Source organism: Aureimonas sp. Leaf324, from assembly GCF_001423245.1.
Classification (GTDB): domain Bacteria; phylum Pseudomonadota; class Alphaproteobacteria; order Rhizobiales; family Rhizobiaceae; genus Aureimonas.
Map to the genome: position 1 here is coordinate 504,009 of NZ_LMOH01000001.1, position 114,417 is coordinate 618,425.

The 114,417-nt window shown below is 66.1% G+C and carries 102 protein-coding genes and 6 tRNA genes (2 of these 108 running past the window's edge); 60 read left to right on the plus strand and 48 right to left on the minus strand.

The features are described from left to right. Positions 1-538, minus strand: partial view of a P1 family peptidase gene (locus ASF65_RS02420; protein ID WP_055884550.1) — the 5' portion only. Its footprint begins 476 nt before the window's first position; 538 of the gene's 1,014 nt are visible here — the first part of the coding sequence; the start codon lies at positions 536-538; the stop codon falls past the left edge of the window. A 4-nt stretch (positions 539-542) separates the two neighbouring features. After that, the gene (locus ASF65_RS02425; protein WP_162239441.1) at positions 543-1,544 is read right to left on the minus strand and encodes an ABC transporter substrate-binding protein; all 1,002 of its coding nucleotides are present in this window, start codon (positions 1,542-1,544) and stop codon (positions 543-545) included. Between the two features lie 227 nt (positions 1,545-1,771). On the opposite strand from ASF65_RS02425, the gene ASF65_RS02430 reads away from it, so the two are divergent. Further along, positions 1,772-2,983, plus strand: coding sequence for an ABC transporter substrate-binding protein (locus tag ASF65_RS02430; protein WP_055884556.1), 1,212 nt, complete (start codon positions 1,772-1,774; stop codon positions 2,981-2,983). Positions 2,984-3,051: 68 nt separating this feature from the next. Here the strand turns inward: ASF65_RS02430 and ASF65_RS02435 are convergent, their stop codons facing one another. From ASF65_RS02435 to ASF65_RS02455, 5 genes are all read right to left on the minus strand, one after another. Next, positions 3,052-3,393, minus strand: coding sequence for a DUF3140 domain-containing protein (locus tag ASF65_RS02435; protein ID WP_055884557.1), 342 nt, complete (start codon positions 3,391-3,393; stop codon positions 3,052-3,054). A gap of 67 nt (positions 3,394-3,460) precedes the next feature. Then, a complete protein-coding gene (locus tag ASF65_RS02440; protein ID WP_055884560.1) occupies positions 3,461-4,741 on the minus strand; it encodes a branched-chain amino acid ABC transporter permease in 1,281 nt (426 codons plus the stop codon). Further along, the gene (locus ASF65_RS02445) at positions 4,741-5,733 is read right to left on the minus strand and encodes a branched-chain amino acid ABC transporter permease (RefSeq protein ID WP_055884564.1); all 993 of its coding nucleotides are present in this window, start codon (positions 5,731-5,733) and stop codon (positions 4,741-4,743) included. Before ASF65_RS02445 ends, ASF65_RS02440 begins: the two co-directional genes overlap by 1 nt. 42 nt (positions 5,734-5,775) lie before the next feature. Continuing rightward, positions 5,776-6,480 (minus strand): ABC transporter ATP-binding protein, encoded by a 705-nt coding sequence (locus ASF65_RS02450; RefSeq protein WP_055884566.1) that lies wholly within the window; start codon positions 6,478-6,480, stop codon positions 5,776-5,778. Further along, positions 6,477-7,280 (minus strand): ABC transporter ATP-binding protein, encoded by an 804-nt coding sequence (locus ASF65_RS02455; protein ID WP_055884568.1) that lies wholly within the window; start codon positions 7,278-7,280, stop codon positions 6,477-6,479. The genes ASF65_RS02450 and ASF65_RS02455 overlap by 4 nt, the downstream gene beginning before the upstream one ends. A 222-nt stretch (positions 7,281-7,502) precedes the next feature. On the opposite strand from ASF65_RS02455, the gene ASF65_RS02460 reads away from it, so the two are divergent. The 7 genes from ASF65_RS02460 (at position 7,503) to ASF65_RS02490 (ending at position 13,279) form a co-directional block, all read left to right on the plus strand. After that, entirely contained in the window at positions 7,503-8,018 is a 516-nt protein-coding gene (locus ASF65_RS02460) for a flavin reductase (RefSeq protein WP_244486530.1), read from the plus strand. A 43-nt stretch (positions 8,019-8,061) separates the two neighbouring features. Beyond that, the gene (locus tag ASF65_RS02465; RefSeq protein ID WP_055884571.1) at positions 8,062-8,994 is read left to right on the plus strand and encodes a MoxR family ATPase; all 933 of its coding nucleotides are present in this window, start codon (positions 8,062-8,064) and stop codon (positions 8,992-8,994) included. Beyond that, positions 8,991-10,202 (plus strand): VWA domain-containing protein, encoded by a 1,212-nt coding sequence (locus ASF65_RS02470; RefSeq protein WP_055884574.1) that lies wholly within the window; start codon positions 8,991-8,993, stop codon positions 10,200-10,202. The genes ASF65_RS02465 and ASF65_RS02470 overlap by 4 nt, the downstream gene beginning before the upstream one ends. Before the next feature lie 10 nt (positions 10,203-10,212). Then, complete coding sequence (locus ASF65_RS02475; RefSeq protein WP_055884578.1) at positions 10,213-10,533, plus strand: XdhC family protein; 321 nt, start codon at positions 10,213-10,215, stop codon at positions 10,531-10,533. Then, a complete protein-coding gene (locus tag ASF65_RS02480; RefSeq protein ID WP_055884581.1) occupies positions 10,533-11,237 on the plus strand; it encodes an XdhC family protein in 705 nt (234 codons plus the stop codon). The genes ASF65_RS02475 and ASF65_RS02480 overlap by 1 nt, the downstream gene beginning before the upstream one ends. Continuing rightward, positions 11,234-12,853, plus strand: a complete 1,620-nt coding sequence (locus tag ASF65_RS02485) for a molybdopterin-binding/glycosyltransferase family 2 protein (protein ID WP_055884583.1) — start codon at positions 11,234-11,236, stop codon at positions 12,851-12,853. The genes ASF65_RS02480 and ASF65_RS02485 overlap by 4 nt, the downstream gene beginning before the upstream one ends. Positions 12,854-12,994: 141 nt before the next feature. Continuing rightward, the gene (locus ASF65_RS02490; RefSeq protein ID WP_055884586.1) at positions 12,995-13,279 is read left to right on the plus strand and encodes a hypothetical protein; all 285 of its coding nucleotides are present in this window, start codon (positions 12,995-12,997) and stop codon (positions 13,277-13,279) included. A gap of 4 nt (positions 13,280-13,283) precedes the next feature. Here ASF65_RS02490 and radC read toward each other — a convergent pair whose 3' ends face one another. The 3 genes from radC to phaC all read right to left on the minus strand — a co-directional run bounded on the left by radC (position 13,284) and on the right by phaC (position 16,814). Beyond that, complete coding sequence (gene radC / locus ASF65_RS02495; RefSeq protein WP_082505120.1) at positions 13,284-14,045, minus strand: DNA repair protein RadC; 762 nt, start codon at positions 14,043-14,045, stop codon at positions 13,284-13,286. 7 nt (positions 14,046-14,052) lie between these two features. Continuing rightward, positions 14,053-14,904 carry a type I methionyl aminopeptidase gene (gene map, locus ASF65_RS02500; RefSeq protein WP_055884588.1) on the minus strand — a complete coding sequence of 284 codons (852 nt, stop codon included), beginning with the start codon at positions 14,902-14,904 and terminating at the stop codon, positions 14,053-14,055. An 86-nt stretch (positions 14,905-14,990) separates the two neighbouring features. Then, complete coding sequence (phaC, locus tag ASF65_RS02505; protein ID WP_055884590.1) at positions 14,991-16,814, minus strand: class I poly(R)-hydroxyalkanoic acid synthase; 1,824 nt, start codon at positions 16,812-16,814, stop codon at positions 14,991-14,993. Between the two features lie 173 nt (positions 16,815-16,987). Between phaC and ASF65_RS02510 the strand changes: the two genes are divergently transcribed. From ASF65_RS02510 to recJ, 5 genes are all read left to right on the plus strand, one after another. Next, a complete protein-coding gene (locus ASF65_RS02510; protein WP_156369125.1) occupies positions 16,988-17,401 on the plus strand; it encodes a hypothetical protein in 414 nt (137 codons plus the stop codon). A gap of 125 nt (positions 17,402-17,526) precedes the next feature. After that, the gene (locus tag ASF65_RS02515) at positions 17,527-18,741 is read left to right on the plus strand and encodes an LL-diaminopimelate aminotransferase (RefSeq protein ID WP_055884596.1); all 1,215 of its coding nucleotides are present in this window, start codon (positions 17,527-17,529) and stop codon (positions 18,739-18,741) included. Positions 18,742-18,791: 50 nt separating this feature from the next. Continuing rightward, positions 18,792-20,096: a homoserine dehydrogenase gene (locus ASF65_RS02520; protein ID WP_055884600.1), complete on the plus strand. Its 1,305-nt coding sequence runs from the start codon at positions 18,792-18,794 to the stop codon at positions 20,094-20,096. A 70-nt stretch (positions 20,097-20,166) separates the two neighbouring features. Beyond that, entirely contained in the window at positions 20,167-21,156 is a 990-nt protein-coding gene (gene glpX, locus ASF65_RS02525) for a class II fructose-bisphosphatase (protein WP_055884603.1), read from the plus strand. 19 nt (positions 21,157-21,175) lie between these two features. Continuing rightward, on the plus strand, positions 21,176-22,972 hold the full coding sequence (recJ, locus tag ASF65_RS02530) for a single-stranded-DNA-specific exonuclease RecJ (protein ID WP_055884605.1): 1,797 nt from the start codon (positions 21,176-21,178) through the stop codon (positions 22,970-22,972). Positions 22,973-23,032: 60 nt separating this feature from the next. On the opposite strand, the gene ASF65_RS02535 is transcribed toward recJ, so the two are convergent. From ASF65_RS02535 to ASF65_RS02545, 3 genes are all read right to left on the minus strand, one after another. Next, positions 23,033-23,107 (minus strand) — tRNA-Glu (locus ASF65_RS02535). Positions 23,108-23,235: 128 nt separating this feature from the next. Then, entirely contained in the window at positions 23,236-24,333 is a 1,098-nt protein-coding gene (locus ASF65_RS02540) for a D-Ala-D-Ala carboxypeptidase family metallohydrolase (protein ID WP_055884609.1), read from the minus strand. Between the two features lie 200 nt (positions 24,334-24,533). After that, on the minus strand, positions 24,534-24,974 hold the full coding sequence (locus tag ASF65_RS02545; RefSeq protein ID WP_055884612.1) for a VOC family protein: 441 nt from the start codon (positions 24,972-24,974) through the stop codon (positions 24,534-24,536). Between the two features lie 326 nt (positions 24,975-25,300). Here ASF65_RS02545 and ASF65_RS02550 point away from each other — a divergent pair, with 326 nt between their 5' ends. From ASF65_RS02550 to ASF65_RS02575, 6 genes are all read left to right on the plus strand, one after another. Continuing rightward, positions 25,301-25,876, plus strand: coding sequence for a cold-shock protein (locus ASF65_RS02550; RefSeq protein ID WP_055884615.1), 576 nt, complete (start codon positions 25,301-25,303; stop codon positions 25,874-25,876). Further along, the gene (locus ASF65_RS02555; protein WP_244486531.1) at positions 25,876-26,325 is read left to right on the plus strand and encodes a DUF192 domain-containing protein; all 450 of its coding nucleotides are present in this window, start codon (positions 25,876-25,878) and stop codon (positions 26,323-26,325) included. Before ASF65_RS02550 ends, ASF65_RS02555 begins: the two co-directional genes overlap by 1 nt. 86 nt (positions 26,326-26,411) lie before the next feature. Then, positions 26,412-26,488: transfer RNA gene (locus tag ASF65_RS02560), tRNA-Pro, on the plus strand. 44 nt (positions 26,489-26,532) lie between these two features. After that, complete coding sequence (locus ASF65_RS02565; protein WP_055884617.1) at positions 26,533-26,838, plus strand: ETC complex I subunit; 306 nt, start codon at positions 26,533-26,535, stop codon at positions 26,836-26,838. Between the two features lie 16 nt (positions 26,839-26,854). Then, positions 26,855-26,930 (plus strand) — tRNA-Arg (locus ASF65_RS02570). A 313-nt stretch (positions 26,931-27,243) separates the two neighbouring features. Beyond that, the gene (locus ASF65_RS02575; RefSeq protein ID WP_055884620.1) at positions 27,244-28,302 is read left to right on the plus strand and encodes an ROK family protein; all 1,059 of its coding nucleotides are present in this window, start codon (positions 27,244-27,246) and stop codon (positions 28,300-28,302) included. A gap of 34 nt (positions 28,303-28,336) precedes the next feature. Here ASF65_RS02575 and ASF65_RS02580 read toward each other — a convergent pair whose 3' ends face one another. Beyond that, on the minus strand, positions 28,337-29,470 hold the full coding sequence (locus tag ASF65_RS02580; RefSeq protein WP_055884623.1) for a hybrid-cluster NAD(P)-dependent oxidoreductase: 1,134 nt from the start codon (positions 29,468-29,470) through the stop codon (positions 28,337-28,339). 2 nt (positions 29,471-29,472) lie between these two features. After that, complete coding sequence (locus tag ASF65_RS02585) at positions 29,473-30,729, minus strand: aromatic ring-hydroxylating dioxygenase subunit alpha (RefSeq protein ID WP_055884625.1); 1,257 nt, start codon at positions 30,727-30,729, stop codon at positions 29,473-29,475. Positions 30,730-30,895: 166 nt separating this feature from the next. Here ASF65_RS02585 and ASF65_RS02590 point away from each other — a divergent pair, with 166 nt between their 5' ends. After that, a complete protein-coding gene (locus ASF65_RS02590; protein WP_055885050.1) occupies positions 30,896-31,822 on the plus strand; it encodes a GlxA family transcriptional regulator in 927 nt (308 codons plus the stop codon). Here the strand turns inward: ASF65_RS02590 and ASF65_RS02595 are convergent. The 11 genes from ASF65_RS02595 to ASF65_RS02645 form a co-directional block, all read right to left on the minus strand. After that, entirely contained in the window at positions 31,819-32,331 is a 513-nt protein-coding gene (locus tag ASF65_RS02595; protein ID WP_055884628.1) for a prolyl-tRNA synthetase associated domain-containing protein, read from the minus strand. The genes ASF65_RS02590 and ASF65_RS02595 overlap by 4 nt on opposite strands. Positions 32,332-32,422: 91 nt before the next feature. Further along, complete coding sequence (locus ASF65_RS02600; protein ID WP_082505122.1) at positions 32,423-33,502, minus strand: glycine betaine/L-proline ABC transporter ATP-binding protein; 1,080 nt, start codon at positions 33,500-33,502, stop codon at positions 32,423-32,425. Further along, a complete protein-coding gene (locus tag ASF65_RS02605; RefSeq protein WP_055884630.1) occupies positions 33,495-34,382 on the minus strand; it encodes a proline/glycine betaine ABC transporter permease in 888 nt (295 codons plus the stop codon). Before ASF65_RS02605 ends, ASF65_RS02600 begins: the two co-directional genes overlap by 8 nt. A 110-nt stretch (positions 34,383-34,492) precedes the next feature. Next, entirely contained in the window at positions 34,493-35,500 is a 1,008-nt protein-coding gene (locus tag ASF65_RS02610) for an ABC transporter substrate-binding protein (protein WP_055884633.1), read from the minus strand. Between the two features lie 482 nt (positions 35,501-35,982). Then, positions 35,983-37,167, minus strand: a complete 1,185-nt coding sequence (gene fdhA / locus ASF65_RS02615; RefSeq protein WP_055884636.1) for a formaldehyde dehydrogenase, glutathione-independent — start codon at positions 37,165-37,167, stop codon at positions 35,983-35,985. 34 nt (positions 37,168-37,201) lie between these two features. Beyond that, entirely contained in the window at positions 37,202-38,587 is a 1,386-nt protein-coding gene (locus tag ASF65_RS02620; RefSeq protein ID WP_055884639.1) for an L-serine ammonia-lyase, read from the minus strand. 113 nt (positions 38,588-38,700) lie between these two features. Then, on the minus strand, positions 38,701-39,264 hold the full coding sequence (locus tag ASF65_RS02625; protein ID WP_055884642.1) for a sarcosine oxidase subunit gamma family protein: 564 nt from the start codon (positions 39,262-39,264) through the stop codon (positions 38,701-38,703). Between the two features lie 13 nt (positions 39,265-39,277). Continuing rightward, positions 39,278-42,271, minus strand: a complete 2,994-nt coding sequence (locus ASF65_RS02630; RefSeq protein WP_055884645.1) for a sarcosine oxidase subunit alpha — start codon at positions 42,269-42,271, stop codon at positions 39,278-39,280. Beyond that, positions 42,268-42,570 carry a sarcosine oxidase subunit delta gene (locus tag ASF65_RS02635; RefSeq protein ID WP_055884648.1) on the minus strand — a complete coding sequence of 101 codons (303 nt, stop codon included), beginning with the start codon at positions 42,568-42,570 and terminating at the stop codon, positions 42,268-42,270. Before ASF65_RS02635 ends, ASF65_RS02630 begins: the two co-directional genes overlap by 4 nt. Before the next feature lie 15 nt (positions 42,571-42,585). After that, complete coding sequence (locus ASF65_RS02640; protein WP_055884651.1) at positions 42,586-43,839, minus strand: sarcosine oxidase subunit beta family protein; 1,254 nt, start codon at positions 43,837-43,839, stop codon at positions 42,586-42,588. 170 nt (positions 43,840-44,009) lie between these two features. Beyond that, the gene (locus tag ASF65_RS02645; protein WP_055884653.1) at positions 44,010-45,071 is read right to left on the minus strand and encodes a GlxA family transcriptional regulator; all 1,062 of its coding nucleotides are present in this window, start codon (positions 45,069-45,071) and stop codon (positions 44,010-44,012) included. 200 nt (positions 45,072-45,271) lie between these two features. On the opposite strand from ASF65_RS02645, the gene purU reads away from it, so the two are divergent. Beyond that, complete coding sequence (gene purU / locus ASF65_RS02650) at positions 45,272-46,129, plus strand: formyltetrahydrofolate deformylase (RefSeq protein WP_055884656.1); 858 nt, start codon at positions 45,272-45,274, stop codon at positions 46,127-46,129. A gap of 63 nt (positions 46,130-46,192) precedes the next feature. Continuing rightward, the gene (locus ASF65_RS02655) at positions 46,193-48,754 is read left to right on the plus strand and encodes an FAD-dependent oxidoreductase (protein ID WP_055884659.1); all 2,562 of its coding nucleotides are present in this window, start codon (positions 46,193-46,195) and stop codon (positions 48,752-48,754) included. A gap of 144 nt (positions 48,755-48,898) precedes the next feature. Here ASF65_RS02655 and ASF65_RS02660 read toward each other — a convergent pair. After that, positions 48,899-48,974, minus strand: a tRNA-Val gene (locus ASF65_RS02660). A gap of 279 nt (positions 48,975-49,253) precedes the next feature. Between ASF65_RS02660 and ASF65_RS02665 the strand changes: the two genes are divergently transcribed. The 23 genes from ASF65_RS02665 to dnaE all read left to right on the plus strand — a co-directional run bounded on the left by ASF65_RS02665 (position 49,254) and on the right by dnaE (position 76,490). Then, positions 49,254-49,330 (plus strand) — tRNA-Asp (locus tag ASF65_RS02665). 48 nt (positions 49,331-49,378) lie between these two features. Continuing rightward, positions 49,379-49,455 (plus strand) — tRNA-Asp (locus tag ASF65_RS02670). A gap of 297 nt (positions 49,456-49,752) precedes the next feature. After that, positions 49,753-50,118, plus strand: a complete 366-nt coding sequence (locus ASF65_RS02675) for an NADH-quinone oxidoreductase subunit A (RefSeq protein ID WP_055884662.1) — start codon at positions 49,753-49,755, stop codon at positions 50,116-50,118. Beyond that, positions 50,088-50,666 (plus strand): NADH-quinone oxidoreductase subunit B, encoded by a 579-nt coding sequence (locus ASF65_RS02680; protein WP_156369126.1) that lies wholly within the window; start codon positions 50,088-50,090, stop codon positions 50,664-50,666. Before ASF65_RS02675 ends, ASF65_RS02680 begins: the two co-directional genes overlap by 31 nt. Before the next feature lie 7 nt (positions 50,667-50,673). Then, positions 50,674-51,267 (plus strand): NADH-quinone oxidoreductase subunit C, encoded by a 594-nt coding sequence (locus tag ASF65_RS02685; protein WP_055884668.1) that lies wholly within the window; start codon positions 50,674-50,676, stop codon positions 51,265-51,267. Positions 51,268-51,444: 177 nt separating this feature from the next. Next, positions 51,445-52,635: an NADH-quinone oxidoreductase subunit D gene (locus ASF65_RS02690; RefSeq protein ID WP_055884670.1), complete on the plus strand. Its 1,191-nt coding sequence runs from the start codon at positions 51,445-51,447 to the stop codon at positions 52,633-52,635. Between the two features lie 166 nt (positions 52,636-52,801). Next, on the plus strand, positions 52,802-53,992 hold the full coding sequence (gene nuoE / locus ASF65_RS20680) for an NADH-quinone oxidoreductase subunit NuoE (RefSeq protein WP_082505123.1): 1,191 nt from the start codon (positions 52,802-52,804) through the stop codon (positions 53,990-53,992). A gap of 14 nt (positions 53,993-54,006) precedes the next feature. After that, complete coding sequence (nuoF, locus tag ASF65_RS02700) at positions 54,007-55,314, plus strand: NADH-quinone oxidoreductase subunit NuoF (protein ID WP_055884673.1); 1,308 nt, start codon at positions 54,007-54,009, stop codon at positions 55,312-55,314. A gap of 196 nt (positions 55,315-55,510) precedes the next feature. Further along, complete coding sequence (gene nuoG / locus ASF65_RS02710) at positions 55,511-57,586, plus strand: NADH-quinone oxidoreductase subunit NuoG (RefSeq protein ID WP_055884679.1); 2,076 nt, start codon at positions 55,511-55,513, stop codon at positions 57,584-57,586. Positions 57,587-57,601: 15 nt separating this feature from the next. Continuing rightward, complete coding sequence (gene nuoH, locus ASF65_RS02715; protein ID WP_055884682.1) at positions 57,602-58,690, plus strand: NADH-quinone oxidoreductase subunit NuoH; 1,089 nt, start codon at positions 57,602-57,604, stop codon at positions 58,688-58,690. Positions 58,691-58,760: 70 nt separating this feature from the next. Then, complete coding sequence (nuoI, locus tag ASF65_RS02720; RefSeq protein ID WP_055884686.1) at positions 58,761-59,252, plus strand: NADH-quinone oxidoreductase subunit NuoI; 492 nt, start codon at positions 58,761-58,763, stop codon at positions 59,250-59,252. Positions 59,253-59,366: 114 nt separating this feature from the next. After that, positions 59,367-59,984, plus strand: a complete 618-nt coding sequence (locus ASF65_RS02725) for an NADH-quinone oxidoreductase subunit J (protein ID WP_055884689.1) — start codon at positions 59,367-59,369, stop codon at positions 59,982-59,984. 22 nt (positions 59,985-60,006) lie between these two features. Beyond that, a complete protein-coding gene (gene nuoK, locus ASF65_RS02730) occupies positions 60,007-60,315 on the plus strand; it encodes an NADH-quinone oxidoreductase subunit NuoK (RefSeq protein WP_055884692.1) in 309 nt (102 codons plus the stop codon). A gap of 10 nt (positions 60,316-60,325) precedes the next feature. After that, complete coding sequence (gene nuoL, locus ASF65_RS02735) at positions 60,326-62,305, plus strand: NADH-quinone oxidoreductase subunit L (RefSeq protein ID WP_055884695.1); 1,980 nt, start codon at positions 60,326-60,328, stop codon at positions 62,303-62,305. Continuing rightward, positions 62,305-63,816, plus strand: a complete 1,512-nt coding sequence (locus ASF65_RS02740; protein WP_055884698.1) for an NADH-quinone oxidoreductase subunit M — start codon at positions 62,305-62,307, stop codon at positions 63,814-63,816. Before nuoL ends, ASF65_RS02740 begins: the two co-directional genes overlap by 1 nt. Positions 63,817-63,837: 21 nt before the next feature. Continuing rightward, complete coding sequence (gene nuoN / locus ASF65_RS02745; protein WP_055884700.1) at positions 63,838-65,283, plus strand: NADH-quinone oxidoreductase subunit NuoN; 1,446 nt, start codon at positions 63,838-63,840, stop codon at positions 65,281-65,283. Positions 65,284-65,290: 7 nt separating this feature from the next. Then, complete coding sequence (locus tag ASF65_RS02750) at positions 65,291-66,061, plus strand: biotin--[acetyl-CoA-carboxylase] ligase (RefSeq protein ID WP_055884703.1); 771 nt, start codon at positions 65,291-65,293, stop codon at positions 66,059-66,061. Between the two features lie 62 nt (positions 66,062-66,123). After that, positions 66,124-67,818 (plus strand): ribonuclease J, encoded by a 1,695-nt coding sequence (locus tag ASF65_RS02755; protein WP_055884705.1) that lies wholly within the window; start codon positions 66,124-66,126, stop codon positions 67,816-67,818. Positions 67,819-67,911: 93 nt separating this feature from the next. Continuing rightward, on the plus strand, positions 67,912-68,178 hold the full coding sequence (locus tag ASF65_RS02760) for a DUF1467 family protein (protein ID WP_055884708.1): 267 nt from the start codon (positions 67,912-67,914) through the stop codon (positions 68,176-68,178). A gap of 399 nt (positions 68,179-68,577) precedes the next feature. Continuing rightward, positions 68,578-69,900: a proline--tRNA ligase gene (proS, locus tag ASF65_RS02765; protein ID WP_055884711.1), complete on the plus strand. Its 1,323-nt coding sequence runs from the start codon at positions 68,578-68,580 to the stop codon at positions 69,898-69,900. A gap of 80 nt (positions 69,901-69,980) precedes the next feature. Then, the gene (locus ASF65_RS02770; RefSeq protein WP_156369140.1) at positions 69,981-71,213 is read left to right on the plus strand and encodes a lipoprotein-releasing ABC transporter permease subunit; all 1,233 of its coding nucleotides are present in this window, start codon (positions 69,981-69,983) and stop codon (positions 71,211-71,213) included. Next, positions 71,210-71,902, plus strand: coding sequence for an ABC transporter ATP-binding protein (locus ASF65_RS02775; protein ID WP_055884714.1), 693 nt, complete (start codon positions 71,210-71,212; stop codon positions 71,900-71,902). The genes ASF65_RS02770 and ASF65_RS02775 overlap by 4 nt, the downstream gene beginning before the upstream one ends. Positions 71,903-72,890: 988 nt before the next feature. After that, positions 72,891-76,490 (plus strand): DNA polymerase III subunit alpha, encoded by a 3,600-nt coding sequence (gene dnaE, locus ASF65_RS02780; protein WP_082505125.1) that lies wholly within the window; start codon positions 72,891-72,893, stop codon positions 76,488-76,490. Between the two features lie 8 nt (positions 76,491-76,498). On the opposite strand, the gene ASF65_RS02785 is transcribed toward dnaE, so the two are convergent. Further along, positions 76,499-77,158 carry a hypothetical protein gene (locus tag ASF65_RS02785; protein ID WP_055884717.1) on the minus strand — a complete coding sequence of 220 codons (660 nt, stop codon included), beginning with the start codon at positions 77,156-77,158 and terminating at the stop codon, positions 76,499-76,501. Beyond that, positions 77,155-77,442, minus strand: coding sequence for a DUF3572 domain-containing protein (locus tag ASF65_RS02790; RefSeq protein WP_055884720.1), 288 nt, complete (start codon positions 77,440-77,442; stop codon positions 77,155-77,157). The genes ASF65_RS02785 and ASF65_RS02790 overlap by 4 nt, the downstream gene beginning before the upstream one ends. Positions 77,443-77,581: 139 nt before the next feature. Here ASF65_RS02790 and ASF65_RS02795 point away from each other — a divergent pair, with 139 nt between their 5' ends. Further along, a complete protein-coding gene (locus tag ASF65_RS02795; RefSeq protein WP_055885062.1) occupies positions 77,582-77,953 on the plus strand; it encodes a response regulator in 372 nt (123 codons plus the stop codon). 388 nt (positions 77,954-78,341) lie between these two features. Here ASF65_RS02795 and rpmG read toward each other — a convergent pair whose 3' ends face one another. The 10 genes from rpmG to ASF65_RS02845 form a co-directional block, all read right to left on the minus strand. Next, positions 78,342-78,509: a 50S ribosomal protein L33 gene (gene rpmG / locus ASF65_RS02800; RefSeq protein WP_055884722.1), complete on the minus strand. Its 168-nt coding sequence runs from the start codon at positions 78,507-78,509 to the stop codon at positions 78,342-78,344. A 192-nt stretch (positions 78,510-78,701) separates the two neighbouring features. Continuing rightward, positions 78,702-79,889, minus strand: a complete 1,188-nt coding sequence (locus ASF65_RS02805) for an MFS transporter (protein ID WP_055884725.1) — start codon at positions 79,887-79,889, stop codon at positions 78,702-78,704. After that, positions 79,886-80,584: a hypothetical protein gene (locus tag ASF65_RS02810; RefSeq protein WP_055884728.1), complete on the minus strand. Its 699-nt coding sequence runs from the start codon at positions 80,582-80,584 to the stop codon at positions 79,886-79,888. Before ASF65_RS02810 ends, ASF65_RS02805 begins: the two co-directional genes overlap by 4 nt. Then, the gene (locus ASF65_RS02815; protein WP_055884731.1) at positions 80,581-80,991 is read right to left on the minus strand and encodes a DUF983 domain-containing protein; all 411 of its coding nucleotides are present in this window, start codon (positions 80,989-80,991) and stop codon (positions 80,581-80,583) included. The genes ASF65_RS02810 and ASF65_RS02815 overlap by 4 nt, the downstream gene beginning before the upstream one ends. Beyond that, positions 80,988-83,261, minus strand: a complete 2,274-nt coding sequence (rnr, locus tag ASF65_RS02820; protein ID WP_055884733.1) for a ribonuclease R — start codon at positions 83,259-83,261, stop codon at positions 80,988-80,990. The genes ASF65_RS02815 and rnr overlap by 4 nt, the downstream gene beginning before the upstream one ends. A gap of 5 nt (positions 83,262-83,266) precedes the next feature. After that, entirely contained in the window at positions 83,267-85,990 is a 2,724-nt protein-coding gene (gene topA, locus ASF65_RS02825; RefSeq protein WP_055884736.1) for a type I DNA topoisomerase, read from the minus strand. Between the two features lie 124 nt (positions 85,991-86,114). Beyond that, entirely contained in the window at positions 86,115-87,248 is a 1,134-nt protein-coding gene (dprA, locus tag ASF65_RS02830; protein WP_055884739.1) for a DNA-processing protein DprA, read from the minus strand. Then, entirely contained in the window at positions 87,245-87,853 is a 609-nt protein-coding gene (gene plsY, locus ASF65_RS02835; protein ID WP_156369127.1) for a glycerol-3-phosphate 1-O-acyltransferase PlsY, read from the minus strand. The genes dprA and plsY overlap by 4 nt, the downstream gene beginning before the upstream one ends. 4 nt (positions 87,854-87,857) lie before the next feature. After that, the gene (locus ASF65_RS02840) at positions 87,858-89,177 is read right to left on the minus strand and encodes a dihydroorotase (RefSeq protein ID WP_244486532.1); all 1,320 of its coding nucleotides are present in this window, start codon (positions 89,175-89,177) and stop codon (positions 87,858-87,860) included. Continuing rightward, positions 89,174-90,127: an aspartate carbamoyltransferase catalytic subunit gene (locus ASF65_RS02845; RefSeq protein WP_055884744.1), complete on the minus strand. Its 954-nt coding sequence runs from the start codon at positions 90,125-90,127 to the stop codon at positions 89,174-89,176. The genes ASF65_RS02840 and ASF65_RS02845 overlap by 4 nt, the downstream gene beginning before the upstream one ends. Before the next feature lie 160 nt (positions 90,128-90,287). On the opposite strand from ASF65_RS02845, the gene ASF65_RS02850 reads away from it, so the two are divergent. Both ASF65_RS02850 and ASF65_RS02855 read left to right on the plus strand, forming a co-directional pair. Further along, entirely contained in the window at positions 90,288-90,800 is a 513-nt protein-coding gene (locus ASF65_RS02850; protein ID WP_055884748.1) for a hypothetical protein, read from the plus strand. Then, positions 90,800-91,120, plus strand: a complete 321-nt coding sequence (locus tag ASF65_RS02855; protein WP_055884751.1) for a DUF6105 family protein — start codon at positions 90,800-90,802, stop codon at positions 91,118-91,120. Before ASF65_RS02850 ends, ASF65_RS02855 begins: the two co-directional genes overlap by 1 nt. Here the strand turns inward: ASF65_RS02855 and ruvX are convergent. Next, entirely contained in the window at positions 91,069-91,551 is a 483-nt protein-coding gene (gene ruvX / locus ASF65_RS02860) for a Holliday junction resolvase RuvX (RefSeq protein ID WP_055884756.1), read from the minus strand. The two genes, ASF65_RS02855 and ruvX, sit on opposite strands and share 52 nt — an antisense overlap. 68 nt (positions 91,552-91,619) lie before the next feature. Here ruvX and ASF65_RS02865 point away from each other — a divergent pair, with 68 nt between their 5' ends. From ASF65_RS02865 to ASF65_RS02900, 8 genes are all read left to right on the plus strand, one after another. After that, the gene (locus ASF65_RS02865; RefSeq protein WP_055884758.1) at positions 91,620-92,321 is read left to right on the plus strand and encodes a metal-dependent hydrolase; all 702 of its coding nucleotides are present in this window, start codon (positions 91,620-91,622) and stop codon (positions 92,319-92,321) included. Between the two features lie 86 nt (positions 92,322-92,407). Continuing rightward, the gene (gatC, locus tag ASF65_RS02870) at positions 92,408-92,695 is read left to right on the plus strand and encodes an Asp-tRNA(Asn)/Glu-tRNA(Gln) amidotransferase subunit GatC (protein WP_055885067.1); all 288 of its coding nucleotides are present in this window, start codon (positions 92,408-92,410) and stop codon (positions 92,693-92,695) included. Beyond that, on the plus strand, positions 92,692-93,219 hold the full coding sequence (locus ASF65_RS02875; RefSeq protein WP_055884760.1) for a GNAT family N-acetyltransferase: 528 nt from the start codon (positions 92,692-92,694) through the stop codon (positions 93,217-93,219). The genes gatC and ASF65_RS02875 overlap by 4 nt, the downstream gene beginning before the upstream one ends. Next, positions 93,216-94,697: an Asp-tRNA(Asn)/Glu-tRNA(Gln) amidotransferase subunit GatA gene (gene gatA, locus ASF65_RS02880; RefSeq protein ID WP_055884763.1), complete on the plus strand. Its 1,482-nt coding sequence runs from the start codon at positions 93,216-93,218 to the stop codon at positions 94,695-94,697. The genes ASF65_RS02875 and gatA overlap by 4 nt, the downstream gene beginning before the upstream one ends. Before the next feature lie 81 nt (positions 94,698-94,778). Then, positions 94,779-96,278, plus strand: coding sequence for an Asp-tRNA(Asn)/Glu-tRNA(Gln) amidotransferase subunit GatB (gene gatB / locus ASF65_RS02885; protein ID WP_055884765.1), 1,500 nt, complete (start codon positions 94,779-94,781; stop codon positions 96,276-96,278). Beyond that, on the plus strand, positions 96,275-96,778 hold the full coding sequence (locus ASF65_RS02890) for a GNAT family N-acetyltransferase (protein ID WP_055884769.1): 504 nt from the start codon (positions 96,275-96,277) through the stop codon (positions 96,776-96,778). The genes gatB and ASF65_RS02890 overlap by 4 nt, the downstream gene beginning before the upstream one ends. 55 nt (positions 96,779-96,833) lie before the next feature. Beyond that, the gene (locus ASF65_RS02895) at positions 96,834-97,214 is read left to right on the plus strand and encodes an NADH:ubiquinone oxidoreductase subunit NDUFA12 (protein WP_055884771.1); all 381 of its coding nucleotides are present in this window, start codon (positions 96,834-96,836) and stop codon (positions 97,212-97,214) included. Between the two features lie 17 nt (positions 97,215-97,231). Further along, complete coding sequence (locus tag ASF65_RS02900; protein ID WP_055884774.1) at positions 97,232-97,639, plus strand: DUF2155 domain-containing protein; 408 nt, start codon at positions 97,232-97,234, stop codon at positions 97,637-97,639. On the opposite strand, the gene aat is transcribed toward ASF65_RS02900, so the two are convergent. From aat to ASF65_RS02925, 5 genes are all read right to left on the minus strand, one after another. Next, the gene (aat, locus tag ASF65_RS02905) at positions 97,582-98,253 is read right to left on the minus strand and encodes a leucyl/phenylalanyl-tRNA--protein transferase (RefSeq protein WP_055884777.1); all 672 of its coding nucleotides are present in this window, start codon (positions 98,251-98,253) and stop codon (positions 97,582-97,584) included. The genes ASF65_RS02900 and aat overlap by 58 nt on opposite strands. Positions 98,254-98,260: 7 nt before the next feature. Continuing rightward, positions 98,261-99,613: an acetyl-CoA carboxylase biotin carboxylase subunit gene (gene accC, locus ASF65_RS02910; RefSeq protein WP_055884780.1), complete on the minus strand. Its 1,353-nt coding sequence runs from the start codon at positions 99,611-99,613 to the stop codon at positions 98,261-98,263. A gap of 51 nt (positions 99,614-99,664) precedes the next feature. Further along, complete coding sequence (gene accB / locus ASF65_RS02915; RefSeq protein ID WP_055885071.1) at positions 99,665-100,150, minus strand: acetyl-CoA carboxylase biotin carboxyl carrier protein; 486 nt, start codon at positions 100,148-100,150, stop codon at positions 99,665-99,667. Between the two features lie 232 nt (positions 100,151-100,382). Then, positions 100,383-101,180: a DsbA family protein gene (locus ASF65_RS02920; protein ID WP_055884783.1), complete on the minus strand. Its 798-nt coding sequence runs from the start codon at positions 101,178-101,180 to the stop codon at positions 100,383-100,385. Then, positions 101,177-102,547 (minus strand): M48 family metalloprotease, encoded by a 1,371-nt coding sequence (locus tag ASF65_RS02925; protein ID WP_244486533.1) that lies wholly within the window; start codon positions 102,545-102,547, stop codon positions 101,177-101,179. The genes ASF65_RS02920 and ASF65_RS02925 overlap by 4 nt, the downstream gene beginning before the upstream one ends. Positions 102,548-102,664: 117 nt before the next feature. Here ASF65_RS02925 and ASF65_RS02930 point away from each other — a divergent pair, with 117 nt between their 5' ends. After that, positions 102,665-103,840: an aminotransferase class I/II-fold pyridoxal phosphate-dependent enzyme gene (locus ASF65_RS02930; protein ID WP_055884789.1), complete on the plus strand. Its 1,176-nt coding sequence runs from the start codon at positions 102,665-102,667 to the stop codon at positions 103,838-103,840. Positions 103,841-103,883: 43 nt separating this feature from the next. Here the strand turns inward: ASF65_RS02930 and ASF65_RS02935 are convergent, their stop codons facing one another. Further along, a complete protein-coding gene (locus ASF65_RS02935; RefSeq protein ID WP_055884792.1) occupies positions 103,884-106,649 on the minus strand; it encodes a ribonuclease E/G in 2,766 nt (921 codons plus the stop codon). A 550-nt stretch (positions 106,650-107,199) separates the two neighbouring features. On the opposite strand from ASF65_RS02935, the gene ASF65_RS02940 reads away from it, so the two are divergent. From ASF65_RS02940 to prfB, 3 genes are all read left to right on the plus strand, one after another. Next, positions 107,200-108,372, plus strand: coding sequence for an N-acetylmuramoyl-L-alanine amidase (locus tag ASF65_RS02940; protein WP_055884795.1), 1,173 nt, complete (start codon positions 107,200-107,202; stop codon positions 108,370-108,372). A 186-nt stretch (positions 108,373-108,558) separates the two neighbouring features. After that, complete coding sequence (locus ASF65_RS02945; RefSeq protein ID WP_055884798.1) at positions 108,559-110,994, plus strand: penicillin-binding protein 1A; 2,436 nt, start codon at positions 108,559-108,561, stop codon at positions 110,992-110,994. A gap of 136 nt (positions 110,995-111,130) precedes the next feature. After that, positions 111,131-112,259, plus strand: a protein-coding gene (prfB, locus tag ASF65_RS02950) for a peptide chain release factor 2 (protein WP_156369128.1) whose coding sequence is annotated in 2 segments (ribosomal slippage) — positions 111,131-111,199 and positions 111,201-112,259 — 1,128 coding nt in all. Because the reading frame shifts where the segments join, the coding sequence is not laid out codon by codon here. A gap of 54 nt (positions 112,260-112,313) precedes the next feature. On the opposite strand, the gene ASF65_RS02955 is transcribed toward prfB, so the two are convergent. Together ASF65_RS02955 and ASF65_RS02960 are read right to left on the minus strand one after the other, a co-directional pair. Next, positions 112,314-113,480 (minus strand): M23 family metallopeptidase, encoded by a 1,167-nt coding sequence (locus ASF65_RS02955; RefSeq protein WP_162239442.1) that lies wholly within the window; start codon positions 113,478-113,480, stop codon positions 112,314-112,316. A 127-nt stretch (positions 113,481-113,607) separates the two neighbouring features. Beyond that, positions 113,608-114,417 carry the 3' portion of a ferritin-like domain-containing protein gene (locus ASF65_RS02960; RefSeq protein WP_055884807.1) on the minus strand. Its footprint extends 12 nt past the window's final position, so 810 of the gene's 822 nt are visible here — the last part of the coding sequence; the start codon falls outside the window, past its right edge; it ends in the stop codon at positions 113,608-113,610.

Here is a 114,417-nt window from a genome sequence, read left to right on the forward strand (position 1 = left end):
CGGTTGCGCCCGACGAAAGGACGAACGAGGCGGATCCAAGGCCGCCCTTGGTGACAGCGGTCGTCGCGCCGGCTCCCGCGCCCGCGCTCCCCAACTCGAACGTCGCGCTGGCCTCTGTCGCCGCCCGGAACCCGAGCTCGCGATAGGGCGAATGCAGCCCCCAGTCCTTGTCGCCGCCGTTGGCCAGATCGAACAGGATGGCGGCCGGCACGATCGGGACGCGGTGCCCCGCGGCTTCGAACCCGCGGCCGATGGAGCGGAGATAGGCCTGGACGCCGGACGCCGCATCCAGCCCGAAGGCCGACCCGCCCGACAGGACCAGCGCGTCGACGCCGGGAACGAGCTTGTCGGGCGAGAGGAGATCGGTCTCCCGCGTGCCCGGCGCACCGCCGAGGATTTCGACGGCCGCAACGCAGGGCGCATCGAAGAGGACGGCGGTGCTGCCGCTTTTCAGCCGATCGTCGTGCGCATTGCCGACGCGCACGCCGCCGACATCCGTCAGCAGATTGCGGGGGCCCGTTCGCCAATAGGACGGCAAGGCCTCAGCCCTCAGCTTCCGGGACGAAGCGTCGGCCGTCCCAGCGATACGCTCGGAACGGCGTGACCTCGGCCGAGCCATCCCCTTCGAAGCGCACGAGGCCGGTCGAGGTGACGAAGGTTTCGCCGTTCAAGAGATCAACGATGCTTCGGTTTTCCGACCGCGCCCGAGCCGCCGCCTGAAGGGCGATCTCGGCGCCGGCACGGGTGATCCGAGCGTAGCCCTCGTCCTCCGGTGGGGTCTCCGAGGGCGTCCAGTCCACGTCGAGACCACTAACGATGACCGTGACGCCCGCAGGCAGCGCGACGGCTCCCTCGGAGTCGATCAGAGATTCGCCGCCGGCCGCCTCGAGCGTCAGCCCGATCTCCGCGGCGTCCCGCAGGATCACGGCCGTGTCGCTGCGCGCACCGAGGAACAGGACCCTCGTCACGCCGCTCTGCTGCAGCCGCCGGGCAAGCGGGAACTGCTTCTCCTCCGCCGGCCGATAGGTGTCCGTGAGGGCAGCCCGCAGGCCGTTGGCTTCGAGTGCCAGCCGCACCTTGTCGGCAAGGTCTCGCGACTGGGGTGAGCCGTCCTCGACGATCCCGAAGGCTGCATCCGACCAGCGATCTCGAACGAAACCGGCGAGCGCCTTTGCCTCGGCATCGGCCGCCGGTGCGAGCCGCCAGATCAAGGCTCCGTCCTTCTCGCGCTGGCGCTGGATACGCGCCGCGCGCACGCCGGTGTCGAGTACGGGGATCGAGGCGGCGGTGAGCTTCGGCAGCGCGGCCTCCAGCGCCACCGTACAGAGGAACCCGACCGCCGCCGAAACGCGGGCGGCGATCAGCGCGTCGGCCGCCTCGCGGCCGCCATCCGCCGTGCACCCGGTATCGACCGGCATGACGCTCGCCCCGCCGTCCGCGGCGGCCCGTTCCGCGCCCGCGACCATCTGCTGTCCGAGGATGGCGCTCGGGCCGCTGAGCGGCGCGGCGACGCCAATCACGATGGCGTCAGTCGTCTGCGCCAAGACAGGCGCCGTCGCCAGCATCGCAAGAGAAAGCGTCAGGGGAAGGGGCGATACGCGCAGGGACATGGCTCGTTCTAGCGCCTTCGAGACCGGGTTGCGAGGTGGCTTCGCTTGACCCTTCGCACGAGCGCCGCTTAAGTCGCCGCGGGCCGCGACAACCGGCGCGCGCGGGAGAACGGACCCGACCTTCAGGCTCGCGGTCCTCAACGTTTTTTGGGAGTTCAAGCATGATCGGCGGACGCAAAGCCATTCTGGGCCTGACGGCTTCTCTTCTCGCGCTCGGCGTTTCCGCCGCGTCGGCGCAGGATGCCGCGATCAAGGTCGGCCTCATCGGAGGCATCACCGGCCCCATCGAGAGCCTGATGCCGCCTATCGCCAACGCGGCCAAGCTCGCGGTGGCGCAGGTCAACGAGGCCGGCGGCATCGGCAAGAACGGTGCGAAGGTCGAAATGGTGATCGGCGACGACGGCTGCGTCGACGCGGCGCGGGCGTCGGATGCCGCCGACCGTCAGGTCAACTCGGAGAAGGTCGCCGGCATCGTCGGCGCGATGTGCTCCGGCGCCACGATCGCCGCGGCGAATTCCGCCGCCATTCCGGGCGGCGTCGTGATGGTCTCGCCGGCTTCGACCTCGCCGGCCGTGACCGACCTCAATGACAACGACCTCGTGTTCCGTACCGCGCCGTCCGACGCCTATCAGGGTGAGGTGCTGGCGCGCGTCGTGAAGAAGAACGGCATCGACAACGTCGCCGTGACCTACGTGAACAACGACTACGGCACCGGCTTCGCGCAGGCCTTCCAGAAGGCGTTCGAGGCGAATGGCGGCAAGGTGACGGTCTCGCAGGCGCACGAGGACGGCAAGGCCGACTACCGCGCCGAGATCGGTTCGCTCGCTTCGTCCGGCGCCGACGCGCTGGTGGTGCTCGCCTATGTCGACGGCTCGGGTGGTCGCATCGTCTCGCAGGCCCGCGAAACCGGCGACTTCTCGACCTTCATCGGCGGCGACGGCATGGTCGGTGGCAACCTGACCAACGTGACTGGCGGCGACGAGAAGCTGATCCTGACGCGTCCGGGCGGCACGGCCGCGCTCGGTGCCGAACAGTTCGCGACCGCCGCCAAGGCCGCCAACATCGACCCGGCCGCCACCTACACCTCGACCTCCTACGACGCGTCATTCGCGCTTCTCCTGGCGCTCGAGAAGACCGGCGGTTCGCGCGAGGGTCTCAGCAAGGCTCTCCGCGAGGTCGCTTCCGCGCCGGGCGAGGTAATCCTGCCGGGCGAGTGGGCGAAGGCGAAGCAGCTGATCGAGGCGGGTACCGACATCAACTACGAAGGCGCTTCCGGCGCGCTCGAGTTCGACCCCAAGGGCGACGTGCCGGGCTCCTATGACGAGGTGACGGTCAAGGACGGCAAGATCGTGGTCGTCGACCCCGCCATGTAAGGTCCGCGCCCAGAACGCAGATATGCGAAGGCCCCGGAGCTTCGGTTCCGGGGCCTTTTCTGTTCGAGTCAGTGCGTCTTCATGGGGTCGTGGCCCCAGTTCATCAGCGAATAGCGCCAGGGCGTGTCCTTGATCTCGCCCTTCGGCTTCTGCTTCATATGGCGCTTGATGTAGCCCACCACCTTCTGCATGTGCTCGTACTCGGCGTCGGTGAGATCGGACTTCTCCATGCCTTTGATCTCGATGATCTCGCGGCCCGACTTGTGGCCGACCGACTCGCCCTTGCCGCCGGACTTCGCGCCCACCTCCTTGGATTCGTCGGTGCCGAGCCACGTCTCGATCTGCTTCGGCGTCATGTTCACGAGGTCCTTGAACTCGGCATAGACCTCGGCCCGCTTGTCGTCGTTCATGCGTGCGCTCCCGCTGTGGTTGCGGGCCCAACGACTTCTCTCTGTGGACGGTTCCTGCAAAAACCGTTCAGCTCGTGCGGCGTCGCTCCGGCAGGACGCCGTGGGGCGCGAAGCGCAGGACCAGCGTGATGGTGAGGCCGATCACAAAGACCCGCATCTGCAGCGCGCGGGAATCGAGGTCCGGCGGGGCGACCCAGCCGAACAGGCTCTGCCCCCAGTCGCGCGCCAGCGAGAACACGGTGAGCGCCGCCGGCTCCGACATGGTCCACACGATATAGACGAAAACCGCGCCGAAGATCGCACCCCGATTGTTGCCCGCGCCGCCGAGGATCACCATCACCCAGATCAGGAAGGTGTGGTTGAGGTCGACGAAGCCCGAAGGGTCGAAGATCGACGTGAAGTGGACGAGGATCGCGCCGCCGAGCCCCATCAGCATGGCGCCGAGCACGAAGATTTCCAGCCGCCGGCCGTCGACGTTCTTGCCCATCGAAGCCGCCGCCGCCTCGTTGTCGCGGATGGCGCGCATCATGCGGCCCCAAGGGGCGCGATAAGCCCGCTCCATCAGAAGGTAGACGAGGAGCAGGATGACGGCGGTGACCGCGAGATAGAGGCTCCGGCCCCAGAGGAAGCCGACCTCGGCAGGAGTAGGCACCGGCCAGGGTAGAGGCGAGACCGTCAGCGTGCCGCGCGTAAGCCAGTCGGCGTTGCGCAGAAACGTCTTGATGATCTGAGCGATGCCGAGCGTCGCGATGGCGAGATAGTCGGCGCGAAGACCGAGACAGATCTTGCCGATCACGAAGGCGATGGCGCCGGCGACGACACCGGCCGCCAGCCAGCCGACGCCGACCGGCAGGCCGAAGCCGCCGATGAAACCGGCCTCGGCCTCGATCGCGGTCGTCGCCGGATCGAACTTCGCTGTCACCAGCATGAAGGCGACGGCGCTGGCGATCACGGTCAGCGCGGTGACGAGCCCTTGCGGCAAACCGAGGCGACGGGCCTGCGCGATCAGCCCGACGACGACGACCGACCCGACGAGCCAAAGCAGCGCCTCGCCCAGCATCGGCGCCCCGCTCGAGGCCCAGAAGGCTTCGTTGACCGGGAAGGTCATCAGCACCGAGGCGAACGCGCCGGCCACGATGAAGCCCATGATGCCGACGTTGAAGAGACCGGCATAACCCCATTGAATGTTCAGGCCGATCGCGATGATCGCGTAGGCGGCGGCCTCGACCAGCATGCGCGTGGCGTAGGCCGAGCCCTGGAGCCAGAAGATCGCGGCGACGAGCCCCGCGAGAGCCAGGATCAGGGCGAGTTCGCGGGTGCGGTTCGAGGGGGCGGTCTTGGCGCGCATCAGAACACCCGGCCCTTGAAGATGCCCGTCGGCCGGTAGATCAGCACGACGATGAGGATGAAGAACGGCACCACCAGGCGGTATTCCGTCGGCACGAAGGCGAGATTGGCGGGGATCTCGACGCCGGCCGGAAGCAGTCCCTGGAAGGGGCGCAGCAGCACCGACAGGTTGAAGACCGAGAGCGTTTCGGCAAAGCCGATGAGGTATCCGCCGGCGATCGCGCCGTAGGGCTGCCCGATGCCGCCGACGATCGTCGCCGCGAAGATCGGCAGCAGGATGTTGTAGGCGAGGTCGGGCTTCAGCTGCACGTCCATGGCCAGCATCGTGCCGGCGATCGCCGCGAGCGAGCCGCCGATAACCCAGGTCGCCTTGACCACCGTGTCGAGCGGGATGCCGGTGACGCGGGCAAGGTCCGGGTTGTCCGAGACCGCTCGCATCGCCTTGCCGAGGCGCGAGCGCGTCAGGAACAGGTGCAGCGCCACCACCGACACGACGGTCAGGATGATCAGCGCCAGCTGCGGCTCGGTGATGACGATCGGACGGCCGCCGGTCGGGATGCGGAAGATCTGCTTCGGGGCCTCGAGGAACATGTCGCGCGAGCCTGTGCCCGCGAAGAGGCGGATGAGGCCCTGGAGCATCAGCGTCACGCCGATGGAGGCCATGACCATCACGACGGGACGCGCGCCACGGTCGCGAAGCGGCTTGTAGAAGGCCTTGTCGAGCCCGATCGCAAAGACCGAGGTGAGCAACATGACCACCGGCAGGAGCGCCAGTGCCAGCGGGATCGGCAGCGAGATGCCGGACGCAGCACACAGGCTTGCCAGCACGAAAGCGAAGAACGCGGCCGCCGTCATCATGTCGCCATGCGCGAAATGAGCAAAGCGCAGGATGCCGAAGATCAGCGTCACGCCGACGGCGCCGAGCGCGTAGATCGAGCCGATGATGAGCCCGCCCATGACGCCGCGATTGATGAAGAAGACTAGCTCGTCCAAGGGTTTGTCTCGAAGGGTTCGATCAGGAGGCGAGGGGGCGTCTCAGCCGCCCAGGAAGGATTTGGCCACGTCGGGGTCGGCGAGGAGCGCCGCGCCCGTGTCGGTGAAGCGGTTTCGTCCGCCGGCCAGCACGAAGCCCTTGTGGGAGATGCCGAGCGCCTGTTTGGCGTTCTGCTCGACCATGGCGACCGTGACGCCGGACGCGTTGACGGCGAGGATCCGGTCGAAGATCTCGCTCATGTAGCGGGGCGAAAGGCCGGCCGTCGGCTCGTCGAGGAGGATCAGCTTCGGGTCGATCATCAGGGCGCGGCCGACCGCGACCATCTGGCGCTGACCGCCCGACAGCTCGCCCGCCGGCTGCCGGCGCTTGTCCTTGAGCGGCGGGAAGATGTCGTAGACACGATCCAGAAGGCCCGACACGTCGTCGCGCCGGACGTAGGCACCCATTTCGAGGTTCTCGTGGACGCTCAGCGTCTTGAAAACGTTGTGCTCCTGCGGAACGAACGCCATGCGCAGCGCGCTCAAGCTGTCGGTCGTACGGTTGGTGATGTCCTGTCCGTCGAACGTCACCCGGCCCGACGACACGCGCAGCAGCCCGAAGATCGCCTTCAGCGTCGTCGACTTGCCGGCCCCGTTCGGCCCGACGATCACGCCAATCTCGCCAGCTTCGAGCGACAGGTTGACCCCGTTGAGGATCATCGCCTCGCCGTATCCGGCGACGACGTTCTCGACCTTGAGAAGGCTCATGCCCCAACTCCCGCATTGGTCGTCGCATGGCCGGTGGGCGAGCCGCCGAAATAGGCCTCGACGACCGCCTCGTCGGCCTGGATCTCCGCCAGCGTCCCCGTGCGCATGACTTCGCCGGCCGCCATGACGATTACCGGGTCGCAGAGGCGGCCGATGAGGTCCATGTCGTGCTCGATGACGAAGAAAGTGTAGCCGCGCTCGGCGTTCAGCCGCTCGATGTTGGCCGCGATGTCGTTGAGGAGCGTCCGGTTCACGCCGGCTGCGATTTCGTCGAGAAGCACGATCTTGGCATCGACCATCATGGTGCGGCCAAGCTCGACGAGCTTCTTCTGACCACCTGACAGGTTGCCGGCGAGTTCATGCGCGACGTGCCCGATCTTCAGGAAGTCGATCACGTCCTCGGCCCGATCGCGAACCCGGGCCTCGAACTCCCGCACCTTCCGGCCGCGAAACCAGGCCTCCACGAGGTTCTCGCCCGGCTGCCCGCCCGGCACCATCATCAGGTTCTCGATCACGCTGAGATGCGAGAACTCGTGCGCGATCTGGAAGGTGCGCAGGAGGCCGCGATTGAAGAGCTGGTGCGGCCTCAGACCCTGGATTTCCCGGCCCTCGAACAGAATCTGGCCGGAGGTCGGCGCCAGATTTCCGGCCACCATATTGAAAAGGGTCGATTTCCCCGCGCCGTTCGGACCGATCAGCCCGGTGATGCCCCCCTGTTCCACCGTCAAGGAGCAGCGATGGACCGCGGTGAAGCCGCCGAACCGGCGCGTTACGTCCCTGACCTCGAGGATCGGCGCCATCTCGGCTTCCTATCGCATTGAAACGGTTCCCGAAGCGGCGCGTCGAAGCCATGTCGGGAGAGCGGGCACGTCCTGAAGCCTTGCGGCGGCGATGTCAAACGCGTTGACGCTCGCGTCGCTCACGAACTCGAAAACTTTGGCGGCCTATGGTGCGCCTGCCCGGGTCGCGCCCCATGTTGAGGGGGCGTCCCGCAAACGACGTGTCAGCCCGAAGGACGGACCTTGCTTCTGACCCACGCCGAAATCGACCGAGCGGCCTTCCGCGAGGCCATGAGCCATTTCGCCGCCGCGGTGAGCCTGGTGACCACGGACGGCCCCGCAGGACGGCGCGGCGTGACCGTGACCTCCGTCTGTTCCGTCTCCGACGACCCGGCGACGCTGCTCGTCTGCCTCAATCGGACGAGCGCGGCGAACGCGCGCTTCGCCGAAAACGGCGTCTTCGCGGTGAACGTCCTGGCCGATCGCAGCGAACCCGTGGCGCGCGCCTTCGCCGGCGAGGGAAAACTCGACCTCGACCAGCGGTTCGCATCCGGTCGCTGGACCACGCTCGAAACCGGCGCCCCGATCCTGGAGGACTCGATCGTCTCGTTCGATTGCCGGATCCTCGAAAGCCGGACCGTCGCGACGCATCAGGTGACGATCGGGCAGGTCGTCGGCCTCTCCGTACCCCGCGCCGGCCATAGCCTCCTCTACCGGGCGCGGCGCTATCATGCGCTGCAGCACCTCGAACCCGAATGAAGCGGTTGTGAGCCCGCACGCATGGTCTATCTTCACGAAGACCATGCAAGCGGACACCCACGCGTTGACCCAGATTCCCGGCAGCATCAACGACACGCAGGCGCTTCTGTCCGATGGCGGCTATGTCGCCGATCGCTCGCTGGCGACAGTCCTGTTTCTGGCGCTGCGAATGCGACGGCCGATCTTTCTCGAGGGCGAGGCGGGCGTCGGGAAGACGGAGATCGCCAAGGTGCTGGCGGAGCGTCTGGATCGGCCGCTGATCCGGCTCCAGTGCTACGAGGGGCTGGACGTCTCGACCGCGCTCTACGAGTGGAACCACGCGGCGCAGATGATCGAGATCCGTCTGCGCGAAGCGAGCGGCGACACGGAGCGCAACGCGATGCGCTCGGACATCTTCTCGGAGCGGTTCCTGATCCGCCGTCCGGTTCTGCAGGCTTTGGAGGGCGCGCCTGGCCGCGCGCCCGTGCTGCTCATCGACGAGCTCGACCGAGCCGACGAAGCGTTCGAGGCATTCCTCCTGGAGGTCCTGTCGGACTTTCAGGTCACGATTCCCGAACTCGGCACGATCCGCGCGACCGAGGTCCCGATCGTGATCGTCACGACCAACCGGACACGTGAGATCCATGACGCCCTCAAGCGTCGCTGCCTCTACCATTGGCTCGACTACCCCGATGCCGCCCGCGAACTGGAGATCGTGCGCCGCAAGGTGCCGACCGCGCCGGCCGACCTCAGCGCCGAACTGGTCGCCTTCGTCCAGCGGCTTCGCGGAGAGGACCTCTTCAAGGCGCCCGGCGTCGCCGAGACTCTGGACTGGGCGACCGCGCTGACAGAACTCGACGCCGTGGCCCTCGATCCGGAACTCGTCACCGACACGCTCGGGGTTCTTCTGAAGTATCAGGACGACATCGCCCGGATCGGCCGAGGCGAGGCGGACGAGTTGCTGCGTTCAATCCGCCGGGAGCATGCCCTCGCATGATCGCCGGCGGGAAACTCGCCGACAACATCGCCCATTTCGCGCGGGCGCTTCGACGCGCCGGCCTGCGGGTCGGGCCGGCCGATACGCTGACTGCGATCGAGGCGATCCGCGCGGGCGGCATCGGCTCGCGAGACGACTTCTACTGGACCCTGCACTCGGTCTTCGTCGTTCGGCGGGAGGACACCGCAGTCTTCGACGAGGCATTCCGACTGTTCTGGCGCTCGCGGCAACTGGTCGAACGGATGCTGGCGATGTTCTCGGCCAAGACCCCGGCCAAGACGGAGCCGCCAGCGCCGAAGGCCGGCGCGCGGCGCGTATCCGACGCGCTGAACGCGGCCGGGCGTTCCGGCCGGGTGGACGAGCGCCCGACGCTCGACGTCGACGCCCGGCTGACGGTGTCCGCGGACGAAGTGTTCCGCGCCAAGGACTTCGCCCAGATGAGTGCGGCGGAACTGGCCCAAGCCCGCACCGCCATCAGGCGCATGGTCTCGCCCGACGATCGCGTGGCGTCGCGGCGGTATCGCGCATCGAACCACGGTCGGCGCTTCGACGCGCGGCGCACGCTTCGCACATCGGTCCGCTCCGGCGGCGACTTGATCCTCCCGCAGTTCCAGGACGTGCGTGCCGTTCTGCCCCCCTTGGTGGTGATCGCCGACATTTCCGGCTCGATGAGCCAGTACAGTCGGGTGATGCTGCACTTCATGCACGCCATGTCGGCGAAGCGACGTGTGCGGGCGTTTCTGTTCGGGACGCGACTGACGCCGGTCACCCGCCAGATCGCGCAGAAGGACCCGGACGAGGCGGTCGACGCCTGCAGCCGCCTCGTGCAGGACTGGTCGGGGGGCACACGCATCGGCGCGGCGCTGGGAGACTTCAACCGGCACTGGTCGCGGCGGGTTCTGTCGGGCGGCGCGGTCGTGCTTCTGGTGACCGATGGACTGGAGCGGGACGACATGGATCGGCTCGGCCGCGAGGCCGACCGGTTGCACCGTTCCTGTCGCCGCTTGATCTGGCTCAATCCGCTTCTACGATTCGATGGATTCTCTGCGAAGGCGCGGGGCGTGCGCGCCCTGCTGCCGCATGTCGACGAGTTTCGATCGGCTCACTCGCTCGATTCACTGGCCGACCTCTGCGCCGCGTTGTCGCGCGAGCAAGCGGGGCGAGAAACCGAGCCGCGCACGTGGCTGAAGGCAGGCGAGGCTGCATGAGGACGCGACGATGAACGATGCGACGGACATTCTCGGCACCGCCGAACGTTGGATGGCCGAAGGACGACGGCTGGCGCTCGCCACGGTCATCGAGACGTGGGGCTCCGCCCCGCGGCCTGTCGGAAGCCATCTCGTGATCGACGATGCGGGCGGGTTCGAGGGCTCCGTATCCGGCGGCTGCGTGGAAGGCGCCGTAATCGCCGAGGCGCTGGACGCGATCTCAACCGGCGAGCCCAAGATGCTGGAGTTCGGTGTGGCCGACGAGACGGCATGGCAGGTCGGCCTCTCCTGCGGAGGGCGAATCCGCGTGTTCGTCGAGCGTTTGGGCTGATGCGGGGCGAACTTCTCCTTGCCCTCAATGCCGAACGCGCTGCCCGCCGCGGCTGTCTCGTTCTCACCGAACTCAGCACCGGGGCACAAAGGCTGGTGCGCGAGACCGAGGCGGAAGCCGAGGGTGAGGTCGTGGTCCGGGCTCTGCGCGCCGGGCGGTCGGGGCTGATCGAGGGGACGCAGACCTTCCTCAACGTCTATCTGCCGCCGCCCCGGATCGTCGTCATCGGCGCGGTTCACATCAGCCAGGCCCTGGCCCCGATGGCGGCCCTTGCCGGCTTCGATATCGCCATCATCGATCCGCGCACTGCTTTCGCGACAGCCGAACGATTTCCCGATGTCGCCTTGAAGGCCGAATGGCCGGAGGACGCCCTGAAACAAGCGCCGCTCGACGCCTACACGGCGCTGGTCGCGGTGACGCACGACCCGAAGATCGACGACCACCCGCTGATCGAAGCGCTTCGGGTCGGCTGCTTCTATGTCGGCGCCCTGGGGAGCCGGAAGACCCAAGCGCGGCGGGTGGAGCGGCTCCTCGCTGCCGGCGTACCGCAGCACCGTGTCGACCGGATCGAGGCGCCGATCGGCGTCGATATCGGCGCCTCGACGCCGGCCGAGATCGCGGTGGCGATCCTCGCATCCGTGATCGCCGCGTTCCGTGGACGCAAGATGCACGCGGAGCGGCGGGGCGAGGCGGCAAGCGCATGAAATTCGGCCCCGTGCCGACGGCGGACGCCGAAGGCGCCATGCTCGCCCATGCCCTGACGGTCGGGCCGCGACGGTTTTCGAAAGGCCATCGGCTCACCGAAAGCGACGTGCGGGCGCTTCTGCAGGCCGGTCTTGCCGAGGTCATCGTCGCGAGATTGTCGCCGGGCGATGTGACGGAGAATGACGCGGCGGAGCGGATCGCGCGCGCACTCGCCTCGAACGGCATCGCCGTGGCGCCGCCGGGGACGGGGCGCGCCAACCTTCATGCAGAGGCGCCCGGCCTCTTCCTGCCGGATCGATCGCTGATCGGTGCCGTCAATCGCATCCATCCCGGCATCACCCTGGCGACCCTCGCCGAGTTCGCGCCGGTCGAAGTGCATCGCATGGTCGCGACGGTCAAGATCATTCCGCTGGCCCTGCCGGGCGAGGCGGTGGATGAGGCCGAGCGTGTCCTGGCCGGCGGAGCGGCGCTGCGTCTGGCGCCCTACCGCGGGCGCGGCGTCGGGCTGATCCAGACCGAGCTTGCGACCCTCAAGCCCGCGACCCTCGACAAGACGCGTCGCGTTTTCGAAGGACGCCTGGCGTCATCCGGCTCGACGCTCCTGCGCGACGCGCGATCTCCGCACGAGGAGCGCGCCCTGTCCGAGCGTCTGCTGGAAGCAGGGCCGGACGAGGAGATGACGATCGTCTTCGGCGCATCCGCCGTGATCGACGAGGCGGACGTGGTCCCGTCCGCTATCCGGCGTGCGGGCGGCGAGGTCATGCATCTCGGAATGCCGGTTGATCCCGGCAATCTTCTGCTGCTCGGGAGGATCGGCTCCCGCACCGTTCTCGGAGCGCCCGGCTGTGCGCGCAGCCCGGTCGAGAACGGTTTCGACTGGATTCTCAATCGCCTGATGGCAGATCTTGAGATCAGGCGCGAAGACATCGTCGGGCTCGGTGTCGGAGGTTTGCTGATGGAAATCGTGACACGTCCGCAGATGCGCGAGGACGTCGTTCCGGCCGGAACGGCCAGACCTCGCATCCATGCCCTGGTTCTGGCGGCCGGGCGATCCAGCCGCATGGGCGGCCCGAACAAGCTGCTCGCGCGCTTCGACGGCGTTCCGCTCGTTCGGCGGACCGTGGAGATCGCGCGGGCGAGCCGCGCGTCCGGCGTCACGGTGGTGACGGGCCACATGGCCGAGGAGATCGCAGCGGCGTTGGACGGGACCGGCGCCCGGTTGCTCGACAATCCCGACTACGCCGACGGCCTCTCGACGTCCTTGAAACGGGGCTTCGCTGCCGCGATGGCGGATGCCGACGGCGTCCTCGTGCTCCTCGCCGACCAGCCGCTTCTGACGAGCGGTGACCTCGATCGGATGATCGACGCCTTCCAGCCCGCCGGGGTCGGATCGATCGTGCTGGCGACCGACGACGGCCGCCGAGCCAACCCGGTCATCCTGTCGAGCGCGTTCGCGGCGGCGATTGCCACGATCGAGGGGGACGTCGGCGCCCGGGCGATCGTACAGTCGAGCACCGGGCTGGTACGGGAGGTCGAGATCGGCCGAGCGGCGTCGCTCGACGTGGACACGCCGGATCTCATGCGCGAAGCGGGTGGCGTCTGGGACGAGCGGTAGGGCTGCCTGCAAATGTCGCGCTGCGCTGCGGTGACGATTTTCGCGCCAACCGGGACGAAGCGTTTAAGGGTTCGTTAATCATGAGGGCGCAGCCTCGGTGCCGAGGGCCGCTTCCTCGGCCCTGATGCAGAAGGAGCCGACATGCCTGCCGCACGTACGCCCGATCCGCAGTTCCTGAAGATGCTCTCCGGCTACGGCCTGACATTCGCGGAAATCCTCTACCGCATGCCGGATCACCCGGCCTTTCTTCAGACCTTCTCCTGGCAGTTCGACGACATCGCGCCGGAGTATCCACGCCTCCGACGCTTCCTCGCGCATTGGGAGCAGGACGTGGAAGCGACGATCCATTCGGTCCGCGTCATGCACCAGGGACTCATCCAGCCGCGCGAGATCAAGCTCGTGCGCGAGGTCGGCTACCTCAACTGACGCGTCAGATCAGGCTTTCGGCACGGAAGCTGAAATGGCCGTTGCGGCCGATGATGACGTGGTCGTGGATCTTGATGCCGAGCGCTTCGGCGACGTCGACGAGCGTCTTCGTCATGTCGATATCGGCGCGCGACGGACTGGGGTCGCCCGACGGGTGGTTGTGGACGAGCACCAGCGCGCTCGCCGACAGAGCGAGGGCGCGGCCCATCACCTCGCGCGGATAGACCGGCGTGTGGTTGACCGTGCCGACCTGCTGCACCTCGTCGGCGATGAGGGCGTTCTTGCGATCGAGGAACAGAATGCGGAACTGTTCGCGCGTCTCGTGCGCCATGACGGCGTGGCAGTAGTCGAGGACCGCCGACCATGACGACAGCATCTCGCGCCCGCGGATCGAGGCGCGGAACGCCCTTTGATTCACGGCGGTCACGATCCGGAGGTCGAGCGCGGTGGCGGCTCCGATGCCGTCGATCTCCGCCAGAAGCTCGGCCGGCGCATTCAAGACGTCGGAGAGCGTTCCGAAACGCTTCAGGAGCGCCTTCGCGATCGGCTTTGTGTCGCGGCGGGGGATGAAGCGGAAGAGCAGGAGTTCGAGGAGCTCGTAGTCGGCCAGCGCGTCGGGCCCGGCCGACGTGAAGCGCTCTCGCAGTCGATCGCGATGTCCGTCGTGATCCTTTGGAGCGGCGCGCGGCTTCGGGAGCGACACTTCGATCGCGCCGCCCCAGTCGGGCTGCGGCGCTTCCTTCAGGCCGTCGTCCCCCTCCGCCATGATCCGTTCAGGCCTGCGCTTCGGCCCAGGCCGAAGCGGGGAAGCCCGGCATGTCGTGCCCGTTGAGAGACCGCGTGAAGACCTCACAGCCGGTTTCGGTCACGCCCACGGTGTGCTCGTACTGCGCCGAAAGCGAGCGGTCGCGCGTGACGGCGGTCCAGCCGTCGGCCAGCACCTTCACGTGCGGGCGCCCGAGATTGATCATCGGCTCGATGGTGAAGATCATGCCGGGGCGCATCTCGACGCCTTCGCCGCGACGTCCATAGTGCAAGATATTCGGCGCGTCGTGGAACAGGCGGCCGATCCCATGGCCGCAGAAGTCCCGCACCACCGAACAACGCTCACCCTCGGCATAGGCCTGGATCGCGGCTCCGATGTCGCCGACGTGGTTGCCGGGCTTCACCGCCTCGATCCCGATCAGGAGCGAGCGATAGGTGATCTCGCACAGCCGCTCGGCCGCCCGCTTGATCTGGCCGACCGGGTACATTCGCGAGGTGTCGCCGTAGTAGCCGTCGAGGATCAGCGTCACGTCGATGTTGACGATATCGCCCTCGCGCAGCGGCTTGTCGTTGGGAATGCCGTGGCAGACGACGTGGTTGATCGAGGTGCAGACGTTCTTGGTGTAGCCGCGATAGTTGAGCTGCGCCGGCAGCGCGCCGTGGTCGCGGGTGAACTCGGACACGAACTGGTCGATCTCGTTGGTCGTGATGCCCGGCTTCACGATCTCGGCCAACTGGTCCAGCACCGTCGCCGAGAGCCGGCTGACGCGGCGCATGCCCTCGAAGGCCTCCGCGTCGTAGAGCCGGATCGAGCCGGTGTTGCGGAGGGGGTTGGCTTCGGCTTCGAGGTAGACTGTCATGATTGCAGCGATGCGTGCCCGCGACGGGAGAGAAAGAGCTTGTGCGTGATGTCGCACCGATGGCGCAGCGCTTCAAGCCCGGCCGGTCATTGGCGGACGTATCGGCCCGGCGCGTCCTCGATCACCGGCAAGCCGTTGGCGCCGGGTTGGCGGGCCGGCACCCGCTCGCTCGATTGCGCCTCGAGCCATGCCTGCCAGTGTGGCCACCAGGAACCCTTCGTCTCGCGCGCCTGACCCCACCATTCGTCGAACGACAGATCGCGCGATGGCGAGGGCCCAACCCAGAACTGGTACTTGTTCTTGGCGGGCGGATTGACCACACCCGCAATGTGACCCGAGCCGGACACGACATAGGTGACGGGCGCGCCGAGCGCCTGGCTGCCCTCATAGACGCTGAGGGCCGGGGCGATGTGGTCTTCCTTGGTGGCGAGATTGTAGACGGGCAGGGTGATGGTCGACAGGTCGAGGGTCACGCCGCCGATCTCCATCATGCCGCGCGACAGCCGGTTCTCAAGATAGCAGTTGCGCAGGTAGAAAAGGTGGTTCGCCTTCGCCATCCGCGTGGCGTCGGCGTTCCAGAACAGGAGGTCGAAGGGCAGGGGTTCCTTGCCCTTCAGGTAGTTGTTGACGAAGTACGGCCAGATCAGATCGCCGGACCGGAGGAGGTTGAAGGCCGTCGCCATCTGCGAGCCGTCGAGATAGCCCTTCTCCATCGTGCGTTCGATCTCGGCGAGCTGGCCTTCGTCGACGAAGACCTTCAGATCGCCAGAGTGCTTGAAGTCGATCTGGGTCGTCAGGAACGTGACCGAGGCGATCCGGTCGTCGCCGCGAGCCTTTAGATAGGGAAGCGAGGCGGCGAGCAGCGTCCCGCCGACGCAGTAGCCCACCATGTTGACGTCGCGCTCGCCGGTCGCCTGCTCCACCGTGTCGAGCCCGAAGGCGATGCCTACGTCGATGTAGTCCTTCCAGCTCCGGTCGGCGTGGGCTTCCGTCGGGTTCACCCAGGAGATGACGAAGACCGTGTGCCCCTGCGCGACCATCCAGCGGATGAAGGACTTCTCCGGGTTGAGATCGAGGATGTAGAACCGGTTGATCCAGGGCGGCGAGATCAGGATCGGGCGCTGGAACACGGTGTCCGTCTGCGGCGCGTATTGCAGGATCTGGCAGACCTCGTTCTCGGCGACGACCTTGCCCGGTGTCATCGCGAGGTTCTCGCCGACCGCGAACCTGGTCGGATCGGACTGGCGCAATTTCAGCTGACCGTTGCCCTTCATCATGTCCTCGGCGAACATGCGCATTCCGCGGACGAGGTTTTCGCCGTTCTGCTCGACCGTTTCGCGGTAAAGTTCCGGGTTCGTCAGGACGAAGTTGGAGGGCGAAATCGCGTTGGCGATCTGCTTGACGTAGAACGCGGCCTTCTGGCGCGTATGCGGATCGAGACCGTCCGACCGCTCGACCAGCATGTTCGCCCAGTCCGAGGTGATGACGTAGGCTTCCTTCAGGAAGCTGAAGAAAAGGTTGCGGCTCCAGTCCTCGTGCGTGAAGCGCTTGTCCGGCCGACCGGCCGGCGCTTCAGCGGGTGGCGCGCCCGAGGCCTTGCGGATCGATTCCGCCCACAGGCCCATGAAGCGCATCATCAGAGTGCTCTGCGCCTCCAGCGAGCGCGCAGGGTCGGTGAGCCAGTACTCGCCCACGCGCGAGAGGGTCGCGACCATGTCGGAATAGCTGAGCGGGCCGTCCTTGATCTCTCCGCGCTCGCGCGGCTCGACCCAGGCGGATGCGGCCTTGCCGACCTGCTCCAGCATCCGCGCCATGTTGCGCGCGAAGGCTTCGGGATCCCGCACCGCATAGTCGGAGAAGGAGGGCATCTCCCCGGCGGGGGTGTCGGTCGTGGATGTCGATTCCGCCATGGCCGGTCCTCGTTGCTGATCCCTTAGAGCATTATGTCGGCGCCACGACAGCGGCGTGAAGCATCTTGCGCCGGACTTTCGTCGCCGCGCCGCAACATCGGGATGCGCCGCAACGCGCCATTCCCAAGCCGAAATCCTTCGGTTAAGAAGGTCGCGTTCGGGGGAAGGCCTTCATGATCTTGGGTATGCGAGCGGTGCGATCGACGGTGACGAGCCTCGTGCTCGTGCTGAGCCTGTCCGCCTGCCAGTCCTTTCTTCCGCGCGACGAGACCCCGGTGACCCTGCCGCCGCTCGCCGCAGCCCCCGGCGTGTCGTCGTCCGGCCAGAAGCTGGACGAGAACGGCTATCCGATCATCGGCCGCATGCCGCGCGCGGCAAAGCCGCAGGCGACGGACGAGGCCGTGCAGCAGACCGAGCGGCGCTACGCCAACGCGGGCGCGCGGGCGCCGGGCAATCCCGAGGCCTCCTACCGCCGCGACGTGTCGGAACTCGAAGCGATCGCCGCCAGCCAACGGGCGGAAGCGGACAGGGTGCTGGCGACGAGCGCGGCGCCGGCGGACGCGGCAGCCAGCAGCCGGGCGCAGTAGAGCGCCGCCGACCGCGAGACGCGGTCGATGCGCCCGGCACCAGCGGACGCTCAGCGAATGAGCCCGTTCGGCTGCCGGTTCTTGCCGCCAGCCCATTTCATGCGTCCAGCCGAAGGCCCGCATCCATGAGCGAAGAATATCACAAGATCCGCCGCTTGCCCCCCTACGTCTTCGAGGAGGTCAACAAGAAGAAGGCGGCCGCGCGCGCCCGCGGCGTCGACATCATCGACCTCGGCATGGGCAATCCCGACCTGCCGACGCCGAAGTTCGTGGTCGACAAACTGTGCGAGGCGATTCGCGACCCGCGTACGCACCGCTATTCCGCTTCGAAGGGCATCGCAGGGCTGCGCCGCGCTCAGGCCGCCTATTACGAGCGGCGCTTCGGGGTGAAGCTGAACCCGGACACCCAGGTCGTCGCGACGCTGGGGTCCAAGGAAGGCTTCGCCAACATGGCCCAGGCGATCACGGCGCCGGGCGATGTCGTGCTGTGCCCGAACCCGACCTATCCGATCCACGCCTTCGGCTTCCTGATGACGGGCGGCACGATCCGCTCGATCCCGGCCAAGCCCGACGAGGACTTCCTGCGGGCGATCGATCGCGCCGTGCGCCACTCGATCCCCAAGCCCATCGCGATCATCCTCAACTACCCGTCGAACCCGACGGCCTACGAGGCGGATCTCGACTTCTACGCCGAGGTCGTGAAGTTCGCGAAGGAGAACGAGATCGTCATCCTGTCCGATCTCGCCTACTCGGAAATCTTCTTTGACGGTGCGCCGCCGCCCTCCGTGCTGCAGGTTCCGGGCGCGATGGACGTGACGGTCGAGTTCACCTCGATGTCGAAGACATTCTCCATGCCGGGATGGCGGGTCGGCTTCGCGGTCGGCAACGAGCGGCTGATTTCGGCTCTGGCGCGCGTGAAGTCCTATCTCGACTACGGCGCCTTCACGCCGATTCAGGTTGCGGCGACCGCGGCGCTCAACGCGGGCGACGCCGCGATCGAGGAGGTGCGCTCCGTCTATCGCCACCGCCGCGACGTGCTGGTCGAATCGTTCGGGCGCGCGCACTTCGAGGTGCCGCCGCCGTCCTCGACCATGTTCGCCTGGGCGCCGATCCCGGAGCGCTTCCGCACCATGGGCTCGCTCGAGTTCTCGAAGCTCTTGATCGAGAAGGCCGATGTCGCAGTCGCGCCGGGCATCGGCTTCGGCGAGTATGGGGACGACTACGTGCGCATCGCTCTCGTCGAGAACGAGCATCGCATCCGCCAGGCGGCGCGCAACATTCGCCGCTTCCTTGCGTCGGGCAACGATCCCGTTCAAAAGGCGGCATCTGCGGACGCTTGAGGCCGACCGGCCCGGCGTCCCATTCCGACGATCAAGGTTCAAGGACAGCCATGGATAGCCCGCTGCGGATCGGCTTGGCCGGATTGGGAACGGTGGGCGCGTCGCTCGCCCGCCTTCTGTCGACCCGGGCGCAGACCTATGCGCTGCGGGCCGGGCGGCCCATCGAGATCGTTGCCGTCTCGGCCCGCGATCACTCGCGCGATCGCGGTGTCGACCTCTCCACCATGGCCTGGTTCGGCGATCCGGTGGACCTCGCCTCGAAGGCCGAGATCGATCTCTTCGTCGAACTCGTCGGCGGATCGGAAGGGGCGGCGCTCGCCAGCGTCAAGGCCGCGCTGAACCGGGGCATCCCGGTCGTCACGGCCAACAAGGCGCTGCTTGCGCACCACGGCGTGGAGCTCGCCAAGCTCGCCCAGAAGAAGGGCGCCACGATCTTCTTCGAGGCGGCGGCGGCCGGCGGCATCCCGATCATCAAGACGATGCGCGAGGCGCTGCGCGGCAACGCCGTCCACCGCGTCTACGGCATCCTCAACGGCACCTGCAACTACATGCTGACGCGCATGGAGAAGGAGGGGATCGCCTTCGGCGACTGCCTCGCCGACGCGCAGCGGCTCGGATATGCGGAAGCCGACCCCACCTTCGACATCGGCGGCTTCGATGCCGCGCACAAGCTCGCGCTCCTGACCTCGCTGGCCTTCGGTTGCGAGATCGATCTCGACTCGATCTTCATTGAGGGCATCTCCTCGGTGACGAACGCCGACATCGAGGCTGCGGCCGAGCTCGGCTACCGCATCAAGCTCCTCGCGGTGGCGCAGCGGACCGACAGCGGCATCGAGCAGCGCGTCCATCCGACGATGATCCCGGCGCATTCGGCGCTGGCGCAGGTCGACGGCGTGACCAATGCGGTGGCGGTCGATACCGACCTCCTCGGCTCGATCCTGCTGGTCGGACCCGGCGCCGGCGGCAACGCGACCGCCTCTGCCGTCCTGTCCGACGTCCTCGACATGGCGCAGGGCGTCCGCATGCCGACCTTCGCGGTCGATGCCAAGCAGCTTGCCCCCTACAAGCGGGCGCGCATGCGCGCCCACGAGGGCGGCTATTACATCCGCCTCAGCGTGGCGGACCGCGTCGGCGCCTTTGCCTCGATCGCGCGGCGTATGGCCGAAAACGACATTTCGCTGGAGTCGATCGTGCAGCGCAAGCGGGACGGGCAGGACGCGAGCGATACCGCGCCCGTCATCCTGATCACGCACGAGACCACCGAGGCGGCTGTCAAAAAGGCGCTGGACGCCGTCTCTAAGGACGGCCACCTCAAGGAAGCGCCTCGCATGATCCGGATCGAGGCGCTGGACTGAACGCAAGAGCGAGGACGGCAGCCGCCCGTGCGACGCCTGTCGCCCGGCGGCCAGGGATGGCGATACCACGATGGACAGCGACGTTTCCAAGGGTTCCGATCCGCTCGACCGGGTTCTGTCTGTCGAGATCGCCCGCGTCACGGAGCGAGCAGCCGTCGCTGCCGCGATGCTCCGCGGACGGGGCGACGAGCGGGCGGCCGATCAGGCGGCCGTCGACGCGATGCGGACCGAACTGCAGGCGATGGCCATCGACGGAACCGTGGTGGTCGGCGAGGGCGAGCGCGACGACGCGCCGATGCTCTTCGTCGGCGAGCGGCTGGGGCAGGGCGGCCCTGCGGTCGATCTCGCGCTCGATCCGCTCGAGGGCACGACGATCTGCGCCAAGAGCCTTCCCAACGCATTGACCGTGATCGCGATCGCGGCGCGGGGCTCGCTGCTGGTGGTGCCGGACGTCTACATGGAAAAGATCGCGATCGGTCCAGGGTATGCCGAGGGGGTCGTGGGGCTCGACCGGACACCCCGCGACAACATCGAGGCTCTGGCCCGCGCGAAGGGCGTGCCGGTCGATCACATCACGGCTTGCATCCTCGACCGTCCCCGCCACGCCAAGCTCATCGAGGACATTCGCGCCACCGGCGCGGCCATCCGCCTGATCGGCGACGGGGACGTTGCCGGCGTGATCCACACGACGGACCCGGATAGCACCGGGATCGATATCTACATGGGGATCGGCGGCGCGCCGGAGGGTGTGCTCGCGGCGGCGGCGATCCGCTGCACCGGCGGCCAGATCCAGGGCCGGCTCCAGCTGAACACGGGCGAGAAGCGTAACCGCGCCGAGAAGCTTGGCCTTACCGACCCGGAGCGTATCTATCGTCTGTCGGACATGGTGCGCGGCGAGGTGATCTTCGCCGCGTCCGGTGTCACCGACGGCAATCTTCTCGACGGCGTTCGGTTCTATGCCAGCCGGACCGTGACCCATTCGCTGGTGATGGATTCGCGCAACGGCACGATCCGCGACATGCGCACGCGCCATCTCGCTCCGGCCAACGCCGGCAGCTGACGCATTCCCGATCGTCCGGATGCCTGATTTGAAGCGGACCTTTCTCGGCGTCGAGCGCTCGGTCGGCGGCCGGCGTTGGATCCACGCGCTCGACCCGCGTGCCGAAGCGGCCTCGGCGCGAATGGCGCAGCTTTCCGGCATGCCCGATCTCGTGGCCCGCGTTCTGGCCGCACGCGGCGTCGCGCCGGAAGCAGCAGCGGACTTCCTCCTTCCCACGATCCGCGACCTGATGCCGGACCCGTCCTCGCTGACCGCAATGGACGCGGCTGCCGCGCGTATTGCGGATGCCGTCGAGCGGCGCGAGAGGGTGGCCGTGTTCGGCGACTATGACGTCGATGGCGCAGCGTCGGCGGCTCTCGTCCACCGCTACTTCGCGCATTTCGATCTGCGCTGCGACATTCGGATCCCCGACCGCATCACCGAGGGCTACGGCCCGAACGCTCGGGCCCTCGCCGACCTATCGGATGCCGGGGCCACGCTGATCGTCACGGTCGACTGCGGCTCGACCAGCCTCGAAGCGCTGGCCGCCAGCGCCGCACGCGGCATTGACGTCGTGGTCCTCGATCACCATCAGGTTGGCACCGAGCTTCCGCCTGCCGTCGCCATCGTCAATCCGAACCGGCAGGACGATCTCTCGGGACAAGGGCACCTCTGCGCCGCCGGCGTCGTCTTCCTGACGCTCGTCGCCGTCTCGCGCGAGCTTCGCCGTCGCGGACGCCCGGCCTCCGATCTGCCGGATCTCCTCGGCGACCTCGATCTCGTCGCTCTCGCGACCGTTTGCGACGTCGTGCCGCTCGTCGGCTTCAACCGCGCGCTCGTGGTTCGGGGACTGGATGTCCTGCGGGCGCGCCGCAATCCGGGCCTCAGGGCATTGGCGGAGGTCGCCAGGCTTCAGGGGCCGGTGGAGGCGTTCCACCTCGGCTTCCTCCTCGGACCGCGCATCAACGCCGGCGGACGGATCGGCGACGCGGCACTGGGAAGCCGCCTCCTGACGCTGCGAAGCGAGGGGGAGGCCCGCGACATCGCGGGCGAACTCGAGCTCCTCAACGCCGAACGACAGGCGATGGAGCGCGAAATGCTTGCCGAGGCCGAGCAGGAGATCCACGCCGAGAACGGCACCGGAGAAGGCCCTCCGATCCTCGTGGTCGGCCGAACGACCTGGCATCCCGGTATCGTCGGCCTGATCGCGGCCCGCCTGAAGGAGCGGTTCGGACGACCGGCCTTTGCGATCTCGTTCGATGCTGGCGGGCGCGGAACCGGCTCGGGCCGCTCGATCGCCGGCTTCGACATCGGGCGCTTCGTGCGCGAGGCCGTCGCCGAGGGCATCCTCGTCAAGGGCGGCGGGCATGCCATGGCGGCTGGTCTGACGATCGACCGATCCAGGCTCGCCGATTTCCGCCTGCGAGCGGAAACGATGGCCGGCTCGACGATCGACGCTCTGCGCGCGGAAGACACGCTAGCCATCGACGGCGCGCTCGGGGCCCGTGGCCTGACGCTGGAGATGGTCCGCACGATCGAAAAGGCCGGTCCGTTCGGCTCGGGGCATCCCGCGCCGATCCTCGCCATGCCGCGCCATCGTCTCGTGTCGTCGGGCACGGTAGGAACAGGCGGTCACATTCGGGCCACGCTGCGCGGGGCCGACGGGGCGACGGCTTCGGCGATCGCGTTTCGGGCTGCCGGAACGCCGCTCGGCGACGCTCTGCTCGGCCGGCGGGGCGAGGACGTCCATCTGGCGGGGAACGTCTCGATTGACCGCTATCAGGGCAGCGAGAAAGTCACCTTCCGCATCGCGGATCTGGCGATCCCGACGATCTGAACAAGGCCTCGTCGATCCGAACAGGAACGCGGCCAGAGACAGATTGTATCGAAAGGGGAGTGGTACGCCCGAGGGGAATCGAACCCCTCTCTCCACCGTGAAAGGGTGGCGTCCTAACCGATAGACGACGGGCGCGGACGAGTGGGTCTATACGGCGAGTCGCTTTGGCGTGCAACCCGAAATCGGTCTTCGCAGAGGCTTTTGGGGATGTCCGGCACTAGGCTTTGGAAGGGCCTTCGCCGAACGTCTCAGCCGAGATTATGTCAGGTCGACTGACGACGCCGGCACGGCCAGTTCCAGTCGCGCATCTTGCCGACGTCGATGTGGATGGCCGCGGTGTGGCAGTAGGTGCCGACGCCGCCGCGGCCGGGCAGGGCCCGCACGAACTGGGCAACGTCCTGTCCGTTGACGCCCGGCACGTGCAGATCGGCTGCCTTGCACGCCATGTGCATGGATGCCTTCGCACCGTTGACCCGGCGATTGTGCTGCGGCGAACGGAAGCCGGAGGTGATGACGACCTTCTGCTTGAATCGTCGCTCGATCTGGCCGATCAGCGACATCAGGTTCGATTCGAAGCAGTTGGTGACAATGTCTTCGCGTTGAATCAGAAGCCCGCTCGGCGCAAGACGGGCGATGCCCGACAGTGAGGCGAGCTGGTAGCTGCTGCCGATGTCGTCCATGAGCTCGGAATCGACCGAAGCACGCTGGCCGATCTCGAAGAGCGATTTCGGATCGACGCCGGGCAGGGCGTTGGCGCCGATATCGGTCTCGGCATCGTTGCGCTGATGAACGACGACGCGGCCGGATTTGCCGGCCTCGGCGTTTCGCAGGGGCACTTTCGCCTGCGACTGGTTATAGAGGGATGCATAGAGCGACCGATCGGCCTCGGCCGCCTTCTTCGGTTCGGCGAAGGCTGCGATCGCAGGGCCTGTGGTGCGCGTCAGGAGGCGCCCGGGCTTGATCCCGCCGTCTGCCTCCTCGCCGGCGGCCATGGACGCGGTCTGCGTCGCAGCCGTTTCGGACGATTCTCCCTCGGCCACGCGTGCCGCCAGCGCGGGGTTGAGAGCCGGCGCCGATTTCGCCTCGGCTTTTGCGGTAACGCTCTCCGGCTTGGCGGCCGCGACAGCGACCTCACCGCCTTCGGCAACGCCGGGCTCTGCGGCCTTCGCATCCAGCGCGATGGCATCCTCGACGGATTTCGGCTCTGGCGCCTGCGCAAAACCGAAGGCGCTGCTCTCGTCCACGGCCGATACGCAACCGCTCAGGAGCGGCGACAGCGACAGCACAGTTGCGGCGAAGAACGCCTTGCGCGACGAACCGCCGCGTGCGGAGAAAAATCGTTCGGTCAACCGGTCGTCCACCCTCTCGGCGGTGGCTTGTAAAACCCCCCGCCCAAGCCATGACCGAAGCCCGGATTCGGGTCTTCGGAAGACTGCCGCCTCGCTCGCGTTCGCTTCCCCAAAGCGCAGACCCCGAACCCGGGACCCGACCGCGTAAAGTGACTATTTCGTTAGCACTGTGTCGTTTCCGAGGCTAGTGCCGCCGCATTTTACGATGAACGTTACCAGGTTCCGGTATTCGGCATGCTCGACCATGGTTCGGCGGCCGGCTTTGCGTCGCCGCGCTGGAGGAGCTCGAACGAGATGTTGTCCGGCGATTTCACGAAAGCCATTCGGCCGTCGCGCGGGGGACGGTTGATGGTGATGCCCTGATCCATCAACCGCTGGCAGGTCTCGTAGATGTCGTCCACTTCGTAGGCGAGGTGGCCGAAGTTGCGCCCGCTGCCGTACTCCTCGGGATCCCAGTTGTAGGTGAGTTCCAGCAACGGCGCAGCGTGGGCGCGGCCGGCGTCCACGTCGTCGCGGGCGGCGAGGAAGATCAGGGTGAAGCGGCCGGCTTGGCTCTCGCTCCGGCGGACCTCCACCATGCCCATCTTGTTGCAGTAGAAATCGAGGGAAGCGTCGAGGTCGGCGATGCGGACCATCGTATGGAGATATCGCATGGGATCCTGCTGAGAACGTCGTTCCGTTGCGATTTAGAGGCGCGAGGCGATCCGCCAATGTGCGGCCATGGGAACTCGCTTTAGCCCCGCGACTTTTTCCGAAGCTTGCGATGAGTTCGGAACGCGATGTTTTTTGCGGGGAACGGAGAAAACCGGAGCTCCGAGGATTCCCAAACTCACCATTCAAACTATTCTGAAACCTCAGGTGATCGTTTGACGAATGCTGCGGGATCGCGAATGCTGACGTGTCCTGCAAAAATTCTGGAACGGTCGGCGCCAGGCCGTTCGCGCGGCGGGCGAGAGCGGCGGACGAGGCGGAACGTTCGATGACAGTGCGTGCACCCAGCGTGATGGACCTCGAAGCCGACGGTGCAGCGCGGCCGCTCGATCTTGAGACCATCACCGGCAAGATCAAATGGTTCGACGTCGCCAAAGGGTTTGGCTTCGTGGTTCCCGACGGCGGCGGGGACGACGTCCTCCTCCACGTCACCTGCCTGCGCCGCGACGGCTTCTCCACGGCGCTCGAGGGCGCGACCGTCGTCTGCGAAGTGCAGCGCGGGGAACGGGGTCTCCAGGCGTTTCGCGTCCTGAGCATGGACGCGTCTACTGCCGTCGCACCGGCGCAGTCGGCAGCGGCCCGGACCCACGTTCAGGTCGTGCCCACCAGCGATCTCGAACGTGCCACGGTGAAGTGGTTCAACCGCAGCAAGGGCTATGGCTTCATCTCGCGCGGCGAGGAGACGGAGGACATCTTCGTTCACATGGAGACGCTGAGGCGATACGGCATGGCGGAACTGCGGCCGGGCCAGGAAGTGCTGGTCCGCTACGGCAACGGGGACAAAGGCTTGATGGCCGCGGAAATCCATCCCCTGACCGGGCCCGTTCGGCCGGGAGCGCACTGATGACGGCCATGACGATGAAGGCTTGCGCAGTCGGTCTCGCGACGGCGCTCTTGACCGCAACCGCGGCTTTTGCGGACACGGCGACGCTCAGGACGTCTTCCGGGTCACATGCCATTGAGGTCGAGGTCGCGGACACGCCGCAGGCGCGCGAGATCGGGCTGATGAATCGGGAAAGTCTCGCGGAAGACACAGGGATGCTGTTCGACTTCCGGGAGGATCGCCCGGTCAGCATGTGGATGAAGAACACACTGATTCCCTTGGACATGCTCTTCATCAACAAGACAGGGACGGTCGTGCGGATCGCGCGCAACGCGAAGCCGCACTCGCTGGAAACCATTCCGTCGGGGAAGCCGGTTCGATACGTATTGGAGATCAACGGCGGAGCGGCCGCGACCTATGGCGCCAAGACCGGCGACAAGCTCGAGCATCCGCTGATCGGACGACGTTAGGAAGTTCCGACGATGCCGCATCAGCCGCATTGCGTGGCCGCCGGCCTTCGTCTAGAAGCCCTGTGTTTCGGATTGTTCCGGATCGTCGGAGCGTAGCGCAGTCTGGTAGCGCATCTGGTTTGGGACCAGAGGGTCGCAGGTTCGAATCCTGCCGCTCCGACCATATCTTGAACACCGCAGGACAACGAATTCGGAGACGGCGCGAACATGGTGGCTCGCATCTATCGTCCGGCCCGCACGGCCATGCAGTCGGGCAAGGGAAGAACCCGCGAATGGCTCTTCCTATACGAGCCCGAGGACCCGAAGACGGTCGAGCCGCTGATGGGCTACACCTCGTCGCGCGACATGCGCTCGCAGGTGCGGCTGTCGTTCGAGACCAAGGAACTCGCGATCGAGTACGCCGAGCGCAACGGCATTCCGTACCGGGTCGAGGAACAGCACATCGCCGGACGACCGAAGGTGTCCTATTCCGACAACTTCCGCTACGACCGCGCACAGCCCTGGACGCACTGACCGCCGGATCGCGCACGGCCCCGTAGCTCAGAGGATAGAGCACCGGCCTTCTAAGCCGATGGTCGCAGGTTCGAATCCTGCCGGGGTCGCCAATTTCATCGCTCGATCCGCTCGGCGAAAGGCGTTGGGCAACGCGAGCGTTGCCAGCGAGGCGGGTTGTTCGCTTCTTAAATGCCGGCCGAGGCCGGCGGCGCGCCATCGGCAAGCGTGCTTCTGATTTCCCAACCCAATCGTGGGTCTGAGCCGATCGTCCCGATGCGCTGCATCTCGCGTCGGGCGGACACGCGCTCCGGGCGTCCGTGTCGCCTCTGCATCGACCTCTCGACCTTCGCTCTCGGAAAGTTTTTGGAACTGGTCTCCTCCGCCGGGTTTAGGCCTGCGATGCAAGGCGGTGGAGCGGAGCGAATGGACGCGATCTCGGACAGTCGGACGGTGCGCCACGGGGACAGGCGGTTGCCGCTGGTCGATCTGAGAGGCTACAGCCTCCCGCTGCAGGCCGGCGACGCATTTCTCGGCGATCTCGCCAGCGGATCGCGCTTCCGCGAAGTGCTGCGCAACGAGCGTCACAGGGTCAAGTGTTCCGGGGCTCCGCCCTTCGGGCAGGACCGGACCCACGAGATCGATGGCGACGAACTGGATGCCGCCCTCCTGGAACAAGCCACGACGCCCGAAGGCCGGGTGATCGATCAGGCGATCCAGACCTTCTCCCGGCACCTCGCCGATGTGCTGCGCCGGTTTCTCGCCACGGCGGAATGGAAAGGGACGGAGCGCATCGTCTGCGGGGGCGGGCTGATGGAGGGCCGGGTGGGTGCCGAGATCGTCGACAGGACGGGGCGGCTCCTGCGCGACATCGGCGAGAGCGCCGAACTCACCCGCCTGCACCATGCACCGGACGAAGCGGGCATGATCGGCTGGGCCTATGCCGATGGTTCGGGCTTGCTGGGGCGTGCGGATGGTTTCGTCGCCGTCGATATCGGAGGGACCAATGTCCGTTGGGCCACGGTCAAGCGCAACGGCCCGCTCGTCTCCGGTCGCGAGCCCGAGGTGGTGCACCACGACAAATGGAGCCATGCCGAAGAGAATGCGGATCGGGCTGGATTGCTGGATCGCATCGCGGTCGGCATCGTGGAAATGATTCGGCACGCCGAGCGCGACGCCTTTGAGCTGTCACCGATGATCGGCATCTCGTGTCCCGGCGTGATGCGCCCGGACGGTCGATTCTCCGATGGCTGCCAGAACCTGCCTGGCGAATGGTGCGACGGGAGCTTCTCGTTGCCCGACGAGATCGGGCATCGCCTGCGCGAAAGGGGCATCCCGGACCGTGTCGTGGCACTCCACAACGACGCGGTGATCCAGGCCCTAAGCGAAACGCCGTGGATGCAGGACGTCGAGCGCTGGGCCGCCGTGACGATGGGCACCGGGCTTGGCAATTGCAGCTTCGAGAACCGCAGGCGTCAGACCTAGCGAAAAAATCGCCGACCCGCAGGGCATGCGACGGTCAGCGTTCGATGACCAGATCGCTCGTCGGCTTCGAACAGCAGAGCAGAACCATTCCGGCATCGATCTCGCGCTGCCGGATGCCGCCCTGATGGGTCATTTCGACACTGCCCGACACCTTCTTCGACTTGCACGTTCCGCACATGCCCTTCGAGCAGGATGAGGGCAGGCGCATGCCGGCCCGCTTCGCGGCTTCGAGGACGGTCATCGTTTCCGGGACCTCGACGGTTCGGCGCGTCTTCGTGAACTCCACCGTGTAGGTCTTCACCGCCAGAGACGCCTCGGCGTCGAGCTGCGTTTCCGCTTCGGCCGCGTCCGCCCGCTCGCTCGCCGTCAAAGTCTCGAAATTGAAGCTTTCGTCGTGATAGCGCGCCATGTCGAAGCCGGCCTCGGCCAGCATCGACCTGACGGCCGCCATGTAGGGGGCCGGACCGCAAACGAAGACCTCCCGTTCGCGGAAGTCGGGCGCCACGACCTCGAGGAGGCTGCGGGTCAGGAAGCCGCGCAGGCCGCTTGATGGCGAGAGCGGCGACACGGACTGGACGATCGGCACGAAGCGGAAGCCCTCGTCCACCCGCGCCATCGTCTCCAGCTCTTCGCGGAAGATGATGTCGGCCGGCGAGCGGGCGTTGTGGATGAAGACGACATCCTCGCTGCGCCCGAGGTCGTGGAACGTGCGCGCCATCGACATCAGCGGCGTGATGCCGCTGCCGCCGGAGAGGAAGAGATAGCGCCCTGCGGGATGCTCGGCGCAGGAAAAGTCGCCCATCGGGCCGACCGCGCGAAGGCTCATGCCCGGCTTGAACGTATCGTGCAGCCAGTTCGAAACCGGACCGCCCGGCACCCGCTTGACGGTCAGGCTCAGTCGGTCCGGGCGGGTCGGCGCGGACGAGATCGTGTAGCAGCGATAGAGGGTCTCGCCGCCGATCTCGAACGCATAGGTCATGAACTGACCCGGCTTGAAGCGGAAGCGACCGGGAGCGGCGGGCCTCAGGACGAAGGTCCTGACGTCGTGCGTTTCCTGCCGGACCGCTTCGCAGACCAACGTATCGTCAGCTTCGCTGTCCCAGACGTTATCTGCGAGATCGATGGCGGGAGAGCTCGAACCGGCGGTGACGTTGCCCAGATCGGTCATGCTCATTTGGCGATGTAGTCGGTCATACGGGCGATGTACCAGCGGATGAACTTCTCGACGAGCATTTCGGTGTTGGGCGAGTAGGGGCCGGGCTCGTAGGCGGGGCTGAGCGCACCCTGCTGGCACATTTCGACGAGGCTCGCATCCTGCGCATTGGTGGCCGTCCAGACCTCGATCAACCGGTCGATCTCGTAGTCCACGCCCTCGACGGCATCCTTGTTGACGAGCCACTTCGTGCGGACGAGCGTGCGCCCCTCGTCGAGCGGCAGGACCGAGAAGGTAACGATGTGATCGCCGAGGAAGTGGTGCCAGGAATTGGGCTGCGTCCAGAACGACAGGCCCCCGAGCTTCGCCGTGCTGAAGCGGCCGAGCGGAACGCGGCAGGCGGCCCGCGTGTCCATCGTGTGGCTCTCGCCGTCGCCGTCGAGCGGCAGCCGTTCCGTGCGGAAGCCGCTGACGCGCGTGTCGAGTTCCTCGATCTCGCGCGAGGGCAGGCCCATCTTCTCCCACTCGTCGTGGCTGGTGGTGCGCAGCGCGTCATAGCGCTGGGCGTTCTCCAGATCGATCGGGTCCATTTCCTCTGGCGAGAAGCCGAAGCCGTAGGCGAAGAGCGGAACGGTCAGTTCCGGGTGGTTCGCCTCGCAGTGGTAGCACTCGCGGTTGTTCTCGAGCGTGAGCTTCCAGTTGCCCATCTCGATCAGGTCGCTTTGATAAGCGATCTTCGTGCCGCGCACGTTGTGGGGCGCGATGTAGGGCGCCATGCGGGCGGCCAGTTGGTCGAAGTCCTCCGGCGGCTCGTCGGCGAGGCAGACGAAGAGGAGGCCCTCGAGCGAACGTAGGTTGACGGGCTTGAGGCCCTTGCAGGATGGATCGAAGTCCGACCCCATGTGCGGCGCGTGAACGAGATGGCCGTCGAGGCCATAGGTCCAGGAATGATAGCGGCAGACGAGATTGCCGACCGTCGTCTTCTCCTCGTCGACGAGGCGCGCGCCGCGATGGCGGCAGACGTTGAAGAAGGCGCGGACCTCGTTGTCGTCGTCGCGCACGATCAGGATCGATGCCTTGCCGATCTCGACGGTCGCCACGTCCCCCGGCTCGGGCACGTCCGGCTCGACGCCGACATAGATCCAGTGGCGATAGAAGATCGCCTCCATGTCCGCCGCGAAGACCTCAGGCGAGGTGTAGAAGGGCGCGTCGAGGCTGTGCCCGGGGCGGCGCCCGAGGACCAGAGACTCCAGCGTATCCAGCTTGTTCAGCATGACGACCGCAACTCCCGGCAGCAAGGCATGGGGCCTTGGAAGCTGGAAGCATTCTCGCTTTCGAAGCGGCTGTCTTGAAGCTTCGCGACGCCTTGTTTAGATTTTCCGACATCGCGTTTCGGAGTGTGATGTGGCGGCCCGGACGGACTTTCAGCACGTCGGATTCATGCTGACCGAGCGCTTTTCCATGATCGCCTTCACGGCGGCGCTCGAACCTCTGCGGCTCGCCAACCGCGCGGCCGATCGCGCCCTCTACGAGTGGAGGCTCCATTCGCGCGACGGGCTCTCCGCCGAAGCATCGAACGGTGTCCGGGTGGGAGTGGACGCTTCGTTTCGCGAGGCCAAGAGGCTCGATGCCGTCGTCGCGTGCGCGGGTGTCGACGTTCAGGCGGACGACCATCACGAGTTGATCTCGACGCTCCGCCGGCTGGTCAAATCCGGCGCCACGGCCGGGGCGGTCTGCACGGGCGCGTATGTCCTGGCCAAGGCGAGGCTGCTGGACGGCTATCGCTGCACGATTCACTGGGAGAACCGGGCAGGTCTTCGGGCCGATTTTCCGGACCTCGATGTCGGGGACGACCTCTTCGAGATCGATCGGGACCGCTTCACCTGTGCCGGCGGCGTCGCGGCCGCCGACATGATGCTGTCGCTGATCCGGCGGGACCACGGAGACGCGTTGGCGCGGGCGGTCGCCGATCAGCTGATCCATCAACGCATCCGCAATGCCGACGAGCCGCAACGGCCCGATCTCGGCCAGAAAGCGGGCGTCGCCCACCCCAAGGTGCAGCGCGTGCTGGAACTGATGGGTGCGTCGATCGACCGTCCGGCCGGTATCGACGAGCTCGCCCGCAGCGTCGCGCTATCGCCCCGGCAGCTGGAGCGGCTGTTTATCGAACACATGGCGGTCTCGCCGACGCGGCACTACGCGACCATTCGACTGGAGCACGCGCGTCAGCTGCTGCAACAGACGCGGATGAGCATACTCGACGTGGCGATCGCCAGCGGCTTCAACTCCGCGTCCTATTTTTCGCAGAGCTATCTCGACCGCTTCGGCCACAGCCCGAGGGCCGAGCGCAGGACGACGGCCCCTTAAGCTCCGGCGCTCGAGAGAGTGTCGAAATCGACGATCTTCGGCGTGTGGCCCGTGGCCTCGACCACGCGCAGGAGCTCTTCGCTGGTCAAGGACAAGGTCGCCGTGTTCACCAGAGGGTGGACGGTGATACGCGGCTCGTCGAGCATGTCGCTCGCCAGAACCAGCTGCACCGCGCCGGCTTTGTCGTTCACAAGGGCCAGCGGGCTCACGGAGCCTTGGACGACGTTCAGCGCGTCCAGCAAGGTCTCGGCGCTCGCGAACGAAAACTTCTTCGCCCCGACATGCGCGGCAAGCACCTTCAGGTCGAGGCGCCGATCGGTCGGGACGCAGACCAGCCACAAGCCGCCCTTCGCTCCCTTCAAAAGAAGGTTCTTCGTGTGCACGCCTTCGAGCGTGGTCCAGAAGGGCAGGGCCTCCTCGACAGTATGGACCGGCGGATGCTCGATCGCGATCGGCTGGATGCCAAGGCGAGTGAAAATCGCATCGAGTTCGGATCGCGCGTCGGCCATGGGCACCATTCGTCGTGAGAAGAAGTCCCGGGCGGCGCTCGGCCGACCGGGATATGGCAAGATGCAGATCGTCCTCGCCGTCGCCGTGATATCAGGGGCCGACCATCGCCGACACCACCTTCGGCAGGGTCAGGCTTCCCAGCACCTCGCCGTGAGGGTTCCGCACCACGATCATCGGCTTGCCCGAGGCGAGAAGCGCCGACACCGCCGTCTCCAGAAGCGTGCTGCACGGAAGTTCGATGCTTTCCACGCCGGCCGGGACGGGCTGCCCGTCCACCACCGCGGCCAACTGGACCACTTTCCCGCGGTTCACGTGGCGAACGAACTCCATGATGTAGTCGTCGGCCGGCGAGAGGACGATCTCCTGGCCCGTGCCCTGCTGCACCACCTCGCCGTCGCGCAGGATCGCGATCCGGTCACCCAGCCGCAGCGCCTCGTCGAGGTCGTGGGTAATGAAGACGACCGTCTTGCGAATTTCCTTCTGGAGACCGAGGAGGATCGACTGCATGTCGACCCGGATGAGGGGATCGAGCGCCGAGAACGCCTCGTCCATCAGGAGGATCGGCGCGTCGTTGACGAGCGCGCGCGCGAGGCCGACCCGCTGCTGCATGCCGCCGGACAACTGGTGCGGATAGTGGTTCTCAAACCCCGACAGCCCGACTCGGCTCAGCCAGTGCATCGCGGCCTCCACCTGGCGCGCGCGGGGCACGCCCTGGAGCTGCAGGCCGTAGACGGCGTTGTCGAGCACGGTGCGATGAGGCAAGAGGCCGAACTGCTGGAACACCATCGCCGTCTTGTGACGCCGGAACTCACGCAGTTCCTTCGGCGTCATCTTGCAGACGTCGACGCCGGCGACCAGCACCTCTCCGACACTGGGGTCGATCAGGCGGTTGATGTGCCGGATGAGCGTCGACTTGCCGGACCCCGAGAGACCCATGATGACCTGTATCGCGCCGGCCGGCATCGAGATGTTGATGTCGTTCAGACCGAGGACGTGCTGGTGCACCTCCATGATCTCCTGTTTCGTCACTCCCTGTTTCAGGAGCGGGACGATCTTTTCGGGAGTCTTGCCGAACACCTTCGACAAACCGCGGATCTCGATCGCGTAATCCTTCGTCGTCTCCTGCCGGCCAGGAGCCGCGCGCTGAACCGGCGTTGCGGTATCAAGCATGCCCGTGCTCCTTGTGGCGCTGCAGGCGCTGGCCGAACGCCTGGCTGATGCGATCGAAGATGATCGCGATCCCGACGATCGCCAGACCGTTGAAGATGCCCATCGTGAAATACTGGTTGTTGATCGCGCGCAAGACCGGTTGGCCGAGGCCCTGGACGCCGATCATCGAGGCGATGACGACCATGGCGAGCGCCATCATGATGGTCTGGTTGATGCCGGTCATGATGGTCGGCATGGCCAGCGGCAGCTGGACGTTGACGAGCTTCTGCCAGGACGAGGAACCGAAGGCGTCCGACGCTTCCAGAACCTCCTTGTTGACGAGGCGGATGCCGAGGTCGGTGAGCCGGATGATCGGCGGGATCGCGTAGATCACGACCGCGATCAGCCCCGGCACGCGGCCGATGCCCATGAGCATGACGACGGGGATGAGGTAGACGAAGCTCGGCAACGTCTGCATCACATCCAAAATCGGGCTGATGACGCCGCGGACCCGACCCGACCGCGCCATGGCGATGCCGACGGGAATGCCGACGACGAGCGAGATCAGGGTGCAGACGATGATCATCGAGATCGTCCGCATCGTGTCTTCCCACATGTCGAAATAGCCGATCAGGAGAAGCGTCAGCACGGAGCCGATCACGATCGGCCAGCGACGGCTCGCGGCCCAGGCGAGGGCGGCGACGGCCAGGATGATGATCGGCCACGGCGTGGCGAGCATCACCCATTCCATCCAGACCAGAAGTATACGCAGCGGCTCAAAGAGGGCCTGGATCGGATCGCCCCAGGCCCGTGTGAAGCTGCGAAAGTTGTCGTCGATGGTCGAGCGAAGCATCCGCAGATGGTTGTCGTCCATGTGGGGAAAGGTCCACAACCAGTCCATCGCTCAGCTCCCGGTCCGTGCTTCGTTTCGGCTTCCCGTTGCTCTCGCGCTCCTCCGCCCGTCGACACGTGCGGAGCTGCGCGAGAGCGCTGGAACGGTTCAGCGAGAGGTCAGAGCGCCGCCTCGATCTTGGATGCGGCTTCCGGCGTGACCCACTTCGTCCAGACGTCTTTCTTGGTCTCGAGGAAGTGCTTGGCGCCGTCGTCGCCGTTGGCCTGGTTGTCGGTCATCCAGGCGAGCAGTTCGTTGACCGTGGCGTTGGTCCAGGACCGCTTGCCGAGATAGGTCATCACCGGCTCGCCCGCGCGTTCGGCGAACTTCGTGGTCACCACCGTATCGACGTTATCGGCCACCCACTCGTTGAGCTTGGGATCCGGGCATTCCGCGTTGGAGTTGCAGCGCTTCCACTCCGCCGCGTCGTGCGGCGCGTCGAAGCCGAGGCGGACCATCGGGTAGCGGCCGAGGATAGCCGTCGGAGCCCAGTAGTAACCGAGCCAGCCCTGCTTGTTCTCGTTGGCGCGCGCGATCGAGCCGTCGAGGCCCGCCGACGAGCCGGTGTCGACGAGCGTGAAGCCCTTGTTCGCCGCGTCGTAGGCCTTGAAGAACTGCGCGGTCACCACGGTTCCGCCCCAGCCCTGCGGACCGTTGAAGACGGCGCCCTTGCTCTTGTCTTCCGGGTTCGGGAACAGTTCGGGATGCTTGAGGGCGTCGCCGATGGTCTTGATGTCGGGATGAGCGTCGGCCACGTATTTCGGGATGAACCAACCTTGCTGCGCGCCGTCGGACAGCGCATGGCCGGTGGCCACGAGCTTCTTCTCGCTGAGGCCGCGGTTGATCACCTCGGGCACCAGATCGACCCATCCTTCCGGCGCGATGTCCGGCTGACCGCGCTCCGCCATCGAGGTGAGGGTCGGAACCGTGTCGCCGGAGATCACCGACACCTCGCAGCCGTAGCCCTTCTCCAGAATGAACTTGTCGAGGCTGGCGAGCACTTCGGCGCTCTGCCAGTTCATCGCCGCCACGGTGACCTCGCTGCAGTCTCCCGCGGCGTGAGCGGCGAGGGTACCCACCGAACTGAACGCCAGCGCAAGGACGGTCGATGCCAAGAGGTGCTTCATCAGTCGATACTCCTGCGGCGCGGGGACGGGGCCTACCCGGCGGCGCCATAGGCCGGGATACGCCTGAGTTCTGATCAAATCGCGGTTCGGGCTCGAGCCCGCGACGTGTGGAGACGGATACGGTGCCTTACCCGGACCCGCCTCGGTGTTCGGTGCGACGTCGGCGCCGGCCTCTCGTGGCGACGATCGCTTCACGCCTGAGACTATCGGGGCATCAACCAACCCATAGGACCAATGCGACACTCGGATAGATTCATTGCGACGATCTGAGCAGAGGCGCGGCGTTGCTCCGGTTTGGCTATTTTGTAATCAGGCACGCGACAGTCCCTCAGTTCCCGGATGAGGGAAAGAGTTCATCATTATCGGAGCAGGCCAGACGCAGGCCGCCGGATCATTTCGTGTGCGGCAGCGTGACGCAAGTGGCTCGAAGGGACAAGGCGGGTCGAAGCGGCGCCGAGCCGTCCGTCCCGCGAAATCCCGTTTCAGGCGGCCAGTTCGCCGTGCGGATCGAGGACGAACTTCACGGCAGCGCCCTGATCGAACGTCTCGTAGCCTTCGGCGGCATCGTCGAGCGGAATGATCTTCGCGTTCACGATGTCGGCGATGGGCAGGCGGTCATGGAGGATCGCCTGCATCAGCTGCCGATTGTACTTCAACACCGGGGTCTGGCCGGTGTGGAACGACTGCGCCTTCGCCCAGCCAAGGCCGAAGCGGAGCGACAGGCTGCCCTGCTTGGCCGCGCTGTCGACCGCGCCGGGGTCTTCCGTGACGTAGAGACCCGGAATGCCGATCGAGCCGGCGGCGCGGGTGATCTCCATCATCTGGTTGAGAACGATCGCCGGCTGCTCGCCGCCGGAATGCCCGCGGGCCTCGAAGCCGACCGCATCGATCGCGCTGTCGACCTCGCTCGTGCCGACGACCTCCGCGACCATCTCGCCCAGCCTGTCGTGCTTCGAGAGATCGATCGGCTCGAAGCCCATCCTGGCGGCGTGGGCGAGCCGATCCTTGTTGAAATCGCCGATCATCACGACGGCCGCGCCGAGAATGCGGGCCGAAGCCGCGGCCGCGAGACCGACGGGCCCGGCGCCCGCGACATAGACGGTCGATCCGACGCCGACGCCCGCCTTGACCGCGCCGTGAAAGCCCGTCGGCAGAATATCGGACAGCATGGTGAGGTCGCGGATCTTCGACATGGCCCGGCCGCGATCCGGAAACTTCAGGAGGTTGAAGTCGGCATAGGGAACCGTGACGTAACGCGCCTGGCCGCCGATCCAGCCGCCCATATCCACATAGCCGTAGGCGCCGCCGGCCCGCGAAGGGTTGACCGTCAGGCAGACGCCCGTGTCCTGCGACTTGCAGCAGCGGCACCGTCCGCATGCGACGTTGAACGGCACGGAGACGATGTCGCCGATCTCGAGCATCTCGACGTCGATGCCCTTCTCGATCACCTCGCCGGTGATCTCGTGGCCGAGGACGAGGCCCGGCTCGGCGGTGGTGCGTCCGCGAACCATGTGCTGGTCGGAGCCGCAGATGTTGGTCGAGATGACCTTCAGGATGACGCCGTGCTCGATGCGGCGGCCATCGGGCGCCGCGAGCTTGGCGTCGTCGATGTTTCGGACCTCGACCTTGCCGGGCTCCAGATAGACCACACCCCGATTGCTGCTCATATTCGTCTCCTCCCAGAGTTCATCCGCGCGGCGTTCAGCACTCCGGCAGATTGACGGCCAGTCCTCCCAGACTGGTTTCCTTGAATTTCAGGTTCATGTCCTCGCCCGTCTGCCGCATCGCCTCAATGCAGTTGTCGAGCGGCATGAAGTGCGAACCGTCGCCGCGAAGCGCCAGCGAGGCGGCGGCGACCGCCTTGGTGGCGCCGATGCCGTTGCGTTCGATGCAGGGCACCTGCACGAGACCCGCGACGGGATCGCAGGTCATGCCGAGGTGGTGTTCGAGCGCGATCTCCGCCGCGTTCTCGATCTGCTCCGGCGTTCCGCCGAGGACCGCGCAGAGACCCGCGGCGGCCATCGCGGCAGCGGAGCCGACCTCGCCCTGGCAACCGGCCTCGGCCCCCGAGATCGACGCGTTGTGCTTGATCAGACCGCCGATGGCGGCCGCGGTCAACAGGAAGTCGGGAACCCGGGATCGACAACCGCCATGGCAGTTGTCGAGATAGTAGCGCAGGACCGCCGGCACCACGCCGGCCGCGCCGTTGGTGGGAGAGGTCACGACCCGCCCGCCGGCCGCGTTCTCCTCGTTGACGGCCATCGCATAGACGCTCAGCCAGTCCGACGCCCCGTGCGGCTGGCTGAAATTGCGCAGCTTCTCGGCCAACAGTTGCTCGTGAATCCGCCGGGCCCGCCGACGCACGCGCAGCCCTCCGGGCAGTTCACCGTCGATCGATAGACCGCGATCAATGCAGTCGCTCATCACGGCCCAGATGCGGTTTACGCCGGCATCGACATCCGCGTGGGAGCGGAGCTGTGTTTCGTTTTCCCGCTTCATCTCCGCGATCGTCAGCCCGCTCTCGCGCGCCATCCGCAGCATGCCCGCAGCATTGCGGAAGGGGTAGGGCCAGACGGTATCGCCGTGAGGATCGACAGCCGTCGGCTGATCACGCTCCGCCGCCGTCACGACGAAGCCGCCGCCGATCGAGTAGTAGGTCTCCGACAGGATCTCGCGCCCGTCCCGATCGTAGGCCGCGAAGATCAGACCATTGGCATGCCCGGGCAGCGGCTGCCCGAAATCGAAGACGATGTCCCGTGCCGGGTCAAAGGCGAGGGGCGGCAGCTCGGCGTGCCGCAGGACGCACTCTTCGCTGAGCGCGGCAAGCTCGTCCTCGGCCCGCGTCATGTCGATGTCTGCCGGCACCCAGCCGAGGAGACCGAACGCCACGGCCCGATCGGTCGCGTGGCCCTTGCCCGTGAAGGCGAGAGAGCCGTGAAGACTGACCCGGACCGCCGCGGCGGATTGCGCTGACGGAGAGCCGCGCAGGAGGTCGAGGAAGGCGCCGGCCGCCGTCATCGGCCCCATCGTATGCGAAGAGGAGGGGCCGATCCCGATCTTGAAGACGTCGAAAACACTGAGGAACACGGAGGCCGCTCACGCTTCGGAGGAAAGCCGTTCGGCGCGCCCTCCCGGCGCGCCGGCCGTCGTCGGTATCGGCGATCGGTCGGAACGCTGCCGCGCCCCGGCCTCCGGCGGGGTCAGAGCCCGAGTTCGAACTCGCGGCAGATGCCGGCGAGAAGATGCCAGACGTGATCGGCGAACGAGTGCCAGACCTCGATCCGGAAGCGGTCCTCCGCTTCGCGGAAGAGGATGATCTGAACGCGGTCGATGATCGTCCGGCGCGCGCTGCCGACCGGCATCAGGGCCACCTCGGCCGCGATGCACGACTGGAGAGCCGCAGCGGCCTCCGGCCCCTCGATGGCGATCCCGACCTCGCGGTGGCCGACATCGACGAGGCTGTGGATCGTCGTCGCGTAGAGATCGGCGAACGCCTTTTCGATCGCGTCCTGATCCGCGAGCGGCGCGATCAGGAACCACTCGTCCGGACCGATGCAGGCGGCCAGACGACCCGACGACGTGGCGCGGGCTTCGCCGATCGCCGCAGGCAGATCGGAGCCCCAGGCGGCGGCCGCCGCGCCGAGATCGGACGGCGCGATCCGCAGATTGTAGCGCGCGCAGTTGTCGAGCGCGCGGATCGCGACGGAGGTGCGACGGGCGACGGAGAGTTCGCGGCCGACGAGAGGGTGACGTTCCTGAAACATCGTGGCGTCCTCCTCAGGCGCTCAGGCGCGAGTTGTCGGGATCGAAGAAGACCGTACCGGTCACCGTCGCGCGCAGCGTCTCGTTCGGCATCGGGATGTGGACGGTCTCGCCCATGCGTCCCTTGCCGCCTTCCACCACCGCGAGCGCGATGGACCGGCCGAGCGCGACACTCCAGTAGGAGGACGTCACGTGCCCGACCATCTTCATCGGTACCGGCTGGTTCGGGTCGAGCACGATCTGCGCCCCTTCCTCGAGGACCGTCTTCGGGTCCTCGGTCAGGAGGCCGACGAGTTGCTTGCGGTCAGCCTTCAGCATGTCCGGCCGGCTCAGCGAGCGCTTGCCGACGAAGTCCGGCTTCGTCTTGCCGATCGCCCAGCCAAGGCCCGCGTCGTCCGGCGTCAACGTGCCGTCCGTGTCTTGGCCGACGATGATGTAGCCCTTCTCGGCGCGCAGCACGTGCATCGTCTCGGTGCCGTAGGGGGTGATGCCATAGGGCTTGCCGGCCTCGATCAGCTTTTCCCAGATCGCGCGGCCGAAGCGTGCGGGCACGTTGACCTCATAGCCGCGCTCTCCGGTGAAGCTCATGCGGAACAGGCGCGTCGGTACCCCGGCAATCTTGCCTTCGGCGATCGACATGTGCGGGAAGGCGTCGTCCGACAGGTCGATGCCTTCGATCAGCGGCTCGAGCAGCTTACGGGCGTTCGGGCCGTTCAGCGCGATCACCGACCACTGCTCGGTGGTGGAGGTCAGCCAGACCCGGAGCTCGGGGAACTCCGTCTGGAGATAGTCCTCCATCATGTTGAGCACGCGCGCGGCACCGCCCGTCGTCGTCGTCACGTGGAAGCGGTCCTTCGACAGGCGGCCGATCACGCCGTCGTCGCGGATGAATCCGTCCTCGCCGAGCAGAACGCCATAGCGCGTGCGGCCGGGTTCGAGCTTCGTCCAGGGATTGGTGTACATCCGGTTCAGGAACTCGGCCGCGTCCGGACCCACGATCTCGATCTTGCCGAGCGTCGAGGCGTCGAAGATGCCGACGGATTCGCGCGTCGCCTTGCACTCGCGCGCGACGGCCGCGTGCATGTCCTCGCCGGTCTTCGGGAAGTACCAGGCGCGCCGCCACAACGACACCGGCTCGAACACCGCGCCGTGCTCCTCGGCCCAGGCGTCGATTGCGGTCTTGCGCGTCACGTCGAACAGGCGGCCACGGTTGTAGCCGCAGAAGGCGCCGAAGGTCGTCGGCGTGTAGGGCGGCCGGAAGGTCGTGAGACCGACGGCCGGGGCAGGGCGCTGCACGGCGTCGGACGCGATAGCGAGACCGTTGATGTTAGACGTCTTGCCCTGGTCGGTCGCCATGCCGTTGGTGGTGTAGCGCTTGATGTGCTCGATGGAGCGGAAGCCCTCGCGCACGGCCAGACGGATGTCCTTGGCGGTCACGTCGTTCTGGAAGTCGACGAAGGCCTTCGCCTTCGACGGGTTGAGGTCGGTCGGCAGTTCACGGCTGGCCACGCCCGTCAGGCGACGCTCGCCTCCGACGTCGTAGCTGCTCGAACGGGTGGGGAAGCCGGCGTCGAAGGCAGCCGCCGCGCCGGCATTCGCGCCGCCCGCCAGAGCGTTGGCCAGGCCGAAATCGCCGTTTCCGGCACCGACGCAGCGGCACTCTTCCTTCTGGGTCGCGGGAAGGAAGGTCTGACCGTCCTCACGCCATTCCAGTTTGCCCTGCGTATGGGAGAAGAGGTGAAGGCTCGGCGTCCAGCCGCCGCTCATCAGCAGCGCGTCGCAGGGGAGGGTGCGAGCCTGGGCCGCACCGCCGTTGACCGGCGTGACGCGGACGGACTCGACGCGCAGGCGTCCCTTGGTTCCGGTCACGGTCCAGCCTTGCAGGACTTCGATCCCGGCCGCTTCCGCTTCCGCCTTCAGCTCGGCGTCGACGATGGATCGAATGTCGACGATCGCCGACACCTTGACGCCCGCCCTGGCGAGGTCGAGCGCGGCAAGCCAGGCGCTGTCGTGGCCGGTGACGACGACGACGTCGTTGCCGACCTTCACGCCGTAGCGGTTGAGGTAGCTGCGCGCGGAGCCCGCCAGCATCACGCCGGGCCGGTCGTTGCCGTGGAAGACGAGCGGGCGCTCGATCGACCCCTGTGCGAGGACGACCTGCTTGGCGCGCACCTTCCACATGCGCTCGCGCGGGGCGCCTTCGGGCGCGGACGGAAGGTGGTCGGTCAGCCGCTGGCAAAGGCCGACGAAATTCTGGTGGTAGTAGCCGAAAGCCGTGGTGCGCGGCAGGAGGGTGACGTTCGGCAGGGCCGAAAGCTCGCCGACCGCCTTCTCGAGGAAGGCCCAGCCGGTGCCGCCGTCGACCGACGCGTCGGTTTCGGACAGGAGCGACCCGCCGAACTCCGCCTGTTCGTCGACCAGCATCACCTTCGCGCCGGAACGCCCGGCTTCGAGCGCGGCGGCCAGACCCGCCGGACCGGAGCCGACGACGAGTACGTCGCAGTGCACGAAGCGGCTGGAATAGCGGTCAGGATCGGGCTCGGTCGGCGATTTGCCGAGGCCCGCGGCGCCGCGGATCACCGGCTCGTAGACCTTGTTCCAGAAGGACTTCGGCCACATGAACGTCTTGTAGTAGAAGCCGGCCGAGAACAGCATGTAGAGGGCGTCGTTCACGGCCCCGACGTCGCGCTTCAGCGACGGCCAGTGGTTCTGGCTCGACGTCTTCAGCCCGTTCGAGATTTCGAGCACGGTCGCGCGCGTGTTCGGCTCGAAGCGGCCCGGCCCGCGGTCGACGCCGAGCAGCGCGTTCGGCTCTTCCGAGCCGGCCGAGAGGATGCCGCGCGGGCGGTGGTACTTGAACGAGCGGCCGACGAGGTGGACGCCGTTGGCGAGCAGCGCCGAGGCGACCGTATCGCCCTCGAAGCCGTTGAAGGTCTGCCCATTGAAGGAAAAGCTGACGCGCCGGTTGCGGTTGACCCGGCCGCGATGAGCTACGCGGAAATCGCTCATGCCCGGACCTCCTCGGGTGCGGCTTCTTCGGGGCGCGGCTTGCCGGCCTCGTAGGTCGTCAGGAACTTGTCGGTGACGGTGTCGCGGACGGCGTTGAAGAAGCGTCCGCAGCCGTGGATGTGCCGCCAGCGCTCGTGGTGCTTCCCGCGCGGGTTGTCACGGATGTAGAGAAAGTCGCGCCATTCGTCGTCGGAGAGGACGGACGGGTTCTCGGGACGCGCGATATGCGCCTGGCCGCCATAGGCGAACTCGACCTCGGGCCGTTCGCAACGGCAGTAGGGGCAACGGATGAGAAGCATGGTCCGAACCCCCTCTTAGTGCGCGACCGCGGCCGCGGCCGCCTCGTCGATCAACCGGCCGGTGCCGAAGCGCTCCAGCGTGAACGGCGCGTTGATCCGGTGTGGCTCGCCGCGCGCGATCGTGTGCGCGAAGACGTTGGCCGAGCCCGGCGTCGCCTTGAAGCCGCCGGTGCCCCAGCCGCAGTTCACGAAGAGGCCCGGAACCGGGGTCTTGCCGATGATCGGCGAGCGATCCGGCGTGACGTCGACGATGCCGCCCCATTTGCGCAGCATCCGCATGCGCGTGAAGATCGGAAAGATCTCGCAGATCGCCGCGACCGTATGCTCGATCAGCGGCAGGCCGCCGCGCTGGCTGTAGGACACGTATTGGTCCGTTCCCGAGCCGATGACGAGCTCGCCCTTGTCGGACTGCGAGATGTAGGCGTGCACGGTGTTCGACATGACGACGCACGGGAAGATCGGCTTGACCGGCTCCGACACGAGGGCCTGGAGCGGGTAGCTCTCGAGCGGCAGGCGGACGCCGGCCGATTCCATCACGACCGAGGTGTTGCCGGCGGCGGACACGCCGACCCGTTTGGCCTTGATGAAGCCCCGCGCGGTCTCGACGCCGGACACGTGACCCGCGGCATCGCGGCGGATCGCGGTCACCGGGCAGTTCTGGATGATGTCGACGCCCATGGCCGCCGCGCCGCGTGCATAGCCCCAGGCCACCGCATCGTGGCGCGCCACACCGCCACGCCGCTGAAGCGCGGCGCCCATCACGGGGTAGCGGGCGTTCGGTGAGATATCGAGAGGCGGGCAGAATTCCTTCGCCTCTTCGGCCGTCAGCCATTCATTGTCGATGCCGTTGAGGCGGTTCGAATGGACGTGCCGTTTGAAGCTCTGAACGTCATGGACGTTGTGCGCGAGCATCATGACGCCGCGCTGCGAGAACATGACGTTGTAGTTCAGCTCCTGGGTGAGGTTCTCCCAGAGCTTCATCGAATGCTCGTAGAGCATCGCGCTTTCGTCGTAGAGGTAGTTCGAGCGGATGATGGTCGTGTTGCGACCGGTGTTGCCGCCTCCGAGCCAGCCCTTCTCGATCACCGCGACGTTGGTGATCCCGTGCTCCTTGGCGAGGTAGTAGGCCGCGCCCAGCCCATGGCCGCCGGCGCCAACGATGATCGCATCGTACTCCGCCTTCGGCTCGGCATCCGGCCATTGCGGCTTCCAGTTCTTGTGTCCGGACAGCGCATTCGACACGAGCGACGGGAAGGAGAAGCGGGTCATCGCGAACCTCAAACGACCATTGCCGGGGTATCATTGCGACAATGCCCTGCCGGAGACAGGACATTTGCGTCAATCGGGTCGCACTTTAAGAACCAGCATTGCGCCCTAGTCGAGGCACCCGAGAACGGAGGGCGACAAACGTGGACGCGTGTTCGCCCGGTCCCCTGAGTTCAGGCGGCCTGCGCCTCGCCGATCAGGGCAGACTGCTGCGCCTGACGTCGGACCTCCTGCGGCGTCATGTCGAAGCGCTGGCGAAACATGCGGCTGAGGTGCGAAGAATCGCAGAAGCCGCATTCGACCGCGATCGAGGCCACGAGCTTGTCGGTCGTCTCGATGAGATGGCGCGCGAAGGTCAGCCGGATCTGCAGAAAGGCCGCTTGCGGGGAGGCCCCGAGCGCCGAGCGGAAGTGCCGCTCCAGCTGGCGTTTGCTGTGCCCCATCCGCTTGGCGAGTTCGGCGACGGACAGCGGCGTATCGATGTTCTGCTGCATCAGGAGCAGCGCCCGCATCACCATCGGATCGCGCGTCGAGATATCCATCGACACGCCGGGCTGGGGCTTCTCCGGCCGCAGAGCATCATCGATGATCATGATGTGGAGGCTCTTGCTCGCCTGCGCCCGGCCGACGTGGCGTTCCACGAGATAGGCCGCCAGATGCGCCGAACTGGCACCGCCCGAGCAGGTCAGGCGCTCGCCGTCGTCGATGAAGATCTGGTCGGAGACGGGATCCAGCCCGTCGAACTGTTCGAGGAAGTCGGCGTGGTGGAACCAGCTGACGCAGCAGCGATAGCCCTTCATCAGGCCGGCCTTGTGAAGGAGGAACCCCCCGGTGCAAAGGCCGATCAGCGGAACGCCAGCGGCTGCCGCCCTCGCGAGATAGGACACGTAGTTCGCCCCCAGACCGGACAGGTCGTCCATCACCCCACCGACAACCACGATATAGTCGAACTTGGTCGGATCCCCGAGCCGTTCGTTCGGCTGCACGGACACGCCGCTGCTCGACGGAATCGCACTCATCGTGTCCGAAAGGACGTTCCAATTGCACATGATGGGACGGCTTCGGTCGCCCTCGTCGGCGGCCAGCCGCAGGACATCAACGAAATTGGCAAAGGCGCAGAGGGTGAAGCGTTTGGCCAGGATGAAGCCGACCGAAAGGCGCGCCGTGGTCTTTCGCGGTTTGTAGACCGCGGAAACCTGTGAACTTGCGCGGCTCTCGCCAACCTTCGCGTCCATCAGCCATCCTCGCCGAGCGCTCTCGCCGAACTGTCGTACTGCTAATCCGGTCTTGACGCAAACGTCCTGTCCGAGGGCCGATCGGTGTCGCAATGCTACCTCCTGCGAGCCGAACTTGCCCGGGCGCGATCCACCGGATGCCCCGCCGAACGCGCTGAGATTCCGCCTTTCGTTCCTTCCTCCCAGTCGAGTAGTCCGTGATGGCCGAGAACAAGTTCATCCTCAAGCTCAGCTGTCTCGACCAGCCCGGCATCACGGCGGCGCTCGCCACCGCGCTCGCCTCGCGCGGGGCGAACATCGTCGAGGCCAACCAGTTCTGCGATCGCCAGACCAACCAGCTCTTCGTTCGCATCGCGGTCGCGGCGCCCGAAGCCACCACACAACCCGTTCTCGACCTTGCCCTGAAGCCCTCGGTCGACCGCTTTGACATGCGCATCAAGCTCGAGGACCTGTCGCGCCGCCCGAAGATCATCATCATGGTCTCGAAGTTCGACCACGCGCTCCTACACCTTCTCTACCAGATCAAGGTCGGCTGGCTGAACGCCGAGGTCGCGGCGATCGTCTCGAACCACGAGGGCTCGCGCCGCACCGCCGAGCAGGAGGGCATTCCTTTCCACTACTGGCCGGTGAACAAGGAGAACAAGGATGAGCGCGAACAGCAGCTGATCGAGCTCGTTCAGGCGACCGGCGCCGAACTCGTCGTTCTCGCCCGCTACATGCAGGTTCTCTCCAACGATCTGTCGAACCGGCTGTTCGGCATGGTGATCAACATCCACCACTCCTTCCTGCCGAGCTTCAAGGGCGCCAAGCCCTATCACCAGGCGCACGAGCGCGGGGTGAAGCTGATTGGGGCGACCGCGCACTACGTGACGGCCGATCTCGACGAAGGGCCGATCATCGAACAGGAAACCGAGCGCGTCAGCCACGCGATGACCGGCGACGACTTCGTGGCGGCCGGGCGCGACATCGAGTCCCGCGTTCTGGCACGGGCGGTGAAGTATCACCTCGAAGGCCGCGTCATGCTCAACCATCATCGCACGGTCGTTTTCACGCCGTGAATCTCTCGCAGAACGCCATCGGCGCGCGGCGCCTACGCTCAGCGAACTGAAGGACAGAAGGACATGGCTGCTTTCCCGGAAAAGGCGCGGGTCGTCATCATCGGACTGGGCGGGATCGTCGGCGCTTCGATCGCCCATCACCTCGTCGAGCGAGGCTGGGACGACATCGTCGGCATCGACAAATCGGGCATCCCGACCGACATCGGCTCGACCGCCCATGCCTCGGACTTCTGCTACACGACCAGCCACGATTTCCTGAGCTGCTGGACGACGCTCTACTCGATCGATTTCTTCGAGAAGATGGGCCACTACGCCCGTGTCGGCGGTCTCGAGGTCGCGCGCGTCGGCGACGACGAGCGCATGGACGAGATCCGGCGCAAGGTCGCCTCGGCCAAGGCCTTCGGCACCCGCGCGCGCCTGATCGAGCCAGCCGAGATCAAGGCGAAGATGCCGCTGATCGAGGAAAGCGTCGTCCAGGGCGGCCTCTGGGACCCCGACGCCGGCCTCGTCATCCCGCGCTCGCAGACGGTCGCCGGCAAGCTCGTCGACCAGGCGGTCGACGCGGGCAAGCTGCAGGCCTTCGCCAACACGTCGGCCAAGTCCCTCGTGATCGAGGACGGCCGCATCAAGGGCGTCGTCACCAGCCGCGGGACGATTATGGCCGACCACGTCGTGGTCTGCGCGGGCCTGTGGGGTCGCTTGATCGCCGAGATGGCGGGCGAGGACCTGCCGGTGATGCCGGTCGACCATCCGCTCACCTTCTTCGGTCCCTATGAGGAGTTCGCGGGCACCGGCAAGGAGATCGGCTATCCGCTGCTCCGCGACCAGGGCAATTCAGCTTATCTGCGCGACACCGGCGATCCGAAGACCGCCGAGGGCGGGCAGATCGAGTGGGGCTATTACGAGGAGCACAACGTGCGGCTCGTGCACCCGCGCGAACTCCTCGAGAAGCACCAGGCGCGCCTGTCGCCCTCGCAGCGCGACCTCGACATGGAGCAGGTCATCGAGCCGCTCGAGCGCGCGATGGAGCTGACGCCGATCCTCGGCGAGCTCGGCTACAACGAGGGCCACTCCTTCAACGGCCTCCTCCAGACCACGACCGACGGCGGTCCGTCCATGGGCGAGAGCCAGAAGGTGCGGGGCCTCTGGTACTGCGTCGGCATTTGGGTGAAGGACGGCCCGGGCATGGGCAAGCTCATCGCCGACTGGATGACGGACGGGCGCACCGCGATCGACCACAACCGCATCGACTTCGCGCGCTTTGCGAGCTTCCAACTGGACGAGAAGTTCATCGAGGAGCGCTGCACCGAGACGGCGCGCAAGATCTACAATCCGCCGGTGCACCCGCGCGAGCCCTTCGCGGGCGGCCGCGGCATCCGCCGCTCGCCCTTCCACGAGCGGGAGAAGGAGCTCGGCGGCTACTTCATGGAGCTCGGCGGCTGGGAGCGTGCCCACGGCTACGCTGCCAACGAGCACCTCCTTGAAAAGCACGGCAACCGCATTCCGGTGCGCGAGAACGAATGGGACAACCGCCACTTCTGGCGCGTCTCGAACGCCGAACACCTTGAGATGAGCGAGAGCTGCGGCATCATCAACCTGTCGCACTTCTCGATCACCGACATCGAGGGGCCGGATCATGTCGAGCTGATGGAGTGGCTGTGCGCCGCCAAGATCGGCGGCGACGCCAACATCGGGAAGGGCATCTACACCCACTTCCTCGATGACGAGGGCATGGTGCGGGCCGACTTCACGGTCATCCGCATTGCCGACCGAATCCGGATGATCAACGGCGCCGACGCCGGGCCGCGCGACTTCCAGTACATGCGGCGCACCGCTGCCGATCGCGGCCTCGACGTGACGATCACGGACGTTTCCGAAAAGTACATCACGATCGGCATCTGGGGTCCGAACGCCCGCGAGAACCTCGGCAAGCTGCTGGACGACCCGTCCGTCCTGTCGCCCGAGAACTTCCCGTTCGCCGCGATCAGGCCGATCACGATCGCCGGAAAGTCGGTCACCGCATTCCGCATCTCGTATGTCGGCGAGCAGGGCTGGGAACTGCACATGGCCTACGAGGACGGTCTTGCGGTCTGGGACGCCCTTCGCTCCACCGGCGCGATCGCCGTCGGGGTCGAGACCTATGCGAACACCCGTCGCATGGAGAAGAGCCTGCGCCTGCAGAACGCCGACCTTCTGACCGAGTACAACCTTCTGGAGGCCGATCTCGCGCGCCCGAAGGTCAAGGAGGCGGACTTCCGCGGCAAGGCGAAACACATCGAGTATCGCGCCCGCGCCAACCAGCCGGCGATGCTTTGCACTCTGGTGATGACCGACAACGTCGATTCGAAGGGCGTGCCGCGCTATCCCGTCGGCACGATGCCGGTGCTCGATCCGGCCACGGGCGAGACGCTGGTCGACGAACTCGGTCGCCGCTCCTTCACCACCTCGGTCGCCTACGGGCCCACCATCGGCAAGAACATCGCGCTCGCCTATCTGCCCTGGAGCCACTGCGAAGTCGGGCGCAAGCTCGACGTCGAATATTTCGGCGACGCCTTCCCGGTCGAGGTCGCCGCGGTCGGCTACAAGCCGCTCTACGACCCCGACAACGCCAAGCCGAGGAGCTGACCGGCTCCCTGTTCGAAAGATCGGAGCGACAATCGAATCGCCGCGGCGCCCAACGGGTGCCGCGGCGATTTTCGTCTGGCGCTCGATCGACGTTAGGACGCAGGTGCGCCAGTCACGGCAAAACGATCGGTAGCGGGAAGGGGATGGTGGGCGATGACAGGCTCGAACTGCCGACATCCTCGGTGTAAGCGAGGCGCTCTACCAACTGAGCTAATCGCCCTTCGAGGGCAGCAATTACGCGCTCGGCCGAGGTCCGGTCAAGTGGCTGGACGCGTGGGCAGTCGCAGTGTCGTCGCGACAAAGAGATTCGGCGTTGCTGCTCGGCGGTGTGGGGGAAAATGCCCGTTCGAACCCTTTGATTCTTTTTCCAAGACGCGCCGAACGCACTGATCGGTCAGCGTTTTCAAATCCATTGCGAATGCGCGTTGACAGACGGCAGGGGAGCCCGTAAACGACCGCTCATGCCGCTGACGGACACGCCAGCGACACAATACGATGCGCGGGTGTAGCTCAGTTGGTTAGAGTGCCGGCCTGTCACGCCGGAGGTCGCGGGTTCGAGCCCCGTCACTCGCGCCATCGTATTTCGACTTTCTACGTTGCCTCGGATATGGGGCGGCGACATGCGCGGGTGTAGCTCAGTCGGTTAGAGTGCCGGCCTGTCACGCCGGAGGTCGCGGGTTCGAGCCCCGTCACTCGCGCCATTTTCTCTCTTCTGATGGCCTTCATGGTCTGTTTCGCAGACCGGGAAACCCTGTCGTTTCGCGTCCTGTTCGCGCCTTCGCGAAGATTGCCCGGAGCACGACGTGGGGCCGGGGATGCTGCTTGCGTCCACATTAGGAAGGGTCTAATCCTCGCCGCAATGCGAAGGGCGTGAGCCGTGGCCGTTGGACGCATTGAAGGCGTTCGTTGATCACATACGTCCCCGTCAGGTTTTCAAAGCCGCACTGCCGCGGCCGGTGTGCGCACTTGGCGCACCCGGCTCAGAGGAAGACCCGCTTGTGAACGAGCTTCTTGGATCCTACCTGCCGATCGTCATCTTCGTCGGCGTCGCACTTCTGATCGGCGTCGCGCTTCTCGTGTCGCCATTTCTGCTCGCCTTCAAGGCGCCGGACGACGAGAAGCTGTCGGCCTACGAGTGCGGCTTCGACGCCTTCGACGATTCGCGCATGAAGTTCGACGTCCGATTCTATCTGGTGTCGATCCTCTTCATCATCTTCGACCTCGAAGTCGCGTTCTTGTTTCCCTGGGCTGCCTCGTTCGGCGATCTCGGGTGGGCGGGCTTCTGGTCGATGATGGTCTTCCTCGGCGTTCTGACCGTCGGGTTTGTCTATGAATGGAAGAAAGGTGCCCTCGAATGGGATTGAACCCCGGTACCGCCCCGTTTGCCGCGCGGTCCGACCTGCAGGTAGCGCCTGCGGCCGACCCGTTCGTCACCGAGGTCAACAACGAACTGGCCGATAAGGGCTTCATCGTCACCTCGACCGAGGATCTCATCCAGTGGGCGCGCACGGGCTCGCTGATGTGGATGACCTTCGGGCTCGCATGCTGCGCGGTCGAGATGATGCAGATGTCGATGCCGCGCTACGACGGCGAACGCTTCGGCTTCGCGCCGCGCGCGTCGCCGCGCCAGTCAGACGTGATGATCGTCGCCGGCACACTGACCAACAAGATGGCGCCGGCGCTGCGGAAGGTCTACGACCAGATGCCGGAACCGCGCTACGTGATCTCGATGGGCTCCTGCGCCAACGGCGGTGGCTACTACCACTACTCCTACTCGGTGGTGCGCGGCTGCGATCGCGTGGTCCCGGTCGACATCTACGTGCCGGGCTGCCCGCCGACGGCCGAGGCGCTTCTCTACGGCGTGCTTCTTCTCCAGAAGAAGATCCGTCGTCTCGGAACGATCGAGCGTTGAGGGGCGCATGAACGAGCTTTCGGAATATCTGATCCCGCTGTTCGGCGAGAAGCTTGTCGGCTCGGACATCCGGCTGGACGAGCTGACCCTCACCGTCGCCCCGGAGCACCTCGTCGAGGTCGTCACGCATCTGCGCGACGATCCGCAGTGCCAGTTCAAGTCCTTCGTCGACCTGTGCGGCGTGGACTACCCGGCGCGGGTCGAGCGGTTCGAGGTGGTGATCCATCTTCTTTCGCCGTACCTCAACCAGCGCATCCGCGTGAAGGTTCTGACCGGGGAGGACGACCCGGTTCCCTCGATCACCAGCGTCTTCCCCGGCGCCGACTGGTTCGAGCGGGAGGCCTACGACCTCTACGGAATCCTGTTCACCGGGCACCCCGATCTTCGCCGTATCCTCACGGATTACGGCTTCGAGGGGCACCCGCTGCGCAAGGACTTCCCGCTGACCGGGTTCGTCGAAGTCCACTACGACGAGCAGCTGAAGCAGGTGGTCTACGAGCCGGTCGAGTTGCGCCAGGAGTTCCGGCAGTTCGATTTCCTGTCGCCGTGGGAGGGCACGGACTACATGCTGCCGGGCGACGAGAAGGCGAAGGCGAACTGAGAGGGTGACGGGCGAGGGCGCGTTTCCGTCCGGCGGCTTCGGTCGTCGGGGTCCGTCGAGCAGCGGTCCCGAGTCCGTCGACGACAAGTCGTCGCATTATTCCTTCGCGAACGAAGCCCGTAGGATCACGGGCGCGCAAACTGTCGCGCAGTTCGCAAACGAGCAGGGTGCCTGACCGTGGCCGAGATCGACGTCCGGAACTTCAACATCAATTTCGGCCCTCAGCATCCGGCCGCGCACGGCGTGCTGCGCCTCGTGCTGGAGCTTGACGGCGAGAACGTCGAGCGGGTCGATCCACATATCGGCCTGTTGCACCGCGGCACCGAGAAGCTGATTGAGCAGAAGACCTATCTGCAGGCGATGCCCTACTTCGATCGGCTCGACTACGTGGCGCCGATGAACCAGGAGCATGCTTTCTGCCTTGCGGTCGAGCGTCTGGCTGGCGTCGACGTGCCAATCCGGGGTCAGCTGATCCGCGTTCTTTATTGCGAGATCGGCCGCATCCTCTCGCACCTTCTCAACGTGACGACCCAGGCGATGGACGTCGGCGCGCTGACCCCGCCGCTCTGGGGTTTCGAGGAGCGGGAGAAGCTGATGGTGTTCTACGAGCGCGCCTCCGGCGCTCGCCTCCACGCCGCCTACTTCCGGCCGGGCGGCGTCCACCAGGATCTGGCGCCGCAACTCGTCGACGACATCGGCGTGTGGTGCGACGAGTTCCTGCCGCGCCTCGCCGACATCGATGAACTCCTGACCGAGAACCGCATCTTCAAGCAGCGCAACGTCGATATCGGCGTCGTCAGCCTCGAGGACGCCTGGGCGTGGGGTTTCTCGGGCGTGATGGTGCGTGGATCGGGCGCCGCGTGGGACCTGCGAAAGTCGCAGCCCTACGAGTGCTACGATCAGATGGATTTCGACATTCCGATCGGCAAGAACGGCGACTGCTACGACCGCTATCTCATCCGCATGGAAGAGATGCGTCAGTCGGTCGCGATCATGAAGCAGTGCGTCGAGCGGCTGGCGGGCCGCGACCGGGCCGGCCCCTTCGCCTCGACCGAGGGCAAGGTGGTGCCGCCCAAGCGCGGCGAGATGCGTCGCTCGATGGAAGCGCTGATTCACCACTTCAAGCTCTACACCGAAGGCTTCCATGTGCCCGAGGGCGAGGTCTACGCCGCCGTCGAGGCGCCCAAGGGTGAGTTCGGCGTCTATCTGGTGGCGGACGGGACCAACAAGCCGTACCGCTGCAAGATCCGCGCGCCCGGTTTTGCCCATCTGCAGGCGATGGATTTCCTCTGCCGCAATCACATGCTGGCCGACGTCTCCGCGATTCTCGGATCGTGCGACATCGTGTTCGGCGAGGTCGACCGCTAGACCGGGAACGGCCAGCTGGAATTGCCCCTATCGCCTCGCTGGAAGGCGATCGAAAATCTATACGACACGGCGTCCGGCACGGGTTCGGGCGCTGGTCTTTCATGCTTAATGTGTTAGAACGCGCCGCAACACGGGTGTGTTGGAACCGTTCTGAAGTCGAGGTCCGATGTCCGTCAGACGTCTTGCGGAAGATGCCGTTCAGCCTCAGGGTTTTGCCTTCTCGGCGCAGAACGCCGAATGGGCCGAGGCGACGATCCGCAAATATCCCGAAGGGCGCCAGCAGTCCGCCGTCATCCCGCTCCTGATGCGTGCGCAGGAGCAGGACGGCTGGGTGACGAAGGCCGCCATCGAGCACGTCGCGCAGCGGCTCCGCATGCCGATGATCCGCGTGCTCGAGGTCGCGACCTTCTACACGCAGTTCCAACTCGCGCCGGTGGGCACGCGCGCCCATATCCAGGTGTGCGGCACCACGCCGTGCATGCTGCGCGGTTCGGACGATCTAAAGCGCGTTTGCCGCGAGAAGATCCATCCGCAGCCGTTTCACCTGAACGAGAGTGGAACGCTGTCGTGGGAAGAGGTCGAGTGCCTCGGCGCCTGCGTGAATGCTCCGATGGTCATGGTGTTCAAGGACACTTACGAGGACCTGACCGCCGAGCGGCTGGCCGAGATCATCGACGCGTTCGATCGCGGCGAGGGGGCGGCCGTGAAGAAGGGTCCGCAGATCGACCGTCATCTTTCGGTCCCCGTGGGCGGCCTGACGACACTGAACACCTTCAACGACGACGACGATAGCGGTACCGACGAGGCTCGCACGGCACCGCAGACCGGCGGCACTTCCACGCCGAGCGACGGCGGGGCCGGCTCGGCACCCTCGCAGGCCGGTCGCGTCGATACGCACGCTCCGGAAACCGATCCGACGATCAAAGGTCCGGATGGTGTTGAGAAGACCCATCCGGCGGCAGAAGAGGCGACCAGCGTCGACCTGACGACCCATTCCGCCACCTCCGGGAAGACGGGCGGGACGCAGCAGGGGCCGACCGGTGCCGAGCTGACGAACGCCGCCGCCGAACAGAAGAAAGCGGAGACCATGTCGGGCGAGGCTCGCACGGATGGCCCGCTGACAACGAAGGGCGTGAGCGCGCAGAGCGCCGTCGTCCTCAACGAAAAGTTCGTCGACGACAGCGATCGAGGCTCGGCCGCGACCGGCAAGGAAGACCTTTCGGGCAAGGACCACACGGCGACCGGTACGCTGGAAGGCCAGCGCACGGATACCGACGACGTCGTTCCGGGTCCCGACAGGGGCAAGGGCGAGCCGGCCAAGGGTCGTCGCGGCACAAAGCCGAAGGCTTCGGAATAGGCGGAGATCGGAACATGCTTCAGGACAAGGACCGGATCTTCACCAACATCTACGGCCTTCGGGACAAGAGCCTGAAGGGCGCGATGAAGCGCGGCCATTTCGACGGCACGGCCGAGATCATCGGCAAGGGCCGCGACTGGATCATCAACGAGATGAAGGCGTCGGGTCTGCGCGGACGCGGCGGCGCGGGCTTCCCGACCGGCCTGAAATGGTCGTTCATGCCGAAGGAAGTCGGCGAGCGCCCGCATTACCTCGTGGTCAACGCCGACGAATCCGAGCCCGGGACCTGCAAGGACCGGGAGATCATGCGCAACGACCCGTTCACGCTGGTCGAGGGCTGCGTGATCGCCGGTTTCGCGATGGGCGCACACACGGCCTATATCTATGTCCGCGGCGAGTACGTTCGCGAGCGCGAGGCGCTGCAGCTTGCCATCGATGAGTGCTATGAGGCGGGACTTCTCGGCCGCGACAACAAGTGCGGCTGGGACATGGACATCTTCGTCCACCATGGCGCCGGAGCCTACATCTGCGGCGAAGAGACGGCGTTGCTGGAGAGTCTTGAGGGCAAGAAGGGTCAGCCGCGGCTGAAGCCGCCGTTCCCGGCCAACATGGGCCTCTACGGTTGCCCGACGACGGTGAACAACGTCGAGTCGATCGCGGTCGCGCCGACCATCCTGCGCCGCGGCGGCGGGTGGTTCGCCGGTATCGGCCGTCCGAACAACACCGGCACGAAGCTCTTCTCGATCTCCGGCCACGTGAACCGGCCGTGCACGGTCGAGGAGTCGATGGGCATTCCGTTCCGGGAGCTGATCGACCGTCACTGCGGCGGCGTTCGCGGCGGCTACGAGAACCTCTTGGCGGTCATTCCGGGCGGTTCTTCCTGTCCGCTGGTACCCGGCGAGCAGATTCTCGACGCGCCGATGGACTTCGACGGCATGCGCGAGGTGAAGTCCTCGTTCGGCACGGCCGCCGTGATCGTGATGGACAAGTCGACCGACATCGTCCGCGCCATCGCCCGTCTCGCCTACTTCTACAAGCATGAGAGCTGCGGCCAGTGCACGCCGTGCCGCGAAGGCACCGGCTGGATGTGGCGCGTCATGGAACGTATGGTGGTCGGCAACGCGCAGAAGCGCGAGATCGACATGTTGCTCGACGTGACGAAGCAGGTCGAGGGTCACACGATCTGCGCGCTTGGCGATGCCGCCGCCTGGCCGATCCAGGGTCTGGTTCGCCACTTCCGCCCGGAGATCGAGCGTCGCATCGACGAGTTCTCGCTCAACGCCGACACGGGTCGCAAGCCGATCCTGCAGGCGGCGGAATAGGGTTTCGCATGTCGGCTTCGCGAGGGTTCGTGTTCCCGAGCGAAATCTACGAACTGCCGGATCAGCGTCGCGCGCCTTTCGAAGAGGCGTCCGATGCCGTAACCGGCAGAATGGTTTTATACCTGGCGAGTGACGCCGGTTGCCGCGAAATCGGCGATCGATGCGCTTTGGAAGCCAAGTTCGATCGGGTCTGAAAATGGCAAAGATCAAAGTCGACGGCAACGAGATCGAGGTTCCCGACCACTACACGCTGCTGCAAGCGGCGGAAGAAGCGGGTGCCGAGATTCCGCGTTTCTGCTTCCATGAGCGCCTGTCGGTCGCCGGCAACTGCCGCATGTGCCTGATCGAGGTGAAGGGCGGTCCGCCGAAGCCTGCAGCGTCGTGCGCGATGGGCGTGCGGGACCTTCGTCCCGGCCCGAATGGCGAGGCGCCCGAGATCTTCACCAACACGCCCATGGTGAAGAAGGCCCGCGAGGGCGTCATGGAATTCCTGCTGATCAACCACCCGCTGGATTGTCCGATCTGCGATCAGGGCGGCGAGTGCGATCTCCAGGATCAGGCGATGGCCTTCGGTGTCGACTCGTCGCGCTACCAGGAGAACAAGCGCGCGGTCGAGGACAAGTACATCGGGCCCCTCGTGAAGACGATCATGACGCGGTGCATCCACTGCACGCGCTGCGTTCGCTTCACGACCGAGGTGGCGGGCATCTCCGAGCTCGGGCTCGTTGGTCGCGGCGAGGACGCCGAGATCACGACCTATCTCGAGCAGGCGATGACCTCCGAGCTTCAGGGCAACGTGATCGACCTGTGCCCGGTCGGCGCCCTGACCTCGCGTCCCTATGCCTTCCAGGCCCGTCCTTGGGAACTGACCAAGACCGAGTCGGTCGACGTGATGGATGCGGTCGGTTCGGCGATCCGTGTCGACACGCGCGGCCGAGAGGTGATGCGCATCCTTCCGCGCATCAACGACCTCGTCAACGAAGAGTGGATCTCCGACAAGACCCGCTTCGTCTGGGACGGCCTTCGCACGCAGCGCCTCGACCGTCCGTATGTTCGCCGCGACGGTCGTCTCCAGCCGGTGTCCTGGCCCGAGGCGTTCGAGGCCATTCGCCAGAAAGTGTCCGGCGTCGCGCCGGACCGGATCGGCGCGATCGCGGGCGATCTGTCGGCCGTCGAGGACATGTGGGCGCTAAAGCGCCTAATGGGCCAGCTCGGATCTCCCAACCTCGACTGCCGTCAGGACGGGGCGAAGCTCGACCCGGCCGACGGACGTGCTTCCTACGTTTTCAACACGACGATCGCCGGCATCGAGCAGGCTGACGCGCTGCTGATCATCGGCTCCAATCCGCGCTTCGAAGCTCCGGTGCTCAACGCGCGCATCCGCAAGCGCTGGCGTCGCGGCGACTTCCCGGTCGGTTTCATCGGCGAGAAGTCGGACCTGCGCTATGCCGTCACCTACCTCGGTGCGGGACCGCAGACGCTGTCCGACATCGAGACCGCGAACGGCGAGTTCTTCGACGCCCTCAAGAACGCGGCCCGCCCGATGATTATCGTGGGGCAGGGCGCGATCACCGGCGAGAACGGTGCCGACGTTCTGGCCAGCATCGCAGCGCTGGCACGCGAGATCGGTGCGGTGTCCGATGACTGGAACGGCTTCAACGTCCTCCACACGGCGGCCAGCCGGGTCGGCGGCCTCGACATCGGCTTCGTGCCGGGCGAGGGCGGCAAGGCGACGGCCGAGATGGTGTCCGGTGGCGTCGACGTTCTGTTCAACCTCGGCGCGGACGAGATCGACATCGCGCCCGGCGCCTTCGTCGTCTACGTGGGAACGCACGGCGACAAGGGTGCTCATCGCGCCGATGTCATTCTACCGGGCGCGGCCTACACCGAGAAGTCCGGGACGTGGGTGAACACTGAAGGCCGGGTGCAAACCGGCTCGCGTGCCGGCTTCCCGCCGGGTGACGCGCGCGAGGAGTGGGCGATCTTCCGCGCCCTGTCCGCCGTGCTCGGCAAGGCGCTACCGTTCGACTCGCTCGGTGCGCTGCGTCGCGATCTGGCGAGCGCTCATCCGATCTTCGTCGGTTCCGAGCTGCAGGCTGCCGATCCCAACGCGATCACACATCTTGCCGACCGTGCGGGCACCCCGTCGGGGGCGGCGTTCAAGTCCGGCATCGGCGACTTCTATCTGACCAATCCCATCGCCCGGGCCTCGAAGGTCATGGCGGAGTGCTCGCGCCTCGCGCATGCCGAGCATCTCGAAGCGGCCGAGTAAGGACGGTACGAACCCATGGAGCTGTTCTCCGCCTATATCTGGCCGGCCCTCGTCATCATCGGTCAGAGCCTTCTCTTCCTGGTGGTCCTGCTGGTCCTGATCGCCTACATCCTTCTGGCCGATCGCAAGATTTGGGCAGCCGTGCAGATGCGTCGCGGCCCTAACGTCGTCGGTCCCTTCGGCCTCTTCCAGTCCTTCGCCGACCTCCTGAAGTTCGTCCTGAAGGAGCCGGTCATTCCGGCTTCGTCCGACAAGGTCGTCTTCCTCCTGGCGCCGCTGGTCGCGGTGACACTGGCGCTGGCGACCTTTGCGGTGGTGCCGGTCTCCAACGGCTGGGTGATCGCCGACATCAACATCGGCATCCTCTACATCTTCGCGATCTCGTCGCTGGAGGTGTATGGCGTCATCATGGGCGGCTGGGCGTCGAACTCGAAATACGCCTTCCTCGGCGCGCTCCGCTCGGCGGCCCAGATGGTGTCCTACGAGGTCTCGATCGGCTTCGTGATCGTCACCGTTCTCCTGTGCGCGGGTTCGCTCAATCTCACCCAGATTGTTCTGTCGCAGAACACCGGCGTCGGCACGATGGTCGGCCTGCCCGCCAGCTTCCTCGACTGGCATTGGCTGTCGCTCTTCCCGATGTTCGTGATCTTCTTCATCTCGGCACTCGCCGAGACGAACCGGCCGCCGTTCGATCTGCCGGAAGCGGAGTCGGAACTCGTCGCGGGCTTCATGGTCGAGTACGGCTCGACCCCGTACATGATGTTCATGCTCGGCGAGTATGCGGCTATCACCCTGATGTGCTCGCTGATGACCATCCTGTTTCTGGGTGGTTGGCTCCCGCCCTTCGGTTTCGCGCCATTCACCTGGGTGCCGGGTGTCATCTGGTTCCTGGCGAAGGTGGCGCTCTGCTTCTTCATGTTCGCGATGGTGAAGGCCTTCGTGCCGCGCTACCGCTACGACCAGCTCATGCGGCTTGGCTGGAAGGTGTTCCTGCCGCTGTCGCTGGCGATGGTTGTGGTGGTCGCGCTGGTGCTCCAGCTGACCGGCTGGGGCGACGGCCAGAGCGTGGACGCCGCTCGTCAGGCGGCGGCGCTGTCCTGGTAAGCCGCAAAGACATAACGAGGGCGGTGATCGTGCCGCCCGAAGCCTCCGCCACCGGAGATCGGATCGTTCGATGAGTGCCCTGGCCCAGTCCGTCAAATCCCTGTTCCTGGTCGAGTTCCTGAAGGCGTTCCGCCTGTCGATGCGGTACTTCTTCGCTCCCAAGGCGACCGTGAACTACCCGTTCGAGAAGGGGCCGATCAGCCCGCGCTTCCGGGGAGAGCACGCACTGCGCCGTTATCCCAACGGCGAAGAGCGCTGCATCGCCTGCAAGCTCTGCGAGGCGATCTGCCCCGCGCAGGCCATCACGATCGAAGCCGGGCCGCGCCGCAACGACGGCACGCGCCGCACGGTGCGCTACGACATCGACATGGTGAAGTGCATCTACTGCGGCTTCTGCCAGGAAGCCTGTCCGGTCGACGCGATCGTCGAGGGCCCGAACTTCGAGTTCTCCACCGAGACGCGTGAGGAACTGTACTACGACAAGGAAAAGCTGCTGGCGAACGGCGACCGTTGGGAGCGTGAAATCGCTCGCAACATTGCGCTCGACGCTCCGTACCGCTAATCCGCACCCCGTGGCGCCGTGGCGCGCCACGCTCCGAACCGAATCTGCCGGCGGCGAACGAGGTCATCGTTCGTCCGCCCTTTGATGCTACCGCGATTTCAGGGGGAGCCCGACATGTTGGGGCTGCAAGCCTTCTTCTTCTACGTGTTCGCCATCGTCTCCGTCGGCTCGGCGATGATGGTGGTTCTCTCCCGGAACCCCGTCCATTCGGTCCTCTTCTTGATCCTGACCTTCGTGGCGGCGGCGGGTCTGTTCCTGCTGACCGGTGCCGAATTTTTGGCGCTGATCCTGATCGTCGTCTATGTCGGCGCGGTGGCGATCCTGTTCCTGTTCGTCGTCATGATGCTGGATCTGGATTTTGGTCGCATCAAGCCGGGCGCCCTTCAGTACGCTCCGATCGGCGCCGTGATCGGTCTGGTTCTCCTCGCGCAGCTGATCATCGCGGTCACCGGCAGCTACTATTCCCCGCAGCTCAGCGCGAGGACGGTTATGCCGACCCCGCCGCTGGAGCAGCTCTCCAACATCCAGGCGATCGGGCACGTTCTCTATACGCGCTACGTCTTCTTCTTCCAGATGGCCGGCCTCGTGCTGTTCGTCGCGATGATCGGCGCCATCGTGCTGACGCTGCGCCACAAGCCGGGCCTCAAGCGCCAGTCGATCCCCGTTCAGGTCGCGCGCAACCCGGCCACCGCGATCGAGATCCGCAAGGTCGAGAGCGGCAAGGGCATCTGAGGCAGATAGGGATACACGAACCATGGCTGTCGGCCTCGGACACTACCTCACGGTCGCCGCGATCCTCTTCGTTACGGGGGTCTTCGGCATCTTCATGAACCGCAAGAACATCATCACGATCCTCATGTCGGTCGAGTTGATCCTCCTGTCGGTCAATCTCAACCTCGTGGCATTCTCCGCCTTCCTGAACGATCTGGCCGGGCAGGTCTTCGCCCTGTTCATCCTCACGGTCGCCGCGGCGGAAGCTGCGATCGGCCTGGCGATCCTGGTCGTCTTCTTCCGGAATCGCGGCTCGATCGCCGTCGATGACGTCAACACGATGAAGGGCTGAGGCCGCGACGATGTATACCTTGATCGTCCTTCTGCCGCTCGTCGGCTTCATTGTCGCCGGCCTCTTCGGCAATCGCATCGGCGCCAAGGCCTCGGAATACGTTACGAGCGGTCTCCTGATCGTGGCGGCCGTGCTGTCCTGGATCGGCTTCCTGTCGTTCGGCGGCGAGACGCAGCACGTGCAGGTCCTCCAGTGGATGAAGGCCGGCACGCTGGATATCTCTTGGCAGCTGCGGATCGACCGCCTGACGCTCGTCATGCTGGTCGTCGTCAACACGGTGTCGGCGCTCGTCCATGTGTACTCGATCGGATACATGCACCACGACGACTCGCGCCCGCGCTTTTTCGCGTACCTGTCGCTATTCACCTTCGCGATGTTGACGCTGGTGACCGCCGACAACCTCGTTCAGATGTTCTTCGGCTGGGAAGGCGTCGGCCTTGCGTCCTACCTCCTGATCGGCTTCTGGTATCAGAAGCCGTCGGCCAACGCGGCCGCGATGAAAGCCTTCGTGGTCAACCGCGTCGGCGACTTCGGCTTCCTCCTTGGCATCTTCGGCCTGTTCGTGGTGTTCGGCTCCGCCAACCTCGACACGATCTTCGCCGGGGCCGGCCAGATGGTCGGCACGATCTATCCCGAAGGCGGGGAGGCAGCCGCCAACGCTGCCGCACCAATCCTGAACTTCGCCGGTTACTCGCTGCCCGCTGCCGGCGCGATGACGGTGATCTGCCTGCTCCTCTTCATGGGCGCGATGGGCAAGTCGGCGCAGATCGGCCTCCACACCTGGCTGCCGGACGCGATGGAAGGCCCGACCCCGGTGTCGGCGCTGATCCATGCGGCAACGATGGTGACGGCCGGCGTCTTCATGCTGGCCCGCCTGTCGCCGGTGTTCGAGCTCAGCCATTCGGCGCTGACCTTCGTCACGTTCATCGGCGCGACGACCGCTTTCTTCGCGGCGACGATCGGCCTCGTCCAGAACGACATCAAGCGGGTCATCGCCTACTCGACCTGCTCGCAGCTCGGCTACATGTTCGTCGCGCTGGGCGTGGGAGCCTACGGGGCCGCGATCTTCCACCTGTTCACGCACGCCTTCTTCAAGGCGCTCCTATTCCTAGGCGCCGGCTCAGTGATCCACGCGGTCGACGGCGAGCAGGACATGCGTCACATGGGTGGCCTGCGGAAGCACATTCCGATCACCTACTGGACGATGATGATCGGCACGCTGGCGTTGACCGGCTTCCCGTTCACGGCCGGCTACTATTCCAAGGATGCAATCATCGAAAGCGCGTTCGCGGGCGAGAACGCCTTCGCCATGTACGGGTACATGATGACGGTGATCGCGGCTGCGCTGACGAGCTTCTATTCCTGGCGCCTCGTCTTCCTGACCTTCCACGGCAAGCCGCGCGCGAGCCACGAGGTCATGCACCATGTGCACGAGTCGCCGCCGGTGATGACAACGCCGTTGTTCATCCTGTCGGCCGGGGCGCTGCTTGCCGGTATCGTGTTCTACCCGTTCTTCCTGGGCGGCAGCTACGAGACCTTCTGGCATACCGCTCTGTTCGCCGGCCCGGAGAACCACATCCTGCATGAGGCGCACGAGGTTCCGGCACTGGTCGTCTGGTCGCCGACCATCGCGATGGCGCTCGGGTTCATCGTTGCCTACGTCTTCTACATCCGCCAGCCGCAGCGCCCCGCGCAGATGGCGGCTCGCAATCCCGGCCTCTACAAGTTCCTCCTGAACAAGTGGTACTTCGACGAGCTGTACGATTTCCTGTTCGTGCGCTCGGCCAAGTGGCTCGGCCGCTTCCTGTGGAAGAAGGGTGACGTCGCGGTCATCGATCGTCTCGGTCCGGACGGCATTTCCGCCCGCGCGCTCGACGTGACCGGCTGGGTCGTTCGCCTGCAGACCGGCTACCTCTACCACTATGCCTTCGTCATGCTGATCGGCGTCGCGGCGCTCGTCACCTTCATGATGTTCGGGGGAATGCGCTGATGTCCGGCTGGCCGATCCTATCGACCATCACCTTCGCGCCGCTGGTCGGCGTGCTGATCATCCTGTTCACGCGGGACGACTCCGAGCTCGCGCGCCGCAACATCCGCAACGTCGCGCTGCTCGTCTCGGTCTTCACCTTCCTCCTCTCGCTCTTCATCTGGATCGGCTTCGACAAGTCCGTCGCCGGGTTCCAATTCGTCGAGGAGGCCGAGTGGCTGACCGGCGGGATCGCCTACCGGATGGGCGTCGACGGCATCTCGATGCTGTTCGTCATCCTGACCACCTTCCTGATGCCGATCTGCATTCTGGCCAGCCGCGACGCGATCACCGTGCGCGTCAAGGAATACATGATCGCCTTCCTGGTGCTGGAGACGCTCGTCGTCGGCGTCTTCTGCGCGCTCGACATCGTGCTCTTCTACCTCTTCTTCGAGGGCTCCCTCATTCCGATGTTCCTGATCATCGGCGTCTGGGGCGGCAAGCGGCGCGTCTACGCATCGTACAAGTTCTTCCTCTACACGTTCCTCGGCTCGGTCCTCATGCTCGTCGCCATCATGGCGATGTACTGGACCGCTGGCACGACCTCGATCCCGGAACTTCTCGCCTACCAGTTCCCGGCCTCAATGCAGACCTGGCTCTGGATCGCCTTCTTCGCCTCCTTCGCGGTGAAGATGCCGATGTGGCCGGTCCATACCTGGCTGCCCGACGCACACGTCGAAGCGCCGACGGCCGGCTCGGTGATCCTCGCCGGCATCCTCCTGAAGCTCGGTGGCTACGGGTTCCTGCGCTTCTCGCTTCCGATGTTCCCGCTGGCGTCGGCGGACTTTGCGCCCTTCGTCTTCGTCCTCTCGGTCGTCGCCATCATCTACACCTCGCTGGTGGCGCTGATGCAGGAGGACATCAAGAAGCTGATTGCCTATTCGTCGGTCGCGCACATGGGCTTCGTGACCATGGGCATCTTTGCGGCCAACGAGCAGGGCGTGCAGGGCGCGATCTTCCAGATGCTGAGCCACGGGCTGATCTCGGGCGCGCTGTTTCTCTGCGTCGGCGTCGTCTACGACCGGATGCACACCCGCGACATCGCCGCCTACGGCGGCTTGGTGAACCGCATGCCGGCCTATGCCGCCATGATGCTCCTGTTCACCATGGGCAATGTCGGCCTGCCGGGCACGTCCGGTTTCGTCGGCGAGTTCATGACGTTGATGGGCGTATTCCGGGTCAATTCCTGGGTGGCGATTTTTGCAGCAACCGGTGTCATCCTGTCGGCGGCCTACGCGCTGTGGCTCTTCCGCCGCGTCATTCTCGGGACGCTCGAGAAGGACAGCCTCAAGTCGATCCTCGATCTCACCCCGCGCGAGAAGGCTCTGCTGTATCCGCTGGCGGTGCTGACCGTGTTCTTCGGCGTCTACCCGATGCCGGTCTTCAATGTGACGACGGCCTCCGTGGATCAGCTCCTCTCGAGCTACACGGCAGCCATCGAGGCCGCATCCAGCGTCGCCTCGATCCAGAAATAGAGAAACGGGCAGGGCGAACCGATGTTTTCGCAATTCGTGGCGCAAAGCCTCCCCATCGTCGGTCCGGAGTTGATCCTCAGCGTGGGCGCGATGGGTCTGTTGATGATCGGGACGTTTCTTGGCGAAAAGAGCGCCCGGCTGGTGACGTCGCTGACCGTCGGCACGCTGCTCTTCGCGCTGGTCTGGCTACTGTTCGCGACGCCCACCGGCGTCGCGTTCGGGGGCTCGATCATCCTCGACCCGTTCGCGCGCTTTATGAAGGCGCTGGTGCTGATCGGCTCGGCGGCTGCGGTGCTGATGTCGACCGGCTATGCCGAGCGCGAGCGCTTCGCCAATTTCGAGCTGCCGGTTCTCATCGTGCTCTGCACGACGGGCATGCTGGTCATGGTCTCGGCCGGCGACCTCATCGCTCTCTATATGGGCCTCGAACTGCAGTCGCTCGCCATCTACGTGATCGCCGCGATCCACCGCGACCATGTGAAGTCGACCGAGGCCGGCCTGAAGTACTTCGTGCTCGGTGCACTGTCTTCCGGCATGCTCCTCTATGGCGCTTCGCTCGTCTACGGTTTCACCGGGCAGATCGAGTTCCGCGCGATCGCCGAGGCGGTGGCGCAGGACGGCGCTCGGTCGCTCGGCCTCATCGTCGGTCTCGTCTTTGTGCTGGCCGGGCTCGCCTTCAAGATCTCAGCCGTGCCGTTCCACATGTGGACGCCCGATGTCTACGAAGGCGCACCGACCCCGGTGACCGCGCTCCTCGCCGGTGCGCCGAAGGTGGCGGCTGTCGCTCTGTTGACGCGGTTCACCGTCCAGAGTTTCGGACCGATGACGCCGGACTGGCAGCAGGTCGTCGTGTTCCTGTCCATCGCCTCGATGCTGTTCGGCTCGTTTGCCGCGATCGGCCAGCGCAACATCAAGCGCCTGATGGCCTACTCCTCGATCGGCCACATGGGCTACGTACTCGTCGGCCTCGCCGCCGGCACCGAGGCGGGCGTGCAGGGCGTTCTGATCTACATGGCGACTTACGTGACCATGACGCTCGGGACCTTCGCACTGATCCTCGCCATGCGCCGTCGTGACGGCATGGTCGAAGACGTCTACGAACTCGCCGGTCTGTCGCGCACCAATCCGATGATGGCGCTGGCGATGACGGTCCTCATGCTTTCGCTGGCGGGTCTGCCTCCGTTGCTCGGCTTCTGGGGCAAGTACTACGTCTTCATCGCGGCGGTCGGCGCAGGGCTCATTCCGCTCGCTGTCATCGGCGTGATCGCTTCCACGATCGGCCTCTTCTACTATCTGCGTATCGTGAAGGTCATGTGGTTCGACGAGCCGCTGGCCGGCTTCGAGCCGATGAGCATGGAGCTGAAGCTCGTGGCGGGCGCCGCGACGATCTTCATCTTCCCCGCCTACATCGTTCTGGCCGGTCCGCTGTTCGCAGCCGCGGCCGCGGCGGCCCATACCTTCTTCTGATCGGAGAATGGCAGGCCGGCCTTACCGCGCGCGGCGCCACCTCGCGCTGGATGAAGTCGGCTCGACGAACGCCGTCGCGCTGGAGGCTGCCCGCGCGGGCGATCCCGGCCCCCTCTGGATCACGGCGGCCCGCCAGTCGGCGGGTCGAGGTCGTCGTGGACGATCGTGGCTGTCCGAGCGCGGCAATCTCTTCGCCACGCTCCTGATCGTCGATCCCTCGACCGACCAGCATGTGGTGGATCTCCCGCTGGTGGTGGCTCTCGGCGTTCGCAACGGTCTGGCTGAGCTTCCCGGGATCGATCCTGCGGTGGTCGGCATCAAGTGGCCGAACGACATCTTGATCGGCGGAGCGAAGGCGGTCGGCATTCTCTTGGAGAGCGAACGCTGTCCCGGCGGCCACCGGTCGGTCGCCATCGGTTGCGGCGTCAATGTCGAGACCGGCGCCGATGGGACGCCCTATTCCGTGACCAGCCTGCGCGACGCTGGATTCCGAGGCGATCTGGCGACTGTCTTCGAACATGTCGCCGCAGGCGTCGAGGCGGCACTGGAATTGTGGGACGCGGGTCGCCAGTTTGACGAGGTCAGGGCGAGATGGCTTCGCCATTCGGTGGGTCGCGGCGAGACGTGCCGGGTCAACCTTCCCGATGGATCATCGGTCGAAGGCATCTTCGTGGATCTCGACCCTGGCGGACGTCTGGTTCTCGGACTGGCGAACGGCGAGCGTCGCCACTTTTCGGCAGGGGATCTCTTCTTCCTCCGCCAGACTGCAGGCGTTTGAGCCCCGCTCGCGCCGATATCGATTCCGGGCGACCCCCGGCTGATGAATGACTGAAAGGCTGCATGCTCGCGCATGCCAAGAACGAAAGAAACACGACTTTGAACGAACTGGTCTTCGTGCCGCTCGGCGGCATCGGCGAAATTGGAATGAACTTCGGCCTGTACGGCTACGGCCCTCCCGGCCAGCGCGAATGGATCGCGATCGACTGCGGCGTCTCGTTCGCGGGACCCGAATTTCCGGGCATCGATCTCGTGATGCCCGACTTGTCCTTCATCGAAGCGCGGCTCGACCGGCTGAAGGCGATCATCATCACGCACGCGCATGAGGACCATTACGGTGCCGTCCTGACGCTGTGGCCGCGTCTCAAGGCGCCGGTCTACGCGACCCCCTTCACCGCGGCGCTCCTGCAGGCGAAGCGTGAGGGCGAGCCGGGCGCGCCGAAGGTGCCGCTCGAGATCTTCCGGGCGGGTGACCGGTTCGACATCGGTCCGTTCTCGATCGAGGCGATCAACGTGACGCACTCGATCCCGGAGCCCGTCGCACTCGCCATCCGCACGCCGGCCGGGACCGTTCTTCATACCGGCGACTGGAAGATCGACGCGACGCCGGCACTCGGCGATCCGACCGACGAGGCTCGCCTGCGCCAGATCGGCGACGAGGGTGTCCTCGCCCTGGTCTGCGATTCGACCAACGCCATGCGCGAGGGTGTTTCGCCCAGCGAGCAGGACGTCACGCAGTCGTTGTCGCAGATCATTCGCGAGGCCAAGGGCCGCGTGGCCATCACGACCTTTTCCTCGAATGTCGGCCGTGTGCGTTCGATCGCCAAGGCGGCCGCGGAGGCGGATCGGCAGGTTCTGCTGCTGGGGCGTTCGATGAAGCGCGTCGCCGATGTGGCGGAAGAGCTCGGCTACCTCGAGGGCATCGCGCCGTTCGTCAGCGAGCAGGACTTCGGTTACCTGCCAAGCGACAAGGCCGTGATCGTCCTGACGGGAAGTCAGGGCGAGCCTCGCGCTGCGCTCGCCAAGCTCGCCCGCGACGAGCACCCGACGGTGGCGCTGTCGAAGGGCGACACGGTGATCTTCTCCTCGCGCTCCATTCCGGGCAACGAGAAGGCGATCCTCGATATCAAGAACGCCTTGATCGAGCGCGGTGTGCGCGTGATCGAGGATCACGACCAGCTCGTCCACGTCTCGGGTCATCCGCGCCGCAGCGAACTGCGCCAGATGTACGAGTGGGTTCGCCCGAAGATCGCCGTGCCCGCCCATGGCGAGGCAGCGCACCTGATGGCCCATGCGGGTCTCGCGCGCGAACTCGGCGTGCCGGAGGTCGTCACCATCCGCAACGGCAAGCTTCTTCGGCTGGCGCCGGGTGCGGCGACCGTGATCGACGACGTGCCGTTCGGGCGCATCTACAAGGACGGTCACCTTGTCGGGACCGCCGAGCAGATGGGCATCGGCGAGCGTCGGCGCCTGTCGTTCGCCGGTCACGTCTCGGTGCTCGTCGAACTCGACGAGAAGCTCGAGCTCGACATCGACCCGGAAGTCGTCGCGATGGGCCTGCCCGAGAAGGACGACGAGGGCGAAGAGTTCGTCGACGTCCTGATGGAAGCCGCGGCGGGTGCGGTCGAAAGCATCCCGCGTGGTCGGCGCAAGGATCTCGAACTGGTACGCGAGGCGGTGCGCCGGGCCGTTCGAGGCGAGGCCTACGACGTCTGGGGCAAGAAGCCGGCCGTGACTGTCTTCGTCACGCGCGGCTGACATCTCGCCTCGCTCGCGCCGCATGCGTGCGGTTTGTGGGGTTCGGGACGGGTCTCGAACCTCGAACGCCCGTCGAAACGATAGAGGAGCAGCATGGGGATCCTCACGTCGATCGCCATCTATTTCGTGATCTGGTGGACCGTGCTGTTCATGGTCCTGCCGATCCGCATGCGCTCGCAGGCCGACGAAGGGGAGGTGGTGCTCGGCACCACCCACAGCGCGCCGGCTCGCTTCAGCTTCGCCAGGTTGGTGTTCTACAACACGCTCCTGGCGACCGCCGTCTACGCCCTGTTCTACCTTGTGACGGAAGTGTGGGGGATCGGGCCCGGATCGTTTCCGCACATCGTGCCGGGAACCTGAGCCAAAACTTTGCACAAAAAAAATGCGAAGCTCGCGCTTCGCATTTTGAGGTGCCTGATCCGGGTTCCGCTCCGGTGTCGAGACCAGGGCCGCGCTTGCGCGCGCCGGGAACCGCGTCCTCCCATGACTGGACCAGACGATATGCGCCGTTGGGGCGTTTCTCTTGACGACGCTCATTTACCGGCGCTCACAGGGCCTTGTCGACTCGAAATTGGGGCTTTGTGACAGTTTTTCGTCAGCCTGCCTCCGATTTCAGCAAATTCCTATCTGCGGCGAGCTTGCACCAGACATGCCGCCATGGACGCCGAGAGGCGGCCTCGCTTCCCAAGGCTCGAGCGAGTGGTTAAGAGCTTGCTGACGTAACGCTCACCAGTTCGAACGCAAACCGCACGAGTTTCCATGCGCCTGTCCCGCTACTTCCTGCCGATCCTGAAGGAGACCCCGAAGGAAGCCGAGATCGTGTCGCATCGGCTGATGCTGCGCGCGGGAATGATCCGTCAGCAGGCGGCCGGGCTCTACTCGTTCCTGCCGCTCGGCAAGCGCGTGCTGGATAAAGTGACCAAGATCATCCGCGAGGAGCAGGACCGCTCCGGCGCGATCGAGCTTCTCATGCCGACCATCCAGTCGGCCGACCTGTGGCGCGAGAGCGGTCGGTACGACGACTACGGCAAGGAGATGCTGCGGATCCAGGATCGCCACGAGCGCGACCTGCTGTTCGGCCCGACCAACGAGGAGATGGTCACCGACATCTTCCGGTCCTACGTGCGTTCCTACAAGGATCTGCCGCTGAACCTCTACCACATCCAATGGAAGTTCCGGGACGAGGTCCGCCCGCGCTTCGGCGTGATGCGCTCGCGCGAGTTCCTGATGAAGGACGCATACTCGTTCGACATCGACTACGAGTCGTCGAAGACCGCCTACGACCGAATGTTCGTGGCCTATCTGCGCACCTTCGCGCGCATGGGCCTCAAGGCGATCCCGATGCGCGCCGACACGGGCCCCATCGGCGGCGAGCTCAGCCATGAGTTCATCATTCTCGCCTCCACCGGCGAGAGCGAGGTCTTCTGCCACCGCGATTATCTCGACATGGCCGTGCCGGGCGAGGGGATCGACTTCAACGATGCGGCGTCGCTGGCCTCGATCGTCCAAACCTGGACGACGCCCTACGCGGCGACCGAGGAGATGCACGACACGGCGGCCTGGAACGCGGTGGCCGAGGGGGATCGCCTTGCCGCGCGCGGCATCGAGGTCGGCCACATCTTCCACTTCGGCACCAAGTATTCCGCCCCCATGGGCGCCACCGTCACGGGTCCCGACGGCAAGGAAGTGCCGGTCCAGATGGGCTCCTACGGCATCGGCCCGAGCCGACTGATCGCCGCGATCATCGAGGCGAGCCACGACGAGAACGGCATCATCTGGCCGAAGGGTGTCGCGCCGTTCGACGTCGGCCTCGTCAACATGAAGCCCGGCGACGCCGACTGCGATGCCGTCTGCGACCGTCTCTACGCTGATCTGCAGGCTGCGGGTCACGACGTCCTCTACGACGACGAGGACACCCGCGCCGGCGCGAAGTTCGCAACCATGGACCTGATCGGCCTGCCGGTGCAGGTCATCGTTGGCCCACGCGGCGCCAAAGCGGGCGAGGTCGAGATCAAGCATCGCGCCTCCGGCGAGCGAGAGACGCTGCCGGTCGGCGACATCCTGGTGCGTCTGTCCGCGTGACGACGGCCGAAACCCTGGAGGACGCCGTACACGGCGGTCGGGCGACCGGAAAGACCCGGCCCTTTTCGCGGTTCGAGTGGATGATCGCCGGGCGCTACCTGCGCTCGCGCCGGCGCGACGCGGGCGTTTCCGTGATCGCCGGATTTTCCTTCATCGGCATCATGCTGGGCGTCGCGGCGCTGATCATCGTCATGTCGGTCATGAACGGCTTCCGGGGCGAACTGCTGACGCGCATTCTGGGCGTCAACGGCCACGTCATCATGCAGCCGATCGACAGTCCGCTGACGGATTTCGACGAGGTGGCCAAGCGTGTCTCGGGTGTTCCGGGCGTCGCCTACACGATGCCATTGGTGCAGGGGCAGGTGCTTGCGACGGGTTCGGCTCCCGGCTCGGCGTCGACGGGAGCCCTGGTGAAAGGCGTCCGCGGTGCCGACCTCCAGAAGCTGACACCGGTCGCAAGCAACATCCAGCTCGGCTCGATCGACCATTTCGACACGAGCCAGGGCGTCGCGATCGGCTCGCGCCTGGCGCAATCCCTCGGTCTCGCACTCGGCGACTCCATCACCTTGGTTTCGCCGGAAGGCGACGTCACGCCGCTCGGCGTCACGCCGCGGGTGAAGGCCTACCCGGTGGTCGCGGTGTTCGAGATCGGCCTGTCGGAGTACGACGCCTCCTACGTCTACATGCCGCTGACGGAGGCGCAGCTGTTCTTCAACTCGGAGGACAAGGCGCAGTCGATCGAGATCTTCCTCAACGACCCCGATCAGGTCGTGTCCCTGCAGGGGCCAATCGAGCAGGCGGCCGGGCGGCCGAACTACACGGTGACGTGGCAGCGCATGAACGAGAGCTTCTTCTCGGCGCTCGAAGTTGAGCGCAACGTCATGTTCATCATCCTGACGCTGATCGTGCTGGTGGCGGCGCTGAACATCATCTCCGGCCTGTTCATGCTGGTGAAGGACAAGGGGAGCGCGATCGCCATCATGCGCACGATGGGCGCCTCGCGCGGCTCCATCATGCGGATCTTCCTGATCACGGGCGCTTCGATCGGCGTCGCGGGCACCCTGGCGGGTTTCGTGCTCGGGACGTTGTTCTGTCTCAATATCGAGAACCTCAGGCAGTTCTTCTCCTGGGTTTCCGGCACCACCCTGTTCAATCCGGAATTCTACTTCCTCTCGCGGCTTCCGGCCGAGATCGACGTCAGCGAAGTGGCGACCGTGGTCGCGATGGCGATCGGCCTGTCGTTCCTCGCCACCATCCTGCCGTCCTGGCAGGCCTCGAAACTCGATCCGGTCGAGGCACTGCGCTACGAATGAGCATGAACGCCTCCCTTCGCCTGACGCAAGTCGAGCGGCACTATGTCCAGGGCGAGTCGCGCCTCACGATCCTCGACAAGGCCGACATGGAGATCCGTGCGGGCGAGATGGTCGCGCTGGTCGCGCCGTCCGGCGCCGGCAAGTCGACGCTTCTGCACATCGCGGGGCTCCTGGAAAAGCCGGACGGCGGCGACGTCGTGGTCAACGGCACGTCATGCGCCGATCTAGACGACGCCGGGCGCACGGCGATGCGTCGCTCGTCGATCGGATTCGTCTACCAGTTCCACCATCTCCTGCCGGAGTTCTCGGCGTTGGAGAACGTGATGCTGCCGCAGATGATCCGCGGCCTGCCGCGCCCGGTCGCCGCCGATCGCGCCAAGATGCTGCTCGAGTACATGCGTCTCGGCCAGCGCATCACGCACCGGCCGGCCGAGCTTTCCGGCGGCGAACAGCAGCGCGTCGCGATCGCGCGTGCGGTCGCCAACAATCCTTATGTGCTGCTGGCGGACGAGCCGACCGGCAACCTCGACCCATCGACCTCGAATTATGTCTTCGACGCCATGACCGCACTGGTCCGCCAGTCCGGGGTCGCCGCGGTCATCGCCACGCATAATCATGATCTCGCCAAGCGCATGGACCGGGCGATCACGTTGCGGGATGGCAAGATCGTGGACCACGTTCTCGTCTGACGGCAACGAGCGTCACGCTTCCCAGGTCGTTTTCGCCCCGTCGAACCCATCGCCTGCAGCTGGCCGCTCGGCCAGCGCCCCCCGCCGGGAAGACGGGAGATCGAACGATCCAGAAATCCTCATGGAGGCGTTGAGGAGGCAGGCGGTATCGCGCTGTCGTCTCTGCAGACCGTCGTCGCTCGGGCGGTCGCGGACTTGGCTTGTTGGGTTAGCGTCGATCGTCCCAACGCCTGAGATCGCGTGGACGCTCGTCACGGACGCCGAAAAACGAGCATTCGCGCTTGGAACGCACCAGTCGGCTGCCAAGCCGGCCATGATCTCCCAGTTCGATTGAACAAGCGCCCGCCCGCCTCATCGCTACCCAGGCACCGCCCGTGGTTCAGGGAAACCGTGACGGCGTATGCCCACCCTGCCTCATCCGCTGGGGGCGGCCTTATCGAACAACTCCGAAACTCAAGGACGCTCCCGCGCGACGATCGTATGGGATCTGACGGAGCCGGCCTTTCTGGTCGGACCTTTAGGCACAAGGCGCTGCTGGTCGCTCGACCGGGAATGAGATCCGTTGCCCTAACGGCGCCCCAACGTTCGCTTCATGCCGTGACGGAAGGGTATCCCGATCATGAGCCCTGCCAAACCGAACAGATCACGTGAACCTGCGATCGGAGGAGGGCGCGGGGCGTTCGGCCAGATTTGGCGAGCTCACAATTCGTTCACCATGGCACCTGCCACCCCTTGATCTTCGTCGAAGAATGGAACAAAAAAGGAACGCAGGAACGAAAGGGGAACGACATGTTGATCCTGAAGGAACTCGCTTCGCTTACCGCTCTCTCGCTCTTCTTCGCGAGCTTCGCGCTGATCGTCCACATTCTCTGAAAGTCGAAACGGCCAGATCGTTTCATACCGCTCGCATCCACACGAGCGGCTTCTTATCTGGGGATGAGCTCTCGGGGGCGGGCGCATCCTCAAATCGCAGGCTGGACTCCGCCCCATGGATTGGAACACTGAGGAATCTTCTGACGCCGCGAGCAGCCCCGAGTCGTTCTATGACGACATCGGCTACCTCCGGCCGGTCGGCGAAGCGTCCGAGGACGATACGCCGACGATCGAGGAGATCGCCGTGTCCGACCCCGCCAAGCCGATCGCGCAGCCGCGTTTCATCCACCTGCGGGTTCACAGTGCTTTTTCCCTTCTGGAAGGGGCGCTGCGGATCGACCAGATCGTCAAGTTCGCCAAGGGTGATGGTGCGCCGGCCATCGGCATTGCCGATACCAACAATCTCTTTGGTGCCCTGGAATTCTCCGAGAAGGCGGCGAAGTCCGGTGTCCAGCCAATTATCGGCTGCCAGTTGGAAGTCGATTTCGGCGATGCTGAGATCAACCCGCGGGATCGCTCGGGATTCGGACCGGCAGCGCCGATCGCCTTCATCGCAGCCACCGAACAGGGCTACGAGAATCTCGTCGAGATCGTCTCGCTGTCCTACCTCGCGCATGACGGCAACGTGCGGCCGCATGTGCCGGTCGCGTGGCTCGATGGTCGCACCGAGGGTCTGATCGTCCTCACCGGTGGCCCGTTGGGTCCGATCGGCACGGCGATCTCAGCCGGGCAGGGTGCACTGGCCCGGGCGCGGCTGGAGCGGCTGGCCGCTCTTTACGGCGATCGGCTCTACGTCGAGCTCCAACGTCATGGCGGTCGCGAACGCCGCACCGAGGCCGATACCGTCGCGCTGGCCTACGACCTCGGGTTGCCGCTGGTTGCGACGAACGAACCCTTCTTCTTCTGCGACGAAGACTTCGACGCGCACGACGCGCTGATCGCGGTGGCCAGCAACCGTCTCGTCAGCCACGAGGACCGGCGTCGCCTGACAAAGGATCACTGCCTGAAGAGCCAGGACAAGATGGCGGAGCTCTTCGCCGATCTGCCGGAGGCGCTGGACAACACGATCGAGATCGCTCGCCGCTGCGCCGTTCGCGTGCGCACGCGCAAGCCGATCCTGCCGCGATTTGCGGGCGCGGATGCGGATGCGGCCGAGGCGGAACTCGCGGAAGCGGCCGAGCTTCGCCGCCAAGCCGAGGCGGGGCTCGAAGCGCGGCTGGCGTTTCACGGGCCTGCGCCCGGCCAGACTGTCGAGATCTATCGTGAGCGGTTGGAGTTTGAGCTGTCCGTCATCGAGCGGATGAAGTTCCCCGGTTACTTCCTGATCGTCGCGGACTTCATCAAGTGGGCGAAGGCCAACGGCATTCCCGTCGGCCCGGGCCGCGGCTCGGGTGCGGGCTCGCTGGTCGCCTATTCATTGACCATCACCGACCTCGACCCGTTGCGCTTCGCCCTCCTGTTCGAGCGCTTCCTGAACCCGGACCGCGTGTCGATGCCCGACTTCGACATCGACTTCTGCCAGGACCGGCGCGAGGAGGTGATCCGCTACGTGCAGGAGAAGTACGGCCGCCAGCAGGTGGCCCAGATCATCACGTTCGGTTCGATGCAGGCGCGCGCCGTGTTGCGTGATGTCGGCCGCGTCCTGGAAATGAGCTACGGACATGTCGACAAGCTCTGCAAGCTCGTCCCGCAGAACCCGGCCAACCCGGTGACGCTGGCGCAGGCGCTGGAGGACGAGCCGCGGCTGCAGGAAGCCCGCAAGGCCGAGGAGGTCGTCGATCGCCTGCTGACGATCTCGCTCAAGCTGGAAGGGCTCTATCGCCACGCCTCGACCCACGCCGCCGGCATCGTGATCGGCGACCGGCCGCTGTCGAGGCTGGTGCCGATGTATCGCGATCCGCGATCCGACATGCCGGTCACCCAGTTCAACATGAAGTGGGTCGAGCAGGCGGGGCTCGTGAAGTTCGACTTCCTCGGCCTCAAGACGCTGACGACGCTGAAGACTGCCGTCGACCTCATCGCGCGCCGCGGTGTCACGATCGATCTCGGCGCCCTGCCGCTCAACGATGTGCCGACCTACCAGCTCCTCACCCGCGGCGAGACGGTGGGCGTGTTCCAGGTGGAATCGATCGGGATGCGCAAGGCGCTGATCGGCATGCGCCCCGACTGCTTCGAGGACATCATCGCGCTCGTGGCGCTGTATCGTCCCGGACCGATGGAGAACATCCCCGTCTACAACGCGCGCAAGCACGGTGAGGAAGAGGTCGAGATCATCCACGAGAAGATCGAGCCCATCCTGCGCGAGACGCAAGGGGTCATCGTCTATCAGGAACAGGTGATGCAGATCGCCCAGGTCCTGTCGGGCTACACGCTCGGCGAAGCCGATCTCCTGCGCCGCGCGATGGGCAAGAAGATCCGCGCCGAGATGGACGTCCAGCGCGTGCGCTTCGTCGAGGGCTGCGAGCGGGGCGGCATCAAGAAGGCGCAGGCCAACACGATCTTCGACCTTCTCGCCAAGTTCGCGGACTACGGCTTCAACAAGAGCCACGCGGCCGCCTACGCGCTGGTCTCGTACCAGACCGCCTATCTCAAGGCGAACCATCCGGTGGAGTTCCTGGCGGGCTCCATGACGCTCGATATGGGCAACACCGACAAGCTTAACGACTTCCGCCTCGACGCCAAGCGGCTGGGGATAGAGGTCGTGCCGCCTTCGGTCCAGACGTCGTTCAAGGCCTTCGAGGTGGAGGATGGGAAGATCATCTATGCGCTCGCCGCCATCAAGGGCGTTGGTGAACAGGCCGTGGAGCACATCGTCGAGTGCCGCGGCGAGGGTGGACGGTTCGCGAGCCTGGAGGACTTCTGCGCCCGGATCGACCCGAAGATCGTCAACAAGCGCACGCTGGAGCACCTGATCTGCGCCGGAGCGCTGGACTGTTTCGGCCACGACCGCGCGAAGTTGTGTGGCAATCTCGATCGTCTGGCCGGATATGCGGCCATGGCGCAGTCGGGACGCACGTCCGGCCAGCACGACATGTTCGGCGGCGCGAATTCCGGTCCCGAGCCGCTGCGGCTCGCCGAGGTTCAGGGCTGGACCAGCGCCGAGCGGCTGCTCAAGGAATTTCAGGCGATCGGCTTCTACCTCTCGGCCCATCCGTTGGACGAGTACAAGGCGGCCCTGAAGCGGTTGAAGGTGCAGTCCTATGCCGAAGTGGTCGCCGGCGTGCGCCGGGGACAGACCGCCGGCCGGCTCGCCGGCACGGTGACGTCGCGCCAGGAGCGCAAGACCAAGTCGGGGGGCAAGATCGGCATCGTGCAATTGTCGGACGCCTCGGGCCAGTACGAGGTGGTCCTCTTCACCGAAACATTGATCAACTTCCGCGACATGCTGGAGCCGGGCGCCTCGGTCATCGTCACCGTGTCGGCCGAGGACCGACCCGAGGGCATCTCGCTGCGAGCGTCGGGCGTCCAGTCGTTGGAAAGCGAGGCGGAGAAGATGCAGAAGGCGCTTCGCATCGTTCTGCGGGATGCAAAGCCTCTCCAGTTGGTGCGCAGCCAGCTCCGCTCCGGCGGCGACAGCGAGGTGTCGCTGATCCTTCTTCGGAACGACGGGGAGCGCGAGGTCGAGATCGACCTGCCGGGTCGATTTCGCGTCTCGCCGCAGATCGCCAGCGCGATCAAGGCGGCGCCGGGTGTCGTCGACGTCGAACTCATCTGATCGGGGGCTCAGCCTTCCGTCGCGATCCGATGGAGCGCGGCTTCCGCCTCGAGCCAGTTCGCGGCTCGGATCGTACCGGCCGGCATGGGCGGGAGATGCGGACGGAAGTCCGGGTTCGCCATCAAATGAACCAGGTGGACGTCGGGAACGCTCCGGCGGACGCCTTCGAGATTGGGTGGCAGGTCGTCGACGAAAGCGATGGGCCCGCGCCAGCGCTGCGCCAGTTCGGCGACGACCCCGCCTTTGGAGCGCTCGGTCGCGATCATCGGCCAGTGGAGGCTGGCCGTATCCAGCAGTTCGCGGCGCTGATCGTAGAAGGCCGGCGTCATGGCGGTCAGGAAGACGATGTCGGCGATCGCGGACAATCGCGAGAGTGCGGCCCCGACGCCCTCGACCGGTTGCTGACGTCCGGTCTGCTCGACGTAGAGCCGCTCGGTCACACCGTCCAGTTCATGGCCGGTCAGAGCGGTGCCGGTCGAGATGGATCGGACGTTGCCCGTCAGCTTGAAGCTGTCGAAGTGAAGTTTGGCGCCGTACTCCGAAAGGAGTTCGCAGAACGGCGCGATGAAATGCAGCACCACCTCATCGATGTCGAGCACGAGGAGGGCTTCGTGCCGCTTGGGCAGATCGGCGACCTGCGGGCCGCGCGTCGCACTGGCTGCGGTCACGAAAACGACTCGGCATAGGTGTCGCCGAGCGAGCGGCGAGCGGCCACCACGTCCTGCGGCCGGATGCCGGCATGAGCCGCGAAATCGTTGAGCGTCGATTCGTCCGCGATCACGAAGTCGAGGACGCCCGCGAGGAAGGCCGGCTCGGTGGCGGCCTCGCGCAGGTTCTCGAGCTCCAGTCCCGTCAACCGCAGAAAGCGATTGAACAGGACGGTATCCGAGGCAACGAAGGACAGGGCTTCGATCGCCAAGGTCGACGCATGATCTTCGTTCGCGCGTTCCATGTCTCAGCCTTTCTTAACCATGACGATGCCTCGCACGATGGACGAACGCATATCTACCTTTGTTAAATCAAATTGCGGGTACTTTTGCGAACCGACACAGGAACGGATGCTGCCCGATTCCGCCACGAAGGTTGCGTCAATGACCAAGACCGTCATGATCGTCGAGGATAACGAGCTGAACATGAAGCTCTTCCGCGACCTCATCGAGGCCCATGGCTACCGCACCGTTCAGACGCGCAGCGGCCTGACGGCGATGGATCTCGCCCGCGAGAGCCAGCCGGACCTGATCCTTATGGATATTCAGCTGCCGGAAATTTCCGGCCTCGAGGTGACGAAGCTCTTGAAGGCCGATCCGGACCTGCGGCGGATTCCGGTGATCGCCGTCACCGCGTTCGCGATGAAGGGCGACGAAGAGCGTATCCGACAGGGCGGGTGCGAGGCCTACATCTCGAAGCCGATCGCCGTCACCAAGTTCATCGAGACGATCAAGTCCTTCCTTGGCGACGCCTGATTCGCCGCGGGCAGCAGCGCGCCGAGTCGCGGGCGATCGCCGCAGGGTTAACCATTCATGAAATCTTCGTGGATGGGATCTGTCCACCGGATTGATTCCCACGCGATTCTCGGCAACTCTCGAAGCGTGGGAAAAAGGGCGCAGGCAAGCCGCTCCCTTCGAGTTTCCCCATGGAATGCTCAGGTCCGCCGCATCTCCTGGGTCCCGTGGGGCGGTCGGCCGGCATCTGGTCTCAAGCGGTTTCCTCGTACCGTGATCGGATCGCCGGCCGGCCACTTTCCCGGTTCTCGCCTCATCCTGTCCGAATGGCTCGTAGCATCGCCACCAACGCAAAACGCCGCCCCGAAGGGCGGCGTTGCATGTCGTCGAAGCGGAAGCCGACGTCGGCTTACTTGATCTTCGTCTCGCGGAACTCGACGTGCTTGCGCACGACCGGGTCGTACTTCGTCTTGGTGAGCTTGTCGGTCATCGTACGGCTGTTCTTCGAGGTCACATAGAAGAAGCCGGTGTCCGCCGTGCTCAGCAGCTTGATCTTGATGGTTGTTGCCTTGGCCATGGTCTTCGGTCCGTCCGTCTATCAATTGTCGTTTCCTGCGCCGCGCGATGCGACGGGTGAGCGTCGCAAGAGGCATGCAGGACAGGGTTCGAGAAGATTCGAGTACCGGACCGGGCTTCGGGCTCGATGCTCGACGGGGCGAACGAGCCGCCTCGACTATCGCGCCGGACACTACGCATGGCAGCGCTCAAGTCAAGAGGGACGCCGCAGCAAGCGCGTACCGATCGCCACGAAATAGGCGCAAAAGAACATGGCGAGCGCGTACGCGAAGCCGCTGGGACCGAACAGATCCATCGAGGTGCCGAGCGTCTGCGGACCGACGAGCATGCCGAGCGAGTAGCAGAAGATAAAGGCCGCATTGGCAGCGGCGAGATCGGCGCCGCCAAGGCGCGAGCCGAGATGCGCGAGACCGACGGTGTAGAGACCGGCGACCACACCGCCCCACAGGAAGAGGATCAACGCCAGAAGCATCCAGTTCGCCTGCAGCACGGGCATGATCAGAGCGCCGGCAAGCCCGATGGCGGCGAAGGCGAGGAGGAGGTGCCTGCGATCCCGGACCCGATCGCTGAGAAGGCCGAGCGGGATCTGCAGGGCGACGCTGCCAAGGCCGATGGCGGACAGGAGGCGCGCGGCGCCGCCTTCGCTGAATCCGATCGACAACCCGTAGAGCGGAAACAGGGCGAACCCGCCCGACTCGACCGCGCCGAAGACGAACACGGCGCAGGTGGCGCTCGGCACGGCCCAGAGATAGCGGTGGAACGGCGCCGTCGGCGTCTCGTCCAGAACGGGCGTGCTGCGCGAGGCGAACAGAAGCGGGACGGCGGCCGAGAGAATCATGGCGGCGCCGAGCCCGAACGGCAGAAAGCCCTGACTGCCGACGAGCGAGAACACGAAGGGCCCCAACGCGAAGCCGAGTGCGAGCACGGTCGCGTAGATGCCGAGAATCAGCCCGCGGCGGGATGCCGGCGAGACGGCGCTGATCCAGAACTCGGACAGGATGAACATGACCGTGACGGCGAAATGGAAGACCAGGCGCAGCGGAAACCACGTCCAGAACGGCTGGAAGACGTAGAAGCCGATCGCCGAGGCCGCCGCCGCTGCGATGGCGAGGAACAGCGTGGCGCGGATGCCAAATCGTGCCGTGAGGTAGGGTGAGGCGGGGGCGGCCAGAAGCGAGGCGAGACCGGCGACCGCCGTATTAAGCCCGATTAGGGTGGAGGAGATGCCTCGGGCTTTGAGAACCACGCTGAGAAGCGGGAGCCCGAGTCCCAGCGCCAGACCGACAGCGCCGATCGAGGCGATCGCCGCGACCACACCCGACCATACGACGCGGTCGCTGATCGGGGCAGGACAGCCGGAAACCTGTGCGTCTGCGGTCATAGATACTCGACGGTATGCACACCCCAACGCCGCCGGAAGAAAGGGATCGGAGCCGAAGGATCGTCCTGCGTGCCGGCCTCGAGCCGCCGGAACGCGGCATCGAGAACCCGTGCCGTGATCTCGGCGACGCGGTAGCTCTTGAGCTGTTCCGATCCCACCCATATGACGGTGTCGAATTCGTCGGTCGGCGGTACAGACGGCAATCGTCGGTCGAGGAGACGGTCCGCTGAGGCAAGGAAGAAGCGGGCGTCGAAGCGGCGGGGCAGGCCGGGCGGTGTGATCGCCCGCGCCAGCGGCACCAAGGCGCGGGGCGACGGAACGACGCCGGCCGTCGCGAAGGGCTCCCATCCGGGCGGGACGGCAGGGGGTTGGCCCGGCTCGGCGACGAGAAGACCTGTCTCCTCCTGCGTCTCGCGGATCGCGGTGAGCGCTAGAGCAGTGGCGTGGCGCGGTGTCCCTAGCCTGGGGCTGCCGGCCATCATCCGATCGGCCACCGCGGCATCGAGCGTCAAGTGTCGGGCCAGAGCGAGATCGGAAGCCTCCAGCCGGCCGCCGGGAAACACGAGATGGCCCGGCATGAAGAGGTGGCCGGCGGCGCGCACCCCCATCAGGAAGCGGGTCTCGCCGTCGGTCCGGTCGTAGATGAGGAGCGAGGCGGCGTCCTTCGGCCGGATGCGCCTCACGGTCTCGCTCAATGGTCGGCTTCGGCTGGAGCGCCACCGAACCCGTGCATGCGGATCGCCCATTGCAAGCCGATGGTTGCGCCCTTCAACGGCTGCAGGAGTACGAGCGAGAGAACGAGCGTCACGGGAATCCAGATCGCCAGATGGGCGGCGAGCGAAAGATCGGCCCAGGTCTCCGCCCCCATGAAGAGGGCGACGACGATGTGACCAACGATGAAGACCGTCAGATATGGAGGGAGATCGTCGGCCCGATGGTGCGAATATTCTTCGCCGCACCGGTCGCATCGATCGACGCTCTTCAGGAACCCGCGAAAGAGCTTACCCTTGCCGCAGTGCGGGCAGCGCATGCGAAACCCTCGCGCCATCGACAGGAGAATACCGCGGGGTTCGAGCTCTCCTGATTCGTCCGGTGCGCTCATCGCTTCCCTCTTACCTTGCCGGCGACGTTCTTGGCTCGGAACGGACGATCCGGCCTGCGGGCACGGGGCCGCGCCTTGTGGAACGAGGCGGTCGTGCCCGGCAGCTCTCGGGCTTCGGTCAGCATCTCGAATCGCATCGCGCCGGATAGCGGCGCGGCCTCGACGAGCTTTACCTCCACCGTGTCACCGAGCCGGTAGCCCAGCCGCGTTCGCTCGCCCACGAGCGTGTGCGCGGCCTCGTCGTAGTGGAAGTAGTCGCGCCCAAGCGTCGAGATCGGCACGAAGCCGTCCGCACCATAGCTCGGCAATCGAACGAAGAGGCCGGCGCGAGTGACGCCAGTGATCCGACCTTCGAACTCCTCGCCTAGGCGCCCGGCGAGATGCTGAGCGATCAGCCGATCGACGGTGTCGCGTTCAGCCGCCATGGCGCGGCGCTCGGCCTGGCTGATCTCATCGGCCGTCTTTTCGAGTTCCTCTTCCTCGACCTGCGTCATGCCGCCCGCACCCAGGCGCAGCGCCTTGACCAGCGCGCGATGGACGACGAGATCGGCGTAGCGGCGGATTGGCGAGGTGAAGTGCGCGTAGCGCATGAGATTCAGGCCGAAGTGGCCGATGTTCTCCGGCGAATAGTTCGCCTGGCTCTGCGAGCGCAACACCACCTCGTTGACGAGGCTTTCGTGCTCGGTGCCGCGCACCGCCTTCAGAATGCCGTTGAAATGGGCCGGCCGGAGGTTGCCGCTCTTGGCCAGCGGCAGATCCAGTGTGCGCAGGAAATCGCGCAGCGACTCCATCTTGGCGAGCGAGGGCGTGTCGTGCGCACGGTAGATCAGAGCCTGCTTGTACCGCTCAAGCGTCTCGGCCGCGGCGACGTTGGCCTGGATCATCATCTCCTCGATCAGGCGATGCGCGTCGAGCCGGTCGGGCACCACGACGCGATCGACCTGACCCTCGCCGTTCAGCAGGATCTTGCGTTCGGGCAGATCGAGGTCGAGGGGCTGGCGATCGCTGCGCGCGCTGACCAGGGCTCCGTAAGCCGCCCAAAGCGGACGCAGGACGGCTTCGACAATCGCGGGCGCCACGCCGTTGTCGCGCCCGTCGATCGCCGCCTGGGCTTCTTCATAGGAAAGCTTGGCATGCGAGCGCATCATGATGCGAAAGAAGGTGTGCGTGCGCTTCTGCCCCTGCGCGTCGAACACCATGCGCACGGCCAGCGCGGGGCGGTCTACACCCTCGCGCAGCGAGCACAGGTCGTTGGAGATGCGCTCCGGCAGCATCGGAACGACCCGGTCGGGGAAATAGACCGAGTTGCCGCGCAGCCGCGCCTCGGCGTCGAGCTTGGTGCCGGGCCGCACGTACCAGGAGACGTCCGCGATCGCGACGGTGACGATATGGCCGCCGGGGTTGGCAGGGTCCTCGTCCGGCTTGGCATGCACGGCGTCGTCGTGGTCCTTCGCATCGCGCGGGTCGATGGTGACGAGAGCGAGGTCGCGCCAGTCGTCCCGGTCCTCCATCGTGGCGGAGCCGGCGCGCTCGGCCTCGGCCATCACGGCCTGAGGGAAGACGTGCGGAATGGAATGCGCGTGCAGCGCGATCGTCGAGATCGCTCGTTCCGTCGCCATCGACCCGATCACGTCGGCGATCGAGCCCGTCGGAAGACCGCGACGCTGGTGCTCGGCGGGTTCGACCTCGACGAGATCGCCGTCCTCGGCATCGCGCGTCGCACCCGGCGGGATCATGTATTCGAGCTGGCGGCGCTCGACGGGCTCGACCCGGCCACCGCCGCCGGGCGTCTTTCGGAAGATACCGATGGCGCGGGCCGTCCGGCGTTCGAGCTTGCGGATGACCTTGGCGCTCGGTCCCGCATCGCCCTCGTAGGTGAGTTCGGCCAGCACCCGGTCGCCGATGCCGACGGCAGGCCCGGACGAAGCGCCGCGCAGGGCGAAGCGGGGGCGGGGGCCGCGCTCGTCCTCGTCCCAACCGGTGGGATCGGCGAGGAGACCGCCGTCGGCGTCGCGAGCGCGGATCTCGAGCACGCCGACCGTCGGCAACTCGCCCGGGCGACGATAGCTCTTGCGCCCGCCCTCAAGCAGTCCTTCCGATTGAAGGTCGGCGAGGATGTCCTTCAGGACGTAGCGCTCGTCTCCCTTGACGCCGAACGCCTTGGCGAGATCGCGCTTCGTGGCGCGACCCGGGTTTTCGGCGAGGAAGCGGAGCACCGCCTCCCGGCTCAGCGAGCGCGTTTCTCCGTCGGTTCTCGCTCGCTTCGCCATCTCGTTCAGTCCGCCTTCGCCTTCGCCTTGGCCTGCGCGGCCGGCTTCCTCGGTGCGGCGGGCTTTTTCGCCTCGCCTGTCTTGGCGGCCGCCGCGCGGCGCACCGCAGGCTTCTTCGCGCCGTCCTCGCCGTCCGCCTTGGCGGCCTTCGTCGCCTTCTTCGCCGGCGCCTTCTTGACCTTGGTGCCGGTCTTTTCCGCGCGCTCGTTGAGGATCTGGATCGCTTCTTCGAGCGTCACGCTGGCCGGGTCCTTGCCGCGCGGCAGCGTGGCGTTGACCTTGCCGGCGTTCACGTAGGGACCGAAGCGCCCCTCGCGCACCGTGATCGGCCCACCGATCGTCGGATGCTCGCCGAGCGTCGCGAGCGCTGCCGGCGTCGAACGCCCGCGCGGCCCACGCTCCTTCTTCTCGGCGATCACTGTCACCGCGCGGTTGAGCCCGACGGTCAGCACGTCCTCGATCGACTCGAGGTTTGCATAGGCACCGTCGTGCTGGAGGAACGGTCCGTACCGGCCGAGACCGGCGAGGATCGGCTTGCCGGTTTCCGGGTGCAGACCCACCTCGCGCGGCAGCGACAGGAGTTGGAGCGCCTTCTCGAAGTCGATGTCGGCGACCTGCCAGCCCTTGGGCAAGGACGAACGCTTCGCCTCCTTGCCGTCTCCGCGCTGGACATAGGGGCCGAAGCGGCCCGAGCGAAGGGTCACCGGCTCGCCCGTGTCTGGGTCCGAGCCGAGATCCTTCGGCTCGTTCAGACCGCCGTCACCGTCGACGCCCTCGGCCTGAAGGTTCGAGCCGAGCTGACGCGTGAACCCGCACTCGGGGTAGTTCGAGCAGCCGACGAAGGCACCGAACTTGCCGAGCTTCAGGCTAAGCCGGCCTTCCCCGCAGCGCGGGCAGGCGCGGGGGTCCGTGCCGTCGCCCTTGTCGGGGAAGACAAGCGGCGCCAGTTCCTCGTTCAGCGCGTCCAGCACGTCTGTGACGCGCAGCTCCTTGGTGCCGTCGACCTGAGCCGAGAAGTCACGCCAGAAGTCGCGCAGGACGTCCTTCCACGCCAGTTCGCCCGCGGAGATGCCGTCGAGCTTGCCTTCGAGATCGGCCGTGAAGTCGTACTCGACGTAGCGCTCGAAGAAATTGTGCAGGAAGGCCGTCACCAGCCGACCCTTCGAATCGGGCAGGAGCTTGCGCTTGTCCTGGACGATGTACTCGCGGTCCTGCAGCGTCTGGAGCGTCGCGGCGTAGGTCGAGGGGCGCCCGATGCCGAGTTCTTCCATCCGCTTGATCAGCGACGCTTCGGAATAGCGCGGCGGGGGCTCGGTGAAGTGCTGCGTCGGGTCGACCGACAGGCGCTTCAGCGGATCGTTCGCCCCGATCTCGGGCAGGCGGGCGCTCTCGTCCTCTTCCTCCGGCGTTTCGGTCGGCGCCTTGGAGTCGTCGCGGTGGTCCTGGTAGGCGCCGATGAATCCGTCGAAGCGGATGACAGAGCCGGTCGCGCGCAGCATCGCCTTGCGGCCCGCACCCGTTGCCTCGATTTCGGCCGTGGTCCGCTCGATCTCGGCCGAGGCCATCTGGCTGGCGATCGCCCGCTTCCAGATCAGGTCGTAGAGACGCGCCTGATCGCGTTCGAGGAACTTCTCCATTTCCTTCGGGTGACGATCGAAGCTCGTCGGGCGGATGGCCTCGTGAGCTTCCTGTGCGTTCTTCGCCTTGGTCGAGTAGAGCCGCGGCTTCTCCGGCACGTAGCGGCCGCCGAAGGTCTTGCCGATCGCGCTGCGCGCGTCGTCGATCGCTTCGGGCGCCATCTGGACGCCGTCCGTTCGCATGTAGGTGATGAGACCGACCGTCTCGCCGCCGATGTCCATGCCCTCGTAGAGACGCTGGGCGATCTGCATGGTGCGCGACGCGCCGAAGCCGAGCTTGGCGGATGCCGCCTGCTGGAGGCTCGACGTCGTGAACGGCGGCGATGGGTTGCGGCGGGTGGGCTTGGCTTCGACCGAGAGGGCCTTGAACGACGCACCGTTCAGCATGTCCCGGATTTCGAAGGCCCGCGCTTCGTTGCCGATCGACAGACGCTGCAGCTTCTCGCCGTCGAACGCGGTCAGCCGCGCGATGAAGTCCTCGCCCCGCGGCGTCGAAAGGCGCGCTGCGATCTGCCAGTATTCGTCGGTCTTGAAGCGCTCGATCTCCGCTTCCCGGTCGCAGACGAGGCGCAGCGCCACCGACTGGACGCGGCCGGCCGAGCGCGCACCCGGCAGCTTGCGCCAGAGCACCGGCGACAGCGTGAAGCCGACGAGGTAGTCCAGTGCGCGCCGGGCGAGGTAGGCGTCCACAAGCGGGACGTCGATCTCGCGCGGGTTCGCCATCGCGTCCAGCACAGCCTTCTTGGTGATGGCGTTGAAGACGACGCGGCTGACCGGCTTGTCCTTGATGACCTTCTTCTGCTGGAGAACCTCCAGCACGTGCCAGGAAATGGCTTCGCCTTCGCGATCCGGGTCGGTCGCGAGGATCAGCCCATCGGCCCCTTTTACGGCCTGCGCGATCTCGGTCAGACGCTTCTGCGAGGGCTTGTCGACCTCCCAGTCCATGGCGAAGTCGTCGTCCGGACGCACGGAACCGTCCTTGGGCGGCAGGTCGCGCACATGGCCGAAAGAGGCGAACACCTTGTAGTTGCTGCCAAGGTATTTGTTGATCGTCTTCGCTTTTGCCGGCGACTCGACGATAACGACTTCCATGAGCGGACGATCCTGGGGAACGGGGCGGGCGCGAACGGGGACCGCCGAGAACTTCAAGCTTCGCTCACATGGACAGGCCGGACGCGCGGGTCAACCCCGCCCCTCTGCCCAAGCCCTCTCCGGGTCAGGGCAGGAGACTGAGACGTCCGCCACTGTGGCGTTCGAGCCGACCGGCGAGATCGAGTTCGAGAAGAACGACCTGCGCCGCGCTCCACTCGACCTCGGCATGGGCGACGAGATCGTCCAGTGAGACGGGTGTCGTGCTGAGCGCGCGAACGAGACGCGACCGCTCGTCATCGCCCGGCTCGTCGAATCGATCGTCGGGCGCGGACTCCGCGAACAGGCCGTGGCGCGCGACGGAGCGGTCATCCAGCGGGGCGAGCGCGTCGAGAATGTCGGTGGGGTCCGTGACCAGCATCGCGCCGTCCTTGATCAGAGCGTTGCACCCGGCCGACTTCGCATCCAGCGGCGAGCCCGGCACCGCGAACAGGAGACGGCCGAGTTCACCCGCGAGGCGGGCGCTGATCAGCGTGCCCGAGCGCATCGCGGCCTCGACCACGAGGACGGCGAGCGACAGGGCCACGACCACCCGGTTGCGGCGGGGAAAGTCGACCGCGCGCGGCTCCCAACCGAACGGCATTTCCGTGACGAGGCATCCGCCGCCGTCGACGATGCGGCGCATGAGCGGACGATTCTCGGGGGGATAGGGGCGGTCGAGCCCACCTGCGAAGACGCCTACAGTGCCGGTGCCGAGGCTTGCCTCGTGCGCCGCCGTGTCGATGCCGCGCGCCAGACCCGAGACGATAGCGTAGCCCTCGCGACCGAGACCGTCCGCGAAGAGCCGGGCGAGCTTTCCGCCGGCCGCCGTCGCCGAGCGCGCGCCGACGATGGCCACCGCGGGCCGCTCGAATTGCGCGGTCTCGCCCATGACGGCCAGGACCGGAGGCGCTGCATCCGTGCGCAGGAGCATGGCGGGATAGTCGGCCTCTCCCCGGATCACGAAGCGGGCGCCCATACGCTGCGCCGCGGCGATTTCCGCCTCGACCGAGGCGAGGGGAGCGATCGCGACCTGTCGTCGGGCGCCGCCCCTTGCGGCAAGGTCGGGCAGCGCGGCCAGCGCTGCGGTGGGGGTGCCGAACCGGGCGATCAACCTCATGTAGGTGACAGGGCCGACATTCTCGCTGCGGATCAGCCGCAGCGCCGCTAGCCGCTCGGCTTCGGGCAGCACCGGCGAAACGGCCGCCGGCGATGGCGTCACCCCTTCGACCCGATCTTGCTTTCCGTGCCGGACAGGAGCCGACGAATGTTGGGCGCGTGTTTGATGTAGACGAGAACCGTCAGGACGGCCGTGAGGCCGGCGGCCATCGTGTTGCCGAGGACGAGGTAGACGACCGGCACGACCAGCGTGGCGAGAAGCGCCGCCAGCGAGGAGAACTTCCAAATCTTCGCCGCCCCGAGCCAGACTGCGGCGAACACCAGAACGCCGATCGGCGCGAAGCCGAGGAGCACACCGATATATGTCGCGACCCCTTTGCCGCCGCGAAAGCCGAGCCAGACCGGGAAGAGGTGCCCGATGAAGGCGCCGAAGCCCGCGACGGCTGCCGCCGGCGCACCCCAGCGCCAGAAGATCAGCACCGGCACGGTTGCCTTCAGGAGGTCGCCGAGAAGCGTCAGCGCGGCGACCTTCTTGTTGCCGGTCCGCAGGACGTTGGTCGCACCGATGTTGCCGGAGCCGATCGACCGGAGATCGCCAAGACCGAACAGTTTCATCAGGATCAGCCCGAAGGCGATGGTGCCGCAGAGATAGCCGACGACGAGGGCAGCCACGAGGATCGTCGGTTCGGTTCCCGCAGCCATGTCCATCGGCTCAGTGTCCCTGATTCTGGAGGGTGAAGACTTCGCGACCCGCCACGAAGGTCTTCACGACCTCGCCCTGGAAACGCGCGTTCTCGAAGGCGGTGTTCTTGGAGCGCGAGCGGATGCGGCTCTTGTCGAAGACGTAGGGGCCGTCGAGATCGACCAGCGCGAAGTCCGCCGGGCGGCCCGGCTGCAGCGTACCACGGTCGATCTTGAGGAGCCTGGCCGGCGCCACCGTCAGCGCTTCCACGATGCGGGCGAGGTCGACGAGGCCGGAGTGATGGAGGCGTAGCGACGCCGGAAGCAGGGTCTCGAGGCCGATCGCCCCGGCTTCCGCCTCGGCGAAGGGGCGGCGCTTGCCGTCGGCATCCTGCGGGTCGTGCGCGGAGCAGATGATGTCGATCGTGCCGTCGGCGAGCGCGGCGATCATCGCCTGGCGATCGTCCTCGTGGCGGAGCGGCGGCGACAGGCGGAAGAAGGTTCGGTACTCGCCGATATCGTTCTCGTTGAGCGACAGGTGATTGATCGATACGCCCGCCGTGGCATCGACGCCGCGACGCTTGGCGGCGCGCACCGCCTCGGCGGACAGTTCCGTCGAGATCTGCGCCGCATGGTAGCGCACGCCGGTCAGGGCGGCGAGACGCAGATCGCGCTCCAGCGGAATGAGCTCGGCCTCGCGCGGAATGCCGGGCAGGCCAAGCCACGAGGCCAGCAGCCCTTCGTTCATGACGCCGGAGCCAACGAGGTCGGCGTCCTGCGTGTCATGCGCGAACAGGGCGTCGAAGTCGCGCATGTAGGTCATGATGCGACGGATGAGGCCGCTGTCCCGCAGCGTCCGCCGCCCGTCGGTGAAGACCCGGACGCCGGCCTGGGCTAGAAGCCCGATCTCGGTCATCTCCTTGCCCTTCAGGCCCTTGGTGAGGGCCGCGGCCGGGAAGACGTTGACCGACGCCGTCTCGCGCGCCGTGCGCATGACGAACTGCACCAGCGCGACGTCGTCGATCACCGGATCGGTGTCGGGCATGGTGACGATCGATGTCACGCCGCCCGCGGCGGCCGCACGGCTCACCGAGCGGATCGTCTCGCGGTGCTCGCTGCCGGGTTCGCCCATGTGGACGCGGATATCGACGAGGCCGGGGATCAGGAGAAGGCCGGACGCGTCGAGCACCTCGGCGCCATCGGGCGCGTTCTCGTTGGCGGAGGCGGCGCCGACCGCGGAGATCGTGCCGTTCTCGACGAGAAGGTCGCCGCGCTCGTCCAGCCTCTGCGACGGGTCGAGGATGCGGGCATTGCGAACAAGGAGGGGGCGGGCGCCGTCGAGGCCGGTCACGATGCGGTCTCCTCGTTGCCCATCATCCATTCCATTACCGCCATGCGGACGGCGACACCCATTTCGACCTGCTCTTCGATCACGCTCTGAGGGCCATCCGCGACTTCCGAGGCGATCTCGACGCCGCGGTTCATCGGCCCGGGATGCATGACGAGCGCATCCGGCTTGGCGCGCGACAGGCGCTGCGCGTCGAGGCCGAAGAGGCGAAAATACTCCCGCACCGACGGCACGGAGGAGCCTTCCATCCGCTCGCGCTGCAGGCGCAACATCATGACGACGTCGGCGTCTTCCAGCCCTCGATCCATGTCGCGGAAGACCCGGACGCCCATCTGCTCGATGCCGTTGGGCAGAAGCGTCGAGGGTCCGACGACGCGCACGTCGGCGCCGAGCGCGTTGAGCAGCAGGATGTTGGAGCGCGCGACGCGGCTGTGGAGCACGTCGCCGCAGATCGCGACCGACAGGCGCGCGACGCGGCCTTTGCGGCGACGGATCGTCAGTGCGTCGAGAAGCGCCTGCGTCGGATGCTCGTGCGCGCCGTCACCGGCGTTGACGACCGAGCAGCCGACCTTCTGCGACAGGAGCGCGACCGCGCCCGCCGCGTGATGGCGCACCACCAGAATGTCGGGGCGCATGGCGTTCAGCGTCATCGCCGTGTCGATCAGGGTCTCGCCCTTCTTCACGGACGAATTGGCGACCGACATGTTCATCACGTCGGCGCCGAGGCGCTTGCCGGCGAGTTCGAACGACGCCTGCGTTCGGGTCGACGCCTCGAAGAAAAGGTTGATCTGCGTGCGGCCCTTGAGCGCCGCCTTCTTCTTGTCGCGCCCGAGGCTGACGGCGATCTCGCGCTCGGCAAGGTCCATCAGCGTGTGGATGTCGGGAAGCGACAGGCCCGCGATGCCGAGGAGGTGGCGTCGGGGAGCGGCGGAGGATGGTGTCAGCGCTGTCATGGCGAGCACCGCCTATAGGAGAAACGGGGAGGGGCCACAAGCGCGCCGTCCGCCGCCATCGCCTCGGCAATTAACCATGCCCAAGAGTTCGCGTTGCGGGCCGGGAGCGAAGCGCGGATGTTGGCGTTAAGTTTTCGTTAACTCTCCGGAGGGCTGGCCCGTGAAGCGCATACCCACGACCTTCGCTCTTTCGACCTGGGCCGGCTTCCTCGCCGTCACCGGCGCCAACGAGATCCTTCATCTCAACGGCCGCGCTGCTCTCGGGGGCGTGGCGCTCGAACCGTCGGCGGGGACCGGTCTCGTCGGTTGGGGCGTCGCGCTTCTCTGCATCGGCGCGGCGGCGCTTCTGGCGGTGGGCCTCATCCGCTTGCACGGGCGCGACGACGTTGAGATTCGGCAGGGGGAACTCCTGTCCTTTGCCGGGATCGGCGTCTGCTCGGCCATGGTCGTGGCGGCGACGCTCTTCGGTGCGCCGTTCGCGGCGGTCTTCGACCGGCTCGACCTCGCCTTCTGGTCGCTCGGCCTCAGCCTCGTCGCGCTGGCGTTCGACGCCTGCATCTTCGCGCCGGACGACGAAGACGAGATGGACGAGATGGCCTTCCGCCGGACGGTCGCCGCGATCAACGCCTCGATCCCTCGCGTGGCGGACAAGCGCCGCGACGGAGACGCCTGATGCGCTGGCTCCTGTCGCTCTGGTTCCTGCCGATCGGCTTCCTCGTCCTCTGGCTCACGCTCGCTTCCAACGACTGGAGCCTCGGCCTGCACTTCTTCTCGCGCGACATGTACGACACCGTCTTCGGGGTCTACGCGAACGTGCTCGGCGTGGCGCCGGAAACATTGCCGCCGCTGGTCGTCCGGGCACTGATCCTCGACAGCCTGATCGTGCTGGCGCTCTATGCGCTGCGTCGTCGCAAGGCGATCCTCGCCTTCCTCCGCGAGCGCTATTCGTCGCGCAACTCGGTCAGCCTCGACAGCCTGTCCAAGGCACCCTGAAGGATGAACGAGGCAGCGGCCGAGTCGATTCGCTCGGCCCTCTGACGCCGCGACACGTCCATTTCGAGAAGACCACGTTCCGCCGCAACGGTCGACAAGCGCTCGTCCCAGAAGACGAACGGACGCGGGTCGATCCGCTGGAAGTTGCGCACGAAGGCCCGCGTCGACTGCGACCGCGGGCCTTCGCTGCCGTCCATGTTGAGCGGCAGCCCGATCACCACGAGCCGCGCATCGACCGAGGCGAGAAATGCCGACAGGGCAACGGCATCCGCCTGAAACTTCGCACGGCGGATGACGGGGCGTGGATTGGCCAGCCCCCATCCCAGATCGGACACCGCGACGCCGATCGTCTTCGTCCCGAGGTCCAGCCCCACGGCCGTGCCCCCCGCTGCCCTCATGTCGACCACGTCAGCGATATCGGCGATCACCATCCTGCCTCCTTGATACGGGGCTTCCGGCGCTAGGTTTCCCGCGACCGCATCATCGGAGATCCCCTAGCATGAAGATGACCTATTTCGGCCATTCGGCCTTTCGCATCGACACGGGACGCGCGGTCATTCTGATCGACCCGTTCCTTACGGGGAACCCGCACTTCAAGGGCGATGTCGCCAAGGCGAGCGAAGGCGCCACGCACATCCTGCTGTCCCACGGCCATGGCGACCATGTCGGCGATACGGTCGAGATCGCCAAGCGTACGGGCGCCCGCGTCCTCGGAACCTATGAACTGGTGAACTGGCTGGCGTCCAAAGGTGTCGAGACCATCGAGCCCGCCAACACCGGTGGCACGGTCAAGTTCGACGGCTTTTCCGTCACCCTGACGCAGGCGTTCCATTCCTCCGCGAGCGTCGAGGAGGGCGGCAAGATCACCTATCTCGGAATGCCAAACGGGCTCGTCGTCCATTTCGACGACGGCAACAGCGTCTACCACATGGGCGACACGGACATCTTCGGCGACATGGCGCTGATCGAGGAACTGCACCAGCCCAAGATCGGACTCGTGCCGATCGGCGACCGGCTGACGATGGGCGGGGCCGTGGCCGCGCTCGCTTGCCGCCGCTACTTCAACTTCAAGACCATCATTCCGCTGCACTACGGAACGATGCCGATTCTCGATGCCGATCCGCAGCGCTTCATGGATGCGATGGAGGACGAAGCCTCCCGCGTGCTGCTGCCCGAAGTCGGCCAGCCCTTCGAAATCTGACGACCTCCTCGCGGACAGGCGGCGGCGTTGCCTCCGGGCAACCCCGCCGTTATAGCACCGTTTCGACCATTAGTTCGGGAATGCGCATGTCCGTCGATACCGCCACCGTTCGTCGTGTCGCCCGTCTTGCCCGCATCGCGGTGTCCGAGGACGAGGTCGCGACCATGCAGGGCGAATTGAACGCCATCCTCGGCTTCGTCGAGCAACTCGGCGAAGTCGACGTGTCCGGCGTCGAGCCGATGACCTCGGTCACGCCGATGGTGATGAAGAAGCGCGAGGACGCCGTAACCGACGGTCACAAGGCCGAGGACATCGTCGCCAATGCCCCGGCCACGCAGGAGCACTTCTTCATGGTGCCCAAGGTCGTGGAATGAGCGGCGGCCGCATTGAGATTCGCGCCGAGACCCCGCTGCAGGACGACCTGCGAGCCCTGATCGCCGAGCTGAACGACGCGATCGACGATCAGGAACCTGACACACCGGACGAGTTCAAGTTTCAAATGACCGCCGAGGAGATGGCCCGTCCCGACACGACGACGTTTCTGGTCCGCATCGACGGCGTGGCCGTCGGATGCGGAGCTTTGAAGCGCCACGACGCGTCGCTGGGTGAGGTCAAGCGGATGTACCTGCGACCGGCCGTGCGCGGGCAGGGGCTTGCCGCTCGGCTCCTCGATCGGATCGAGGCAGAAGCCCGAAGCCTCGGGCTCGGCGAACTCGCCCTCGAAACCGGTCTCGGTTTCAAGGCCGCCCGCCGCTCCTACGAGCGGGCGGGTTTCAAGCTGAGCGGCCCCTTCGCCGACTACCCCGACAGCGGCTACGCCGCCTTCTATCGGAAGACCCTCGCGGTTCGCGAAGCCGACCCGGCCGCGTCCCGACCATTCGACGTTGCGAGACCATGACCGATCTGACCGAACTCACCATCGCCGAAGCCCGCGACGCCCTGAAGGCCAAGACCTTCCGGGCAAGCGAGCTGACGGACGCCTATCTCGACGCGATCGAAGCGGCCAACGGCGCACTGAACGCCTACGTCGCCGTGACGGCCGACAAGGCGCGCGAGATGGCGGCCGCGTCCGATGCTCGACTGGGTCAGGGCGAGGGCGGGGCGCTCGAAGGCATTCCCCTCGGCGTCAAGGACCTCTTTGCGGTCGAGGGCGTGCGTACGCAGGCCGCGTCCCACATTCTCGACGGCTTCAAGCCACGTTACGAATCGACGGTCACGGCCAATCTTTGGGCCGACGGCGCCGTGATGCTCGGCAAGCTGAACATGGACGAGTTCGCGATGGGCTCGTCCAACGAATCGAGCCATGACGGCCCGGTCGTGAACCCTTGGCGCCGCACGGACTCGGATGTCGCGCTGGTGCCCGGCGGGTCGTCGGGCGGTTCGTCGGCGGCCGTCGCCGCGCGCTTGTGCGCCGGCGCGACGGCCACCGATACCGGCGGCTCGATCCGCCAGCCGGCGGCCTTCACGGGAACGGTGGGCATCAAGCCGACCTACGGCCGTTGCTCGCGCTGGGGCATCGTCGCCTACGCGTCGTCCCTCGATCAGGCAGGCCCGATCGCACGCGATGTCCGCGATGCGGCGATTCTCCTGACGTCGATGGCCTCGAGCGACCCGAAGGACACGACGTCCGTGGATCGTCCGGTGCCGGATTACGAAGCCGCCGTCGGCCGGTCGGTGAAGGGCCTTCGCATCGGCATCCCACGCGAATATCGCGTCGAGGGCATGCCGGCCGAGATCGAGGCGCTCTGGCAGAAGGGCATTGCGACGCTGCGCGAAGCCGGGGCTGAGATCGTCGACGTGTCGCTGCCGCACACGAAGTACGCCCTGCCGGCTTACTACATCGTGGCGCCCGCCGAAGCCTCGTCCAACCTCGCGCGCTACGATGGCGTGCGCTACGGTCTTCGCGTGCCGGGCAAGGACATTGCCGAAATGTACGAGAACACCCGCGCCGCCGGTTTCGGCCGCGAGGTGAAACGCCGCATCATGATCGGCACCTACGTGCTCTCGGCCGGCTACTACGACGCCTATTACCTGCAGGCGCAGAAAGTCCGCACCCTGATCAAGCGCGACTTCGAGACCGTCTTCGCGGACGGCGTCGATGCGCTCCTGACCCCGACGACCCCATCCGCCGCCTTCGCGATCGGCGACGCGAAGCTCGCCGCCGATCCGGTGGCGATGTATCTGCAGGACGTCTTCACGATCACCGTGAACCTCGCCGGACTGCCAGGCATCGCCGTCCCAGCGGGCCTCTCCGGCGAAGGCACGCCGCTCGGCCTCCAGCTGATCGGTCGCCCGTTCGACGAGGAGACGCTCTTCGCCACGGCTTCGGTGATCGAGAAGAGCGCCGGTCGCTTCGCGCCGAAGCGCTGGTGGTAGGATGCTTTGGCGCGCTCCATCGCGCCGAAGAGACCGAATGATCGCAGCCCGGCTGCGCCCCGAGATGAACGAGTTCGCCCGATGCCCCTCGTCGATACCCGCACCCCCGATCCGAAGAAGCTGATCCCCGGCGCGACCGGCGACTGGGAAATCGTGATCGGCATGGAGGTCCATGCCCAGGTCCTCTCGGAATCGAAGCTCTTTTCCGGCGCCTCGACGCAGTTCGGCGGCGAGCCGAACGACAACGTGTCGCTGGTCGACGCCGCCATGCCGGGCATGCTGCCCGTCATCAACGTCGAATGCGTGCGGCAGGCGGTGCGTACGGGTCTCGGCCTCAAGGCTCAGATCAACAACCGCTCGGTCTTCGACCGCAAGAACTACTTCTATCCGGACCTGCCGCAGGGCTACCAGATCTCGCAGTTCCAGCAGCCGATCGTCGGCGAGGGAACGGTGATCGTCTCGGTCGGCCCCGACTCGAAGGGGCAGTTCGAGGAGGTCGAGGTGGGCGTCGAGCGCTTGCACCTCGAGCAGGACGCCGGCAAGTCGCTGCACGACCAGCATGCGACGATGTCGTTCGTCGACCTGAACCGCTCCGGCGTCGCGCTGATGGAGATCGTGTCGAAGCCCGACATGCGCTCCGCGGACGAAGCGCGCGCGTACCTCACCAAGCTGCGCACGATCCTGCGCTATCTGGGGACCTGCGACGGCAATATGGATGAGGGCTCCATGCGCGCCGACGTCAATGTCTCGGTGCGCCGACCGGGCGGCGAGTTCGGCACGCGCTGCGAGATCAAGAACGTCAATTCGATCCGCTTCGTCGGACAGGCGATCGAGTCGGAAGCGCGCCGCCAGATCGCGATCATCGAGGACGGCGGCACGATCGATCAGGAAACGCGGCTCTTCGACCCGGCCAAGGGCGAAACGCGCGCGATGCGCTCCAAGGAGGACGCGCACGACTATCGCTATTTCCCGGACCCCGATCTCCTGCCGCTCGAGTTCGACGACGCCTTCGTCGCGGCGCTGCGAGAGGAGCTGCCGGAACTCCCCGACGACAAGCGCCAGCGCCTCATGAGCGAGGCCGGGCTCTCGGCCTACGATGCGTCGATCCTGGTATCGGAGAAGTCGATCGCCGACTTCTTCGAACAGGTCGCCAAGGGGCGCGACGCCAAGCAGGCGGCGAACTGGGTCATCAACGACCTCCTCGGCGCGCTGAACAAAAGCGGCAAGTCGATCGAGGAGACGCCGGTCTCGGCCGACCAGCTTGGCGCCGTGCTCGATCTCATCCGTGAAGGGACGATCTCCGGCAAGATCGCCAAAGACCTCTTCGAGATCGTCTGGAACGAAGGCGGAGACCCGCGCGAGCTCGTCGAAAGCCGCGGCCTGAAGCAGGTCACCGACACGGGCGCGATCGAGAAGGCGGTGGACGAAGTGATCGCAGCCAACCCGGACAAGGTGGCGCAGGCGATCGCCAAGCCGACGCTCGCCGGCTGGTTCGTCGGTCAGGTGATGCGCGCGACCGGCGGAAAGGCGAACCCGCAGGCGGTCAACGACCTGGTGAAGGCCAAGCTCGGGCTGGAATGAGCACCTACTTCATCCGCACCGCGACGGCTCGCGACATGGGAGCCGTTCGCCAGCTGTTGGTCGAGACGTGGCAGGCAACCTACGGTGCCATCCATGACGCCGAGCGGCTGCGCGAGGTGACCGGAACGTCGCACGACGAGGCCGCGCTCCGCGGCCGTCTCGGCCAACCGGATACAGAGTTTCTGGTCGCAGACGACGGCAAGCGTCTTGGCGGCATGGCCTTCGCCCGCGCCGCGAGCGAAGACCGGACCCTTCTCATCCTGCACGATCTCTACGTACGCCCGGATGCCCAAGGGCAGGGCGTCGGGACGGAACTCTTCTCCGAGATCGCCGGCTGCTTTCCCCAGGCGACCCGCATGCGCATCGAGGTCGATGAAACCAACGCCCGGGCGATCGGCTTCTACACCGGGCTGGGCTTCGCGCGGGTCGGCACTTCCGAGAGCGGGAGCGGCTCGACCGTGCTGATCTTCGAGCGTCCGCTGGGCGCTTTCGACGCCTAGACTTTTACAGGCTGCGGCAGCATAACCTAGCCACGGCATTTACGGACACGATGCGATGAAACCCTGGCTGCTGCAGATCTTCACCTGGTGGAACGGCCAGACGATCGGAACGCGCTTCCACACCTGGCGCTTCGGCAAGCGGGTGGGCGAGGACGAGCGCGGCAACGTCTACTACCAGTCGGCCGACGGAAAGCGCCGTTGGGTGATCTACGCGGGCGAGGCAGAAGCAAGCCAGATCGGTCCCGGCTGGCACGGCTGGATGCATCACCGCGTCGACACGCCGCCAGTGGACGAGAACTACAAGCCGCGCGACTGGCAGAAGCCGCACGTTCCCAACCAGACGGGCACGCGCTTCGCCTACCGACCGAAGGGCTCGCTCCTCAACACCGCCGAGCGTCCGCGCGTGACGGGCGACTACGACGCCTGGACACCCTGATCGGAACCGCTCGCTCGATGCGTCTCGCTTCTAACGCCGCGCGGCTCGTGGCGACCCTGGCGCTGGCCTGCGTTTTCCCGCAGGGCGCCTACGCGGCCCGCGTCGAGAACCCGGAAGCGGTGTTCTCCGGGCTGGACAAGATCACCGGCCGGATCACCTCGTTCGAGGTGAAGATCAACGAGACCGTGCAGTTCGGCGCGCTGCAAGTGACGCCAAGGGCCTGCTTCACCCGCACGCAGGACGAAGCGCCGAAAACCGACGGCTTCGTCGAGGTGGACGAGATCACCCTCGACCGCGAGATCCGCCGCATCTTCACCGGCTGGATGTTTGCCGACTCCCCCGGCCTCAACGCCGTCGAGCACCCCGTCTACGACGTCTGGCTCAAGGACTGCAAAACCGACGCGAGCGTCCCGCCGGCGCAGTGAAAATCGGCGGGCCGTTCCAGCGCGTCGGCCAGCAGCTCGCGATATCGCGCACGCCGAACCTCGACGGCGCCGAAGCGCTGGAGGTGCACTGTGATGAACTGCGTGTCGAGGAGTATAAAGCCGCCGCGCCGCAGCTTGTCCCATAGATAGACCAGCGGAACCTTCGAGGCATCCGTGCGCCGCGAGAACATGCTCTCGCCGAAGAAGGCTGCGCCAAGGCTGACACCGTAGAGTCCGCCGACAAGCTCGCCATCCGCCCAAGCCTCGACGGAATGCGCGTGGCCCATGCGGAACAACCCCAGATACAGCTCGCGAATCTGAGCGTTGATCCAGGTCTGGTCGCGGCCGGGCGCGGGTTCGGCGCAGGCGTCGACGACAGCTGCGAACGCGGTATCGAACCGGATGTCGAAGGGTCGCTGGCGGATCGTCTTGCGGAGCGAGCGCGGGACGTGGAACCCGTCGAGCGGAAGGATGCCCCGAAACGTCGGATCGACCCAGTGGATCGACGGGTCGTCGGCATCTTCCGCCATCGGAAAGATGCCGGCCGCGTAGGCGCGCAGCAGGATCTCGGGTGTGATCAGCGGCTCGGAGCCGTTTCGTCCGCTGCGCGCCAATGGTGGATCAGGCAGCCTTCGCCGCGGCGGCGAGATACTGCTCCAGCCAGTGAATGTCGTAGTCGCCGGCCTGGATGTCCGGGTTCTCGACGAGGTCCTGGAACAGGGGCAGCGTCGTCTTCACCCCGTCGACGATGATCTCGTCGAGCGCTCGCCGCAGGCGCATCAGGCACTCGTTCCGGGTGCGCCCATGCACGATCAGCTTGCCGATCAGCGAATCGTAGAAGGGCGGGATCGTGTAGCCTTGGTAGACGCCCGAATCGACGCGAACACCGAGACCGCCGGGGGCATGGTAGTAGCTGATCTGGCCGGGCGAGGGCGCGAAGGTCCGCGGATCCTCGGCGTTGATGCGGCACTCGATCGCGTGGCCGTTGAACTTCACGTCGTCCTGCATGACCGAAAGCCCGAGACCGGCAGCGACGCGAATTTGCTCGTGAACGAGATCAAGGCCGGTGATCGCCTCCGTCACCGGATGCTCGACCTGCAGGCGCGTATTCATCTCAATGAAATAGAATTCGCCGTTTTCGTACAGGAACTCGATCGTGCCGGCGCCGCGGTACTTCATCTGGGCCATGGCATTGGCGCAGATCTCGCCGATGCGCAGACGCTGCGCGTCGTCGAGCGCGGGGGAGCGGGCCTCCTCCCAGACTTTCTGGTGGCGGCGCTGCAGCGAGCAGTCGCGCTCGCCGAGGTGCACGGCCTTGCCCATGCCGTCGCCGAACACCTGCACCTCGATGTGACGCGGCTTGCCGAGATACTTCTCGAGATAGACGGCGTCGTCGCCGAACGCCGCGCCCGCCTCGGAGCGAGCCGTGGAAAGCGCCATCGACAGGTCGGCGGGCGTCTGCGCCACCTTCATGCCGCGCCCGCCGCCACCGGCCGACGCCTTGACGAGAACCGGAAAGCCGATCTCCTGCGCGACGCGCATCGCCTCGACATCGTCGGTCACCGCGCCCGCGGATCCCGGCACCACGGGAATGCCGAGAGCCCTGGCGGTGCGCTTGGCCTCGATCTTGTCGCCCATGACGCGGATATGTTCGGCGGTCGGGCCGATGAAGGCGATATTGTGCGCCTCCAGGATGTCGGCGAAGCGCGCGTTCTCGGACAGGAAGCCATAGCCGGGATGAACGGCGTCGGCGCCGGAAATCTCGCAGGCCGCGAGGATCTGCGGAATGTTCAGGTAGCTGTCGCGTGCCGGCGGAGGCCCGATGCAGACGCTTTCGTCGGCCAGCCGCACGTGCATGGCCGCGTTGTCGGCGGTGGAATGCACGGCCACGGTCGCGATGCCGAGCTCCTTGCAGGCCCGCAGAACGCGGAGCGCGATCTCGCCGCGATTGGCGATCAGTACCTTATTGAACATGTATGCCTTTCCTCGACCGCCCGCGAACTCGCCCCGACGATCCCCGAGGGATCAACCGATGACGACCAGCGCCTCGCCGTATTCGACCGGCTGGCCGTTGTCGACGCAGATGCGCTTGATGGTGCCCGAACGCGGTGCCGGGATCTGATTCATCGTCTTCATCGCCTCGATGATGAGGAGGGTGTCACCCTCGTTCACCGTCTGGCCGATTTCGATGAACTGCTTGGCGCCCGGCGCGGACGCCAGATACACGGTGCCGACCATGGGCGAGGGCACCGATCCCACCTCGGGCCCGCTGGAAGCCGCGGGTGCGGCGGGAGCCGCCGCCGGAGCCTGCTGCGCCGGCATGGCGTGCATCGGCGCAGGCGCGGGAGCGCCGTAGCTGTAGCCGGCGGACGCCACGTATTCCTTCTGACGCGACACGCGGATGCGCAGGTCGCCCTGCTCGATTTCGATCTCGGTCAGATCCGTGTCGTTCAAGATGTCGGCAAGCTCGCGCACCAGCGAACGGTCCACAGTCGAATCCTTTTCCATAATGGTCCTTCGAACTCGCCGGGGATTCGACACGGAACTGTCCGGTCGGCCTCGGTCCTTCATGCGACGAAAAGCCCGGATCACGATGATCCCGGCTTCGGAAGAGGCAGGCGTCAGCCTGCCGACAGTTGCTTGACGGATCGAACGCCCCAAGGGCGTATCCGTTCGATCCGTGCCGTATAAACACTTGCGAGCGGCTCGCAAAGCCGGGAAGGCGCCAGCGACGCGCCTGAACTCAATTGGCCGTCGGCGAGCAGCTCGCGGAGCCGCAGGCGCGAATGTTCGCAATCTTTTCCGCGAGCGCGTCAGCGCCCACGGCACCGGGGACGAGTTCGTCGCCGATCACGTAGCTCGGCGTCCCGCTGATGCCGAGCGCCGTCGCGAGCTCGGCGCTCTCGTTCAGCGCCGCGGTCACGCTCTGGCCGCCGAGCAGCGGTCGAAGCGTGGCCTCCTGAACTCCGAGCTGCGCCGCGACTTCGAGCGCACGTGCCTCGTCGACCTGCGCGCGCGATGCCAACAGCGTCTTCTGAAACTGCGGATAGCTGTCCGGCTTCGTCTCGCGAAACGCCAGACTGACGCGCGCAGCGGCTTCGGACGCCGGCCCGAGGACCGGAATTTCCTTATAGACGACCTTCAGCTTCGGATCGCTCTCCAGAAGCACCTGAAGGTCGCTTGCCGCCCGCTTGCAGTAGCCGCAATTGTAATCGAAGAATTCGACCAGCGTGACATCGCCCTGCGGGTTACCGGCCACCGTTCCGGCCGGCGAGGCATCCAGCCGCTCGCGCAGGCTTGCGATCGTTTCACTCTGTCCGGCCTTCGCTTGCGCAGACCGTTTCGCTTCGAGCGCCTGCATCGATTCGAGCAGGACCTCCGGGTTGGCGATGAGGTAGTTGCGAACGATGGTCTCGATCTCGCGCGTCTGCGCATCATCAAGCGCGAGGGCGGGCGAGCCAAGAAGCGAGGCGCCGAGGACCGCCGCGGCGCCCACACGCCGACCCAGCGCAAGTCTCCTGAACACCGGACCATGCGTCATTTGCGGTTCACCTTCGTCGTGATGATGTCCTGAGCCTGCAGCCATTGCGGCGAGTTCGGACGAAATTTCTGCTGTGCGCGGGCGGCGAAGATCTTCGCCTGACGGAAGTTGCCGGCTTCCCAGTAACCTTCGGCCGTCGCCAGCTCGGCCGCGCCGATGTCGCCGGTCTTGCCGTAGGCCATCGCCAGGAACTGGTAGGCCGTCGAGTTGCCGGGATCGTCTTCCAGCCCCTTGCGGATCTGCGCGATGGCGTCCTTCATCCGCTCCGGCTTGCCGCCGGTCACGAGCGCCTGCCCGACGGCCGCCTCGAGGATTCCCGACTTCGACGGGTCGAGCTTGGCGGCCTTGGCGAAGGCGGCGGCCGATTCGTCGGAGCGGCCGGCCGCCATCAGGATCTCGCCGCGAACCTCATGAAACCAAGGGTTTCCGGGCACTTCCTTGATCAGCGCATCGATCTTTTGAAGGGCGGCGCTGGGCGAGCCCGCCAGATGGGTCGCGATCGCATCGCCATAGCGCGCGGGAAGGCTCGTCAGATTGCGCCCGAACGTTCGCCGGACCTGACCCGCACCACCGTTGTAGGCGGCGATCTTGGCGCGGGCCAGATCGTGTCGAAGCTGAAGCTCGGGTGGGTCCTTCTTGTCGAAGTAGGGACTTTCCTTCGCCGCCGTCTGGAGGAAGCCGATGCGCTCCTGCGGCGCGGGATGTGAACTCACGTAGCGATCGGACGAGACGCCCGACAGCATATTCTTGCGCATCAGGCCGGCGAAGCTGTCGAGCAGCCCCTTCGGCGACTGCTGCGTCTTCAAGAGGTAGGTGAGTGCCGAGCGGTCGGCCGTCGTCTCTTCCGTGCGCTGATAGGCGAAAAGGCCGCGCTGCGCGATGTTGCCGCCGCTCGTCATCAGGCCGCTGCCGATGCCCGCCATCGAGCCGGAACCGCTGGCCGCGCCCGCCGCCGCGACACCCGCCCCGAGAAGGCCGGCCACGACGGCGATCGTCTTGGCCCGCTCGATCTGGTCGCGCAGTCGTTCCTGATGCCCGCCCGCAAGGTGCCCGACCTCGTGGGCCAGAACGCCGATCGTCTCGTTCGGCGTCTCCGATTCGAGGATCGTGCCGGTGTTGATGAAGATGCGACGACCCGCCACGAAGGCGTTGAAGCCGAGGTCGTTGACGAGGACGATCTCGACACGGGCCGGCGACAGGCCGGCCGCGCGCAGGATCGGCTGCGAATAGTCCTTGATGAGGCCTTCGATCTCCGCGTCGCGCACGATCGGCAGCGACGAACGTCGCGCCTGCTGCGCCTCCGCCGGGGGCGCGGCCACCGCAACGACCAGCGCGGCTGCGACCGCCTTCGCAAAGAGGCCCTTCAACAAAAAATCCACCCCAAGTCTTCCCAGGCTTGTGCACGCACTTCTAGAACGCGGCTTCCCGGTCGGCCATCCCTGCGGACTGCAAGGTCATCTTTTTCCGGCGTTTATGAGGCTTCCATGTTTGACATTCCGCCGCCGAAGGCATCCCGCCGTTCCGACGTCGACCCGTTCCGCGCGATGGACGTCATGGCGGCGGCCAACCGCCTGATCGCGGAAGGCAAGGACGTGATCTCGCTGGCGGTCGGCCAGCCCTCGGCGCCGGTGCCACGCGTCGTCGCGGACGCCGTCGGAGCCTTTCTGGGACGAGGCCGTGTCGGCTACACCGATGCGCTCGGTCGTGTGGCGCTCCGCCGACGCATCGCCCGCCATTACGGCGAGACCTATGGTGTGGACGTGCCGGCGGAACGGATCATGGTGACGACCGGATCGTCCGCGGGCTTCAATCTGGCATTCCTGACCGCGTTCGACGTCGGCGACCGAGTGGCGATCTCGACGCCCGGCTATCCCGCCTATCGCAACATCCTGAAAGCGCTGGGGATCGAGCCGGTCGAGATCCCGGTCGGACCGGAAACGGATTACATCCTGACCGCGGAGGCTTTGGAACGCGCGCATCGGCAGACGCCCCTGCAGGGCGTCCTAATCGCCAGTCCGGCGAACCCGACCGGCACGGTGACGCCGCCCGCGGAGCTGCGCAAGCTCGTCGAGTTCTCCGACGCGGCGGGACTCGTCTTCATCTCCGACGAGATCTACCACGGTCTCGCTTTCGGCCGCGAAACCGCCTCGGCACTCCAGTTTTCCAACCGCGCGATCGTCGTCAACTCGTTCTCCAAATACTACTGCATGACCGGGTGGCGCATCGGTTGGCTGGTGCTTCCGCCTCATCTCGTGCGGCCGGCGGAGCGCGTCGGGCAGAGCCTCTACATCTCCGCACCGGAACTCAGCCAGGTCGGCGCCGAAGCCGTGTTCGAGGCGACGGAGGAACTAGAAGCGGTCAAGCTCGGCTACGAGCGCAGCCGCTCGCTGCTCATGGAGGCGCTTCCGGCGCTCGGTTTCGGCGACATCGCTCCGATCGATGGGGCCTTTTATGCCTATGCCACCATCCCCGAGGCATTCTCGAATTCGACGGAGTTTGCCAGGCATCTGTTGGAAACGGCGCTCGTCGCGGCGACGCCGGGGCTCGACTTCGATCTCGAGCGCGGCCATCGCACGATGCGCCTGTCCTATGCCGGAGATCCCGGCGAGATCGCCGAAGCGGTGCGCCGCCTTCGCAGCGTGCTTGAGCGCGGCGCCTGAGCCGCAAACGAAAGGAGCGGCCCGAGAGCCGCTCCTTGTCGTGTTATTCGGCTGTCTTGCGCGACCACCAGCCGCGACGCTTCGGCTTCTCTTCGGCTGCGTCGTCCGCCGCTTCCTCGCCATTGGCGATGAGCCGCAAGCCGCGACGCGCCGGTGCCTCTTCCGCCGGCATGTCCTCGGCGGGGACCTCGCCATCGTCGGCGGGGAACACCTCGTCCAGAGGCGGATTGCCGTCGATCGCGGCTCCGGCTTCGGCCGTGGCTGCCATGACCTCGTTCTCGTCCGGCACCGCGATATCGGCGCCGATCTCGGCATCGGCAAGTTCCGAAGGATCGCCCTCGATGGCCTCGACGGCGTCGGTCATTTCCGGCTCGAACGAGACATCGGCCTCGGCTGACGCGAGCGCAGGCAGCTCTGGGGTGACATCGTCCGCCACTGCGGCATCCGGTGCATCCTCGCCATCGCCCTCGGACGAACCCTCGGTGCGGGCCTCGTCGTCACGATTGCGACGGCCGCCGCGACGACCCCGCCGGCGACGCTTGCGGTCACCCCCGTTGCCGTCATCGTCGATGCTCTCGCTGACGACACCCTGGTTATCCGCCTCGGTGGAGGCCGCGGCGGCCTCGTCGCCGGCATCCTCGTCGGAGGCAGCATCGGCGCTCTCGGCATGCCCGTTTTCGTCGCCGCGCCGTCCGCCACGGCGGCGGCGACGGCGGCGACGCGATCCGTCGCGGGACTCCTCGCCGTCCGATCCGCGCTCCCGCGCTTCCGTCAGCCGCTCGGTTTCGGCGGCGTCCGGCTCGGCTTCGATCACCACGTCCTCGATCTCGATCGCCTCGGGCGAGACGGCCGGCAGGGTCGTGATCGCCTCGGGCTTCACGCGGCGCGTCGCCTCGGCGCCATGCTCGATGGTGACGTGCTGGTGGCCGAAGCCTTCCACCGCCTCCAGCAGGATGCGCAGCCCGTAGTGCCGCTCCAGTTCGTCGAGCGTCGAACGCTTCTCGTTGAGGACGTAGAGCGCGGTCGCGGTCGGCACCTTCACCACGAGGTCATGCGTGCCGTGCTTCTGGAGATGCTCCTCGATCGAACGCAGCACCTGAAGCGCGAGCGAGGACGAGGACCGGATGAAGCCGTTGCCGCTGCAGATCGGGCAGGTCTGCGTCGTCGATTCCAGCACGCTGGCGCGGATGCGCTGGCGGCTCATCTCGAGCAGGCCGAAATGCGAGATGCGGCCGACCTGGATGCGCGCCCGGTCGTCCTTCAGCGAATCCTTGAGACGCTTCTCGACGTTCCGGTTGTTGCGCTTCTCCTCCATGTCGATGAAATCGACGACGATGAGGCCCGCGAGGTCGCGCAGACGCAGCTGGCGGGCGACCTCCTCGGCCGCCTCAAGGTTCGTCTGGTAGGCGGTGTCCTCGACCGAATGCTCGCGGGTCGAGCGCCCGGAGTTCACGTCGATCGCGACCAGCGCTTCGGTCTGGTTGATAATGATGTAGCCGCCGGACTTCAGCGTCACATGCGGCTGCATCATCTTGTCGAGCTGCGCCTCGATGCCCTGACGGGCGAAGATCGGGCTCGCATCGCGGTACGGCTGCACAACCTTTGCCTGGCTCGGCATCAGCATGCGCATGAAGTCCTTCGCCTCGCGGTAGCCGCTCTCGCCGGCCACGAGGATCTGGTCGATGTCCTTGTTGTAGAGGTCGCGGATCGACCGCTTGATCAAGCTGCCTTCCTCATAGACGAGGGCAGGGGCGGTCGACTGGAGCGTCAGCGTGCGCACCGTCTCCCACAGCCGCATCAGGTACTCGTAGTCGCGCTTCACCTCCGCCTTGGTGCGGTTCGCGCCGGCCGTGCGCAGGATGATCCCCATGCCCTTCGGCACCTCGAGATCGCGCGCGACTTCCTTCAACCGCTTGCGGTCGGCGGCATTGGTGATCTTGCGCGAGATGCCGCCGCCACGGGCGGTGTTCGGCATCAGGACCGAGTAACGGCCGGCCAGCGACAGATAGGTGGTGAGCGCCGCGCCCTTGTTGCCGCGCTCTTCCTTAACAACCTGCACCAGCAGGATCTGGCGACGCTTGATGACTTCCTGGATCTTGTACTGCTTGCGCGGCGGACGGTTGCTGCGAACCGGCACCTCTTCCATCGCGTCTTCGCTGCCGAGATCATCGACCTCGTCCGCTTCGTCGACTGCGGGCTCTTCCTCGGTCTCGCGCGAGCGACGCGAGCGGCGCCCACGACGCGGCTTCTCGTCCGCATCGCCGTCGCTCTTGGCCTCGACCGCCTCCGCGCCCTCGTCGGCGGATGCCACTTCCTCGCCGTCAGTGACCGGTGCCGCGGCTTCGGCCTCACCAGCCTCGACCGTTTCCGACGCGTCTTCGGAGGCTTCCGTCTCGACGACCTCCGACACGCTGTCGTCGCTCGTCTCGGCGGCCTTCGCCTCGCCGCCGCGCGGACGCCGGCTGCGCGAACGACCGGCCTTGGCGGGCTTGCGCTCCTCGGCTTCCTCGTCCTCCTCGGCCTGCGCCAGATCGTGCTCGATCAGCGCCTGACGGTCGGCATGCGGGATCTGGTAGTAGTCGGGATGGATTTCGTTGAAGGCGAGGAACCCGTGACGGTTGCCGCCGTACTCGACGAACGCGGCCTGGAGCGACGGCTCGACGCGCGTCACCTTGGCCAGATAGATATTTCCCTTGATCTGCTTCTTGTGCTCGGACTCGAAATCGAACTCTTCGACCCGGTTACCCTTGACGACGACGACCCGGGTTTCCTCCGGGTGGGCGGCATCGATCAGCATCTTGTCTGCCATGAAATCTCAACTCCGGGACCCGCGGCGGCCCGGAATGCACGACCTCGCGGGTCGGCCATGGGCCAGGTGTGAAGGGGTCCGCAATGGTGCGTTCCGGGCGCGCAGGGCCAAGCTTCCCCAATGCACCGGCAACCGGCCCGAAGGGGCGGGGCACAGGCATCGAAGGGAACTGATATGCCGAAAGCACGCGTGAACGACCTGCAACAGTGGATGGCCGCTTGCGCAGCCGACGAGGACGCGAGCTCGGCGGAAATTCTTTCCTGTCTTCGCCCGCGGAGAGACCGGTGAGCGTGTAAGACCCGACCGGTGTAAATCTGTGCGAATTTCCCACGCCGGACGGATCCGTGCGTCGGCCGAGGCGGTCGGCTCGTTCGAGCCGATGAATTCGACGACGCACCCGTTCTGATGACGCGAGAGCCTCATTTATGCTTGTAAGGCGCTATAGTCCGGCAAACAAGGGGAAAGCCTGCGAAAGCGGCAGCTGCGCAGGCTGCCACGATCGTGTTCGCCATCCCTGATCCGCACTCTCTTCATTCGACGGCCGACGCCCGTGACAGTTCTGCGAACCGCCCTTCTGATGCTGGCCCTTCTCGTATCGGCCTTGCCGATGCGCAATGCCCACGCCGCCGACCGTCCGTCGATCGTGACGGCCATCGCGGCGGCCACGAAGGCGGATGCGTTCGAGATCGATCTGGAGGTCGACGGACGGGCCGAGCCGAAGCTGATTCTCCTGCGGAACCCCTACCGCGTCGCCCTCGATTTCGATGGCACGCTGGCGGCGGCCAAGCTCCCGGAGATCGACAAGTCCTCGCTGGTGACGGACATTCGACACGGTCTGGTCGGCACTGACCGGTACCGCCTGATCATGACGCTGGCGCAGCCGGCGCGGCCAAAACTCGACGTGACGAAGAGCGAGAAGGGCGCGCGCGTGTCGCTGCGGCTGACGCCCGGCGATGAGAAGTCCTTTGCGCTCCCTTCATCGCCCAAGGCCCCGGAATCGCCCGCGGCCGCGGGCCGGAGCGACCGGCCGCTCGTGATCGTGCTGGATCCCGGTCACGGCGGCATCGACCGCGGGGCGACCGGCGAGAAGGGGACCGAAGAGAAGGCTGTGAACCTGGCGTTCGGTCTGGCGCTTCGATCGGCGTTGGAGGCGCTCCCCAACATTAAGGTCGTCATGACGCGGGACGACGACACGTTCATCCCGCTGAACGAGCGGGCCGCAATCGCCCGCCGCGCCGGCGCCAACCTCATGGTGTCGCTGCACGCCGATTCGATCCGCTACAAGGATCTGCGCGGCGCGACCGTCTACACCCTCTCCGAGAAGGCGTCGGACAGCCTGTCGCGCGAACTGGCCGACACCGAAAACTCGGCTGATCGGTTCGCCGGTTCGGAGTGGGATCAGGATGCGCCGGAAATCCACGACATCCTCGTCGACCTCGTCCGTCGCGAGACGGAAGCCTTGTCCGAGCACTTCGCGATCCAGCTCGTCGCCGATCTCGGCAAGGGCGAAATCCGGCTGATCAACAATCCGCGGCGCTCGGCAGGCTTTCGAGTGTTGCGGGCCCCGGATGTGCCCTCGATCCTCCTAGAGATGGGTTATCTCTCCAATCCCGAGGATGAGGAGGCTCTCCAGTCCGACGTCTGGCAGAAGCGGCTCGCCGGGATTCTCGCGCAGTCGATCGCCGAGTTCGCCACGCGTCCGATCCTCGGCAGCCAACGTTGACGCGGAGTGCGTTGCGTGTTTGCAACAGTTGCTTCGGCAACACCGGTGCATCATTCGCCCGCCGCATTCTCCGCTCATGAACGATGCGTTAGGACTTCCTGAAATGCGGGATCATCCCGCCATGCCCGGCCGGCCACGCCGTGCGGCTCGCAAAGGGTCGCGAAAGCGGTAGCCCATGGAGACACGATGATCAGACTTCTCGGCTACCTCTTCGGTATCGGCACCGTGTTTGCGCTGATCCTGGCGGGCGGCGTCGCCTGGTACGTGGCGAGCATGAGCCAGGACCTGCCAGACTATCAGGTGCTGGAGAAGTACGAGCCGCCGGTCACGACGCGCCTTCATGCCGCGGACGGCTCGCTGATGGCCGAATACGCTAAGGAGCGCCGGCTCTATCTGCCGATCCAGACGATCCCGCAGCGCCTGAAGGACGCGTTCCTCTCGGCCGAGGACAAGAACTTCTACAATCATCCGGGCGTCGACCTCGAAGGCATCGGTCGTGCCGCGCTGCTGTATGTGCGTGGTGGCCCGATGCAGGGCGGCTCGACGATCACCCAGCAGGTCGCCAAGAACTTCCTCCTCACCAACGAGCGCTCGATGGAGCGCAAGGTGAAGGAAGCGATCCTCTCGCTGCGCATCGAGCAGGCTTATTCCAAGGACCGTATCCTCGAGCTCTACCTCAACGAGATCTATCTCGGGATGGGCTCCTATGGCGTCGCCGCCGCGTCGCTGGCCTATTTCGACAAGTCGGTGAACGAGCTGGAGATCCAGGAGGCGGCCTATCTTGCCGCCCTGCCGAAGGCGCCGGAGAACTACAATCCGTTCCGCGACCCCGAGGAAGCGATCGGCCGCCGCAACTGGGTCATCCAGCGCATGGCCGAGAACGGCGCGATCACGCAGGACGAGGCGCTGGCTGCGATCGCCAAGCCGCTCGGCGTCAATCCGCGGCCGAGCGGCACCTATCTCGCATCCGCCGAATACTTCACCGAGGAAGTCCGCCGACAGGTCATCTCGCGCTACGGCGTGAAAGCGCTCTACGAGGGCGGTCTCTCCGTGCGATCGACGCTCGACCCGCAGATGCAGGTCGATGCGCGCACCTCGCTGCAGCATGCGCTGGTCCAGTACGATCAGACACGCGGGTATCGCGGCCCGGTCGAGACCGTGGAACTCGGCGGAGACTGGGGTCCGGCCCTCAACAAGATCGAGCCCTATGCCGACGTGCCCGAATGGCGCCTTGCCGTGGTTCTGTCCTCGGACTCGAACTCCGCCAGCATAGGCCTTCAGCCGTCGCGCGACATTTCGGGTCGTCGCGGAGCCGAGCGCGAGATCGCGACGCTGAATGCTTCCGACATGAAGTGGGCCATGCGGCAGGACCGCGAAGGCAAGCGCAGCACGGCGCGCTCGGTTGACGATGTCCTCGCCCGCGGCGACGTCGTCTATGTCGAGAAGAAGGGCGAAGGTTACGTCCTGCGCCAGCCGCCGAAGGTGCAGGGTGCGCTGGTCGCGATGGACCCGCACACGGGCCGCGTTCTGGCGATGGTCGGCGGCTTTTCCTACGCGCAGTCCGAGTTCAACCGGGCCACGCAGGCGATGCGTCAACCGGGCTCCTCGTTCAAGCCGATCGTCTATGCGGCGGCGCTCGACAATGGCTACACGCCGGCCTCCGTCATCCTCGACGCGCCGGTCTCGTTCCCCGACGGCCGCGGCGGCTTCTGGGAGCCGAAGAACTACGGTGGCGAGGTTGCTGGCCCTTCGACGCTGCGGCTCGGCATCGAGAAGAGCCGAAATCTCATGACGGTCCGGCTGGCCGACGACATGGGCATGAAGCTCGTGGCGGAATACGCCGAACGCTTCGGCGTCTACGACAAGATGGCGCCGTATCTGCCGATGGCGCTCGGGTCGGGCGAGACCACCGTGATGCGGATGGTCACGGCCTATTCCGTCATGGCTAACGGGGGGCGCTCCATCGAGCCCTCGGTGATCGACCGCGTGCAGGATCGCTACGGGCGGACCGTCTACCGCCACGACAACCGCAAGTGCGAGAGCTGCAACGCCGCCTCGTGGGACGGTCAGGCGGAGCCCGAACTGGTGGACGAGCGCCAGCAGGTTCTCGACCCGATGACCGCCTACCAGATCACCTCGATGATGGAGGGCGTCGTCCAGCGCGGCACGGCGACGGTCGTCAAGGAGCTCGGCGTGCCCGTGGCCGGCAAGACCGGCACGACCAACGACGAGAAGGACGCCTGGTTCGTCGGCTTCACGCCGAACCTCGTGACCGGCGTCTATCTCGGCTACGACAACCCGCAGCCGCTCGGCCACGGGCAGACCGGCGGCGGCTTTGCGGCTCCGGTATTCAACGAGTTCATGAAGCAGGCGCTTGCGGGCAAGCCGGTGGTCGATTTCCGCATTCCCGACGGCATGACGCAGGTCGCGGTGAATCGCGCGACCGGCATGGCGGCGGCGCCAGGCGCCGACGGCTCGATCATCGAAGCCTTCAAGCCGGGCACGGGTCCGTCCGACCAGTACGAGGTGATCGGCGGCACCTATGCCAGCGCTCCGGCGCAGCAGTCGATCTCGCCGGAAGCGGCGCAGGCCATCGCAAGCGGGGCGGGCGGTCTGTTCTAGTTCCGCAGCTTTCCTGCCCTGCGTTGAGATCGGCCCCGGCGGTTCATCCGTCCGGGGCCGATCCGCTTTACACCCATGCGCCCCATCCCTATGGTCCGCGCCATTCACCCGATCCGTTTTCGAGAGGAATGCCGGCATGCGTGCCGAAATCGAATCCATTGTCTCCGACATCAAGCAGGCCGTAAGCCTGCTGAGGAGGCATCTTTGACTGGGATCAATCGGTCCGAGAACTTGATCGCCTGAACGCGGCCGCTGAGGATCCGTCCCTCTGGAACGATCCCGCCGAGGCGCAGCGCCTGATGAAGGAGCGCCAGCGTTTGGAGACCGCCATTACCGGCATCCGCGCGCTGGAGCAGGGGCTTCAGGACAACATCGAACTCATCGCCATGGGCGAGGAGGAGGGTGATGCCGAGGTCGTGACGGAAGCCGAGAACGCGATCCGCGCGCTCGAGAAGGACGTCGCGGAACGCCAGATCGACACGCTCCTGTCCGGCGAAGCCGACGCCAACGACACCTATGTGGAGATCCACTCGGGCGCCGGTGGCACCGAGAGCCAGGACTGGGCGTCGATGCTGCTGCGCATGTATATGCGCTGGGGCGAGCGGGCCAAGATGAAGGTCGAGATGCTGGAGCACAACTCCGGCGAAGAGGCGGGCATCAAGTCGGCCACGATCCTGCTGAAGGGCCACAACGCCTACGGCAAGATGAAGGTCGAGTCCGGCGTTCACCGGCTCGTCCGCATCTCGCCCTATGACAGCCAGGCGCGCCGCCACACCTCGTTCGCGTCCGTCTGGGTCTATCCGGTCGTCGACGATTCGATCGAGGTGGACGTCAATGAAGGCGACGTGCGCATCGATACCTATCGTGCCTCGGGCGCGGGCGGCCAGCATGTCAACACGACGGACTCGGCCGTGCGCATCACGCATCTGGCGACCGGCATCGTGGTGCAGTGTCAGGCGGAGCGTTCGCAGCACAAGAACCGGGCCACCGCCTGGAACATGCTGCGCGCGCGGCTCTACGAGGAAGAGCTGAAGCGTCGCGAGGAGAAGGCCGACGCCGAGGCCGCGTCGAAAACCGACATCGGCTGGGGTCACCAGATCCGCTCCTACGTTCTTCAGCCCTACCAGATGGTCAAGGACCTTCGCACGGGGATGGAGAGCACGGCGCCCGACGACGTGCTGGACGGAAAGATCGATCCGTTCATCGAAGCGGCGCTGGCGCAACGCGTCTTCGGCGGCGACGCCGAGGTCAGCGACGTCGACTGAGCGACCGTCCCCTCGAATCGAAAAAGGCCGTCCCTCGCAGGGCGGCCTTTTTCGTCAGAGCTTGGCCCACATCTGGCCCGCGTCGATGTAGCGTTGCGGGTTCACCGGCTCGCCGTTCACCCTGACCTCGTAGTGGAGGTGGGGTCCCGTGCTGCGGCCGGTCGAGCCGATGAGGCCGAGCCGCGAGCCGGCCGCCACCGTCTGACCGACGGACACATCGATGCGGGACATATGGGCGAAACGGCTGGTGATGCCGTTGCCGTGGTCGACTTCGACCGCCAGCCCGTAGCCGCCCTGATCGCCGGCTGAGATGACCCGGCCCTGGCCGGTCGCACGGACGGGTGTTCCTGCCGCTCCCGCGAAATCGACACCGGTGTGCATCGCCTCGCGACCGAGAAACGGATCGGACCGGATCCCGAAGGTCGAGGTGCGAACCGTGCCGGCCGGCTTGGGATCGGCGATCGGGAGGCGCTCGGCTTCCCCGCGCAGGTCGTCCATCCGCGACAGCATGTTTTCCAGCCTTTGGAGCTGCAGATCGAAGCTGGCGTCGGCGGGGGCAGGGACAAAGATGCCGCCTTCGTCACCGTCGACACCCAGCGGCTGGAGCAGGCCGCTCATCCGGTCGACCTTGTCGGACGCTTCCTTCGAAAGCTTGGCGACTCCCGCCGCCTGCTGCCCTTCGAAAAGGCCGACGCTTTCGCGGATCGATGGAAGCACGACATCGCGGATGTGCTCGACCGAGTCCGGTTGCGCCGAGCGGAAGGGTGTCAGCATCTGCCCGAGGCTGCCCATCACGTCCCAGCCCTTCGCAGGTCCACCATTTGTCGAGGCGGTAGCTGCGGGATCGATCAAGCCCGCGTCGGCGGCCTGGCCGAGGAGCGGCTCGAGCTTCTGGAAGCGGCCAACGAGCTGTGCCTGCTGCGACAGGAGCGCCTGCAATTCCTTCGAGATCTGGTCGCGGTCGATGTGCTGCCGAGTGGTCAGCTTGTCGAGTTCCTGCCGCAGACCGCTGATCCGCTGCTCGTAGACCGTGGTCGCGCGAACCTCCCGGTCGAGCATCATGCGCACGACGCTGTCGCCGGACAAGGAGAGGGCGACGGCACCGATGCCGCCGACCACGCCGATCAACGCGCAGGCGGCGCCCGTTCCCAGAAGCCAAGAGGGCACGGTCCAGTGCCGGACCTTCTCGCCGCGCGCGATGACGATCGTATGGGATTTCACTCGGTTTCCGAAGACGGAACCGCGAAGCTGCGAACTCATGCACCCGCTCCACGCGCGCCGGACGGTCGGCCGCATGGAGGAATTAGAAACCGTTAAGGTTAAAGGCGCGTTGACGATCGGATGCGGGCTACTGCGAGAGCGGCGACAGGCTCCGGTAGAACGTGGGGGTCAAACCGGCTTCGGCGCGCGCGCGGTCGTTGAAGGGCGCCTTGACCTCACCGCGGAAGCACTCGCGCACGAGTTCCTGGAAACGGCGAGCCGGATCGATCCTCTGACGCGCGCAGAGAAAGCGAAACCACTTGGCGCCGACCGCAACGTGCCGTTTCTCGTCGTTGTAGATGACGTCGAGGATCGCCGCTGTTTCCGGATCTCCGACCTCACCGAGCTTCGACAGAAGGGACGGCGTCACGTCCAACCCGCGCGCCTCCAGAATCAACGGCACCACTGCAAGGCGAGCCGCGAGATCGTGTGCAGTCACCTCGACCGCCTGCCAGAGGCCGTCGTGAGCCGGCAGGGCGCCATAGCGCGAACCGAGTGCCTCGAGACGATCGGACAGCAGGCCGAAATGGCGCGCCTCGTCGGTTGCCACCATCATCCACCCGTCGAAGAACGAGCGGGGCACCGGCTGGCCGCAGAAGCGCGCCACGATATCGAGCGCAAGGTCGATGGCGTTCAGTTCGATGTGGGCAAGGGCGTGGATCATCGCCACGCGTCCCTCCACCGTATGGACCGAGCGGCGCGGGACATGCCTCGGGGAGACCAGCGGGGGCTCCGCCGGGCGCCCCGGACGTGCCGGTAACGGCGGGTCCGTCGGCGCCGAAAGGCCGAGGGTGCGTTCGGCCCATCGCTCGCCGGCGAGACGCGTCAACCGGCGCTTCTCGTCGAGATCGGGCTCCCGCAAGGCCTCGATGGCGAGGCCGCGCAGCGTCGGCGTCGC

Coding starts and splice junctions, on each gene's coding strand:
- ASF65_RS02640 (WP_055884651.1), bottom strand. CDS start 43,839: ATGACCCGCTTCTCCTTCCCGTCGCTCGTGTCGAATGCGCTGTCCGGA.
- ASF65_RS02515 (WP_055884596.1), top strand. CDS start 17,527: ATGAGCGAAGAATATCACAAGATCCGCCGCTTGCCCCCCTACGTCTTC.
- ASF65_RS02750 (WP_055884703.1), top strand. CDS start 65,291: ATGGCAGGCCGGCCTTACCGCGCGCGGCGCCACCTCGCGCTGGATGAA.
- purU (WP_055884656.1), top strand. CDS start 45,272: ATGGCCGAGAACAAGTTCATCCTCAAGCTCAGCTGTCTCGACCAGCCC.
- ASF65_RS02760 (WP_055884708.1), top strand. CDS start 67,912: ATGGGGATCCTCACGTCGATCGCCATCTATTTCGTGATCTGGTGGACC.
- ASF65_RS02580 (WP_055884623.1), bottom strand. CDS start 29,470: ATGACCGATCTGGGCAACGTCACCGCCGGTTCGAGCTCTCCCGCCATC.
- proS (WP_055884711.1), top strand. CDS start 68,578: ATGCGCCTGTCCCGCTACTTCCTGCCGATCCTGAAGGAGACCCCGAAG.
- ASF65_RS02790 (WP_055884720.1), bottom strand. CDS start 77,442: ATGGAACGCGCGAACGAAGATCATGCGTCGACCTTGGCGATCGAAGCC.
- ASF65_RS02465 (WP_055884571.1), top strand. CDS start 8,062: ATGCAAGCGGACACCCACGCGTTGACCCAGATTCCCGGCAGCATCAAC.
- nuoF (WP_055884673.1), top strand. CDS start 54,007: ATGCTTCAGGACAAGGACCGGATCTTCACCAACATCTACGGCCTTCGG.
- gatC (WP_055885067.1), top strand. CDS start 92,408: ATGTCCGTCGATACCGCCACCGTTCGTCGTGTCGCCCGTCTTGCCCGC.
- rnr (WP_055884733.1), bottom strand. CDS start 83,261: ATGGCGAAGCGAGCGAGAACCGACGGAGAAACGCGCTCGCTGAGCCGG.
- ASF65_RS02890 (WP_055884769.1), top strand. CDS start 96,275: ATGAGCACCTACTTCATCCGCACCGCGACGGCTCGCGACATGGGAGCC.
- ASF65_RS02740 (WP_055884698.1), top strand. CDS start 62,305: ATGTCCGGCTGGCCGATCCTATCGACCATCACCTTCGCGCCGCTGGTC.
- ASF65_RS02490 (WP_055884586.1), top strand. CDS start 12,995: ATGCCTGCCGCACGTACGCCCGATCCGCAGTTCCTGAAGATGCTCTCC.
- ASF65_RS02685 (WP_055884668.1), top strand. CDS start 50,674: ATGAACGAGCTTTCGGAATATCTGATCCCGCTGTTCGGCGAGAAGCTT.
- ASF65_RS02450 (WP_055884566.1), bottom strand. CDS start 6,480: ATGAGCCTTCTCAAGGTCGAGAACGTCGTCGCCGGATACGGCGAGGCG.
- ASF65_RS02430 (WP_055884556.1), top strand. CDS start 1,772: ATGATCGGCGGACGCAAAGCCATTCTGGGCCTGACGGCTTCTCTTCTC.
- ASF65_RS02635 (WP_055884648.1), bottom strand. CDS start 42,570: ATGCTTCTCATCCGTTGCCCCTACTGCCGTTGCGAACGGCCCGAGGTC.
- ASF65_RS02775 (WP_055884714.1), top strand. CDS start 71,210: ATGAGCATGAACGCCTCCCTTCGCCTGACGCAAGTCGAGCGGCACTAT.
- ASF65_RS02770 (WP_156369140.1), top strand. CDS start 69,981: ATGATCGCCGGGCGCTACCTGCGCTCGCGCCGGCGCGACGCGGGCGTT.
- ASF65_RS02440 (WP_055884560.1), bottom strand. CDS start 4,741: ATGCGCGCCAAGACCGCCCCCTCGAACCGCACCCGCGAACTCGCCCTG.
- ASF65_RS02455 (WP_055884568.1), bottom strand. CDS start 7,280: ATGGCGCCGATCCTCGAGGTCAGGGACGTAACGCGCCGGTTCGGCGGC.
- ASF65_RS02610 (WP_055884633.1), bottom strand. CDS start 35,500: ATGAAGCACCTCTTGGCATCGACCGTCCTTGCGCTGGCGTTCAGTTCG.
- ASF65_RS02900 (WP_055884774.1), top strand. CDS start 97,232: ATGCGTCTCGCTTCTAACGCCGCGCGGCTCGTGGCGACCCTGGCGCTG.
- radC (WP_082505120.1), bottom strand. CDS start 14,045: ATGGCGGAGGGGGACGACGGCCTGAAGGAAGCGCCGCAGCCCGACTGG.
- ASF65_RS02865 (WP_055884758.1), top strand. CDS start 91,620: ATGAAGATGACCTATTTCGGCCATTCGGCCTTTCGCATCGACACGGGA.
- ASF65_RS02795 (WP_055885062.1), top strand. CDS start 77,582: ATGACCAAGACCGTCATGATCGTCGAGGATAACGAGCTGAACATGAAG.
- phaC (WP_055884590.1), bottom strand. CDS start 16,814: ATGGCGGAATCGACATCCACGACCGACACCCCCGCCGGGGAGATGCCC.
- fdhA (WP_055884636.1), bottom strand. CDS start 37,167: ATGAGCAGCAATCGGGGTGTGGTCTATCTGGAGCCCGGCAAGGTCGAG.
- ASF65_RS02625 (WP_055884642.1), bottom strand. CDS start 39,264: ATGTTTCAGGAACGTCACCCTCTCGTCGGCCGCGAACTCTCCGTCGCC.
- nuoI (WP_055884686.1), top strand. CDS start 58,761: ATGAGTGCCCTGGCCCAGTCCGTCAAATCCCTGTTCCTGGTCGAGTTC.
- topA (WP_055884736.1), bottom strand. CDS start 85,990: ATGGAAGTCGTTATCGTCGAGTCGCCGGCAAAAGCGAAGACGATCAAC.
- ASF65_RS02475 (WP_055884578.1), top strand. CDS start 10,213: ATGAACGATGCGACGGACATTCTCGGCACCGCCGAACGTTGGATGGCC.
- ASF65_RS02470 (WP_055884574.1), top strand. CDS start 8,991: ATGATCGCCGGCGGGAAACTCGCCGACAACATCGCCCATTTCGCGCGG.
- ASF65_RS02575 (WP_055884620.1), top strand. CDS start 27,244: ATGGACGCGATCTCGGACAGTCGGACGGTGCGCCACGGGGACAGGCGG.
- ASF65_RS02595 (WP_055884628.1), bottom strand. CDS start 32,331: ATGGCCGACGCGCGATCCGAACTCGATGCGATTTTCACTCGCCTTGGC.
- ASF65_RS02590 (WP_055885050.1), top strand. CDS start 30,896: ATGCTGACCGAGCGCTTTTCCATGATCGCCTTCACGGCGGCGCTCGAA.
- ASF65_RS02585 (WP_055884625.1), bottom strand. CDS start 30,729: ATGCTGAACAAGCTGGATACGCTGGAGTCTCTGGTCCTCGGGCGCCGC.
- ASF65_RS02875 (WP_055884760.1), top strand. CDS start 92,692: ATGAGCGGCGGCCGCATTGAGATTCGCGCCGAGACCCCGCTGCAGGAC.
- ASF65_RS02510 (WP_156369125.1), top strand. CDS start 16,988: ATGATCTTGGGTATGCGAGCGGTGCGATCGACGGTGACGAGCCTCGTG.
- nuoN (WP_055884700.1), top strand. CDS start 63,838: ATGTTTTCGCAATTCGTGGCGCAAAGCCTCCCCATCGTCGGTCCGGAG.
- ASF65_RS02935 (WP_055884792.1), bottom strand. CDS start 106,649: ATGGCAGACAAGATGCTGATCGATGCCGCCCACCCGGAGGAAACCCGG.
- rpmG (WP_055884722.1), bottom strand. CDS start 78,509: ATGGCCAAGGCAACAACCATCAAGATCAAGCTGCTGAGCACGGCGGAC.
- ASF65_RS02480 (WP_055884581.1), top strand. CDS start 10,533: ATGCGGGGCGAACTTCTCCTTGCCCTCAATGCCGAACGCGCTGCCCGC.
- nuoK (WP_055884692.1), top strand. CDS start 60,007: ATGGCTGTCGGCCTCGGACACTACCTCACGGTCGCCGCGATCCTCTTC.
- ASF65_RS02945 (WP_055884798.1), top strand. CDS start 108,559: ATGATCAGACTTCTCGGCTACCTCTTCGGTATCGGCACCGTGTTTGCG.
- ASF65_RS02855 (WP_055884751.1), top strand. CDS start 90,800: ATGCGCTGGCTCCTGTCGCTCTGGTTCCTGCCGATCGGCTTCCTCGTC.
- ASF65_RS02520 (WP_055884600.1), top strand. CDS start 18,792: ATGGATAGCCCGCTGCGGATCGGCTTGGCCGGATTGGGAACGGTGGGC.
- nuoL (WP_055884695.1), top strand. CDS start 60,326: ATGTATACCTTGATCGTCCTTCTGCCGCTCGTCGGCTTCATTGTCGCC.
- ASF65_RS02485 (WP_055884583.1), top strand. CDS start 11,234: ATGAAATTCGGCCCCGTGCCGACGGCGGACGCCGAAGGCGCCATGCTC.
- ASF65_RS02930 (WP_055884789.1), top strand. CDS start 102,665: ATGTTTGACATTCCGCCGCCGAAGGCATCCCGCCGTTCCGACGTCGAC.
- nuoH (WP_055884682.1), top strand. CDS start 57,602: ATGGAGCTGTTCTCCGCCTATATCTGGCCGGCCCTCGTCATCATCGGT.
- nuoE (WP_082505123.1), top strand. CDS start 52,802: ATGTCCGTCAGACGTCTTGCGGAAGATGCCGTTCAGCCTCAGGGTTTT.
- ASF65_RS02725 (WP_055884689.1), top strand. CDS start 59,367: ATGTTGGGGCTGCAAGCCTTCTTCTTCTACGTGTTCGCCATCGTCTCC.
- ASF65_RS02845 (WP_055884744.1), bottom strand. CDS start 90,127: ATGACAGCGCTGACACCATCCTCCGCCGCTCCCCGACGCCACCTCCTC.
- ASF65_RS02550 (WP_055884615.1), top strand. CDS start 25,301: ATGACAGTGCGTGCACCCAGCGTGATGGACCTCGAAGCCGACGGTGCA.
- ASF65_RS02565 (WP_055884617.1), top strand. CDS start 26,533: ATGGTGGCTCGCATCTATCGTCCGGCCCGCACGGCCATGCAGTCGGGC.
- dnaE (WP_082505125.1), top strand. CDS start 72,891: ATGGATTGGAACACTGAGGAATCTTCTGACGCCGCGAGCAGCCCCGAG.
- recJ (WP_055884605.1), top strand. CDS start 21,176: ATGCCTGATTTGAAGCGGACCTTTCTCGGCGTCGAGCGCTCGGTCGGC.
- accC (WP_055884780.1), bottom strand. CDS start 99,613: ATGTTCAATAAGGTACTGATCGCCAATCGCGGCGAGATCGCGCTCCGC.
- ASF65_RS02600 (WP_082505122.1), bottom strand. CDS start 33,502: ATGCTTGATACCGCAACGCCGGTTCAGCGCGCGGCTCCTGGCCGGCAG.
- ASF65_RS02545 (WP_055884612.1), bottom strand. CDS start 24,974: ATGCGATATCTCCATACGATGGTCCGCATCGCCGACCTCGACGCTTCC.
- map (WP_055884588.1), bottom strand. CDS start 14,904: ATGACAGTCTACCTCGAAGCCGAAGCCAACCCCCTCCGCAACACCGGC.
- ASF65_RS02435 (WP_055884557.1), bottom strand. CDS start 3,393: ATGAACGACGACAAGCGGGCCGAGGTCTATGCCGAGTTCAAGGACCTC.
- ASF65_RS02555 (WP_244486531.1), top strand. CDS start 25,876: ATGACGGCCATGACGATGAAGGCTTGCGCAGTCGGTCTCGCGACGGCG.
- ASF65_RS02755 (WP_055884705.1), top strand. CDS start 66,124: ATGCTCGCGCATGCCAAGAACGAAAGAAACACGACTTTGAACGAACTG.
- ASF65_RS02680 (WP_156369126.1), top strand. CDS start 50,088: ATGGAAGAAAGGTGCCCTCGAATGGGATTGAACCCCGGTACCGCCCCG.
- ASF65_RS02655 (WP_055884659.1), top strand. CDS start 46,193: ATGGCTGCTTTCCCGGAAAAGGCGCGGGTCGTCATCATCGGACTGGGC.
- ASF65_RS02815 (WP_055884731.1), bottom strand. CDS start 80,991: ATGAGCGCACCGGACGAATCAGGAGAGCTCGAACCCCGCGGTATTCTC.
- ASF65_RS02630 (WP_055884645.1), bottom strand. CDS start 42,271: ATGAGCGATTTCCGCGTAGCTCATCGCGGCCGGGTCAACCGCAACCGG.
- ruvX (WP_055884756.1), bottom strand. CDS start 91,551: ATGGTGATCGCCGATATCGCTGACGTGGTCGACATGAGGGCAGCGGGG.
- gatA (WP_055884763.1), top strand. CDS start 93,216: ATGACCGATCTGACCGAACTCACCATCGCCGAAGCCCGCGACGCCCTG.
- ASF65_RS02920 (WP_055884783.1), bottom strand. CDS start 101,180: ATGACGCATGGTCCGGTGTTCAGGAGACTTGCGCTGGGTCGGCGTGTG.
- ASF65_RS02605 (WP_055884630.1), bottom strand. CDS start 34,382: ATGGACTGGTTGTGGACCTTTCCCCACATGGACGACAACCATCTGCGG.
- nuoG (WP_055884679.1), top strand. CDS start 55,511: ATGGCAAAGATCAAAGTCGACGGCAACGAGATCGAGGTTCCCGACCAC.
- gatB (WP_055884765.1), top strand. CDS start 94,779: ATGCCCCTCGTCGATACCCGCACCCCCGATCCGAAGAAGCTGATCCCC.
- glpX (WP_055884603.1), top strand. CDS start 20,167: ATGGACAGCGACGTTTCCAAGGGTTCCGATCCGCTCGACCGGGTTCTG.
- ASF65_RS02645 (WP_055884653.1), bottom strand. CDS start 45,071: ATGGACGCGAAGGTTGGCGAGAGCCGCGCAAGTTCACAGGTTTCCGCG.
- ASF65_RS02805 (WP_055884725.1), bottom strand. CDS start 79,889: ATGACCGCAGACGCACAGGTTTCCGGCTGTCCTGCCCCGATCAGCGAC.
- plsY (WP_156369127.1), bottom strand. CDS start 87,853: ATGGACATGGCTGCGGGAACCGAACCGACGATCCTCGTGGCTGCCCTC.
- ASF65_RS02895 (WP_055884771.1), top strand. CDS start 96,834: ATGAAACCCTGGCTGCTGCAGATCTTCACCTGGTGGAACGGCCAGACG.